The 115,343-nt window shown below is 68.2% G+C and carries 98 protein-coding genes, 2 tRNA genes and 2 pseudogenes (2 of these 102 cut by a window edge); 61 read left to right on the top strand and 41 right to left on the bottom strand.

All coding sequences use genetic code 11. The features are described from left to right. On the bottom strand, positions 1 to 2,059 hold the 5' portion of the coding sequence (locus tag IPI67_17000) for a hypothetical protein (GenBank protein ID MBK7581893.1). 1,889 nt of this gene lie to the left of the window's left edge; only the first 2,059 of its 3,948 coding nucleotides appear in the window; its start codon is at positions 2,057 to 2,059; the stop codon falls past the left edge of the window. 280 nt (positions 2,060 to 2,339) lie between these two features. Here IPI67_17000 and IPI67_17005 point away from each other — a divergent pair, with 280 nt between their 5' ends. Beyond that, positions 2,340 to 5,069, top strand: coding sequence for a S8 family serine peptidase (locus IPI67_17005; GenBank protein MBK7581894.1), 2,730 nt, complete (start codon positions 2,340 to 2,342; stop codon positions 5,067 to 5,069). Between the two features lie 12 nt (positions 5,070 to 5,081). Here the strand turns inward: IPI67_17005 and IPI67_17010 are convergent, their stop codons facing one another. Further along, positions 5,082 to 8,900, bottom strand: a complete 3,819-nt coding sequence (locus IPI67_17010; protein MBK7581895.1) for a hypothetical protein — start codon at positions 8,898 to 8,900, stop codon at positions 5,082 to 5,084. 270 nt (positions 8,901 to 9,170) lie between these two features. Here IPI67_17010 and IPI67_17015 point away from each other — a divergent pair, with 270 nt between their 5' ends. Beyond that, positions 9,171 to 9,563, top strand: coding sequence for a hypothetical protein (locus IPI67_17015; GenBank protein MBK7581896.1), 393 nt, complete (start codon positions 9,171 to 9,173; stop codon positions 9,561 to 9,563). Positions 9,564 to 9,566: 3 nt separating this feature from the next. Beyond that, positions 9,567 to 10,421, top strand: coding sequence for a hypothetical protein (locus IPI67_17020; protein ID MBK7581897.1), 855 nt, complete (start codon positions 9,567 to 9,569; stop codon positions 10,419 to 10,421). A 48-nt stretch (positions 10,422 to 10,469) separates the two neighbouring features. Here IPI67_17020 and IPI67_17025 read toward each other — a convergent pair whose 3' ends face one another. Further along, positions 10,470 to 11,897 carry a hypothetical protein gene (locus IPI67_17025; protein ID MBK7581898.1) on the bottom strand — a complete coding sequence of 476 codons (1,428 nt, stop codon included), beginning with the start codon at positions 11,895 to 11,897 and terminating at the stop codon, positions 10,470 to 10,472. A gap of 221 nt (positions 11,898 to 12,118) precedes the next feature. Here IPI67_17025 and IPI67_17030 point away from each other — a divergent pair, with 221 nt between their 5' ends. From IPI67_17030 to IPI67_17040, 3 genes are read left to right on the top strand one after another with little or no spacing between them, the layout of a single operon-like run. Next, a complete protein-coding gene (locus IPI67_17030) occupies positions 12,119 to 13,609 on the top strand; it encodes a protein kinase (protein MBK7581899.1) in 1,491 nt (496 codons plus the stop codon). A 4-nt stretch (positions 13,610 to 13,613) separates the two neighbouring features. Continuing rightward, complete coding sequence (locus IPI67_17035) at positions 13,614 to 14,633, top strand: hypothetical protein (protein ID MBK7581900.1); 1,020 nt, start codon at positions 13,614 to 13,616, stop codon at positions 14,631 to 14,633. After that, positions 14,633 to 15,526 (top strand): SUMF1/EgtB/PvdO family nonheme iron enzyme, encoded by an 894-nt coding sequence (locus IPI67_17040; protein MBK7581901.1) that lies wholly within the window; start codon positions 14,633 to 14,635, stop codon positions 15,524 to 15,526. The genes IPI67_17035 and IPI67_17040 overlap by 1 nt, the downstream gene beginning before the upstream one ends. Positions 15,527 to 15,617: 91 nt before the next feature. Here the strand turns inward: IPI67_17040 and IPI67_17045 are convergent. Both IPI67_17045 and IPI67_17050 read right to left on the bottom strand, forming a co-directional pair. Then, positions 15,618 to 15,704 (bottom strand) — tRNA-Leu (locus IPI67_17045). A gap of 386 nt (positions 15,705 to 16,090) precedes the next feature. Further along, positions 16,091 to 17,326, bottom strand: a complete 1,236-nt coding sequence (locus tag IPI67_17050) for an HNH endonuclease (protein ID MBK7581902.1) — start codon at positions 17,324 to 17,326, stop codon at positions 16,091 to 16,093. Between the two features lie 889 nt (positions 17,327 to 18,215). On the opposite strand from IPI67_17050, the gene IPI67_17055 reads away from it, so the two are divergent. After that, the gene (locus IPI67_17055; GenBank protein MBK7581903.1) at positions 18,216 to 19,031 is read left to right on the top strand and encodes a hypothetical protein; all 816 of its coding nucleotides are present in this window, start codon (positions 18,216 to 18,218) and stop codon (positions 19,029 to 19,031) included. A gap of 23 nt (positions 19,032 to 19,054) precedes the next feature. Here the strand turns inward: IPI67_17055 and IPI67_17060 are convergent, their stop codons facing one another. Together IPI67_17060 and IPI67_17065 are read right to left on the bottom strand one after the other, a co-directional pair. Then, a complete protein-coding gene (locus IPI67_17060) occupies positions 19,055 to 20,581 on the bottom strand; it encodes a protein kinase (GenBank protein MBK7581904.1) in 1,527 nt (508 codons plus the stop codon). 72 nt (positions 20,582 to 20,653) lie between these two features. Beyond that, a complete protein-coding gene (locus IPI67_17065) occupies positions 20,654 to 21,205 on the bottom strand; it encodes a hypothetical protein (GenBank protein ID MBK7581905.1) in 552 nt (183 codons plus the stop codon). Between the two features lie 264 nt (positions 21,206 to 21,469). Here IPI67_17065 and IPI67_17070 point away from each other — a divergent pair, with 264 nt between their 5' ends. Continuing rightward, positions 21,470 to 22,741, top strand: coding sequence for a hypothetical protein (locus IPI67_17070; GenBank protein MBK7581906.1), 1,272 nt, complete (start codon positions 21,470 to 21,472; stop codon positions 22,739 to 22,741). Positions 22,742 to 22,753: 12 nt separating this feature from the next. Further along, complete coding sequence (locus tag IPI67_17075) at positions 22,754 to 27,238, top strand: DEAD/DEAH box helicase (GenBank protein ID MBK7581907.1); 4,485 nt, start codon at positions 22,754 to 22,756, stop codon at positions 27,236 to 27,238. 100 nt (positions 27,239 to 27,338) lie between these two features. Here the strand turns inward: IPI67_17075 and IPI67_17080 are convergent, their stop codons facing one another. Continuing rightward, positions 27,339 to 28,400, bottom strand: a complete 1,062-nt coding sequence (locus tag IPI67_17080) for a hypothetical protein (GenBank protein ID MBK7581908.1) — start codon at positions 28,398 to 28,400, stop codon at positions 27,339 to 27,341. A 175-nt stretch (positions 28,401 to 28,575) separates the two neighbouring features. Here IPI67_17080 and IPI67_17085 point away from each other — a divergent pair, with 175 nt between their 5' ends. After that, positions 28,576 to 29,625 (top strand): sigma-70 family RNA polymerase sigma factor, encoded by a 1,050-nt coding sequence (locus IPI67_17085; GenBank protein ID MBK7581909.1) that lies wholly within the window; start codon positions 28,576 to 28,578, stop codon positions 29,623 to 29,625. Between the two features lie 98 nt (positions 29,626 to 29,723). On the opposite strand, the gene IPI67_17090 is transcribed toward IPI67_17085, so the two are convergent. Beyond that, on the bottom strand, positions 29,724 to 30,278 hold the full coding sequence (locus tag IPI67_17090; GenBank protein MBK7581910.1) for a helix-turn-helix transcriptional regulator: 555 nt from the start codon (positions 30,276 to 30,278) through the stop codon (positions 29,724 to 29,726). Between the two features lie 364 nt (positions 30,279 to 30,642). On the opposite strand from IPI67_17090, the gene IPI67_17095 reads away from it, so the two are divergent. From IPI67_17095 to IPI67_17105, 3 genes are all read left to right on the top strand, one after another. Beyond that, positions 30,643 to 30,921, top strand: coding sequence for a type II toxin-antitoxin system Phd/YefM family antitoxin (locus IPI67_17095; GenBank protein MBK7581911.1), 279 nt, complete (start codon positions 30,643 to 30,645; stop codon positions 30,919 to 30,921). Further along, positions 30,918 to 31,340, top strand: a complete 423-nt coding sequence (locus tag IPI67_17100) for a type II toxin-antitoxin system VapC family toxin (protein MBK7581912.1) — start codon at positions 30,918 to 30,920, stop codon at positions 31,338 to 31,340. The genes IPI67_17095 and IPI67_17100 overlap by 4 nt, the downstream gene beginning before the upstream one ends. 1,548 nt (positions 31,341 to 32,888) lie before the next feature. Beyond that, positions 32,889 to 33,767 carry a ParB N-terminal domain-containing protein gene (locus tag IPI67_17105; protein ID MBK7581913.1) on the top strand — a complete coding sequence of 293 codons (879 nt, stop codon included), beginning with the start codon at positions 32,889 to 32,891 and terminating at the stop codon, positions 33,765 to 33,767. Between the two features lie 77 nt (positions 33,768 to 33,844). On the opposite strand, the gene IPI67_17110 is transcribed toward IPI67_17105, so the two are convergent. Further along, the gene (locus IPI67_17110; GenBank protein MBK7581914.1) at positions 33,845 to 34,120 is read right to left on the bottom strand and encodes a hypothetical protein; all 276 of its coding nucleotides are present in this window, start codon (positions 34,118 to 34,120) and stop codon (positions 33,845 to 33,847) included. After that, positions 34,096 to 34,509 (bottom strand): hypothetical protein, encoded by a 414-nt coding sequence (locus IPI67_17115; protein MBK7581915.1) that lies wholly within the window; start codon positions 34,507 to 34,509, stop codon positions 34,096 to 34,098. Before IPI67_17115 ends, IPI67_17110 begins: the two co-directional genes overlap by 25 nt. A gap of 23 nt (positions 34,510 to 34,532) precedes the next feature. Here IPI67_17115 and IPI67_17120 point away from each other — a divergent pair, with 23 nt between their 5' ends. Then, positions 34,533 to 35,156: a hypothetical protein gene (locus IPI67_17120; protein MBK7581916.1), complete on the top strand. Its 624-nt coding sequence runs from the start codon at positions 34,533 to 34,535 to the stop codon at positions 35,154 to 35,156. A 3-nt stretch (positions 35,157 to 35,159) separates the two neighbouring features. Next, positions 35,160 to 35,888, top strand: a pseudogene (locus IPI67_17125) (ATP-binding protein). A 505-nt stretch (positions 35,889 to 36,393) separates the two neighbouring features. Here IPI67_17125 and IPI67_17130 read toward each other — a convergent pair. Continuing rightward, positions 36,394 to 36,627 carry a DUF4926 domain-containing protein gene (locus IPI67_17130; protein MBK7581917.1) on the bottom strand — a complete coding sequence of 78 codons (234 nt, stop codon included), beginning with the start codon at positions 36,625 to 36,627 and terminating at the stop codon, positions 36,394 to 36,396. Positions 36,628 to 36,629: 2 nt separating this feature from the next. Further along, entirely contained in the window at positions 36,630 to 36,962 is a 333-nt protein-coding gene (locus IPI67_17135) for an adhesin (protein ID MBK7581918.1), read from the bottom strand. A 434-nt stretch (positions 36,963 to 37,396) separates the two neighbouring features. Between IPI67_17135 and IPI67_17140 the strand changes: the two are divergent. Beyond that, a pseudogene (locus tag IPI67_17140) lies at positions 37,397 to 38,661 on the top strand (IS110 family transposase). Between the two features lie 54 nt (positions 38,662 to 38,715). Here IPI67_17140 and IPI67_17145 read toward each other — a convergent pair. Next, entirely contained in the window at positions 38,716 to 38,964 is a 249-nt protein-coding gene (locus IPI67_17145) for a hypothetical protein (protein ID MBK7581919.1), read from the bottom strand. Positions 38,965 to 39,970: 1,006 nt separating this feature from the next. Between IPI67_17145 and IPI67_17150 the strand changes: the two genes are divergently transcribed. Further along, positions 39,971 to 41,047, top strand: a complete 1,077-nt coding sequence (locus IPI67_17150; protein ID MBK7581920.1) for a DUF5050 domain-containing protein — start codon at positions 39,971 to 39,973, stop codon at positions 41,045 to 41,047. Between the two features lie 4,403 nt (positions 41,048 to 45,450). Here IPI67_17150 and IPI67_17155 read toward each other — a convergent pair. From IPI67_17155 to IPI67_17180, 6 genes are all read right to left on the bottom strand, one after another. Further along, a complete protein-coding gene (locus IPI67_17155) occupies positions 45,451 to 46,101 on the bottom strand; it encodes an ATP-binding protein (protein ID MBK7581921.1) in 651 nt (216 codons plus the stop codon). Beyond that, on the bottom strand, positions 46,098 to 47,672 hold the full coding sequence (locus IPI67_17160; protein ID MBK7581922.1) for an IS21 family transposase: 1,575 nt from the start codon (positions 47,670 to 47,672) through the stop codon (positions 46,098 to 46,100). The genes IPI67_17155 and IPI67_17160 overlap by 4 nt, the downstream gene beginning before the upstream one ends. A 173-nt stretch (positions 47,673 to 47,845) precedes the next feature. Then, on the bottom strand, positions 47,846 to 48,238 hold the full coding sequence (locus IPI67_17165; protein ID MBK7581923.1) for a hypothetical protein: 393 nt from the start codon (positions 48,236 to 48,238) through the stop codon (positions 47,846 to 47,848). A gap of 169 nt (positions 48,239 to 48,407) precedes the next feature. Continuing rightward, positions 48,408 to 48,866, bottom strand: a complete 459-nt coding sequence (locus IPI67_17170; protein MBK7581924.1) for a tyrosine-type recombinase/integrase — start codon at positions 48,864 to 48,866, stop codon at positions 48,408 to 48,410. 16 nt (positions 48,867 to 48,882) lie between these two features. Then, positions 48,883 to 49,311, bottom strand: a complete 429-nt coding sequence (locus IPI67_17175; protein ID MBK7581925.1) for a phage integrase N-terminal SAM-like domain-containing protein — start codon at positions 49,309 to 49,311, stop codon at positions 48,883 to 48,885. A 322-nt stretch (positions 49,312 to 49,633) separates the two neighbouring features. Then, entirely contained in the window at positions 49,634 to 49,903 is a 270-nt protein-coding gene (locus tag IPI67_17180) for a hypothetical protein (protein ID MBK7581926.1), read from the bottom strand. A gap of 90 nt (positions 49,904 to 49,993) precedes the next feature. On the opposite strand from IPI67_17180, the gene IPI67_17185 reads away from it, so the two are divergent. From IPI67_17185 to IPI67_17215, 7 genes are all read left to right on the top strand, one after another. Next, complete coding sequence (locus IPI67_17185) at positions 49,994 to 50,719, top strand: SDR family oxidoreductase (GenBank protein ID MBK7581927.1); 726 nt, start codon at positions 49,994 to 49,996, stop codon at positions 50,717 to 50,719. Continuing rightward, entirely contained in the window at positions 50,716 to 51,741 is a 1,026-nt protein-coding gene (locus tag IPI67_17190) for an S-adenosylmethionine:tRNA ribosyltransferase-isomerase (GenBank protein ID MBK7581928.1), read from the top strand. The genes IPI67_17185 and IPI67_17190 overlap by 4 nt, the downstream gene beginning before the upstream one ends. 79 nt (positions 51,742 to 51,820) lie before the next feature. Then, entirely contained in the window at positions 51,821 to 53,077 is a 1,257-nt protein-coding gene (locus IPI67_17195) for a hypothetical protein (GenBank protein MBK7581929.1), read from the top strand. 9 nt (positions 53,078 to 53,086) lie between these two features. After that, a complete protein-coding gene (locus tag IPI67_17200; GenBank protein MBK7581930.1) occupies positions 53,087 to 54,388 on the top strand; it encodes a CBS domain-containing protein in 1,302 nt (433 codons plus the stop codon). 58 nt (positions 54,389 to 54,446) lie between these two features. Next, the gene (locus IPI67_17205; protein MBK7581931.1) at positions 54,447 to 55,349 is read left to right on the top strand and encodes a hypothetical protein; all 903 of its coding nucleotides are present in this window, start codon (positions 54,447 to 54,449) and stop codon (positions 55,347 to 55,349) included. Continuing rightward, positions 55,346 to 55,849 (top strand): hypothetical protein, encoded by a 504-nt coding sequence (locus IPI67_17210; protein MBK7581932.1) that lies wholly within the window; start codon positions 55,346 to 55,348, stop codon positions 55,847 to 55,849. Before IPI67_17205 ends, IPI67_17210 begins: the two co-directional genes overlap by 4 nt. Before the next feature lie 9 nt (positions 55,850 to 55,858). After that, complete coding sequence (locus IPI67_17215) at positions 55,859 to 56,530, top strand: hypothetical protein (protein ID MBK7581933.1); 672 nt, start codon at positions 55,859 to 55,861, stop codon at positions 56,528 to 56,530. A gap of 1 nt (position 56,531) precedes the next feature. On the opposite strand, the gene IPI67_17220 is transcribed toward IPI67_17215, so the two are convergent. Beyond that, on the bottom strand, positions 56,532 to 58,385 hold the full coding sequence (locus IPI67_17220; GenBank protein ID MBK7581934.1) for a PE-PGRS family protein: 1,854 nt from the start codon (positions 58,383 to 58,385) through the stop codon (positions 56,532 to 56,534). Positions 58,386 to 58,501: 116 nt separating this feature from the next. Between IPI67_17220 and IPI67_17225 the strand changes: the two genes are divergently transcribed. Both IPI67_17225 and IPI67_17230 read left to right on the top strand, forming a co-directional pair. Beyond that, entirely contained in the window at positions 58,502 to 59,632 is a 1,131-nt protein-coding gene (locus IPI67_17225; protein MBK7581935.1) for a VWA domain-containing protein, read from the top strand. Then, on the top strand, positions 59,629 to 60,183 hold the full coding sequence (locus IPI67_17230) for a hypothetical protein (protein MBK7581936.1): 555 nt from the start codon (positions 59,629 to 59,631) through the stop codon (positions 60,181 to 60,183). The genes IPI67_17225 and IPI67_17230 overlap by 4 nt, the downstream gene beginning before the upstream one ends. Before the next feature lie 189 nt (positions 60,184 to 60,372). Here IPI67_17230 and IPI67_17235 read toward each other — a convergent pair whose 3' ends face one another. Continuing rightward, positions 60,373 to 64,062 carry a S8 family serine peptidase gene (locus tag IPI67_17235; GenBank protein ID MBK7581937.1) on the bottom strand — a complete coding sequence of 1,230 codons (3,690 nt, stop codon included), beginning with the start codon at positions 64,060 to 64,062 and terminating at the stop codon, positions 60,373 to 60,375. Between the two features lie 89 nt (positions 64,063 to 64,151). On the opposite strand from IPI67_17235, the gene dinB reads away from it, so the two are divergent. Continuing rightward, a complete protein-coding gene (dinB, locus tag IPI67_17240; GenBank protein ID MBK7581938.1) occupies positions 64,152 to 65,393 on the top strand; it encodes a DNA polymerase IV in 1,242 nt (413 codons plus the stop codon). 16 nt (positions 65,394 to 65,409) lie between these two features. On the opposite strand, the gene IPI67_17245 is transcribed toward dinB, so the two are convergent. Next, the gene (locus tag IPI67_17245) at positions 65,410 to 66,348 is read right to left on the bottom strand and encodes a radical SAM protein (GenBank protein ID MBK7581939.1); all 939 of its coding nucleotides are present in this window, start codon (positions 66,346 to 66,348) and stop codon (positions 65,410 to 65,412) included. Positions 66,349 to 66,405: 57 nt separating this feature from the next. On the opposite strand from IPI67_17245, the gene IPI67_17250 reads away from it, so the two are divergent. Both IPI67_17250 and IPI67_17255 read left to right on the top strand, forming a co-directional pair. Continuing rightward, positions 66,406 to 67,179, top strand: a complete 774-nt coding sequence (locus tag IPI67_17250; GenBank protein ID MBK7581940.1) for a hypothetical protein — start codon at positions 66,406 to 66,408, stop codon at positions 67,177 to 67,179. A 66-nt stretch (positions 67,180 to 67,245) separates the two neighbouring features. Further along, positions 67,246 to 68,922: a right-handed parallel beta-helix repeat-containing protein gene (locus IPI67_17255; GenBank protein ID MBK7581941.1), complete on the top strand. Its 1,677-nt coding sequence runs from the start codon at positions 67,246 to 67,248 to the stop codon at positions 68,920 to 68,922. Between the two features lie 12 nt (positions 68,923 to 68,934). On the opposite strand, the gene IPI67_17260 is transcribed toward IPI67_17255, so the two are convergent. Beyond that, entirely contained in the window at positions 68,935 to 69,357 is a 423-nt protein-coding gene (locus IPI67_17260) for an OsmC family protein (protein MBK7581942.1), read from the bottom strand. A 39-nt stretch (positions 69,358 to 69,396) separates the two neighbouring features. Here IPI67_17260 and IPI67_17265 point away from each other — a divergent pair, with 39 nt between their 5' ends. The 12 genes from IPI67_17265 (at position 69,397) to IPI67_17320 (ending at position 80,780) form a co-directional block, all read left to right on the top strand. Then, the gene (locus tag IPI67_17265) at positions 69,397 to 70,062 is read left to right on the top strand and encodes a histidine phosphatase family protein (GenBank protein MBK7581943.1); all 666 of its coding nucleotides are present in this window, start codon (positions 69,397 to 69,399) and stop codon (positions 70,060 to 70,062) included. A gap of 565 nt (positions 70,063 to 70,627) precedes the next feature. Continuing rightward, the gene (locus tag IPI67_17270; protein MBK7581944.1) at positions 70,628 to 71,611 is read left to right on the top strand and encodes a hypothetical protein; all 984 of its coding nucleotides are present in this window, start codon (positions 70,628 to 70,630) and stop codon (positions 71,609 to 71,611) included. Continuing rightward, on the top strand, positions 71,608 to 72,066 hold the full coding sequence (locus tag IPI67_17275; protein MBK7581945.1) for a hypothetical protein: 459 nt from the start codon (positions 71,608 to 71,610) through the stop codon (positions 72,064 to 72,066). The genes IPI67_17270 and IPI67_17275 overlap by 4 nt, the downstream gene beginning before the upstream one ends. A 27-nt stretch (positions 72,067 to 72,093) precedes the next feature. Further along, on the top strand, positions 72,094 to 72,387 hold the full coding sequence (locus IPI67_17280) for a hypothetical protein (GenBank protein ID MBK7581946.1): 294 nt from the start codon (positions 72,094 to 72,096) through the stop codon (positions 72,385 to 72,387). Positions 72,388 to 72,420: 33 nt separating this feature from the next. Next, positions 72,421 to 72,975: a hypothetical protein gene (locus IPI67_17285; protein MBK7581947.1), complete on the top strand. Its 555-nt coding sequence runs from the start codon at positions 72,421 to 72,423 to the stop codon at positions 72,973 to 72,975. Then, complete coding sequence (locus IPI67_17290) at positions 72,975 to 74,273, top strand: hypothetical protein (GenBank protein MBK7581948.1); 1,299 nt, start codon at positions 72,975 to 72,977, stop codon at positions 74,271 to 74,273. Before IPI67_17285 ends, IPI67_17290 begins: the two co-directional genes overlap by 1 nt. Continuing rightward, positions 74,270 to 75,583: an outer membrane protein transport protein gene (locus tag IPI67_17295; protein MBK7581949.1), complete on the top strand. Its 1,314-nt coding sequence runs from the start codon at positions 74,270 to 74,272 to the stop codon at positions 75,581 to 75,583. The genes IPI67_17290 and IPI67_17295 overlap by 4 nt, the downstream gene beginning before the upstream one ends. Then, positions 75,580 to 76,503, top strand: coding sequence for a hypothetical protein (locus tag IPI67_17300; GenBank protein MBK7581950.1), 924 nt, complete (start codon positions 75,580 to 75,582; stop codon positions 76,501 to 76,503). Before IPI67_17295 ends, IPI67_17300 begins: the two co-directional genes overlap by 4 nt. Beyond that, positions 76,503 to 77,864 (top strand): DEAD/DEAH box helicase family protein, encoded by a 1,362-nt coding sequence (locus tag IPI67_17305; protein ID MBK7581951.1) that lies wholly within the window; start codon positions 76,503 to 76,505, stop codon positions 77,862 to 77,864. The genes IPI67_17300 and IPI67_17305 overlap by 1 nt, the downstream gene beginning before the upstream one ends. After that, the gene (locus IPI67_17310) at positions 77,864 to 79,081 is read left to right on the top strand and encodes a DUF790 family protein (protein ID MBK7581952.1); all 1,218 of its coding nucleotides are present in this window, start codon (positions 77,864 to 77,866) and stop codon (positions 79,079 to 79,081) included. The genes IPI67_17305 and IPI67_17310 overlap by 1 nt, the downstream gene beginning before the upstream one ends. A gap of 26 nt (positions 79,082 to 79,107) precedes the next feature. Then, positions 79,108 to 79,521 (top strand): adenosylmethionine decarboxylase, encoded by a 414-nt coding sequence (gene speD / locus IPI67_17315; GenBank protein ID MBK7581953.1) that lies wholly within the window; start codon positions 79,108 to 79,110, stop codon positions 79,519 to 79,521. A 23-nt stretch (positions 79,522 to 79,544) separates the two neighbouring features. Next, positions 79,545 to 80,780 carry a hypothetical protein gene (locus tag IPI67_17320; protein MBK7581954.1) on the top strand — a complete coding sequence of 412 codons (1,236 nt, stop codon included), beginning with the start codon at positions 79,545 to 79,547 and terminating at the stop codon, positions 80,778 to 80,780. A gap of 19 nt (positions 80,781 to 80,799) precedes the next feature. Here IPI67_17320 and IPI67_17325 read toward each other — a convergent pair whose 3' ends face one another. Further along, complete coding sequence (locus IPI67_17325; GenBank protein MBK7581955.1) at positions 80,800 to 82,158, bottom strand: hypothetical protein; 1,359 nt, start codon at positions 82,156 to 82,158, stop codon at positions 80,800 to 80,802. A 143-nt stretch (positions 82,159 to 82,301) separates the two neighbouring features. Between IPI67_17325 and IPI67_17330 the strand changes: the two genes are divergently transcribed. Together IPI67_17330 and IPI67_17335 are read left to right on the top strand one after the other, a co-directional pair. After that, positions 82,302 to 83,213: a hypothetical protein gene (locus IPI67_17330; GenBank protein MBK7581956.1), complete on the top strand. Its 912-nt coding sequence runs from the start codon at positions 82,302 to 82,304 to the stop codon at positions 83,211 to 83,213. A gap of 99 nt (positions 83,214 to 83,312) precedes the next feature. Beyond that, positions 83,313 to 84,521: a hypothetical protein gene (locus IPI67_17335; protein ID MBK7581957.1), complete on the top strand. Its 1,209-nt coding sequence runs from the start codon at positions 83,313 to 83,315 to the stop codon at positions 84,519 to 84,521. Positions 84,522 to 84,548: 27 nt separating this feature from the next. Here the strand turns inward: IPI67_17335 and IPI67_17340 are convergent, their stop codons facing one another. The 3 genes from IPI67_17340 to IPI67_17350 all read right to left on the bottom strand — a co-directional run bounded on the left by IPI67_17340 (position 84,549) and on the right by IPI67_17350 (position 86,353). Further along, positions 84,549 to 84,950, bottom strand: coding sequence for a hypothetical protein (locus IPI67_17340; protein MBK7581958.1), 402 nt, complete (start codon positions 84,948 to 84,950; stop codon positions 84,549 to 84,551). 220 nt (positions 84,951 to 85,170) lie between these two features. Next, positions 85,171 to 85,243 (bottom strand) — tRNA-Phe (locus tag IPI67_17345). A gap of 150 nt (positions 85,244 to 85,393) precedes the next feature. Beyond that, entirely contained in the window at positions 85,394 to 86,353 is a 960-nt protein-coding gene (locus IPI67_17350; GenBank protein ID MBK7581959.1) for a hypothetical protein, read from the bottom strand. On the opposite strand from IPI67_17350, the gene IPI67_17355 reads away from it, so the two are divergent. Next, on the top strand, positions 86,335 to 87,504 hold the full coding sequence (locus IPI67_17355) for a PilT/PilU family type 4a pilus ATPase (protein MBK7581960.1): 1,170 nt from the start codon (positions 86,335 to 86,337) through the stop codon (positions 87,502 to 87,504). The two genes, IPI67_17350 and IPI67_17355, sit on opposite strands and share 19 nt — an antisense overlap. A gap of 7 nt (positions 87,505 to 87,511) precedes the next feature. Here the strand turns inward: IPI67_17355 and IPI67_17360 are convergent, their stop codons facing one another. Beyond that, a complete protein-coding gene (locus IPI67_17360) occupies positions 87,512 to 88,396 on the bottom strand; it encodes a class I SAM-dependent methyltransferase (protein MBK7581961.1) in 885 nt (294 codons plus the stop codon). A 29-nt stretch (positions 88,397 to 88,425) separates the two neighbouring features. On the opposite strand from IPI67_17360, the gene IPI67_17365 reads away from it, so the two are divergent. Then, positions 88,426 to 89,646, top strand: coding sequence for a hypothetical protein (locus tag IPI67_17365; protein ID MBK7581962.1), 1,221 nt, complete (start codon positions 88,426 to 88,428; stop codon positions 89,644 to 89,646). Positions 89,647 to 89,673: 27 nt separating this feature from the next. Here IPI67_17365 and IPI67_17370 read toward each other — a convergent pair whose 3' ends face one another. Together IPI67_17370 and IPI67_17375 are read right to left on the bottom strand one after the other, a co-directional pair. Beyond that, complete coding sequence (locus tag IPI67_17370; protein ID MBK7581963.1) at positions 89,674 to 90,429, bottom strand: ABC transporter ATP-binding protein; 756 nt, start codon at positions 90,427 to 90,429, stop codon at positions 89,674 to 89,676. Then, positions 90,422 to 91,477: an ABC transporter permease gene (locus tag IPI67_17375; protein ID MBK7581964.1), complete on the bottom strand. Its 1,056-nt coding sequence runs from the start codon at positions 91,475 to 91,477 to the stop codon at positions 90,422 to 90,424. Before IPI67_17375 ends, IPI67_17370 begins: the two co-directional genes overlap by 8 nt. Positions 91,478 to 91,510: 33 nt before the next feature. Between IPI67_17375 and IPI67_17380 the strand changes: the two genes are divergently transcribed. The 3 genes from IPI67_17380 to IPI67_17390 all read left to right on the top strand — a co-directional run bounded on the left by IPI67_17380 (position 91,511) and on the right by IPI67_17390 (position 94,038). Further along, positions 91,511 to 92,362, top strand: a complete 852-nt coding sequence (locus IPI67_17380; protein MBK7581965.1) for a glycosyltransferase — start codon at positions 91,511 to 91,513, stop codon at positions 92,360 to 92,362. 44 nt (positions 92,363 to 92,406) lie between these two features. After that, positions 92,407 to 93,189: a glycosyltransferase family 2 protein gene (locus tag IPI67_17385; protein ID MBK7581966.1), complete on the top strand. Its 783-nt coding sequence runs from the start codon at positions 92,407 to 92,409 to the stop codon at positions 93,187 to 93,189. 129 nt (positions 93,190 to 93,318) lie between these two features. Further along, positions 93,319 to 94,038, top strand: a complete 720-nt coding sequence (locus tag IPI67_17390) for a hypothetical protein (GenBank protein MBK7581967.1) — start codon at positions 93,319 to 93,321, stop codon at positions 94,036 to 94,038. Positions 94,039 to 94,058: 20 nt separating this feature from the next. Here the strand turns inward: IPI67_17390 and IPI67_17395 are convergent, their stop codons facing one another. Next, positions 94,059 to 94,901 carry a ChbG/HpnK family deacetylase gene (locus IPI67_17395; GenBank protein ID MBK7581968.1) on the bottom strand — a complete coding sequence of 281 codons (843 nt, stop codon included), beginning with the start codon at positions 94,899 to 94,901 and terminating at the stop codon, positions 94,059 to 94,061. Next, a complete protein-coding gene (locus tag IPI67_17400; protein MBK7581969.1) occupies positions 94,898 to 95,515 on the bottom strand; it encodes a class I SAM-dependent methyltransferase in 618 nt (205 codons plus the stop codon). The genes IPI67_17395 and IPI67_17400 overlap by 4 nt, the downstream gene beginning before the upstream one ends. A 91-nt stretch (positions 95,516 to 95,606) precedes the next feature. Here IPI67_17400 and IPI67_17405 point away from each other — a divergent pair, with 91 nt between their 5' ends. After that, entirely contained in the window at positions 95,607 to 97,097 is a 1,491-nt protein-coding gene (locus IPI67_17405; GenBank protein MBK7581970.1) for a glycosyltransferase, read from the top strand. Between the two features lie 16 nt (positions 97,098 to 97,113). Here the strand turns inward: IPI67_17405 and IPI67_17410 are convergent, their stop codons facing one another. Then, entirely contained in the window at positions 97,114 to 97,935 is an 822-nt protein-coding gene (locus tag IPI67_17410; GenBank protein MBK7581971.1) for a hypothetical protein, read from the bottom strand. Between the two features lie 35 nt (positions 97,936 to 97,970). Between IPI67_17410 and IPI67_17415 the strand changes: the two genes are divergently transcribed. Genes IPI67_17415 through bioB form a run of 3 tightly spaced genes read left to right on the top strand, consistent with a single transcriptional unit; the run spans position 97,971 to position 99,821 of the window. After that, positions 97,971 to 98,555: a putative metal-binding motif-containing protein gene (locus IPI67_17415; GenBank protein MBK7581972.1), complete on the top strand. Its 585-nt coding sequence runs from the start codon at positions 97,971 to 97,973 to the stop codon at positions 98,553 to 98,555. After that, on the top strand, positions 98,552 to 98,815 hold the full coding sequence (locus tag IPI67_17420) for a hypothetical protein (GenBank protein MBK7581973.1): 264 nt from the start codon (positions 98,552 to 98,554) through the stop codon (positions 98,813 to 98,815). The genes IPI67_17415 and IPI67_17420 overlap by 4 nt, the downstream gene beginning before the upstream one ends. A 49-nt stretch (positions 98,816 to 98,864) precedes the next feature. Further along, positions 98,865 to 99,821, top strand: a complete 957-nt coding sequence (gene bioB / locus IPI67_17425; protein ID MBK7581974.1) for a biotin synthase BioB — start codon at positions 98,865 to 98,867, stop codon at positions 99,819 to 99,821. A gap of 36 nt (positions 99,822 to 99,857) precedes the next feature. On the opposite strand, the gene IPI67_17430 is transcribed toward bioB, so the two are convergent. The 5 genes from IPI67_17430 to IPI67_17450 form a co-directional block, all read right to left on the bottom strand. Beyond that, positions 99,858 to 101,369, bottom strand: a complete 1,512-nt coding sequence (locus IPI67_17430) for a glycosyltransferase family 39 protein (GenBank protein ID MBK7581975.1) — start codon at positions 101,367 to 101,369, stop codon at positions 99,858 to 99,860. After that, on the bottom strand, positions 101,357 to 102,466 hold the full coding sequence (lpxB, locus tag IPI67_17435) for a lipid-A-disaccharide synthase (GenBank protein ID MBK7581976.1): 1,110 nt from the start codon (positions 102,464 to 102,466) through the stop codon (positions 101,357 to 101,359). Before lpxB ends, IPI67_17430 begins: the two co-directional genes overlap by 13 nt. A 49-nt stretch (positions 102,467 to 102,515) precedes the next feature. Further along, positions 102,516 to 103,682, bottom strand: coding sequence for a hypothetical protein (locus IPI67_17440; GenBank protein MBK7581977.1), 1,167 nt, complete (start codon positions 103,680 to 103,682; stop codon positions 102,516 to 102,518). 193 nt (positions 103,683 to 103,875) lie between these two features. Next, positions 103,876 to 104,724, bottom strand: coding sequence for a matrixin family metalloprotease (locus IPI67_17445; protein MBK7581978.1), 849 nt, complete (start codon positions 104,722 to 104,724; stop codon positions 103,876 to 103,878). A 37-nt stretch (positions 104,725 to 104,761) separates the two neighbouring features. Further along, positions 104,762 to 105,325 (bottom strand): hypothetical protein, encoded by a 564-nt coding sequence (locus tag IPI67_17450; protein MBK7581979.1) that lies wholly within the window; start codon positions 105,323 to 105,325, stop codon positions 104,762 to 104,764. A gap of 73 nt (positions 105,326 to 105,398) precedes the next feature. On the opposite strand from IPI67_17450, the gene glnD reads away from it, so the two are divergent. Both glnD and IPI67_17460 read left to right on the top strand, forming a co-directional pair. Further along, positions 105,399 to 108,083 carry a [protein-PII] uridylyltransferase gene (glnD, locus tag IPI67_17455; protein MBK7581980.1) on the top strand — a complete coding sequence of 895 codons (2,685 nt, stop codon included), beginning with the start codon at positions 105,399 to 105,401 and terminating at the stop codon, positions 108,081 to 108,083. Continuing rightward, entirely contained in the window at positions 108,080 to 109,090 is a 1,011-nt protein-coding gene (locus tag IPI67_17460) for a tetratricopeptide repeat protein (protein MBK7581981.1), read from the top strand. Before glnD ends, IPI67_17460 begins: the two co-directional genes overlap by 4 nt. A 9-nt stretch (positions 109,091 to 109,099) precedes the next feature. Here IPI67_17460 and IPI67_17465 read toward each other — a convergent pair whose 3' ends face one another. Further along, a complete protein-coding gene (locus IPI67_17465) occupies positions 109,100 to 109,996 on the bottom strand; it encodes a ParB/RepB/Spo0J family partition protein (GenBank protein ID MBK7581982.1) in 897 nt (298 codons plus the stop codon). Next, on the bottom strand, positions 109,993 to 110,757 hold the full coding sequence (locus IPI67_17470) for a ParA family protein (protein MBK7581983.1): 765 nt from the start codon (positions 110,755 to 110,757) through the stop codon (positions 109,993 to 109,995). Before IPI67_17470 ends, IPI67_17465 begins: the two co-directional genes overlap by 4 nt. A 222-nt stretch (positions 110,758 to 110,979) precedes the next feature. On the opposite strand from IPI67_17470, the gene IPI67_17475 reads away from it, so the two are divergent. The 7 genes from IPI67_17475 to clpP form a co-directional block, all read left to right on the top strand. Next, a complete protein-coding gene (locus tag IPI67_17475) occupies positions 110,980 to 111,156 on the top strand; it encodes a hypothetical protein (GenBank protein MBK7581984.1) in 177 nt (58 codons plus the stop codon). Between the two features lie 37 nt (positions 111,157 to 111,193). Beyond that, positions 111,194 to 111,382 (top strand): transcriptional regulator, encoded by a 189-nt coding sequence (locus IPI67_17480; GenBank protein ID MBK7581985.1) that lies wholly within the window; start codon positions 111,194 to 111,196, stop codon positions 111,380 to 111,382. 212 nt (positions 111,383 to 111,594) lie between these two features. Next, the gene (locus IPI67_17485; GenBank protein ID MBK7581986.1) at positions 111,595 to 112,389 is read left to right on the top strand and encodes a M15 family metallopeptidase; all 795 of its coding nucleotides are present in this window, start codon (positions 111,595 to 111,597) and stop codon (positions 112,387 to 112,389) included. Between the two features lie 105 nt (positions 112,390 to 112,494). Beyond that, on the top strand, positions 112,495 to 113,220 hold the full coding sequence (locus IPI67_17490) for a hypothetical protein (protein ID MBK7581987.1): 726 nt from the start codon (positions 112,495 to 112,497) through the stop codon (positions 113,218 to 113,220). Between the two features lie 60 nt (positions 113,221 to 113,280). After that, a complete protein-coding gene (locus IPI67_17495; GenBank protein MBK7581988.1) occupies positions 113,281 to 113,616 on the top strand; it encodes a hypothetical protein in 336 nt (111 codons plus the stop codon). Positions 113,617 to 113,861: 245 nt separating this feature from the next. Next, positions 113,862 to 115,139: a trigger factor gene (tig, locus tag IPI67_17500; GenBank protein ID MBK7581989.1), complete on the top strand. Its 1,278-nt coding sequence runs from the start codon at positions 113,862 to 113,864 to the stop codon at positions 115,137 to 115,139. Positions 115,140 to 115,154: 15 nt separating this feature from the next. Further along, on the top strand, positions 115,155 to 115,343 hold the start of the coding sequence (clpP, locus tag IPI67_17505) for an ATP-dependent Clp endopeptidase proteolytic subunit ClpP (protein MBK7581990.1). 468 nt of this gene lie beyond the right edge of the window; only the first 189 of its 657 coding nucleotides appear in the window; the start codon lies at positions 115,155 to 115,157; the stop codon falls past the right edge of the window.

The raw sequence follows: 115,343 nt of genomic DNA on the forward strand, positions 1-115,343 counted from the left end.
CCAAGGTGCATCCCTGCCCGGTCTTGCTCTTGCACACCCCGGCGGCGTTGCACGTCTTCACGCCGTTGCAGGTGTCATCGTCCTGATTGACCACGGCCGTGGTGCAGGTGCCGGCTGCGTTGCCGCACGAGAGGCAGTCCCCACAAGCCGAAGCGTTACAGCAGCGTCCGTCGACACAGAACCCGGCGACGCACTCACCGCCGGCGCTGCAGATCTGCCCCAGCTTCTTCTTGCATGCGCCGGCGGCGTCGCAGGTATTTGCCGTCGTGCACGAGTCGGGATCGTCCAGACTGATGACCTTGGTGCACGTGCCAGTGGCCGACTGCTGGGCGCCATTGAGATCGCAGCGCTCGCACTGCCCACAGCCCGAGACCGCGCAGCAGACGCCGTCGACACAGTTCCCGGTGTCGCAGTCAGCAGCCGAGCTGCACTGATCACCTCGCACGTACAGCGTCCACGTGTCCTTGTAGTCCGTGCTCTGCTTGTCGCCCGAGTACAGGACCACCCGCTTGGTTGAGGCGTCGAACGCCATGGCTGAAGAGCGCGGTTCTGGGGCCCCGAAGGGGCCCGGCAGTAATTCCCAGGTGCCACCGTCGAGCTGCCAGGTGTCGCCCAGATAGACGGTCGACGCCTTCCCGCCGAAGACGATGACCTTCTTCCGAACGCTGTCGTACGTGACGGCTGCCAGGTTGCGGAGCCCGGGCGAAACCGGCGTCGGGATCGTCGCGTAGTTGTCCAGCGCGCTGTCGTAACGCACGGTGATGTCAGGGATCGCCCCGCCCGTCCCACCGTAGATGACGGTGCGCGCGTTCTTGGCGTCGTAGGCCATACCGGCCTGCGTGCGGGCAGTCGGTGCGGTGCAGCCTGCGCCGCAGCGCTTGCTCCAGGTGCCGGCCGAGCCGTCCCAGGCCCACAGCTCGCTGTCCGAGCCTGTGCCGGGGTTCCCGCCGAAGAGCAGCACGCGTTGGAGCACGCTGTCGTACGCCATGGCGTGGCCGTGGCGCGCCGATGGCTTGGTCGTTCCGCTGACGCAACTCCCGCACTTCACCGTCCAGGCTCCAGCCGCGTAGACCCAGGTGTCCGCGAGCGCGGTGATGGTCGAATCGAGCCCGCCGAACAGCACCGTCTCGCCGCGTGCCGCGTCGTAGGCCATCGCGTGCCCGTAGCGCGCGGCTGGACCCCCTGCCCCGGCAGACCAGACCTTGGTCGTCCCGTTCCAGGTCCACGTGTCTGCCAGGGTCGGCGTGACATTGCTGGAGTCGTAGCCGCCGAACATCAGCACCACGGAGCTGGCCGCGTGGTAGGTCATCGCGTGCTGCAAGCGCGCCGGCGGAGGCGACGGGTCCTGCTCCTTGGTCCACAGCGCGTTGGCGTAAGCCGGGTCGAGCAGCACGGGATAGGCGAGACCGGTGGGATCCAGGTCAATCACGAGGTGATCCCCCTCGACGCGCGCGTTTGCGTCGCGCCGTTGCCCTTGCGAGTCGAGGGCGAACGGTCGGTCGAGGCGGATCGCCGGCTGCCCCGAAGCGTCCAGGAAGATCAGCGCGCCGTCCGGCTGAGCGCTGACCGCAGGAATTCCACGCGGGAGCTCGTAGCGCCAGCTGAACCGCGTCGGAGCGCTCGCGTCTCGGAGCACGAACAGCTCCTCGAAGCGATCCAGTGTCGCGATCGCGATCAGGTCAGTCGAAGGGTACACGTCCGGGTAGAGCAAGCGACCGGCGTGCAGCTCGGCCTCCGCGGGGGCGGCCCCGTCGCGGGTCAGCTGGATTGTGTGCCGCTCATCGGGGCCGAGGCCCAGGTGGAAGCGCTGATCCGCTCGGCCGGGCAACCGAGACGCGATGCGCTGCGAAGTAGCTCCCACTCCGCGCCATCCGGGAGAGGAGAATCCGCCGGCGCCGGCCTTGAAGCCGTTCACCGCGTCGTCGAAGAACCGCTGCAGTGCCGCGTCGGCGCGCGCCAGCGTCAGCGCCGCTTCGACGCGGGTGGGCGCTGGAGCAGCCGCGTCGTTCGAGGGCGGGGCGACGCCAGCCCGAACCTCAGCGTCCTCGCAACCGGCCACTGTCAAGCACAGAACTGCAAACCCAGCACCGGCGAATCGCCGCGCATGCGAAATCATCCCCATTGGTCAGCTTCCCGTCCCGAGCGGCGGCCCGATGCTCGCCGAGCTGGCCGAGAATAGTAACAGGTCGGGCGGATCCGCAAGCTGATCAGCCCCATTGACGGTCCCGCGACCGAGCTGGAAAACTGCGCCGCGAGGGAATCCAGTGCAGGCGCTCCGGCGCCCTGCGCCCGCGGACGGTTCTCTATCCCAGTTCCCAATCACTCATCGGAGGCTCCCCATGGCATCGTTCACCGAAACCCTGACCCACGCATCCGGTCGTCCGTTGCGCATCGACACGCGGCGCGCAGTGCTTGCGTTCGACCCTCCTGGGCGGCCAACCGGGTTCGACAAGGCGCTGGCCAGTGTCGGCTTGGAGCGCGAGGACGCACCGGTCGACGGCAAACCGCGGCGAGGTGTCAACCAGACGCCTCGCTTCTGCTTCGTGCGCTCGGCAGCGCGCGAGGCCATCGACGAGCGATCACTGGAGAAGCTCTTGGCGCTGCTGGGCCAGAAGGGCAAGAAACCCCGATTGGCTTGGACCGGACCGGTCTATCGCTTCATCGAGGATCCGTCGGATCACGGCCTCATGGGCATGACACTCGATCTGCTCGTGCTCACCCCAGCCCGAGAGTTCGATTCCAGGCTCGAACGGGCGCTGGCCGCGCCACTCGAGCGCCACGGATTGTCAGTGCACACCAAGCGTTCGAAGCTGATGGCCCCGAGCCGCTTGCTCGGTGTCGCCGACGTGCGCAAGAGCGACGCGCTACGCGCCAGCACCGACCTGGCCGAGGTGGGTCAAGAAGCGTTCGTGGTCCACCCTGACTACATCCCGCTGATGTCACCCCAATGTGCCATTCCCTCCGATGCCCACTGGAGCCTGCAATGGAACATGACGAAGGTCGGCGCGCCGGCCGCGTGGGACATCACCAAGGGAGATCCCACCGTCTACGTGTGCGTGGTCGACCAAGGCATCGAGCGGTCGCACGAGGAGCTGAATCGAGCCACCAGCTACGGCTTCGAGGCGGTCAGCCTGAACGAGAGCAACGGCGCGAGCCCGCCCGCGGCGGACCATTCGGCGACGGGCACGGACGATCACGGCACCGCCCTCGCCAGCATCAGCTCGGGGTCGTGGGGGTTCGGTGGCGTCGCCGGGCTCGCGGGGAACGCCTCGCTGTTCGCCCTGGCCGCGCCGAACTGGCTCTCGAGCGAGCTGGTCGTGGCGATCAACCGCGCGAAGAGCGGCGCTACGCCGACCGCCCTGGACAAGCGCGTGCTGCTGCTCGGTGGAGCCACCAACATCATGGACACCCCCGGCGTCAGGGCCGCCATCGATGCTGCGTCGACCGCGGGTCTCGTCGTGGTGTGCGCGAGCGGCAACCTCGACTCTTCCACGATCCCGTACCCCGGCAACGGGGTGCATCCCGATGTCATCGTCTGCGGGTCGACCGACCAGGCCGACTTCCGTTACCTGTCGAATTACGGCCCGACGCTCACGCTGGTCGCTCCTGGCAAGGAAGTGCCGGCGGCAGCGCCCGGTGACACCTACAACCTGACCTTCGAAGGCAGCTCCTCTGGCGCCGCCCACACCGCGGGGCTGGCCGCGCTTGTGCTGAGCAACGGCGGGCTCGACTTCGCAGCGTACCCTCCGGCCGCCGCCTCGCGGGCCGCCAAGATCCGTGACGTGATCGAACGCACGGCAGAGAAAGTTGGGCCGGTCGCGTACTCGACGGACATCAACGGGCGCAACGACCAGCTGGGCTTCGGCCGCATCCGCGCCGATTGGGCAGTCGATTTTGCCGACGTGATGATCCAGGATGACCCGACAGACACCGGGGTGGAACCTTCCACCGGCGTCTTCTGGCGTGACTCCGCCGTGGTCATCCGCAGAGCCAACGAGCTCGAGGCCACGGTGAACGCGAGCTTCGACACCTGGCACGCCAATCCGCCCGACTCGACCGTGATCTACTCCAACGCCGACGGCACTGCGTGTTACGCCTACGTCCGCGTCAGGAATCTGGGCCCGGCGACCGCGCGCAACGTGAAGGTGCGGGCGGTGGGTGCGGCCGCCTCGACCGGCTTCATGTACCCGACGGACTGGGTCGCGGCAGAAGACGCGACCCATCTGGTGATGGCGCCACTGCCCTGGCCTGGGGACGCGGCGTCGAGCGACGAGTACGTTGTCGCCACGTTGAGCCCCGGCCAGTCGAAGATTGTGCGCTTCGAGATCTCCAAGGTCCAGGCCGACAAGGGACTCGCGTGGCCGGGGTCGCATGTGTGCGGCCTTGCCAAGGTCACGGCGGACAACGACCACGCCTTCCGCCAGTTCAACCCAGCGCCCGCGGTGGGCGGGGAACAAGCTCGTCGCAACAACCTCTGCCAGCGCAACCTCCACGTCGTCACGGCCGCGAGCCCGTGGTTCTTCCCGTTCCTGGCCGGCAACGTCGCCGATACGGACGATGTCTTCGAGCTTTCGATCGAGGCGCGGCGGCTGCCGGCCGGCACGCTGCTGCGGTTGGGATTGGACGAACCCGAGCGCGCCGCGCCGAACCTGGTTCTAGCGGCGCTGGCTCACGCCCGAGGCTCCGGGCGGGCCGAGAGCGCGGTGGGAGGTTGCCCGACCAGCCTCACGTTGCTGGACCGTGCCCGCGTGGCGGTGAGCTGCGGTGGACCGATGGGGATCGTGACGTTGCCGCCGGGAACACACTTCGAGTGTGGCGGACCGGTGCGGCGCGAGGTCGAAGTCAGCGGCGGCAGCTTGGTCCTCGACGGAGGCAAGCGTGTGGTGGAGACGCGTGAGAAGCGGGCGGTGGTCAGAATGGGCAAGGCTCGCGGCGCCGTCATCCCGATGTTCCTCGAGATCCCGGTTCCTTTCGGCATCGACCCGAGCGAGCGGTTCTATGTGGACGTGATCCAGAGGAACGCTGTCGGCCAGGTCGTCGGCGGGCTCAGCTTGTTCCTCGTGCCGTGAGTCCCGTGCGGCTCAGCCACGTCCAGTGACTGAGCCGTTTCGCGCACGGCGGCGGCCGAGCGCCGCCAGAGCCAGCGCACCGAGCCAGTAGACGTTCGAGCCGCCGCTGCTCGCCGGGACACGACAGCCGCAGCCACCCTCATCCGCGCCGCTGTCCCCCTTCTTGCCACCGGTCGAGCTACCGCCCGTAGCACTGCCGCCCGTGGCACTGCCGCCCGTAGCGCTGCCGCCCGTGGCACTGCCGCCCGTGGCGCTGCCGCCGCTGCCGCTCGTGCCGCCGACCCCCGAGTCCGTGCCGCCATCAGCCGCGACACACACCGCGCCTTCGCAATTGAATCCCGACGCGCAGTCATTCGCGCTGGAGCACTGCTGCTGGCAGGCACCACCCACGCACTTGTACGGGGAGCACGACTGGGACTGACCGTTCGGAAGCAGAACGGTGAAGGGGTCCGAGCAGGTGGCGGATGTCACCGCGCACTTGCCCTGGGTCGTGTCGCACTTCGCACCCTGGGCACAATCGGTGTCCGACGAGCAGGTGGCGTTGCAGGCGCCACTGCCTGCGTTGTGCATAGGGCAGGCAGTTCTTGGTGGAGGGCAGCGCGCAGAGCCCGACGCCGTCGCACGCGCCTTGCGGTTGAGAGACGTCGCCGGTACACGCTGCGTCCTTGCAGCTCGTTCCCGCGGCGGATACGTGCACGCCGTGGGGTTCGCGCCGTCACAGGCGCCCTTGCACTTGTCGGGCGCAGTACCGAGACACGCCTGGCGCGGCGCACGCGGCTCGCCGGAGACCACCTTGCACTGACCGACACTGCCCACCTCGGCACAGGCCTGGCACTGACCCGCGCAGGGCGAGTCGCAGCACACCGTGTCGACGCAGAAGCCGCTCTTGCAGGTGTTCGCTGCCGAGCAGCCCTTGCCGTTGTCGGATTTGCCGACGCAGACGCCGCCCGCGCAGTAGAAGTCGGTCTGACAGTCCGTGTCGGCGGTGCAGGGGCTCGAGCAAGCGCTGCCCTTGCACACATACGGCGCACACTGCGCGTTGGTCTGGTCGACGCAGACGCCGGAGCCGTTGCAGATCTTGCCCGAGACGGCGCCGTTCGCGCAGGTGGTGGGCCCACAGCTCTTGCCGTTCGCTGCCTTGGCGCACTCCCCGGGGGTTCCGGAACAGGTGGCCTGATCACCGCAAGGATCGCTGGAAACAACGCACCCGTTGCCCGGGTTGGTGCCTTGTTTGGCAGCGTTGCAGGTGCCGCTGTTCGCCGGATTTCCGTCCTGCTTGTTCGCAGCCGCGCACGCCATGCATTTGCCCGTGCAGCCGGTATTGCAGCAGACACCGTCTGCGCAGACACCCAACGCGCACTCGCTGCCGACGTTGCAGGGAAGACCGAGGCCCTTCAACGGCAGGCAGGCGCCGCCGCCGCAGTAATTACCCACCGAGCACTGGCTGTCGGCGCTGCAGTTTGTCGGACAGGCCGCGCCTCCGCCACACTTGTACGCGCCACACTGGCCTGGCGCACCCGCACCGAGCACGGTGCACACGCCGGCCGCCGAGCAGACATCACATCCACCACTGCACGCGGTGTCGCAGCAGTATCCATCGGCGCAGAAGCCGCTGACGCAGTCGCCCGCGGCGAGGCAGCCTTGACCCGCCTTCTTCTTGCAAGTGCCAACGGCATCGCAACTGTTGACGCCGCCGCAGTTGTTGTCGTCCTGACTGCTGACCACGGTAGTGCAGGTGCCCGCGGCGTTGGCACACGACCGACACGGCGCGGTGCAGCTGTCCGCGCAGCACGTACCGTCGACACAGTTGCCGCTGGCGCAGTCCGTCCCGAGGCTGCAAGTCTGCCCGTTATTTTTCTTGCAGTCCCCGGCGGCGCTGCAGGTGTTGACACCGTTGCAGTTGTTGTCGTCCTGATTCGTGACCAGGGTCGTGCAGGCGCCGCTGGCGTTGGCACACGAGCGGCACGCTGTTGGGCAGGTGTTGGCGCAGCAGGTCGCGTCGACGCAGTTGCCCACCGCGCACTGGCTTGCAAGGCTGCAGGTCTGCCCTTCGTTCAGCTTGCACACGCCCGCCGCGTCGCACCGATTGGCCCCGCTGCAGCCACTGGGATCCGGTGCGTCTTTGATTACGTTGCATTGCCCGGGCCCCGTGCCGGAGGCCACGTCGCAAGACTGGCAGCTCGGGCAACTCGAGACTTCACAGCAGACGCTGTCGACGCAGTAACCCGTGTCGCAGTCGGCGGCGCTGGTGCAGCCCCCTCCCCGCGCGTGGTACTCCCAGGTTTCCTGCTTCGGGCTTCCTCCATCGTACCCCCCGTACCGAACCACCCGGCCGCGACTGCTGTCGAAGGCCATGCCTGGCGAAACGTGCCCATTCAGGGCCACATCGACCTTGCTCCAGACCGTTCCGTCCCACTCCCAAGTCTCACCGAGAGTGCCGCCGCTGTCGACGCCGTTCAGAACCACCTTCTTGCGACGGCTGTCGTACGCCATCCCGAAATCGACGCGGGCCGTCGGTTTGGTCGTGTCGGCAACACAGCCGACACAGGCCTGTGACCAGGTTTCGCTCGTGGCATCCCAGAGCCAGGTCTCCGACGACTTGACACCCAGGAGGCTGCCACCGAAGAGCACCGTCTTGTTCCGGGCGGCGTCGTACACCATGGCATGCCCCGCGCGGGCCGAGGGTTGGCTGGTTCCCGTGACACAAGCCGTGCACTTCTTCGTCCACGTTGTCCCGTTCCACACCCAGGTGTCACCCATCTGGCCGGAGCCGTCCTGCCCGCCGAAGAGCACGGTGCCGTAGCCGGCGTGGTACGCCATGGCGTGGAAGGCTCGATCCGCGGGTCGAAGGGGGGCGACTGTCGCCGAGCACGCAGCGCACTGTACCGCCCACGTGCTGCCGTCCCAGAGCCAGGTATCCCCCATGAAGCTGAAAGTGTTCGGGGCGCCGCCGAACATCAGCACGCCTTTTGTGGCGCTGTCATGAAACGCGAGCGCATGGTCGGAGCGATCTAGCGGTCCGCAGGTACCGGTCGCGCACTTTTGGGTCCAGCTCGTTCCGTTCCATTCGTCGGTGCCACTGCGTTTCACCGCCCCACCGATGGCACCTCCGAAGAGCACCGTTACGTTTCGGCCCGCCCGACTGTCGAACGCCAGCGGGCTTCTATCGATGGAACCGCCGGCACCACCGGGCGGCGTGGCGGCGACCTGCAGCCAGACGAAACTCTCGATGGCCGGATCTAGCAAGATCGGGAACTCGAGCCCATTCGTGTCGAGCTCGACGCTGAGCTCCTCACCTCGCAGGGCGAGCGTAGCGTCGCGTCGCTTCCCGGTGCGATCCAGGGCAAACGCCGGGGGGATGCCCATCACCGCTCGCCCCGTGTCGTCCCGGAACGTGATGCCTTCCGAGGCAGTCTGGCGAACCTCGGCCAGCGCAGCACCCCGCGCCACCGTCCACACGAAGCGGCGCGGCGCGCTCTCGTCGCGCAAGAGCAGGAACTGTTCGACGCGTCGAGCCGTCGCCGCGACCACCAAGTCGGTGGACGGATAAGCGTCAGGATAGGACAAGTGCCCGTCGCTCTCGGTGCCGACCGAACTCGAGTTGGCCCCCACTGCCCGGATCTGGAGGCGATGCTCCGCATCCCGCTGAACGCCGACGTCCAGCACACCGTCCGCGCTCGGGGCGAGGCGCGCCGCGAGGGAAGCTTGGCCGGCGGCCCGCCAGCCGATGGAGGTGAAGGCATCTCCATCGCGCGACCATCCGCCCGAGTTCGGGACCAACAACCGCGCGAGCGCCGGGTCCGTCCGCGCGAGCTGCCTCGATGAGGTCAACGCAGTCTGAGCTGCCGCGCCAGCGTCCGGGACCACGCCGGGATCTGGCCGGTCAGTCGATCCGCAAGCGAGCGCGGTAGCGGCGCACAGCACAACCGCCACCGCGCGCCCAAGCCCAAGAGCCATTCCGCTTCGCATTGAAAGCCTCCGCAATTCAACCCCGGGGCAGTCTATCGCCGGACCGGGGATTGGAACAATGACAAACGCGCGACGCCATTGACAACCAGGCCGCACCCGGAGTGCAGTCCTCGCCGCGGAAGGGGAGAGATGATGAACCACCTCGTCAAAGTGCCAGATCGCTACAAACCGTTGCTCGAACGCATCTTCACTGACTACGCGGAGGCTGTCCGGGCCATCGAGGCCGAAACGCACGGGAGCGTTTGCCTCGAGCTCGAGGTCGAGCGCGGTGAGAAGTTATGCTGGCACTACGCCACCCAGGGTGACTCGAGCATCCGCGAGGGCGCGCCGGGCGAGAAGGACCCGGTGCTGCTTCACATCAGCGTGCACGCGGAGCGCCTCTACGCCGCGATGGCATCCGACAAGTCGATTCGCGACGTGGCTTTTGCGTCGGGTGTGCAGGTACGCGGGGACATCGACTTCGCGTTCCGTGTGCTCGCCCGGGCCGAGCAGGTCCGCGCCCATCTCACCAGGAAGGAGTGCTGAGCCATGGCCCAAGTAGAAGATCTCGTGCAGGAGGTCGTCGTTGCCGGCGGCTTCGCCTGTTTCTGGGTGGGACCAACCCGCTCGAACGCGCAGCTCTTTGCCATCGGCCTCAACGGCACGGTGCCGGAGGCGTCGAACAATGGCGCGGCCGTGTCGCTCGTGCTCACAGCGGAGCTCTGCCGCCTCAAGGTGAAGGTGTCGACGGACGACGCGAGCAACCGAGTCACCAAGATCGTGTGCAAGCAGTCTTCGGTGGACCTCAGCGCGGTGGGCGACCAGTACCCCTACGCCTTGAAGGGGGCGATGGGCGACTACGCACCCCGCATCCACAATCACAACGACCTGTATTCACTGCTCGGCCACGACCACGACGGCAGGTACTCGCCAGTGGGCCACAACCACGATGGCAGTTATTCACCGATCACCCACAACCACGACGGCAGCTACGCTCCCCTGACGCACAACCACGACCACAACGCGCTGACGAACCGTCTGCCCAAGGAGCACACCCTGGCCGTCGAGACCAAGCTGATCCGCGCGGTTCCAATCGGCGGGCCGCTCCAGGAGCTGTTGCTCACCGAGCCGGAGTTCGCAGCGCTGAGTGCCGAGCTCGGTGCTTCGCCGCTGGCGGCGTACACCGCTCGGAACGGCATCACTTCCCTCTCGGCGATGGTGGTGGAATTCGGGACCATCACTCATGTGCTCGGCGCGATCTTGGTGCGTGACACGGCAGCCGTCGATCTGCGGTGGACGCTTCGGCTCTTCAACACGGCGACGGAGGCCCCCTACACGCGCCCCTCGCCGAGCTCGTCGGAGATGGTCCACCTCTTCGTCAGGACGCACCTCAACGCGGTGTGACCACCTGACAACCTGCAGCGTCCGCGGGCGCCTCGCTCGGCGCGCACATCAACCCGCACGGCGACGTCGAGCGAAAAGCCCAAGGGCGGCAAGTGCAAATGCTGTCAGCCCGCCGCTCGTTCGGGCCGGGACGCTGCAGCCACATCCGCCGCTATCACCCGAGTCGCTGCCCGAGCCCGCCTTTCCGCCGCTCGCGACGACTCCGCCACTTGCAACGCCTCCGCCGACCCCGGGACTGCCGCCCGCCGCCGCATCGACCTCGGCAACACAGACGGGGGGTTGGCAGCTGTAGCCCGGCGCACAATCGCTCTCCTTCACGCATTGCTGCTGGCACTTGCCAGCGTTGCAGACGTAAGGCGCACACGACTCGCTCTGGCCGTTCGGCAGCTGCACCGTCGTCGGGTCCTTGCACGTCGCGAAGGCGATGGCGCACTTTCCCGTCGTGGTGTCACACTGGCCGCCCGCTGCGCAGTCGCCGTCGCTGCTACAGGACTTACGACAGACTCCACTGGTCGCGTCGCAGCCATACGGCGTGCACGGTGAGGTGCTCCCCGCGGCGCAGGTGCCGGTGCCGTCACAGGTCGAGGCGCTGGTCGAGACGTCGCCCGTGCAGCTCGCGGCGCTGCACGCGGTAGCGGTCCCAGGATAACTACACTTGTCACCGCCTCCGTTGCAGGTGCCCTTGCACGAGTCGCTGCCGGCGCAGTCGGGCCGCGGGGCGACCGGCGTCCCGAGCGTGAAGGAACAGGTCCCAACCTTGCCGGCGACGTTACATGCCTGGCACTGACCGGAGCAATTCGTGTCGCAGCAGACGCCATCGGTGCAGTTGCCGTTCTCGCACTCCGCCTTGTCACCGCACGGGTCGCCGTTCTTGCGCTTGGGTTTGCAGACGCCGCTCTCACACCGATTCGGGGGTTGGCAGTCGCCGTCGCTCGCGCAAGGAAACGCGCAGGCGCCGCCCTTGCACGCATAGGGTGCACAGGGAATACCAGCCGGCGAGGTCTCGAAATAGCAGACGCCTCCGCCCGAACAGATCGCGCCCTTGGAGCTCTGGATCACGCAGGTGTTGCCGGCGCCGGCGTCGGTCGTGCAGGCCACTCCCTGGGAAATGAGCGCGCAGGCGCCCTTGCCATCACAGGCCCCGCTCTCACCACAGCCACCCGTCACGTCGGGGGTGCACTGGTCGTGCGGGTCGAGGCCCTCGAGCGCGGGACCGCAGGTGCCGTTCAGCGCGAGGGCCTGTTTCTTTGCCGCTGCGCAGGCCTGGCACACGCCCGTGCACGCGGTGGTGCAGCACACGGAGTCGACGCAGAACCCGGAATCACACTCGGTTCCGGCAGTGCAACTGTCGCCCGTGGCCTTGAGCGCGGCGGAGGTCCTCGAGAGAGGCACCCTCCCGCCGTCGGCGTCCGAGCAGCCCGAAGCCGTCAACACGAGGGAGAACAAGGCGGCCGGGCAGCGCGGTCGATGCATCATGGGGCTCTGGTCATGGTGCCACGACCGCGTCCGCTGATGCCATCGCCCGCGCGACGTCTGTCCGGACCGCCGGCCGCAGGTTCTCACACAGTGTGCCCGTTCTGAACGCCGCGGGGGGGGCCTGTCGACCGGACGCTGGGCTTGACACGACTGCCCGGGCGCTCGCCCTCGCGCCGGCCGCGTGGACTCCCCGTCGATCCCGGCGTAGATCTGGTCTTCGGATGAGCCAAGAACTGCTGGGTGTGGGGCAGATCTTCGCCGGGCGCTACCGGATCGAGCGGTTTCTCGCCGAGGGTGGCTTCGGCGCGGTTTACGTCGCGGAGCAGCTGGCGACCGAAGCGCACGTTGCGGTCAAGGTGTTGTGGCCGCATGTGCTCCAGGCCAAGGACGCCGTCGAGAAGTTCGAGCAAGAGGCGCGCATCGCCGGGCGCGTGAACAGTGAACACATCGTGCGGGTCGTCGACGCAGGCTTCGACGAGACGACCCAGATGCCGTTCCTGGTCATGGAGCTGTTGATCGGCGAAGACCTCGGGCGCTTGGTGCAAACGCACGGGCCGCTGCCGCCGGACACCGTGGTCGAGTTCCTGCGTCAGACCGCCTCGGCGCTGGACCGCGCCCATGCCTACACCGATCGCGACGGTGTCGTGCGCCCGATCGTGCATCGCGATCTCAAGCCGGAGAACCTGTTCGTCGCACGCCGCGACAACGGCGACTCCGTGATCAAGGTGCTCGATTTCGGCATCGCGAAGGTGCTGGGAGCAACCTCCAATGTCTCACAGGAGGTCAAGGGCACGCCGCTGTACATGGCCTTCGAGCAAGCGGGGGTCGGGAGCATCACGCCGCGCACGGACGTGTGGGCGCTCGGCCTGATCGCTTTCTTTCTGCTCACGGGCCAGAGTTACTGGCGAGCAGCCCACAACCCGGACGCTTCGCTGACCCAGCTGTTCGGAGAGGTCCTGTCGCTACCCATCGTCCGCGCGAACGAGCGCCTCGTCGAGCTCGGCCTTCCGCCCAGCCTGCCACCGGCGTTCGACCAGTGGTTCTTCGGCTGCGTCAACCGCGACGTGAACCAGCGCTTCGCGACGGCGGGCGCGGCGATCGCCTCACTGGCCGAGGTGTTCGGCATCGTGCCCGCGGGGTCGCGCTCGGCCCCGAGCTTTGCTGTGCCCGCGGCGGCGTTCGCCCCGGCTTCGCAAGCCAACCCGGCGGTGGTCGCCATCACTGGCGACGGCCCCACCCGCGAGGTCAACACCCTGCTGTCCGCTCGCCCCGCCGGCGCCGCCACCGAGACCTCCTTGGCGGTATCGGGCAGCCTCGCCACGCCCGCCGCTCGAAGCAGTCCGCTACTGCCCATCTTGGCAGTCGTCGGCGTGGTGCTCGTCGGCGGAGGCGTCGCAGCGGGAGTGGTCCTCACGCGCGCGCACGCCAGCACCGCAGCGCCTCCAGCGTCGAGTGCCCCAACTGAAGTCACGTTGCCCCCAACGACGGCGACCGAGTCGAGTTCGGCGGCAGTGGTGGAGGTCGCACCGAGCGCCCCGCCCCCCACAGGCAGCAGCAGACCCGCGGAGCCTACGACCACCAAGCCGACCGCGCCCAGCGCGAAGACCAGCGCATCGAACAAGACACCGGAGCCGCCTCCTCCTTCCACTCCCGCCCCCAAGCCCTCCGGCACCAAGCCGACCAAGGATCCCAGTCCGTATGGAGAACGCTAGTCCCTTGCTGAAGTGGTCAGCCCGTCTCACCACCGCCGTACTCATTTCGATTCCCGGTCTCGCGTTCGCACAAGGCAACGTCTCCGTCGCCGAGGGGCTATTTCGCGATGGGCGCGAGCTGATGGACAAGGGCGACTACGCCGCCGCGTGTCCCAAGCTCAGGGAGAGCCAGCGCCTCGACCCGTCGCCCGGCACGCTGCTCAACCTGGCCGCTTGCGAGGAAAAACAGGGAAAGACCGCGAGCGCCTGGGCCAGCTACCTGGCGGCGGCCCGGCTGGCCCGCACTCAGAACCGCACGAACATCGCGGAAGAGGCGAAACAACGCGCGGCCGAGCTCGAACCCAAGGTGTCTTACTTGAAGATAGTGCTGAGCGAGCGCGTCCCAGGGATCCAGGTGAAGATCGACGACGTCAGCCTCGAGTCGGCCGCGTTGGGCTCGAAGATCCCCGTCGACCCCGGTGAGCGCACCGTGAGCATCGGCGCGCCGGGGCACAAGACGCTCGAGATGAAGATCAAGATCGGCACGGATCACGATTCGCAGACCGTCAACGTGCCGAAGCTCGAGCCGGGCGAGAGCGGCGCTTCGCCATCCGAACCAACGAAGCCCGCGACGAAACCCGCGCCCGGGGCGTCACCGGTGCTCAACGAGCGAGACGCGGCAGGTCCGCCGATCGTTGCGTACGTGGTGGGTGGCGTAGGTGTGGTCGCCCTCGGTGTTGGGACCGCGTTCGCGTTCATGGCCAAGAGCGCCTACGACGACGCGGAGGGCAAGTGCCCAACCAAGACTGGTTGTGGGAAGGACGCGGTCGATCTTCGCGACAAGGCCGAGACGCGCGCCAACATCGCCAACATCGGCGTCGGCCTGGGCATCGTGGGCATCGGCGTCGGCGCGGTGCTGCTCTTGACCCACTCGCCCGGCAAGCGGGAGAGACCGCCAGCCAGTGCCGGGTTCCACTCGCTTCGCGTGAGCCCGTTCGCGTCGGGAACGTCCGCGGGTGTCGCAATCAGCGGGGTGACGTTCTGATGCGCCGGCGAGCCAGCACGTTCAGTCTACTGTTCATCGTGGTCGCTGCGGTCGGATGTCAGAAGGTCTGGGGCTTCGAAGATTTCGAGGAGGGTGCGGCTACGGGCGGAGCAGGTGGAGGCGGGACCGGCGGCGCCACCGGTGGAAGCGGCGGGACGGCCGGAGCGACCGGGGGAAGCGCCGGCGCGGCACCGTGTACGGACGGCAGCGCACCTGCCGGCATGCTCGGTGTGCACACCCAAGCTGGCACTTGTGTGTGGATCGATCCGAAGGAAGTGACGCGCACCGAATATGACACCTTCAGGCTTGCCGCGGTGGTTCCGACCGGAGTCTGCGGCTGGAACACGAGCCTCGACGCGCCAGAGAAGAAACAGACCACCACTCCTTGCCTGGGACCGGGCGAGACGAGCGACGCAGGCGCCGGAGCGGACGCAGCGTCACTCCCCGGCGACGAGCCGGTGACCTGCATCGATTGGTGCGACGCATTCTCGTTCTGCGCCGCCGCCGGCAAGACACTGTGTCCGGGCACGTTCAACCAGCCGAAGGCCGGAGCGTGGTACGACGTCTGCTCGTCCAACGGGAAGAACGACTACCCCTACGCTGGGAGCTACCAGTCGAACTACTGCAACGACAGCTCCGTGGCGGCAAAGAGCCTCGTCTCCACGGGTAGCAAGACCGAGTGCAAGACGCCGAGCGGAGCCTTCGACATGGTCGGCAACGCAAGCGAATGGCTCGATGCATGTACTGGCACGACCCAGTCCGACAGCTGCGACACGCGGGGTGGGAGCTACAACGACAATTCCGGTCTCGCCACCTGCGCTGGCTCTGTGGGTGTCAAGAAGGAGACTGGCCTGCCGACCCTCGGCTTCCGCTGCTGCTGGCTGCCGAAGTGAGCTTGCTCCACGAGAAGCAAGCGTTCCCCGTGCCTTTGCTGGTTCTGTTCGCCGTTCCCGTCGCCGGTGTGTCCGGAACGCCTCTGGAGTTTGGTGCGAAGGAGAGGACTTGAACCTCCACCCCATTTCTGGGACTGGAACCTGAATCCAGCGCGTCTGCCAGTTCCGCCACCTTCGCGGGTGCTCTGTGGGGCAATGCGGGGTTTGTCGGGCCCGTGCCTTCGGAGGGCCGGGTAGATAGCCCAGCCCGGGGGCGTTCCGCAAGGGCTCGGATCGCCCCCCAGTTTCGATCGGTTCTTCCCAGGCCGCGGGGATCGTCCACCGTCGGCTCGTAGTGGCGGTCCGAGCCGAGGCGGGGGAAGGGGTTGCCAGCCGCACAGGGCGCACGCGCCTCGCCTCGCCGATGCGCTTCTGCAGCATGCCGATGAGCCTCTGCCTGGTGCGTCCCCTTCGAGTCATGATTCGCTCCTCTCTCCTCGCTCGCGTTCGTGCCCACGACGCTGCCGCTGCCGAGACCACGAGCACGTGCCGGCACACCCTTTGTGGGGGTGTGCCCGGACCGTCTCAGGGTGTGAGCGCGGCGATGGCGGCGCGAAGCAGGGGTTCGACCCGAGGCTCGACCCCGCGCAGTCGCACCTGCTCGACAGCGTGCCGTGCCTGGGCCCGCTTGAACCCCGAGAGCACCAGCGCCGAGCGCACCTTCTCGAACACCTCGAGCTCGGGCGCGACGGCAGGTGCTGGCGCTGGCGCGAGTGCCGGCTTCGCGGGCGTGCTGTTCTCCTTGCGGCGAGCGCGAGCCCCCGCGATCTCGTTCTGGATGTGCTCGTCGCCGAACACCTGTCGCGCTCGGTATGAGTTGTGAGCCGAGCAGAGCAGGCAGCAGTTGTCCACGGTCGTCGGCCCGCCCTTCGCGAAGGGAACGATGTGCTCGATGGTCAGGAAACGGGTCTCTGAACATCGCCGCCCCTCAGCATCGCGGAAGGTGCACCGGTCAGCGTCCCGCTCCCGGACGGCGCGCTGGACATCGACGGGCACGTGCCGCGAGCCCGGCTTCGTCTCGCGACGCTTGCGCGGCTTGCCCGCGCCCGAGCGACGCTTGGTCTCGACGGCGATGAGCTCGTCGATGGCCCGCTCGATGATGGCGGCGAGATCCCCGCCCGGCTCGGCGTGGCTGAGCAGGTCTCGAGCGCGCTCGAGCTTGTCCCTGAGCGCCGCGCTGGCCGTGAACTCCACGCGGAAGCTCGTCGCCGAGAGCGGCTCGACCCGAGGCCGGGCGCTCGCCGAAGCGCCCGGGGTCGCGCCGCCCTGGGCGACCGGGGCGCCGGGCCCCGTGTCACCTTGCTCGAGCATGGTGCGTCCCCCCAACGGCGTGATGCTCGGGAGCACGTCCGGCTTGGGGAAGCGGCGCGCGAGCAGCGCCTCGATTTGGCGGCGGCTCTTGCCCCGGGCCTCGCTGAGCAGCGCGCTCACGTTTTCGTCCGTGAGGTGGGGCGCGAGCAGCCAGAGGCCGGTCAGGTGGAGCGCGCCGGCCTTGAGGTCGGCCATCGCCTCGGGAAACCGAAGGCAAGCCCGGGCGACGGCGATGCGCGTCTGCGCCTCGTTTTCGGAGTACCCGAGCCGCTCCGTGCAGTACGCGAACATCGAGGAGCAGGCTTGACCGAGATACAACTTCCGCCGCTCGACCTCGCCGAGGTAGGCGATGACCCGGGCGACGGCGCGGCGCTCGGCGCGGCGGGCCTCCGGCAAGTGAGCGATGAGCTCGTCATCGGTGAGAGCAGTGAGCGAGAGGGGCGCGCGCATATCTCCGCATACCACGCGATTTTTCGCCCTCACCGCTGCCACCAGGCGCGACGCTCACGACGTGGAACGCTTCGAACGTCACCGCAACGCGCGAAGCGCGCACAGCGCTCATCCTCGTGGCAGCGCGCGATGGTTTTCTCGTGACTCGTCGGAAGCGCGCGCTGCGCGCCCGGAAACCCGTCAAGAAGAATGTGAATCGAATCGTCGCGCGACCGCTCTTTTCACGCGCGCGCTTCGCCACGGCGCAGAGCTCGGAACCACGCCTCTCACACCCCTCGAACAAAGAGGGGTGCACGGATTGCCCTCGGTGGTCTTGGCAGCGGCAGCGTCCTCGAGCTCGCGCGCTCGCGCAGCAAAGCAACGCGACCGAGCCCGAGCGGGGCACACGGTGCGCGTCGGGACCGCTGCTCCCAGGCGACGAGACGCGACGTCCGCGCGGGCATCGACTCGCCCTGCGCCGCAGAGTGACTACTTCGTCTTCCTTGCTCTCTTCTCTCCGCCGCTGCCTTCGCCGACCGCTCGGTCCTCGGCGCTGACCTTCTAGCTCTCGCTGACGCCTTCCCCCCCGCGGCGACCCGCAGGCCGCGACAGCGGCCGAGGACCGACGCTTGGGGGGGAACGACCGCCACGAGGCCGCGACAGCGGCCGAGGGCCGGGCGAGGCGGGGGCACCTCGGCCGGACTCGAGCTGCGAATTTGTGCCTCGCTCCCCAGCCCTCCCCCGCGGCAGCGCAACGGATCGAAGACGCGTCGCTTTTACCAACCCGTCCGGCCCGACTACCAGTCAGGGCTCGGATCGCCCCCCGGCCCTTTCGCCCCGCGCCCCTGCCAGAGGGCCGCGCGGGCCCTCTGCCTACGCCAAGGTTCCGAACGCGAGCTAGGTTCAGCCGATGGAACGAACCCTGCCGCCCTTGGGTGTCTTCGCCGCACAGGTCGCCCGCGCGCTCGGTGGCGCTGCGAACGTCTTCGATTCGGGCGAGTATCCGGCGGCGGCGGTCGCCTTCGGCGGCTGGCATCGGGTCCTGATCCGCGATCACCAGTGGGCACTCTCGGTCTCGTTGCCAACCGAGCACAGCTGGCAGCTCCGCACTCCCGAGGATTGGACCGCGACGGAGCCCCTGCTCCGCGCTGCGCTCACCAGCAACCCCGTGCTCTCGATGAGCGACCTGCTCATCGTGCTCGGTCCGATGCTCGCGCGCCGTACCGGGAGCGCATGGAGCGCGAACATCGCGGGCACCTCGCCGCCCGGGGAGACCTGGCTGCGCAACGGCGCGCGCAGTGTGGGGCTGTTCCAGCAACCAAGCTCCGTTCGTGTGGTCGTCTGGGCCGACCGCGCGCTGTCGTCGCAGAGCTTCACGACGCCGGAGGCGCTCGGAACACTCGCTCCCTGGCTCGAGGCGGCGCTCGACCAGCAGGACCGTGCGCTCCTGGAAGCGGAGGCAGAAGCCAGACGCAAGGCCGCACTGCCGCCGCCCGACTTCGACGCCGTGCTCGCGCTCTTGAAGGCAGGCGCGCGGATCTGCACGTCGGGCGCCCGCTGCAACGAGACCTTCTTCTGGGACGGAAGGCTGCGCCGCGAGATCTTCGACGAAGGCGACGTGTCCGTGTGCGATGGGAGCGAGGCTGACTTGCGCCGCCACATGGAGCTCTACCCAGACGCGTTTCGGCGCGCGCTCGCAGCGGGTGACCGGGGACAGGGGTCGTGATGACGACTTCCCGTGCTCCCGCCTCACTTCACGGGTCTTGGCTTCTTCCGATAACGGCGCGGGCGGCGGGGTGGGGGTTTTGCCGGAGCGTCGACCGATGCGTCCGCATCCGCCCCGGCGTCCTCGCTCGGCGCAACGAGGGGCTCCGAGAGCACGCTCGCGTCCGGATTGACCGCCGCGCCGGCGTCCGTTTCGGGCACGGGCTCGAGTACTGGCTCGGGCTCGGGCGGGGGCAGCGGGACCAGATCGACACTGGGGATCGTCGTCGCGCCGCGTCCCGAATCAACCGGCGTGACCTGCCGCCTGCGCGCCAGCGCCGCGACCGATAGCCCGAGCGCGATCACCACCAGCAGCAAGATGCCGGCGAACGCCGCGATGGCGATCAGGCGCGCCTCGGGTCCCTGCGCCTCCGTCGCGAGGTGCGGTCGCGGGCCGAGCTCTGCGACGCCATTGTTGTCGGGCTCCGGTGCAGGGTCCGGTACCGGCGCCGGTAACACCCTCACGCGGGTAGGCGGCTCCTCCGAAACGGGTGCCGTGGAGACCGGAGCGACCGCGTCGGCTGGCTCATCGGGCACCTGCAAGATCAACGTCGCGGCCTCCGAGTCGGGACCGACGCTGACCGGTGGCGGCCTCGACGGGCGCAAATCGACGGCGTGGTTCGAGCTCGCGTGCTCGCGCCCGAGCACGCGGTTGGAGGTGCGCCGGAGCTGCCGCTGCATCGTCACCGCGTCTGGCCAGCGCGCGTCTCTCTTGAACGCGAGGGCCTTGTCCACCAGCGCGACGACGTCGGAGTCCAGATCCGGAAGCACACTCGAGAGCGAACGAGCCGGCTTCGCCGCAACCAGGATCAACGCCTCTCCGAGGGTCTCGGCCTCGTGCACCTGCCGACCGCAGAGCAGCGTGAAGAGCGTCGCGCCGAGGCCCCAGATGTCGGTCTTGGCGTCGATCTCGTCGCCCCGTCCGGCAGCTTGTTCCGGCGACATGAAACCCGGCGTGCCGATCATGGCGCCGGCCATGGTGAGGTTCGTGCCGTGACCGCCGGCCTGCAGGCGCGCGATGCCGAAATCGAGGACCTTCACCACCCCCTCGCCGGTGAGAAACAGGTTCTCGGGCTTGATGTCGCGGTGGACGATGCCCTGAGCGTGGGCCGCCGCGAGCACCTCGAGCACCTGGTCGGCGATGCCCAACACCTCGGGCAGCGGGACAAAACCGCCCAGTCGTTCGCGCCGCGCCTCGACGTTTTCGCCCGTCAACAGCTCCATCACCAGGAACGCACAACCGTCCTCCGTGGTGTCGTCGTCGAAGACCGTGACCGCGCCGCGGTGTTTCACGCGGTTCGCCACGTAGCCCTCGCGCTGGAAGCGCTTGCGGATCGTGTCGTTGTCCGAGATGTCCGAGTGCAGCACCTTGATCGCGACTTCATTGCCGTTGCGATGCGTCGCTTTGTAGACCGCGGCCATCCCGCCAACGCCGATCAGTGCGTCGATGGTCCAGCGGTCGCGGAGTACCTTGCCCACGCGCTTTTGGGCTTCATGGGTCAGAAGTTCCATTTCGAGCAGAGCGCCGACTCTATCAGAGACGCGAAATTCGAGCGCGGCACGGCGGCCTGCGGCGCGGGAGGCTCAGCTGTCGTCTGCGCCGGCGGCGGCGGGTTTCGGCGGTACGGCGGTTTTTTTCGGCTTGTGGGCCTTGCTGTGTTTTGCGAGCGCTGCCGGTTTGGCCTTGGGCTTAGCCTTCGGTGCGGTCGCCTTCTTGGGCTTGGGCTTCGGCTCGTGCGCGAGCGGCGGCTTGGCTTTGGGTTTTGATTTTGCGCTTGCTTGGTGAGCGCCGGCCGGCGTGGGCTCGTGCTTCGGCTTCGATGCAAGCTCGTGCTTCGGCTTGGCCTTGGCCTTGGCCTTGGCCGCCTTGGCTGCCTTGGCCTTGGCCGCTCTTGCCTTGGCCCTGGTTGCCTTGGCCTTGGCTTTCAGCGCGGCCCCGTCCGGATGGCTTGCCGTCGCCGCAGGCTTTGCTGTCGCCGGCTTCGTTGCTTTCGGCTTCGCTGCGGGCGCCGGCGTTTCGCCTGGCTCGTCACCGTTCGCCGGATCGTCATCCATTGGCGGTGGCGCGCCCTGGGCCAACGCCGACGCCGTCAGAGACATCCAGACCAGCAGGGCACGCAGTGAAATTCCCCTCATCGCGGCCGGACGCATCCCACAATCGCCGTTGGCGGGCAATGCCGGGTTGCGCCGCGCCAGGGCAGGCTCTAGGAAGCTCCTGTCTTGAAGCACAAGCTGCTCTTTGCCGCCGGGTTCCTCGCAAGCATCCTGGTCTGGTCCCCGGCCTTCGCCACCTGAGGCGCTTGAGTCAATCCGAACCTCCCGGTCGGGGGGTCTGCGCTCAACCTGCAACTCGGCGCGCGCGAGGCATTGCCGGAAGGCCTGACTCAGGTCGGGCTGTCCATGGCGTACGCGCGCTTTGCGGACGAGTACCGCGGCTCGGAGCGGCTCGATGGGGACTCGCCGCTGCTCGAGGCCTGGCTCACCGCGCTGTCGTTGCGGCACTACTTCGGCCAGGGGTTCGCGCTCGATCTCACCCTTCCGGCCGGTACCATTCGCGTCGAGCCGGGTGATGAGCAACCGACCCGACGCCTGTCCGGCTTCGGCGATCTGGAGCTGGGCGCGGGCTACGATTTCGCGGCGCTGTGGGGCGCGGGTGGCTACAACCCGAGCCTCACGCTGCACGCCGGCCTCGGGCTGCCGACGGGGCGCCAGGCGACGCTGGGCGAAGAGGGCGGCAGTGTCCCGCCGAACATCCTCGCGCTCGGCTACGGCGCCTACAGCGGGAGCGCAGAGCTGCGCCTCACCCAGTTCGTGTCGCGTTATCTGGGTGTCTCGCCGAACGTGTCGTTGCGCGCGCCCTTTGGCGCCAGCGAGGCGGGGCTCCGGAGCGGCGGGACGTACGTCGTCGGGGCCGATGCCCTCGTCGTGCCGACGAGCTACCTGGTGGTGAGTCTCGGCGCGCTGCTCCAGTCGCGCACCCATTCGGAGGAGCAGTTCGAGGGCCGCGTGCTCAACTCCGGCGGAACCGGGATCTTCGCGACGGGCGCGGTGAACGTGCGGGCGAACCAGCGGGTCGCGCTCGGAGTCGGCGGACGGCTCCCGCTGAGCACCTACGCCTACGGTCAGCAGATCAGCGAGAGCTTCTCCCTCTTCGCCAGCGTGAGTGTTTCATTCGGCGGCGCGTCCGACGAGGACGAAGACGAGCACGAACACGGCGCGGAGCACGAACACGGCGCGGAGCACGAGCACGGCGCGGAGCACGGCGCGGAGCACGAACACGGCGCAGAGCGCGAACACGGCGCGGCCAAGACGGCGGCGCGCGGTGACGTGTCCGACGCCGCCACCGGCGGGGTGAGCTTCGCGCTCGACAAGACCCTCACACCGGGAAAGATCACGGTCGTGGACTTCTGGGCGGACTGGTGTCACCCGTGCAAACACATCGCGGCTCGCCTCGCCGAGCTCGCAGCGTCGCACCGTGAGCTCGCCGTGCGCCGGGTCGAGGTGCCGGACTTCGATGCGCCGGTGGCGCGCGAGCACCTGCCCAAGGTGAGCAGCCTGCCGCAGCTCTGGATCTTCGACGCCGCCGGCAAGCGCCGCGCCGTGGTCACCACGGAGGCGGCGATGGAGCGCGAAATTACGCGACTGCTCGGCGAGCAACGCGCCCGCGACTGAGCGCGTGGTACGTTGTTCGACTCCGTGCCTGCGTCCGGCTCACTCTCCAAGTTTCACGAGCCGGTACGCGTCTGGTTCCAGGAAGCACTCGGTGCGCCGACGCGGGTGCAAGAGCGGGGCTGGAAGCCGCTCTGCGCGGGCCGCTCCGCGCTGCTGCTCGCACCAACCGGCTCTGGCAAGACGCTGGCCGCGTTCCTCGCGGCGCTCGACCGCCTGGCGTTTCGTCCCGAGCCGGCCAAGAAGGAGCGCCTCTCGGTGCTCTACGTCTCGCCGCTGAAGGCGCTGGCCGTCGACATCGAGAAGAACCTGCGCGCGCCCATCAACGGGATCCGCGCGGTCAGCGCGCGCCTCGGGTTGCCCTGTCGCGACGTCGCCGTGGCGATTCGAACCGGTGATACCCCCGCCAAGGAGCGCGCAGCCTTTGCCCGCGCGCCCGCCGACATCCTGATCACCACCCCCGAGTCGCTCTACCTGCTCTTGACCAGCGAGGCACGCGAGCGCCTGCTGAGTGTCGATACCGTGATCGTGGACGAGATCCACTCCCTTGCAGGCAGCAAGCGCGGCGCTCATTTGTTCCTGTCCCTGGAGCGGCTCGAGGCGCTCCGGTCCGGGCGCCCGCCGCTCGTGCGCGTGGGTCTCAGCGCGACCCAGCGGCCGCTCGGCGAGATCGCGCGACTCCTGGGCGGCGGTGAGCTCGCCGGCGAGCTCTGGAGCCCGCGTCCGGTGGAGATCGTGGACGCCTCGGCGGGCAAGGCCCTCGAGCTGTCCGTGGAGGTGCCGATCGAAGACATGGCCCGGCTGGCCGGAGTCGCGACCGACGAGGGGGGCAAGGGCGAACCCTCGATCTGGCCGGCGATCCACCCGCGCCTGGTGGAGCTGGTGCGCGCGCATCGTTCGACCATGATCTTCGTGAACAGCCGTCGGCTCGCCGAGCGCCTGGCCGGTGCACTGAACGAGACCGCCGGGGAGACGCTGGCCCTCGCGCACCACGGCTCCGTCGCCAAGGAGCAGCGCAAGCAGATCGAGGACCGGCTGAAGTCCGGACAACTGCCCGCCATCGTCGCCACGAGCTCCCTCGAGCTGGGCATCGACATGGGTGCGGTCGATCTGGTGATTCAGATCGAGGCGCCCCCGAGTGTGTCGTCGGGGATCCAGCGCATCGGTCGGGCCGGGCACCAGGTCGGCGCGCCGTCCAAGGGCGTCATCGTGCCCAAGTATCGCGGTGATCTCCTGGCGTCGGCGGCGGCCGTTCCGTGCATGCTCGAAGGCAAGGTCGAGGCGACGACCTACCCGCGAAACCCCCTCGACGTCCTGGCTCAGCAGATCGTGGCGGTGACCAGCATGGCGCCCATCGGCGTCGACGCGCTGTTCGAGCTCGTGCGCCGCGCGGCGCCGTTCGCCGAGCTGCCGCGGGAGGCCTTCGAAGGCGTGCTCGACATGCTCGCGGGGCGGTATCCGTCGGATGAGTTCGCCGAGCTGCGGCCTCGGCTGACCTGGGATCGCGTGGACGGAACGCTGCGGGCGCGGCGCGGGGCCAAGCGCCTGGCCGTCGTCAATGCTGGCACCATCCCGGACCGCGGCCTCTACGGGGTGTTCCTGGCTGGCACCGAGGAGCGCCCGGTGCGGGTTGGTGAGCTCGACGAAGAGATGGTGTTCGAGTGCCGCCCCGGTGAGGTGTTCGTGCTCGGCGCCTCGTCGTGGCGCATCGAGGACATCACCCACGATCGCGTGCTCGTGACGCCGGCTCCCGGGGAGCCGGGTCGCATGCCCTTCTGGCACGGCGATCGACCGGGTCGCTCCGTCGAGCTCGGTTACGCAATGGGAGCGCTCGCTCGTCGGCTCGCCGGCAAACAGCGGCCGTCCGCCGCAGAGCTTGCTGCGAAGCATGCGCTCGGAGAGAGCGCGGCGAGGAACCTGCAGGCCTACGTCCTGGAACAGCTGGAAGCGACTGGCGTCGTGCCGAGTGATCAGAGCTGGGTCATCGAGCGCTTCATCGACGAAGTCGGCGACTACCGAGTGTGTCTGCTCAGCCCCTTTGGCTCGCGGGTCCACGCGCCGCTCGCCCTGGCCCTGGCGGAGAGCTTCCGGCGCGAGCACGCCGCGGAGATCGAGACCACCTGGTCCGACGACGGCATCGTGTTCCGCTTCCCTGAGAGTGATGCACCGCCGGACGTCGCGGCGCTGCTGCCGAAGGCGGACGAGATAGAAGATCTGCTCATTGGCAGCATCGGCACGAGCTCGCTGTTTGCCTCCCGCTTTCGCGAGAACGCCGCGCGCGCGCTGCTCTTGCCGCGGCGCTATCCGGGCAAACGCAGCCCACTCTGGGCCCAGCGCAAGCGGGCGGCGGATCTGCTGGCGGTGGCCGCGCGATACGGCAGTTTCCCGATCTTGCTCGAGACCTATCGCGAGTGCCTGAAGGACGTGTTCGACGTGCCGGGTCTCGTGGAGCTGCTCCGGCGAGTGGAGTCCCGGCGCCTCGCGCTCCGCACCGTCGATACTCGGCGGGCGTCGCCCTTCGCGGCGGCGCTGCTGTTCGGTTACGCAGGCAACTTCATCTACGACGGAGACGCGCCGCTGGCGGAGCGCCGCGCCCGTGCGCTCAGCCTCGATCACGCTCAACTGCGGGACCTGCTGGGCGAGGCCGAGCTGCGCGAGCTGCTCGATGCCGAAGCCATCGAGACCACCGAGCGGGAGCTTGGGCGTCTGAGTCGACCGGTGCCGGCTCACGCTGACGCGGTCCACGATCTGTTGCTCGCCCTCGGTCCCTTGTCGCGCGACGAGCTCGCGGCGCGCTTGCTCGAGGGCGCAGATGTCTCGGCGCTCGTCCTCGAGCTCGGACGCGAGGGGCGTGTGTTCGAGCTGCCCATCGGCGAGCAGAGACGTTGGGCAGCGGTCGAGGATCTCGGACGCCTGCGGGACGCGCTCGGGGTCGTGCCGCCGCTCGGGGTCCCGAGCGCGTTCACGGAGTCGGTCTCGGACGCACTCGGTGATCTGGTGTCGCGTCACGCGCGAACCCACGGGCCCTTCCGGGCCGACGCGCTCGCCGGGCGTTTCGGCGCGGGGGTCGGGCCCGTCACCGCTGCGCTCGAGCGCCTGGCGGAGCGCGGGCGGGTGGTCGAAGGGGAGTTCCTGCCCGGCGGACGCGGCCGCGAGTGGTGCGACGTCGAGGTCTTGCGCATCATCAAGCGCCGCTCCCTGGCCAAGCTGCGAAAGCAGATCGAGCCGGTCGACGCGCGAACCCTGGCGCGCTTCCTGGGTGAGTGGCACGAGCTGGATCGCCAGGCGTATGGTCCGGACTCGCTGGCCGTCGTGATGGAACGGCTCGAAGGTGCGCCGCTGGTCGCGTCGGTGCTCGAGACAGAAATCCTGCCCGCGCGCCTTCGGGGGTACGACGCCTCACATCTCGATGCGCTGTGCGCGAGCGGTGAGCTGCTCTGGCGCGGACTCGAGTCCGTAGGCGACAAGGACGGGCGCATCGGGTTCTTCTTCGCCGATCGCTACGCACTGCTCGCGCCCGTGCCCGGCCGCGTGGAGGGTGAGCTGGCGGAGAAGCTCCGCGCCGAGCTGGGTCGGAGAGGGGCCTCGTTCTTCCACGAGCTCGTGTCCGGCGTCGGGGCGTTTGCGCCCGAAGTGTTCGACACGATCTGGGACATGGTGTGGGCGGGCGAGGTGACCAACGACACGCTGGGCCCGTTGCGCTCGCGTTTGACCCACGAGCGGGCGAAGGGGCGGCGCGAGCGCATCCTGGGACGGCGCTCCCATCGGCTGGGCCCGCCGGGCAGCGAGGGACGCTGGGCACTCTTGCCGAGCGTCGCCGAACGCTCGGAGACCGAGCGACAGCTCGCGCTCGCGGAGTGTCTGCTCGAGCGACATGGAGTGCTCACTCGCGAGGCGGTCCACGCCGAGGGGCTGACCGGCGGGTTCTCGGCGGTGTACTCCGTGCTCAAGGCGCTGGAAGAGCGGGGCCGGGTGCGCCGCGGGTATTTCGTGGTGGGCCTCGGCGGCACGCAGTTCGCGCGTCCCGGGGCTGAAGATCGCCTGCGCGCGCTGCGCGCTCCGGGCGACACGCCGCGGGCGTTCGTGCTGTCGGCGACCGATCCCGCGAACCCCTACGGCGCAGTGGTGCCCTGGCCCGACGGACCGGAGAGCCTGCGGCCGCAGCGCGCAGGTGGGGCGAGTGTGATCTTGGTCGACGGGGCGCTCTGCGGATATCTCGCGCGAGGGGACACGAGGCTCACCACGTTCTTGCCCGCCGACGAACCGGAGCGCGGCGTGGCGGGGCGAGCGCTGGCACACGCGCTGTTCGAGCTATTTGGCCGCGGGCGACGGGCGCTGGTCCTGGCGGAGATCGACGGGGGACCTGCCACCGTGAGCCCGGTCGCGCGATACCTGCTCGACGCCGGCTTCAGCGTCGCAAACGCGGGGCTGTTCGCCAGGGCGAGCGGGCGCACGCCGGCGCTGGCGGAGAGCGTGACGGTCGCGTTGCCGCGGGCCTGAGGGCCTGCGGGTCGTCGCGAGCTCAGCGGCTCAGGTCGACCCAAGACACGGGCGGGCGCCGCCACCGAGCGCCCGCTGCTTCGAGCGTCGCCCTCGCTCTTCACCACTGCCCGTCGCGCACCATGTGGCGGGCGAGCAGGTAGAGCTTCTTGACCACTCCTGGCTCGAGGCTGGTGTCGTCCTGCAGGGGCAGCGAGCTCAGCGCTTCATCCAGCTGTTTGACGCTCTTGACCCCTTTCAAGGTCGAGCTGCCGCGCAAGCTCGACAGCCCTTCGTCGTACAGCTCGAACCAGGGCAGCCCGTGGCGTCGGTACTCCTTCGCAGTGACGGGGCTCTCGGGTGGACGCTCACCGGTGATCTCCCGCCACAGTTCGCTGTTCACGATGTGTACGAAGACGCGTCCGCTTGCGTTGGTGTCCCAGCTGTCGATGCCATGGGGATCCGGGTAGACCTTCTGCTCCATGCTGCCGCCCGCGGCGAGCCCCATCGCGCCAGCGGCCCGCGCCCGTCCGCCCTTGGCGGGGGAGCGATAGGCGGAGCCGAGGGGCGCGCCGCACGCCATCGGCGGCGGCGGCGCGCCGCTCGGCGCGGCGCAACACCCTGCGAGCGCCGACTGCTCGTCGAGCCCGCTGCTCCGTCGAATGGGGAAGCGGCCAGGCTTGGGCGCGTGCACTTGCAGCTGGATGCCACCAAAACGCTCCTCACCCGTGACCTGTCCTTCGACGGTGTAACCCATGCCGAGCGGCATCGCGATGAACTGACGGATCTTGCCGTTGCCGATCGAGATCCCATCGAGCCACGGTTGGGGAGGTGCGACCAGATAGTCTTGCGGTTCGTCGTGGAGGCTCTGGCTCCAGGTCTTGCCGGTGAGCGCACACACCTTGCCGACGGCGATCTTGACGGCGTGCGGCATCAGACTGCCGAACGACAGCCACATGGCCTCGCGCTGATACATCGGCACGAAGACCCCGCCGTGCTCCAGCCACTCGGCGGGGACGCGAGCTTGGTAGTCGTCCACGCGCCGGACCGGGAACGCACCGAGGCCGGGAGGAAGGGGATAACTACGCCCGTCGTCCGGGATGCGCAGGGTGCGCTGAAAGCGGATGCTGAAATCGTCACCAAACGACACACAGTCGTTCTTCACCTGAACGTCGAGTTTCATCCTGAGCTCCTTCTTCGGGCGCCGATGTTGGGCCCCGTGGAGACCGACGCGGGGCTCGCCTCGGCTGTCACCAGGGAGCAGCGCGGGTGCTGTAAGTGTTGGAAGTTGATGAAGGTCCTGCCACGCGAGGGAGAACGTGTGACAGATCCCGGCCCTGGCGCGTCTACTCGCTTTTGTGGACGCGCTAGCCCCCGGCTTCGAGCTCTCGACCCTGGTCGCCGCGGGCGATCTGCGGCGGGCCGGCGAGTGGCTGGTTGCGCGCCACGCCCGGGACGTCATCAGCCTGTGTCGCAGCATGCTGCGCGAACGCGAGCTGGCCGAGGACGTCGCGCAAGACGTGTTCGCGCAGGCGTTCACTCATCTCCGAGGATACCGTGGCGAGGCGTCCCCTCGCACCTGGCTTCTGGCCATCGCGCGCAATCGCTGCATCGATCAACTGCGGCGCAGTCAGCGGGAGCCCTGGGACGACGCGGGCGAAGGCGGCGAGCCCGACGAGCACGCCGACGACGCGCCGCTCCCCGCGGAGCTGCTCGTGCGGCGCGATGACGTGGACGCCGCGCTCTCGGAGCTTGCGGAAGGAGAGCGTGCGCTGATCGTGTTGCGGTTTCGTCTTGGGCTCGAGTATCCGGAGCTCGCGCTGGTGTTTGGTCTGCGGGAGGGCACAGTGCGCATGCGCTTGTCGCGCGCGCTCGCCAAGATGCGCGACCGGCTCGAGCTTCGCGATCAGGTGGTTGGCGCACCCAGCTACGAGCTGGACGAAGCCGTGATGCCGGCCGCGCGCGGGCGAGCTGCCGGGTCCGCGGCACACTTGCTTCCACCGCCCGCTCCTGCCGCCTTCGCCTCCCCCGAGGAAGCAGCGGGCTCGAACGCGCCGACCGGCGCTCCGGTCCCACTGGCCGGCGCTCCGTTGCCGCCGACCGGCGCTCCGCCCCCGCCGATCATGAGGGCGGGTTCGGCCCGGGCGTCGGCAGTGCCGGCGGCCGGGGAGGCGCCTGCGCGCCGCAAGGGCGGCGGTTTGCTCGAGCGAGTGAAGGACTTCCTCGGCAGGCCGAGCGAGTCAGGCTCGGGTGGTGCGCCCTCGGTCCGCGCGTCGGCGGCGCCGCTGCCCCTCGCTGGTGTGGCATCGACGCCGTTTGCGCTCGCGCTCGCGCCTGAAGATGATGAGCCGAGCGCGAGTTTCGGGGAGAAGCTCTTGCGCTTGATGGCGGGGTTGCCGGGGCGGTAGGCGGGAGCGGGCAGCCGCCGCGACTGCGGGTGCGGGAGCGAGGACTTGCGCTGGCGCAAGTGCGGGAGCGGGTGTGTGAGGCGGCAATCGCGGCAGGCTCATCCCGCCGGCTTGAGCAACACCACCGAGTAACCGACAGCCAGCTTGGTTGCTGGGTTGCCGTAGGAGTGTTTCTGGTCGCCACGGAACACGGCCACGTCGCCCGGTGCCAGGCGCAGCGTCTCGCCGTGAGTGGTCAGCTCGATCTCGCCGCTCTCACACGTGAGGTACTCGCGGGTCCCCGGCGTGTGCGGCACTCCGATCAAACGTGCGCCGTGCGGCAGCTCGAGCCGCTCGATCTGCGTGTTCGGTAGGTTGTCGGGCAGCAGCGAGCGCACCAGCACTCGCCCCCGGGAGCGCGAAGGTAGGCTGCCCTTGGGGTAGAGCTTCACGTCGGCGCGCGGTGAGGCGATCAGCTCCTCGAGCGGAACCTCCAGGGCGGCCGCCACGCTGTGCAGCACGCCCAGCGTCGGATTTGCCATGCCGGACTCCAGATTCGCCCAGGTGGCGCGGGGCAGGGACGCGAGCTTCGAGACCTGGGCCTGGGTCATGCCCCGGGCCTGGCGCAGCTCCTTCACGTTGTGGGCGAGGCGAGTCGCGAGGTCATCGGCCATGTTGCTCGAAGGGCATTCTGCCAATCAATTGGCACCGGTGACAGCATAATCACCAGGCCGCCGTAGTTTGCAGTGAGCAGAGGAGACAGCATGCAAATCGAGGACAAAGCGGTCTTGATCACTGGGGCGAGCCGAGGGCTGGGGCGGGCGCTGGCGCTCGGGCTGGGTCGCGCGGGAGGTTCGGCAAGGCGCCGTGCGAAGCGCGGGAGGCCGCGTGAGGCTTCCAAACCAAGTCGCGTCCGTCCGCCTGCGACGGGCGCTCGGCGGGTCGTTCACCTTGACCGGCGGCAAGTCACCGGGCGGCGGGTCCAACGCGAGTTAGCCTGCCCTCGACAGGATGTACATGTGGGTGTACACTCGTCGCGTGTCGAAGAGCTACACCGTGGCGACTGCTCGGGCGAAGCTGGCCAAGATCGTTGATGAAGTCGAGTCCGGGAAGGAAGTCGAAATCACGCGGCGGGGAAAAAAGGTCGCCGTGGTGATGTCGGCCACGAGGTACGCCCGTCTGCGCGGCGATCGCGTGGCGTTCATGACAGCGTACGAGACCTTTCGCGAGGATACCGATTTGAGCCAGGTCGGAGTCGAGCCGGGCTGGGCGAAGGGGCTTCGTGATCGCGACGTGGGTCGAGGTGTCAAACTGTGACGCGATTCCTGTTGGACACGAGTACGATTTCGGCGGTTGTGTGGAAGGTCCCGGACTCGGGCGTGCTGGCGCGCTTGACCGAACATGGTGGGGAGTGCGCGACGTGCGCACCGGTCTGGCATGAGCTCCAGTTCGGCGTCCGGCGACTTCCTCGGGGGAGACGCAGGACCGCATTGGAGGGCTTCCTCGAGGAAGTCGTGCGCGCGACACTGCCGATCTTCCCCTACGACGAACGTGCGGCGGAGTGGCACGGCGAAGAGCGCGCGCGACTCGAACGCTCAGGAAGGAAGCCGCCGTTCGTTGACGGACAGATCGCAGCAATCGCCGTGACCTGTGGCATTCCACTGATCACGGCGAACCCGGCCGACTTCAAGTCGTTCAAAGGGCTGGTCGTCGACAACTGGGTGGGCGGACGTTAGGTCAGGCTAACGAGACACACGTTCACCCGCGAACGCCGAGCGTCAAGTCGTCAGTCGGCGAGGCGCTGTAGACGCGGGCGAGTGCCGCATCAGAATGGTCGCTCGCGGAAGCGGAACGGACGGTGAAGTCGGCAAGGCCGGCGTTCGGCGGGTGCAACGTGTCCCGTGACGGGCGTGGCGGGCATCTAAGTCAAGGCACGACGCCCGGTGCACACTTCCCCTTGTCGCAGACGGGGGGGTACCCCATCAGGCATCCGCCGCAGTGTCGGGTCGGATCGCAAGCCGCGACGCAAGCGTCGAGCATTGCAGAATCCAATTTGAGTTGCGCGGTGTCTGCGTTGAGGTTGACGTAGTAGGAATTGCTGCAGGTGGGACGGTCAATAAGCAAGCAGTTCAGCAATACCTGTTGACAGTCGTTGTCGACCGCGCACGTGCGGTTGCTCGAGAGCTCGGACAGCAGACGATCCTCAACGATACTGCACGTGCACGGCGCGTCACCTGCGTCGCCGCTCGCGTCACCCAAGTCGGCAGGGTCAGCTGTTTCACAACCGAGAGTCACGAGGATTACGGTGGCCAGGAAGCGCTCCATGTCGATCTCACGGGTATTGGGCGCGCTTGTTCAGCATATAGCTGTATAGCCAATCGTTGATTCGGACGACGTCAGTCGGGTAAGCCCGAATGTCCCCGGTCGCACCGTAGCAGGTATCGCAGTCCTGGAAGAAGGCTTAGGCGCTCGGCAGAATTGACCCGCCTCCGCTCGTCAGAAGTGACCCACCCTTGCGGGTGACGCTGAGCTGGGCCGCGCCGCGGTAACGGCGTGGCGCGCGGAGCGCGATGAGCGGCGCGGTGCTCGCCACAGAGGCGAGAGCTTTGTGGCGTGGGGCAGCCGTTGCGCCGGAGCGGTCGGGGTGCCGCAGATCGTCGGAGCTTGTCCGCTCTCGCCTCCGCGGCCGAGCCCGTGGTCGGGATGGAAAGTAGCGGCAGGAGATGATGGCCGGACACCATGCCCGGATGAATTCAACAACCCCTGCCGCTGCGTGCAGTGTAGCGGCGAGTTCGTTCCAGACCCAAGAGTTCGTGAGCGCCAGGTCACCTGTGGCGCGCCCGAGTGCCAGCGAGGCCGGCACGCGAAGCAGTGCCGCGAGTGGCGCGCCAATAACAAGGAGATGACGGCCGAGCACTACCAGGACGTGGTGGTCCCGTTCCGCCGAGAGCAGCGGGACTACCAGCGGCGATGGCGCTGGGGCCAGCGCTTGCGCGAGATACGAGAGAAGACGACGGTGATGGGCGGGGCCCTGCTGGGCAGGCTCCGTGGCCTGGTCTCGCAGGCCGAGCAGTTGCTCGATCGGGCCGTTGGCAGCGCACAAACCGGCGTTCTCGCGGGGAAAAGCTCAGGCGCGCGGTGGCAGCGGTGCGCTCCACCATCACGGCGTTCGCAGAGCTCGAGGCGAGCATGACGGAGCTTCGGGAGCTGGGTCTGTGACGGCGGCGGCGAGATACGAGAGGAGACGGACCACGGGCTGAGGATTTGCGACCGTCGCGGTGGCCATGGACCTCGAGCTCCACCAGCTGGACCGCCGGTACGAGGCGCTGCGGACGACGAGCCGCGAGCGCGACAGCCGGGTTGTGGCGTCCCTGGCTCGCGACGGCCAGCAGCTGCCGGTAGTCGTGATCGCGGCGACAGACGCCGGCCGCTACATCCTGGTCGACGGCTACAAGCGGGTCCGAGGGCTCCACAAGCTCGGCCAGGATCTGGTCCGCGCCACCTGCTGGGACCTGCCCGAGCCGGAGGCGCTGCTGCTCGGGCGGCTGATGCGCGCGGCCGAGGGGAGAGCGCGCTCGAGCAGGCATGGCTGGTGCGCGAGCTCCAGGAGCGATTCGAGCTGTCGCTCGAAGATCTGGCCCGCCGCTTCGGTCGCAGCCCGAGCTGGGTGGAGTCGCCGGCTCGGCCTGGCCGCGACGCTGCCCGAAGCAATCCAGCAGCTGGTGCGCGACGGAAAGCTGTCCCCGCACGCCGCCATGAAACACCTGTTGCCTTTGGCGCGCGCCAACCGCGCGGGCGCCATCGCCCTGGCCCAGGCCCTCGCCCCGCTCCGCCCGAGCACGCGGCAGACGGCGCTCTTGTGCGCTGCGTTTGCACGCGGCAGCGAGACGAGCCGCGAGCAGTTGCTGCTGCACCCGGAGCTGCTTCTGCGTGCCAGCGAGCCACGCGGCGGCAAGCCCGACGACCCGGCGCAAGAGCTCGAGCGAGACGTCGGCGCCGTGGGTGGCATCGCCCGGCGCGCGCTGACTCGAGTCCGGGGTGGGTCGTTCAGCAGCTGTTGCCGCCGGAGCAGGCGCGCTTTGCGGCGGACTGCTGCTGGCGCGCGCCGCGACGTCGAGCACTTGGTCAGCACCATCGAGAAGGAGGTTCCCGATGTTGGATGAGACGACTCGATCCACCATCCTCACCCCTGCAACAAGCGGGTCATGGCAAACGCGTCATCGCTCGCATGCTCGGCATCTCACGCAACGCGGTTCGGCGGGTCATCGCATCGGGAGCGACCGATGTCCCAGCCCTCGACCGCAGCGAGAAAGCCGAGCCGTACCACGACGAGCTCGTCCAGCTGGTCCACGAGTGCAAGGGCAACCTCGTGCGCGTTCACGAGGAGCTTGCGGCCCAGGGCGCACAGCTCTCGTACCCGACCCTGACCGCGTACTGTCGCCGTCACGGCATCGGGCACGAGCCAAAGAAGCCTGCGGGACGCTACGACCATCAGCCAGGCAAGGAGATGCAGCACGACACGTCTCCCCACTTCGCTGACATCGGCGGGCGCGAGAGGGCCGTGCAGATCGCGGGCTCGCGCTCGCCTACTCGCGGCTGGCCTACGTCCAGCTGTACCCGCAGTTCACGCGGTTCGAGTGCAAGGTCTTCCTCGACGACTCCTTCGACTACGTGGGCGGCACCTGCCCCATCTGCATGGTCGACAACAGCAGCGTCATCGTGCTGCGCGGCACCGGCGAAGACATGGTTCCCGTGCCCGAGATGGCATCCTTCGGTGAAGCGCGCGGCTTCGAGTTCCGCGCCCACGAGAAGGGCGACGCCAACCGCTCCGCCGTGGTCGAGGGCCTGTTCGACTTCGTGCAGAACAACTTCCTCGTTGGGCGCAAGTTCCACGACTTCGACCACGCCAACCGCGAAGCCGTCATCTGGTGCGACAAGATCAACGCCGCCTTCAGCCGCAAGCTCACGCCGCTCGCCGCGATCTCTTCGCGGCCGAGAGCCACCTGCTCGTCCCGTTGCCCGCCTGGCGCTCACCCGTCTATCGCATCCACACCCGCCTCGTCGACCTCGAGAGCTACGTCAACGTCCACACGTTTCGCTACGAAGTGCCCGCTCGCTACATCGGTCACCAGCTCGAGGTGCGCGAGACCAAGACCGAGATCCAGCTGTTCGATGGGCCGCGCGTGGTTGCCACCCATCCGCGCCGGGTGGATGGCCCAGCGAGTGCGGCTCCCCGAGCCGGAGCGCGCCGAGCACAGGCAGCGCCGCGACGAGCAGCTCGTCGCCGAGGAGCGCCAGCTGCACGCCGAGCTCCCGAGCTCGCCACCTGGATCACCGAGCTGCACCGGCGCGCACCTCGAGGACGGGGCGTTGCCCGCCTGCGCCAGCTTCGCCGCCTGTTGCGCGACTATCCGCAGCCACCGCTCATCGACGCGCTCCGCGACGCAGCTCGCTACGGCCTCTACGACCTCGAGCGCATCGAGACCACGATCCTGCGCAACATCCGCCACGACTACTTCCCGCGTCGCGACCCCGACGACGAGCAGGAGTGACCCATGCGCGACGACGAGCTCCATCAGCTGCTCAAGACCCTGCACCTCAGCAAGGTCCGCCAGATCATCGAAGAGGAGCTTCAGCACGCCGAGAAAAAGCAGCTCACCTACGGCGAGTTCCTGCTCCGTTTGCTGCGCGCCGAGTGGCACAACAAGCAGAGTCCGCCCTCAACTGGCGCATCAAGCGCGCCGCCATGCCTGAGCAGTGGACCATCGAGTCGTTCCCCTTCAAGCGCCAGCCGGGGATCTCCGCTCGCCAGATCCGCGGCTTCGCCAGCCTCGACTTCGTTGCCCGCGCCGAGAATCTGGTCTTCATCGGTGGCACCGGCGTGGGCAAGACAGGACTCGCCACCGGCCTGCTCCTGAAGGCCCTCCAGAACGGCACACCGCGGGCTCTTCCTCAAAGCGCAGGACTTGTTCGACGAGATGTACGCCTCGCTCGCTGACCGCTCGTCACGCAAACTGCTCAACCGCCTCGCCCGCGTGGATCTGCTCGTCATCGACAGATGGGATACCTGAATCTTCGGCCCGAGCAGACCAACGTCTTCTTCCGTCTGATGGAGGAGCGCTACAAGCGGAAGGCCACGATCATCACCACCAACCCTCGGCTACGAAGAGTGGCAGAACTTCCTCGGCAACAAGGCCCTCTGCGACGCTCTGCTCAGCCGCATCCGCCACCAGTGCCACACCGTCACCATCGACGGCCCGTCCTTGCGCGATCCCTCCGGCTAACGGCGACCTGACCTCCGCTTCGGAAGCCGCAGCGCCCCTACCGGGGCCTGCGGCTTCTTCGCACCAACGCCGAAATCGGTGCACCACGATTTACCCGATCAAGAAGCCGGGTCGATTCTCCCGAGCAGAGGTGGGTCATTCTTGGCGAGCGCCGAAGAAGAAGAAGGCGATGCCCAGGATGTAAGGACCGTTGCCACCTACGAACGTGTGCACCGCGCCACCGGAATGCCCGGGACTTGAGTCGCATCCGTGGGCGAACAAGTTCTTGTAGCCGCCAGCGCCGTTGGGATTGTGGAAGCGGCCGATGGCACAGGGAGAAGTCTGGCCGAATGCCGAACCGAAGACGCAACCGGCCGGGCGGTCCGGATAGATCGCGTCGCAGAGTGGGTAGCCATCGTTCCCCTTTGAAGAGTAGACCCCCCTGCTCGCGTTTGCGGTGCAGCAAGCTCAGTAGGGCTTGCGGTCCGCCTCAGGGCGTGAGTTAGCCAGCGCACGGCAAGACGGCTCAAACCGCGCGCTGGAGTGGTCGCACAGCGATCAGATCACGGTCATCGACGTGGCGAAGATCACTCTCGCGCAACGTGACGAGTGCTTGGGTGCGGCCCGACGCGGCCACGAACTCGACCTCTAGCCCGTCCGGCTCGTAGACCTCGACGACAGCGCCCAGATCACCGCGCCGAAGACCAGCATCTGGAAGGTCTCGCTCAAGAACGACGGTGTCGAGAAGCTTGAAGGTCATGGCTACGCGGGGAATGCTGTCACAAATCGAGGAACATCCTCACCGGTTCGAACGATCCACACTGCGGTGATCTTGGCGGCTCGTCCGAGTGGTGAGGTGAGCGTAGCACGGACCTCGAACTTCTGTCCGAACGGTCCCAGTTCGGTCGGCGTGGCGTCTGCGGATTGGGCAACGAGGGCCAGATCGGCGCGAAGCACTTCCCATTGGTCTGCGGTGTAGCCGAGCGCCCGGAAGAACGCTGCCTTGAATCGCCCGACCGGGTGCTCGGGTGACAGCAGGTAGTCGCGGACCTTTGCAGGTTCGACGACGGCACGATCAGCGTTGGGGAGCAGCACCTGCGAGGTCCCGGTTCTTCGTCTCTGTCTGGCTAACGAGACACACGTTCACCCGCGAACGCCGAGCGTCAAGTCGACGGTCGGCAAGGCGCTGCAGACGCGGGCGAGTGCCGCATCAGAGTGTTCGCCCGCGGCCGCGGAACGGACGGTGAAGTCGGCAAGGCCGGCGTTCGGCGGGTGCAACGTGATATGGCCGCTCCGTTCTGCTTCTCAGACTTCTGCTCAGACCGGAGGATGGAAAGCGGGACATGCACCCGCGGGCTACGAATCTGCAACGTCGAGCAGTTGATGCTCTCTAACTCGCATTCGAACCCGTGGGTGTGCCTCGCCTGTAACGAATCCTCAGGGGAAGCCGCTCGAACCGGCTCACCATATTGCCTTCGCTGGGCGCGGCCGCTGCATGTCCCGACCAGAAGAATAGCCGAGGAGGTCGCATGCAGAAAAGTCTCGACGAATTTGCCGCATTCATCGGGTTGGACTGGGCCGACAAGAAGCACGATGTCTGCCTCAGTGTCCCTGGCAACGAGGGTCTGGAGCGCGAGGTCGTTCCTCACCGCCCGGCCGCTCTTGAAGCGTGGATTGCTCGACTCCGTGAGCGCTTCGCCGGTGCCCCGGTCGCCGTGGCCGTCGAGCTCGAGGAAGGCCCGATCGTCTCGGCCTTGCTCGAGCACGACTTCATCGTCGTCTGCCCGGTGAGGCCCGGCACCGTCGCCGGCTACCGCAAGACCTTCGTGCCCAGCAACGCAAAGGACGACCCCACCGACGCAGAGCTGATCCTGGAGCTGCTGCTGCGCCATCCGGAGAAGCTTCCGCCACTCAAACGGGAAAGCGCTCCCATGCGACAGCTCCGCCGTCTCGTCGCCGAACGCCGCGCCTTCGTCGAGGACCGGGTGCGCATCACCAACCGCATCACGGCTGCACTCAAGGCCCATTACCCGCAGGTTCTGGGCTGGTTTCGCGACAAGTGGACCGACGTGTTCATCGACTTCATCGAGCGCTGGCCGACCCTCCAGGACGCCCAGAGAGCTCGCCGCGAGACCGTGGTCGCGTTCTTCCACGGCCACAACGTTCGACAGAAGGCCGTCATCGACCGCCGCCTCGAAGAGCTCCACAGCGAACGGCCGCTCACGACCGACGCTGGTGCCATCGAGCCCGCTCGGTTCATGGTCCAGCTCCTTCTGCCGCAGCTCCGTGCCGTCTGCGCCGCCATCGAGCAGTTCGACGTCAGGATCGCGACCTTGGCCCAGTCGCTGCCCGACTTCGAGCTCTTCGACTCGCTCCCTGGAGCCGGTCCTGCGCTGGCTCCTCGACTGCTGACTGCCTTCGGCGAGCGTCGCGAGCGGTTCCCCACCGCCGCTGCCGTCCAGAAGTGCATGGGCATCGCGCCGGTCACCGAGCGCAGCGGGAACAAGAGCTGGGTCCATTGGCGCTACGCCTGCACCAAGTTCCTCCGCCAAACCTTCGTCGAGTGGACCGAGCAGACCATTCCGCGCTCGTTTTGGGCCAAGGCCTTCTACGAGAAGCAGCGCGCCAAGGGCTCGTCACACAACGCCGCAGTCCGCTCCTCGCTTTCAAATGGATCCGAATCATTCACCGCTGCTGGCTCGACCGAACCCGCTACGACGAATCACGCTACCTGACCGCACTCCAAAAGCGTGGCTCCCCCCTGCTCGCGTTTGCGGTGCAGCAAGCTCAGTAGGGCTTGCGGTCCGCCTCAGGGCGTGAGTTATGCGGCGCACTTGCCGCAGCACGATCAGAGCTGGATCTTCGCGTTCTTGCAGGTCGGTGGGCAGTCCGGACCATTCGGCTGCTGAGTCGAGTAGGTCGGGCTTGCGGTGGAAGTCACGAGGACGCTGCCCGCCGACGACAACGTGAAAGTGAGTTGCTCGGGATGGCGGTTGGGCAGAATAAAACCATCGATTTGCGGGCCGCCCCCCTGAATCCAGATCCCGCTCGAAGAGCAGGTGTCGAGGCCCTTCGATGGCGCCCAGTCGCACGTCAACTATCGGGCGCGGGTCCCTCCATCTTCGTGAGGCTGCTCAACTCGCGAGACCGGCGTTCGGCGGGTGCAACGTCCAGTTATGCGGCATGCGAGGTGAAAGGACCGGGCTTGGTTGCAGCGGCGGGACGCGTGGACAAGCATTTGGCATGGCAGCTCGGCGGGACAAGCTTGCGCAGAGCCCAGTGCTTGCGGCTCTGCCGCTCCTTGCGCTGCTTGCGTGTCGCGATGACGAGTTGTCGGCTCCGCAGGTCGTGCCGGATTTTGACGCCGGAGCGAGCGAGTGTGGGTGGCAGCACTCCTGCAAATCCGACGACGACTGCGACCCGGGCCAATGTTGCGCCGGCTTCCTAACGTACACTTGCGCTTGCACGACACAGACCGATTCGGTGAGTTCTGTCTGTTCGACCTTCCAATATGAGTCCAACGCTTCCTGCACGTGCCGGCCGCCGCAGTCGAAACCGGTATGCCCTGAGCTCGGCTTCATGCCACCGTATGCGTCGGAGTGCCTGCCGGCGCCGTACCACCAGTGCGTCGTATTTTGCGACCAACAGGCCTGCTATTGCGACACGTTGGTCCAAACGATGGATGCGAGCATAGCGGCGGGAGGCATCCTTGTTCCAAGTTGCCCGCCACCTGACTGGGGTGCGTTGTGCCAGCCGGACTCTGGTTTGCACTCTGACGGGGGTGTGGAGTCGGGGGCGGGTGATGCGGCGGGGGACGGAACCCAGGACGCTGACGACGCGACCTGAAGCTGCGCGGAGCCTGGGACCGCGCGTGTTCAAGCCGAGTAACGGGGCACGCGTTGACCCGCGAGCGCCGTGGCTCATCGTAACAGACGGCAAGGCGTGAACGCACGCGGGCGAGTGCCGAAGACAGAGTGGTTGCCCGCGGGCGCGGAACGGACGGTGAAACTCGCCACGACCGGCGCTCGGCGGGTCGAACGCGAGTTATCCGGCTCGTCCAAGAGCGTCGGGCGCCGGCACTTGGCGTGTTAGAATGACGACGCATGGCGTGGGGATGGCTGCTCGGCGCGACAGGATTGATGGTCGTTGCTGTGTGCGTTGCCTGCGAGACCGGCGGCGACTCGGGCGGACCGAGTGGCGGCGGTCAAGCCGGCGCTAGCGGAGCGGTGTCGGGAGGGAACGGCGGCGGGGGCTCCACCGGCGGCACCGGGGGCGCAGCTGGGGAAGTGGGCGGTGGCGGGCAGCCCGCAGGTCCGATCGCGGTCGCGTCGGACCTCGGGAACCCAACTCGGATCGCCCTGAGCGCGAACAGCATCTACGTGGTCGCGTACGATTTCAACAACCAGAGTCACGGGCTCCTGAAGATCCCAAAGGCGGGAGGTGCGACCGAGTGGCTGGTGAAAGTCGACCAAGACATTCGGGACCTCGCGTTGGACGCGACCAGTATTTACTACACCACGCCAACCGCCCAGGGCTGCGTCTTTTCTCTGTTGCAGGGGGGCGGCACTCCGTCCAGCTTGTCTTCGAACGTTTGCGGGAGGCACATCGCGGTGCAGGACGGCAACCTCTTCTGGACCGCCGACACGTCGGTGGCAAAGGCAACGCTGTCGGGCGCCGATTTGACGGTGATCGCGCAGGACTTCGCGTCGTCGTTCGACATGTACGGGTTTGCGGTCGACGCGAGCGGCGTCTACTGGGGGAACAAAAAGTGGCAGATCATGAAGACGACATTGTCAGGCGGCACACCGGTTGAATTGGCGACGGCAACAGGAACGGCCCAAGCCTTGGCAATTGCCGGCGGCAACGTGTACTTCACGATCGGCGCATCGGGGTCGGAAGGCAAAGTTGCAAGCGTGCCGATCCAGGGAGGACCGGTGACCGTGCTCGCAGTGGGTCAGACCGATCCAACCACCATCGCAGCGGACGGGAAGAGTCTCTACTGGGTTAACAGAGGATGGGGCAAGATGGACGGCGCGATCATGAAACTAACCCCGGGCGGGTCGCCAACGGCCATTGCACAAGGTTTGGCAACGCCCGAAGACCTGGCGCTCGATGCCTCGCACGTGTACTGGACCGACCAAGATGGCCCTCTGGGCAGGGTGATGAAAGCCGCGAAATAGGCCCAGCGAACATCCGGGGGCCGGATAACGGGGCACGCGTTGACCCGCGAGCGCCGTGCCTCATCGTAACAGACGGCAAGGCGTGAACGCACGCGGGCGAGTGCCGAAAACAAAGTGGTCGCCCGCGGGCGCGGGACGGACGGTGAACCTCGCCACGACCGGCGCTCGGCGGGTCCAACGCGAGTTAGGCGGCACCCGCGGGAGGTTTGGCGAGCGGGCCAGACCACCCCCGACAGCACGCCAACCGGTGTGTCGGCGCGCGGGCCCTGTCCGTCCGGTCGTAATGATCTCTCGGAACACCATGCCCAGGAATCCGTGGGTTGCAAGGCCCGAGCCGGCGAGAAGGAGAAAGAGCTGGCGACCGGACAGCACAATCAGCAGAACTGCGATGAACGACGTCGCGCGCACTCGGCGCTCCCCGTGGGATCCGCGCCCGAGTGTGGCCCAGACGCAGCCCGTCGCTGCGCAGAGGAGGATTAGCCAGGCCGGGTTTGGCGCGCTGCCAAAACGCATTCGGTGAACCACAGCGAGCGCGCCGTAGCCGATGACTAGCACGTCGCTGAGCCGTGCCCGGTCTTGCACTTCAGGTCCGCCTAACGGATGCGCGTTCACCCGCGAACGCGCGAGATCATCGTATCAGACGGCAGGGCATTTTCGAGGCCGGCGCGTGCCGTAGAAGAGGCGCCGGCCGCCGCGGAACGGACGGTGAAGTCGGCAAGACCCGCGTTCGGCGGGTGGAACGCGAGTTATGCCGTGCGTCGGTGGTTCAGGGAGCGGAGCCGTGGACGTCACCGTGCGGCGTGGCGCCGTGATCTCGGAGTTCGGCGCCAGCTCGCGCGGCTTCTGCTGGCAAGGCGCAGCAAACCCGGTTCGCAGCGCGACTGTTCATCAGCGGGCCCGGCTTCGAGCGCCACGACGGTCGGGGTCGTCATGGCGCGACCGGATGCGCGAGTGACTTCCGGCATCAACCGCGGGCAAGGCGCCGTGGGCTCGGCCGCGCTGCCTCGCTCGTCGATGCGGAGGAACTCTGAATCTGAGACCACAAAGACAGTCGGCAAGGCGCCGTGGGTCTTGGGAGACACCGGTATAACGGGACACACGTTCACCCGCGAACGCCGAGCGTCAAGTCGTCAGTCGGCGAGGCGCGTCTCACGCGGGCGAGTGCCGCACCAGAATGTTCGCCCGCGGAAGCGGAACGGACGGTGAAGTCGGCAAGACTGGCGTTCGGCGGTGCAACGTGAGTTATCCGGCGTCGGTGAAGTTCCACGCGTCCGGCAGGTCGGTCCCGCCTCACCGCACTCGGGCATGTCAGGTTGAAGGTTGATCGCGCAGCAGCCAGGGCAGCGGCGGAACTCGAATTCGTGCGGGAACGCGGGCGGCGGCTCGAGTCCGGCTGCGCGGAGGGCATCGCGAAGCCGGCCAACAGCTGGGTTCGGGGCAGTATCCCGTGGACTGGTTCGTAACTGCACGACCGCCACTCTTCTTGGCGTCACCGACAGAGAAGCTCGCCAGCAGCCAGAACCGGGGCCCGCGTGCGCACGCGACGTGTTCCGAACGGCGATCCGATAGCCAGAGGCTGCCTTCGGCGTCGACGACGCAGGTGAACTCAAGGGTGGTCGCTGGCCCAACGACAATGTCGTCGAGCGAACCGGGGGCCTCTTGTTGGCCGGGCCAACGATGGGTACTCGGGCAGAGTCAGCCCGGGTCGGCCGGATAACGGAACCACGTTCACCCGCGAACGCCGAGCGTCAAGTCGTCAGTCGGCAAGGCGCTGCAGACGCGGGCGAGTGCCGCATCAGAGTGTTCGCCCGCGGAGGTGGAACGGGCGGTGAAACTCGCCATGGCCGGCGTTCGGCGGGTGCAACGTGAGTTAGGCGGCTGCTGGACGACCGGTTTAGTCGCAGGCTAGGCATACTCGAGGCGCGCCATCCTCGTCTGGTCGCGTGGTGACCGCGACGGACTCCGCGTACTGCGACGTGGCGGGGTTCGGGCAAGACAGCACCGCTTGAACGAAAACCAGAGGTGGGACGTAGTCGTGCGTCTCGACGTAGTGGACGATCATCCTCGGCGCCACAAAGAGGAGGTCACCGGACGGCACGGCAATCTCCCCGGAATCGAGATGGCTCCCGCAGAACTCACAAGTATGTGGACCTGCAAAGGCCGGCCACCACGTGAGCACTTCAAACATCTCAAGAGATTGCTCGCGCAAGACCCTGAGCGCTGCAAGGAAGCCTGGAGGACTCGTGCCGCGGGGGTAGTCGTGTAGAGAGGAAAGCCACCCGACCGCTCGAACACCTTTGCCGCGCGCCGCGAGCGTGCTCTGGGTCAGGTCGGGATAGTAGGTCATGTCCGCCTAACGGATGCGCGTTCACCCGCGAACGCGCGAGATCATCGTATCAGACGGCAGGGGCATACAGACGCCGGCGCGTGCCGCATCAATTTGGGCGCCGGCCGCCGCGGGACGGACGGTGAAGTCGGCAAGGCCCGCGTTCGGCGGGTGGAACGCGAGTTATGCGCCGTGCGTCGGTGGTTCAGGAGTGGAGCCGTGGGGCGCTCCACGGCGCGGCCCCGTGATCTCGGCCTGAGCTCGGCGCCAGCTTCGCCCGGCTTCTGCTGAACGGCTCCGGTCGGCAAGGCGCTGGCGGTCTTGGGCGCAGCTGCGATTGTTCAACAGCCGGCTCGTCTTCGAGCGCGATCACGGTCGGGGTCGGCCCTGGCGCGACCGGACGCCGTGGAAGACTTCCGACCTCAACAGCCCGCCCGGCGCCGTGGGCTCGGCTTCGCGCTGCCCCGCTCCTCAAAGCGGAGGAACTCTGAATCTGAGACCGCAAAGACAGTCGGCAAGGCGCCGTGGTCTCGCGAGACACCGGCATAACGACCATCGCGTTCACCCGCGAACGCGCGAGACCATCGTACCAGACCGCCGGGCGTTTTCGAGGCCGGCGCGTGCCGCAGAAAATTGGGCGCCGGCCGCCGCGGAACGGACGGTCCAGTCGGCAAGACCCGCGCTCGTCGGGTGGAACGCGAGGTTATACCGTGCCACGGTGGTTCAGGGCGCGGAGCCGTGGGACGCCACCGTGCGGCGTGGCGCCGCGAGCTCGGAGCTCGGCGTCAGGTCGCCCGCCTTCTGCCGATGGGCTCCAGTCGGAAGGCGTTGGGGGGTGGTCTTGGTTGCAGCGCGGCTCGTTCAACAGCCGGCTCGTTTTCGAGCGCGATCACGGTCGGGGTCGTCAAGGCGCCACCGGACGCGAGAGACGCGCGCTCGGCGTCAACCGCGGAGACGCAGGGCGCCGGGGGCTCGGGCCGCGCTGGCTGTTGGAAGCGGAGGAACTCTGAAGACCGCAAAGACAGTCGGCAAGGCGCCGTGGGTCTCGGGAGACACCGGTATAACGAGAGCGCGTTCACCCGCGAACGCGAGGAACATCGTAGCAGACAGCGCGGCGCTTTCGCAGGCCGGCGCAAGCCGTAGACAGAGAGGGCGCCGGCCGTTTCAGAACGGACGGTGAAGTCGGCAAGACCCGCGTTCGGCGGGTGCAACGCGAGTTATGCCGTGCCACGGTGGTTCAGGGCGCGGAGCCGTGGGCGCCACCGTGCAACGTGGCGCCGCGAGCTCGGAGCTTGGCGTCAGCTCGCGCGGCTTCTGCTCGCTGCGCCACGGTTGGCAAGGCGCAGTGGTCTTGGTTGCAGCGCGGCTCGTTCAACAGCCGGCTCGTTCTCGAGCGCGATCACGGTCGGGGTCGTCATGGCGCGACCGGACGCGCGAGAGACTTTCGACTTCAACAGTCGCGTGGGCGCCGTGGGCTCGGCCGCGCTGCCTCTCTCGTCGAAGCGGAGGAACTCTGAATCTGAGACCGCAAAGACAGTCGGCAAGGCGCCGTGGTCTCGCGAGACACCGGCATAACGAGACACACGTTCACCCGCGAACGCCGAGCGTCAAGTCGTCAGGCGGCGAGGCGCTGCAGACGCGGGCGAGTGCCGCATCAGTGTGGTCGCCCGCGGAAGCGGAACGGACGGGGAAGTCGGAATGACTGGCGTTCGGCGGGTGCAACGTGAGTTATGCGGTGCTGCCTGGTCTGATGCGATCAGGCTCGGCGGGACGAGGAGACCCGTCAGGTAGCGCAAAGTTCGACGACCAAGACGTCGCCACTGGCGCTGAGTCGGACCTCGGTGGACACGCGCATTGGGAAGACCTCGCCGACTGGTGCGTATTCCGACCGAGCGAGCACCGTCCGCTGACTGAGCAGTCATTCCGAAGGCATCTGAGCGCTGATCGGAGCGCAGCGACGGGTGGGGTGGGGTCAGGACTGCTTGGTCGGTTCCTTGGTCAGGCCTTCTTCGCGCGGATGGATGGTCCGCCGAGCGAGACGACGTGGGCGTTGTGCACGACGCGGTCGCAGATCGCGTCAGCGATCGTCGGATCTCCGAGCGCTGCGCCAAGTTTTCGTCGCGAGCTGGGTGGTGATCACGGTCGACGACTTGCCGTAGCGGTCCTCGAGCACCTCCAGCAGGTCGCGCCGCTGGTCGTCGGTCATCGGGTTGAGCAAGAAGTCGTCGAGCACCAGCACGTCGATGCGCGCGAGCTTGCCGAGCAGCGAGTTCGACGTGCCGGAGACGCGCGCGAGAGCCAGCTCTTCGAGCACGCGCGGCACGCGGACGAAAAGCGAGCGGTGCCCGGCGCGGTATGCAGCGTCCGCGAGTGTGGCACCAAGGTAGCTCTTCCCGACGCCGGTCTTGCCGGTCACGATCACGTTGTGGTGCTCGCTGACCCAGCGGCAGGTCGCGAGCTGGCGGACGGTGGCCTTGGCGATGCCGCGCTCGGAATCGCACGCGACGTCTTCCAACGTCGCCTGGGTCGCGAGCTTGGCCTCTTTCAGGCGCCGTGCGGTGCGCCGGTTGTCGCGTGCGGTCCACTCGCGATCGACGATGATGCCGAGCTTCTCGTCGAAGTTGAGTCGTTGATCCGGCGGCGCGCGCATCAGCTCGCGTGTCGCCTCGGCCATGGCGCCGAGCTGCAGCTCGTCGAGCTTGGTGAGGGTGTCTTCGATGGTGGTCAATGGACGATCTCCTTTCGGTCGTAATACTCACCGCCGCGCACGTTATCGTGCTCGAGCGGTGCAGCTCTGGTGGCGGCGGGCGACCGCTGCTCGCGGTCGAGTCCCTGCCGGAGGATGGCTTCGATGTACTTGCGGTGCGGTGCGCGCGAGATGCTCGCCGTCAGCGCGAGGGCGCACGCAGCGTCCATGCGCTCGGCGCCGTGCTTCTGGGCGACACGCAGAAGGCCGAGACACGCGCGGTAGCCCTGGTCGGGATGCACGTACTGCGCGAGCGTGCGCTCGACCACGGTGGCGACCGCCGGCCCGAACGTCGAGGCCCACTCGAGCATGCGCTCGGGCGGCCACGTCCGATGCTCGTGTTGCAGCGGACGATGCGCGTCGCAGGTGACCGGCGTGCCGCGCCTGCCATAGCTGCGCGGGTGGGACGCGATTCGCTCATTGTTCCGGAAAATCTCGACGATGCTCGCTGTTGCGCGCACCTCGACCTGCTGGCCGATCAGCGTGTGCGACACGCTGTAGTGTCGGAAGTCGAACTCGACGTGGTAGTCGATGTTGACGCCGACCTTGCGCCGCTCGCGCAGCTCGTAGCGCAGCGCGGGCAGGGGCCGCATCGCTGGCAGGTCGATGCTCTCGAACGCCGAGCGACGACAGCCTTCCAGCCGCTTGAACGGCCGAGCGTTGAGGTCCTCGAGCAGGTCCGCGATGGCCTCGTTGAGCTCGCTCAGGCTGAAGAACTTGCTGTTGCGCAGCCGCGCGACGATCCAGCGCTGCGCCAGCAGCACGGCCGCTTCGACCTTGGCCTTGTCTCGCGGCTTGCGCGGCCGCGCCGGGATCACCGCGAGCTCGTAGTGTCTCGCGAAGTCGAGGTAGGTCTCGTTGATCAGCGGGTCGTAGCGGTCGGGGCCGCGGACGGCGCTGCGCAGCTGATCAGGAACGAGCACCTCCGGCGACGCTCCGAAGTATTCGAGCCCGCGGATCGTCGAACCGACGAAGTCGGCGATCTTCTGGGTGAGCGTGGCCTCGGAGAAGGTGTAGTTGCTGGCGCCGAGCACCATCACGAACAGCTCGACCTCGTGCTCTTCGCCCGTCTGCGGATCGACGATGTGCGGCTTGCCCGAGTAGTCGAGGAACGCCTTCTCGCCGGCGCGATGCACCTGGCGCATCGTCGGCGACAGCTTGCTCCGCCAGGCACCGTACAGCTCGCAGAACTGGCTGTAGCGGTACGGTAGCCGACTCTCGCCGCAGCCGGTCGCCGCTGCGTGATACTCCTCCCACAACAGCTGCAGCGTGACGCCAGTGCGACTCAGCTCGCGATGCAGGTGCGCGAAGTCGATCACCGCGCGCGCCGCCGGCTCGTTGTGGCCGAGGTAGCGGAACAGCAACGCCTCGACCGCCTCGTCGGTCATGGCCTCCGCGCGCTCCCACGTCAGCCCCGCCTCCCGCGCGCGCTGCAGGTACCCCGCGACCGTGCCCGTCGCGATCGCGAGCGACGCAGCGACCTCACGCTGGCTGCGGCCAGCGTCGGTCAAACGGAGAGTCTCTCGAACCTTGCGCATGCTGAGTCGTTCCATGCGCGCCGGTCGCACCGCACCGCGGCGGCGACCAACGCTTCGGGGAAGGACCCGCCGCTGTGCTCCGGCCAGAGAGCCGAGCGCTCAAGTGCGCCGGAACGGGCGCTCAAGTGGCCCGGAATCGGTGCTCAAGTGCGTCGGAACGAGCGCTCAAGTCGCGTCGGAATCGGTGCTCAAGTGCCGTCGGAACGAGCGCTCAAGTGCGTCCGGAATTCGCAGACTGGCAAACCCAGGCGCGAACAGAATGGCGCCGGACCCTGGCGGGTCAGCACGAAGTCCGGTGCTGGTTTGAAGATCAGCGGCACCCAGCTTGAACCGATGAGAAACGAGAACAGGTCAAGCTGCGCGGGATCGCCCTGCGCGCGAGCGATGCCAACAAGGCGACTGCCGTTCTTCATGACGCCGTGAACGCGTACCCACAGCTCGAAGTCATCCGGATCGACGGTGAGCTTCTGAGTAAGGAGTGCGACGGTCTCCGCGTCGCAGTCGCCCGTGACGGTGCGCCAGATTGGAACCGCGTCGAAATCCTCCAGTTGGAGCTCAGAGAGACTTTTCGTCGCCGCCATCGAGACCCCCGCTGCGTGGGGCGAAATCCGAATAACGTCGTAATTATACCCACGACGTAGTCCCAGTCTTCCAGTTCCGTGTAGCACTAGGCGATTGCCGGTAACGCCGACGTTACCCCGGGCGGGGGTTGGTGATATCCCGGTCGGGTAGCGCTCGAGTTCCCGCTTTTCAGAGGGCATCGAGGGGGCTCTTGACCCCGTGGCCACCTCGGTTCAGCACGTGGGTGTAGATCATCGTCGTCGAAACGTCGTCGTGTCCAAGGAGCTCCTGGATGGTGCGGATGTCATACCCGGCCTCCAGCAGGTGGGTCGCGAACGAGTGACGGAAAGTGTGGGCCGAAGCGTGCTTGGTGATGCCAGCGACCCGCACGGCGACGTGGACGGCACGCTGGAGTGTGGTCTCGTGGATATGGTGGCGTCGGCGCTCGCCAGTGGCGGCGTGGACGTAGTGCCGGGCCGCGGGGAATATCCACTGCCACCGCCACTCGCGCGGCGCGTTAGGGTACTTGGCCCGCAGCGCGTGGGGCAGCTCGACGTATCCGGAATTATCTTGAAGGTCGGCTCGGTGTTGCTCGGCCACCGCGTTGAGGTGCACGATGAGCTCGGGCACGAGCGACTGCGGAAGGATCGTGACGCGCGACTTCTCACCCTTGGCGTTGCACCACGATTTCGCGACGCTGCAAGTCCAGGTTGTTCACGCGCAGCGTGATGCACTCGTCTATGCGTAGACCTGACCCGTAGAGCAGCCTCGTCAGCATCCCGGTGACTCCGGTCATCTCGCGGAAGACTGCGCGGACCTCGGTGTGCGTGAGCACGACCGGGAGGCGTTTCGGGCGCTTCGCGCGCACCAAGTTCTCGACTGCCTCCAGCTGGATGCCGAGTACTTCTCCGTAGAGGAAGAGCAGAGCGGCAAGCGCTTGGTTCTGTGTGGACGCGGCCACGTCGCGATCGGTGGCGAGGTGCGACAGGAACGCCGACACCGCGGGAGCTCCGACTGTCCTCGGGTCGCGCCGCACGAAGCGAAGGTACCGCTTGACCCAACCGCAGTAGGCCTTCTCGGTGCGAGGGCTCATGCCGCGCAAACGGATCGCCCGCCCAACATCCGCTAGCAGGGCGGCCGGTCCTGCCGCAGGTCTGTGCGGGGGCATCTCCATGCTCCGGCGCAATGCGCGCTTCGTGCCAAGAGCGATTCCGCCGGAATTCGCTCGAAATGGTCGCCCTCGTCACTGGCGCGCTGGCTTTCGCCAGTGGCGAACGTGGCGGTCGCCGCCCTGCGGTTCGCGCGGCTCAGGCCGCTTCTGCGCCGGAGGCGCCACCGCGCAGCTCGCCCAGGCTGGAGTCGACGGTCTTCTTTACGTTCCCGAACGGCACGCGCGTGTTCTCCCCGAGGAAGAGTCACTCCTCGCCCTTGCGCGCCCGCAGACTGGAGGCGATCACGCGAAAGCGCGGCCCTTTGATCAAGACCAGAATCGACGGAAGGTGGCCAATTCCGCGAACTTCGTCATCCCGCGGTCGCGATCCAAGCGCGACGCAATCAGATGATCGCCTCCACTCCACCAGCTCGAAGTCCAGGTGGATCCGATCGCCGCGGGCGGGCTGGAAGCCCCAGCCCTGGCGCAGCTCCTTCACGTTGTGGGCGAGGCGAGTCGCGAGGTCATCGGCCATGTTGCTCGAAGGGCATTCTGCCAATAAATTGGCACCGGTGACAGCATAATCACCAGGCCGCCGTAGTTTGCAGTGAGCAGAGGAGACAGCATGCAAATCGAGGACAAAGCGGTCTTGATCACTGGGGCGAGCCGAGGGCTGGGGCGGGCGCTGGCGCTCGGGCTGGGTCGCGCCGGCGCGCGCATCGCGGCGGTTGCCCGTCACGCCGACGAGCTCGAAGAGGTGGTGGCTGCGATTCGCGCAGCCGGTGGCGACGCGCACGCCATCGTGGCGGACGTCGCGGACAAGAACGCGATCTATCCGCTGGCGGGGACCGCGCAGGCACTGGTTGGTCCAATCGACATCCTGATCCACAACGCCAGCACGCTGGGCGTGACGCCGCTCCGGCACTTGCTCGACACCGAGTGCGAGGACTTTCAGCACGTGCTGGACGTCAACCTGCTCGGACCGTTCCGGCTCACGAAGGCGATTGCTGGCGGCATGGCCGCGCGCGGGGACGGGCTGGTCGTGTCGTTGAGCTCCGACGCGGCCGTCGCCGCCTACGCGGGGTGGGGGGCGTATTCGGTCTCGAAGGCCGCCCTCGATCACCTGAGCCGCGTGTTCGCGGTGGAGCTGTCGCCGTTCGGCGTCCGCTTCCTGAGCATCGACCCAGGCGAGATGAACACGCTGATGCACGCGGCAGCGCTTCCCGAGGCCGATCCGGCCACCCTCGCTTCGCCCGAGGCGGTGGCCGCGCGCATCATCGCGCTGCTGTCGGGCAAGACGCCATGGGCGGACGGGGCGCGCTTCGACGCCGCGGCGCTGGAGGCCGCATGAGGCCCGCGACCTGGCCACGTTCGCAGCCGGAGGCCGAACGATTGCTGGTGATCGAGCCCGAAGGCGCCGGGTTCGTGGATCGCGTGCTGGGCGAGCTACCGGAGCTCCTCGGAGCGGGCGATCTGCTGGTGGTCAACGACGCGGCGACCTTGCCGGCGGCGCTCGACGGTGTGACCGAAACAGGAGCGCGCTTCGAGGCGCGCTTGGCCGAGCTCCACGGCTCTCGGGCCCGCGCGGTCGTGTTCGGCGCAGGGAGCTGGCGCACCCCAACGGAGCTGCGAGCCCCGCCTCCGCGCTTCGAGCCGGGCGAGCTCGTGCACTTTGGTCGGCTCGCTGCTCGGATCGAGCGCGTCGAGAACGAGCGGCTCGTGGGCTTCGATTTCGAGGCAAAGGGAGCAGCGCTCTATCGAGGGCTCTACGCCGAGGGAAGGCCGATCCAGTACTCGTACCTCGTCGGCGCGCTCTCCCTCTGGCACGTGCAGAGCCGTTTTGCTTCGCGCCCCTGGGCGTTCGAGATGCCGAGCGCCGGGCGCCCGCTCAGCTTCGGCGTGCTCTCGCAGCTGCTTCGACGCGGCGTGAAGCTGGCCTCGCTCACCCACTCGGCGGGCCTGTCGTCGACGGGCTCCGAAGTCGTCGACGCCGGCTTGCCATGGCCCGAACGGTACGAGATCCCGCCGCGCACTGCGGCGCTCGTCGAGCAGGCCAGTCGTGTGATCGCAGCCGGCACCAGCGTGGTGCGTGCGCTCGAAGCCTCCGCGCTCTTGCATGGCCGCGTGCGCGCCGGCTCGGGCATCGCAGAACTGAAGCTCACAGGAGGGCAACCGCTCTCCGTGGTCGATGGGCTGCTGACCGGCGCCCACGACCCAGGAACGAGTCACTTCGAGCTGCTCGAGAGTTTCGCGCCGCGCGCCCGCCTGGAGGCCGCCCACGCACACGCGGAGCGGAGCGGCTACCTGGGTCACGAGCTGGGGGACTCGTGGTTGCTGTTGCCCCGACCAGCGCGGCGAGCCGAGGCCGCGTGATGTACCCGGGTCTGCGCCGGCTGATCGAGAGCAGCGCCGGGAGAGAGCGTGTGGCACGGGGCCGTGATAACTTCGGCGCATGAGGGTCTTGGCTACACTGCTTTGGGGAGCTGTCGTCGGCGCCACCGTCACCACCGCGTGCGGTGGTGATTCGTTCGTCCCGAGCTCCGGGACGGGCGGCAGCGGCGCGGAGGACGGCGGCGTCACCGGCGGCACGAGCGCGGGCGGTGCGGGCGGCACGGCGACCGGCGGCACGAGCGGGGGCGGCAGCGGCGGCACGGCGACCGGCGGGGGCGGGCAGACGGGGGGCAGCGGAGGCTCTGCGCAGTGTGGTCAGAACCAGACCCTCTGTGACGGCGTCTGCGTGAACACGTCCAACGACCTCGCGAACTGCGGTGCTTGCGGGCAAGCCTGCTCCGATCCTGTCAACGGCAAGGCCAGCTGCAGCTCCGGCGCGTGTGGCGTGAAGTGCTCGGCTCCGTACGCTGACTGCGACGGGGACCTGACCAACGGCTGCGAGTCGGACACCGAATCGGACAGCAAGAACTGCGGCGGCTGCAAGTCTGCTTGCCCGGTGGTGCTCAACGCGAGCGCCACGTGCACGAAGGGCGCGTGCGGTTTCCAGTGTGCGGCTCCCTACGACAACTGCGACAGCAACGCGGCCAACGGCTGCGAGATCGACCTCAGCAAGGACCCGCTGAACTGCAGCGGCTGCGGCAAGCCGTGCGCGGGCGCGCCCACGGGCGCCAAGAAGCTGGTGTGCGCAGCCTCCAAGTGCACCTGTGATGCCGGCTTGACTCAATGCAGCGCAGGCTCCGGAAGCGCGTGTGTGAATGCCAGCAAGGACCCGCAGTTCTGCGGGGGTTGCAACAAGTGCCCGGACGGCCAGATCTGTGTCGGCAGCCAGTGCAAGCTCCCGGCCTGCGCCCACGGGCTGATCCAGTGCACGGGTGACACCACGTGCCGCAACCTGGCCAGTGACTGGGACCACTGCGGAGCTTGCGGCAACAAGTGCGGCTTCTCCGACAACTGCGTGAGCGGGGCGTGTGTGTCGAAGAACTCCTATTGCACGACGCTCGGCAAGATCGAGTGTACGGACAAATGCGTCGACACCGGGGTGGACTCGGCGAACTGCGGCAGCTGCGACGTCAAGTGCGCAGCCGGACAGGCGTGTCTGGGCGGCCTCTGCAAACCCCTCATCCTGGCGCTCGAGCCCTGGGAATGCAGCTCGGGGAACGTGGCGTGCAACATACCGAACTGGCAGGTCAAGCCGGCGCCGTACTACTGCCACACGAGCTGTGTGCTCGGCGGCAGTCCGGTCCCGCCCGGCGGGTGAGCGCCCGGCGTGGAGATCATCGTCACCCATGAGATGACCGACTTCGACGGTCTGGCGGCCGCGGTTGCGGCGCAGACTCTGCACCCCGGCGCGCTGATCGTGCTCGGTCGCATGCTGGGCCACGAGGTGCGCGACTACCTGGCGTTGCACAAGGATCGCATTGCCAGTCGCGGCTACGAACAGATCGTGCCCGAGGCGGTGCGTCACTTGATCGTGGTGGACGTGCGGCAGAAGAGCCGGCTCGCGTTCTTCTCGGCGCTGGTGGAGCGCGCTGAGCGCGGTGAAATCGAGGTCAGTGTCTACGATCACCATCCGGCGGCGGACGACGATCTGCGGGCCGATCACCTGTTCGTCGAGCGAGTGGGCTCGGTGACGACCTTGATGGTCGAGCAAATGATCGCAAAGGACGCGCGCATCGACGAGCCCTCGGCGACCCTGCTCGCGCTGGGTATCCACGCCGACACGGGCTCGCTCAGCTACGCCGGCACGACGGCGCGCGACGCTCGCGCGCTCGGCTGGCTGCTCGACCAGGGAGCCAGCCTCAGGGTCATGTCGCGCTACCTGAAGCCACCGTTCACGCCGAACCAGCGGGCGCTCTTGGTCGCGCTCCTGGGACAGCTCGAGGTCGAGCGCATCGGCAACCTCGAGGTCGCGTTCGTGCATCACGAGCTCCGCCGCGCCTTCTCCGGCTTTGCCGAGGTGGTCAGTGAGCTGCTCGAGCTGACCGGGCATGCCGCGGTCTTCGTGGTGCTGGGCATCGCCAAGAAGCGCACGTTCGTCATCGCGCGTTCAGGTTCCCCGCTGCTCGACGCGGGGGCGCCGCTGCGGGCGCTTGGGGGTGGAGGCCACCGGACGGCAGCCTCCGCGACGCTCGCCCGTGGGGACTCAGCGAGCGTGCTCGAGCAGCTGCGGACGTCGCTGCGTGCCCAGCCTCCGGAGGCGCGGAAGGTCTCCGAGCTGATGACGAGCCCGGTGCACAGTGTGGGGCCCGGCGCCTCGTGGGCGGACGTCGCGCGCTCTCTCCACAGCTGGCGCCACACCGGAGTCCCGGTGCTCACCGATGGCGTCGTCGTGGGTATCGTGTCGAGGAGCGACGTGGAGCGGGCTGAAGCCGGCGGGCGACTCGAGCTTCCCGTGTCGAGCTCGATGAGCCAGCACGTGAAGACCATCGACGCGGACGCGTCACCCGAGCGTGCCCTCCAGCTGATGCAGGAGCACGACGTCGGCCGCCTGCCCGTGCTGCGGGATGGGCGCCTGGTCGGGATCGTCACACGCTCCGATTTGCGACGAATGTTGTACGGCGAGGCTTGAGCCCACGCTGCGAGGCGCGCGTTTCACAAGCTCGTGCAGCTCGGCTATCGTGCGCGATGTGACCTCGCAGTCTGAACGACCCCCGCGCCGCGCACCGCAGTCGCTCGCCAGCATGCAGGTCGACGTCACGACCCGCATGGGCGCGCTTCACCCGGCCACTGCCACCGGCTTGCCGATCCTCGACCGGATGCTGGCGGGCGGGCTCCGCACCGGAACTCTGCTGTCCGTTGCCGGCTCAGCCGGCGTCGGCAAGACCTCGCTCGCGCTGTTTTTCGCCTACATGGCCGCGCGGGCCCGCGCCGCCACGCTCTTCGTCAGCCCAGTGCTCGACGAGACCGAGGTCGTTGCTCGGCTGGCGGCCCGAGCGCTGCATCGGGATCACCCCGAGAGTCGGGTCAGCTACGGGGCGATCTGGACGGGACAAGCGTGGCAGGACGTCGCCACACACGCGCCGGTGAGCGCCGCGGTGGAGACGGTCGTGAAGAAGGTGGGCAGCATGTTCCACGTCCACAAGACCGATGGCTTCGAGACCACGTCCGCCATCGCCGCCGCTGCGGCGGAGCTCTGGGCCCGGCACGAACGAGTCGTCGTCGTGATCGACGGCATCGAGACCTTCAGCGCTCACGTGGGAGGCGACAGGGAGCGCGCGGCGCAGGCCAATGCGGCGCTCGACAATCGTGTCGGCCAGGTGGCGCTCGAGCTGCGCCGCATCGCCGAGGGTGGGGCTGCGGTGATCGTCACGGCGCTGTCGCGCCACTCGGATCTGGTGGCCGCCGCGGCAACCCTGAGCGCTGATCTGCGGGCGATCGATGCCTCGGGGTCGCCCCTGAACGAGCGGCACCTGGCCCTCGGTGGCCGACCCGTGGAGCTGGTCGTGCGCAAGAACCACGCGGGTCCGACCGGCATCGTACCGCTGCGTTTCATCGCCGGAGCCGCGACCTTCGAAGAGCGCGCGCCGTGAGCGCCAAGCTCAGAGTTCAGCTCATCCACGGCCTCGAGGGCAGTCCCACCGGCGCGAAGTCTCAGTACCTGGCGCGTCATTTCGAGCTGTCGGCGCCGGCGATGAACACCGGTGACTTCCAGGGTTCGGTGGCGACTCAGGCCGCGGCGCTCGCGGTGTTCCGTCCGGATGTGCTGGTCGGATCGTCGTTCGGGGGTGCGGTGGCGGTCTTGCTCCTGCAGCGGCAGCTGTGGCGTGGGCCTAGCTTGTTGCTTGCGCCGGCGGTGGGTCACTTCGGAGTCGACGCGCGGATCCCCGACGGCGTTCGGGTGACGGTGGTTCACGGGCGGTCGGACACCATCTGTCCCATCGAGTGGAGTCGGGCGCTGACACACACGGGAACGGTGGGGCTCGTCGAGCTGGTCGAGGTCGACGACGAACACCGCCTCGCGTCGCTGCTCGAGGGAGAAAAGTTAGCGGATCTCGTGCGCGCTCTGGGAAGCGCCGCCGATCGCGGTTAGAGTCCGCGCATGCGCGCTCGTTTCATCTGCGGTTGCTCTCTGCTGGTGCTCGCGGTGTTTGCCTGCAGCTCGGAGAACTCGACGGAGGTGAAGGCCACCGGCGGCGCGGGTGGGACCGGCGGCTCGGGCACCGGCGGCAGCTCCGCGAGCGGCGGCTCCGGCGGTAGCGTTGCAACTGGCGGTGCGGCTGGGGTGAACGCGACCGGTGGCGTGGCCGGAACGGTCGCCACGGGCGGCGCCGCCGGCACGGCCGCGACGGGTGGCGCGGCGGGCAGTGGCGGGTCGGGCGCTCAGGATGCAGGCGGCGACGCGGGAGGCGCGGGGGGCTCGGTGTCTTGCGGCAGTCAGAGCTGTGATCTTGCGACGGGCTTCTGCTGTGTGATCGCGAAGACGCCAACCTGCGCCGTGAAGGGCAGCAACTGCGTCGGAGACGACATCCTGTGTGACGGCAAGGAGGACTGCGACGGCGGGAAGATCTGCTGCAAGTCGACGAGCCCGTTCACTGCTGGCGATGCGGCGATCACGAGCAACGTGACTTGCAGTGCAAGCTGCAGCAACTCGGTGCCATTGGGCTCCAAGATCCAGGTCTGCAAGGTCACCGGTGAGTGTGTGACCGGCTCGTGCAAACCCGCCGCCAGCGGCTCGGCACTGCCGGTTGGCTACAAGACCTGCCAGCTCTGAGTCAGATCGTGAGCGTCGCCTTCGCCGTGCCACCGAGGCCCGGTCCGCCCACGCCGCCTTGCGGGTTGGAGCCGCCGGAGTTGCCGAGGCCCGCCGCGCCCGGAACACAGACCTTGTGGGTCACGGACACGTTGGCCGCGTTGCCCGAGGCGTAAGCCACGCACGCCGCCGGCCCGCCGCCGCCGCCGCCGCCGGGACCGCCGGCCGCGCCGTTGCCGCCCTTGCCGCCGGGACCCCCGTTGCCGCTGTCGTCCTTGCCGGCTCCGGCGGGTCCGTTGCTGCCGCCGTTCTGTCCCGACGCGCCGTTGCCACCCTTGCCGGCGTTGCCACCGTTGCCGGTGCCGATGTCGTTGCCGGTGATGACGGCCTTACCCGATGCCACGAACACACCGAAGCTGCCGCCGCCGCCGCCGCCGCCCTTGCCACCGTTGCCGCCGACGCCGCCGCAGCCACCGGCGCCACCGCCGCCACCCTTGTCGGACTTGCAGACGCCAATGACGATGGTCGGGCTGCCGCCGCCGCCGCCGCCGCCGCCGCCGGCGCCCTTGCCGTTGGCGCCGAGCGTGCCGTCGGTACCGTTCGCGGGCGTGTAACCACCGCTCGACACGCCGCCGATTGCGGGACCGCCGGTGCCCGGTGTGCCCTGAGTCGTTCCGTTGGCGCCGTCGCTGCCTTGTTTGCCCGACGAGCTCACGCTGAAACACTGTTGTGCCGACTTGCCGCCGTCACCGCCGGTGGCGTTGGCGCTACCGTCGTCGCCTTTGTCACCGGGGGAGTCGCCCTGGCCTCCATCGCCGCCCTTGCCGCCGTACTCGACGCAAGCAACGTTCTTCGGTCCGCCGCCGCCGTTGCTGGAGCAACCGCTGCAACCGTCTTCGCCCTTCGCGCCGTCCGGGGCCGTCGGGCTCGAGGGCGGTGTGCCGTTGCCTCCGCCGTCGCCGTCCGTGCCGGACGCAGCGTCAATCTTGTTGTAGCGCACGTAGAGTGTGCCCGCGGTCGAGTTGCTGTCCAGGCGCACGCCGTAGGTGCTCTGGCCGAAACCGCTCGGCTTGAGCGCCTCGATGTTGATGCCTTCGATGTGAGTCTCGACGTCGATCTTCCCGGCGAAGAACACGGTGCCAGTCGCGCTGACCTTGGTCGTGACCTTGGACGAGCGCTTGAACTTGAAGTTGGGGTCGTTCTCGTCGAAGCCGCCGTAGATGCTGATGCCGCTCTGGACGATCACGGCCTCGTTGTAGTTGTCACCCGAGAGGCACACCGCCGCGACGCTGTTCGTCTTGGCCTTGCTGATGCCGGCAGCGATGGTCTTCATCGGTTTGTTGCGGGTGCCGTCGCCGTTGGTGTCGTCGCCCGTTGCGGCCGAGACGTACACACACTGCTCGACGAGCCCGTCCCCGCCGTCGCAGTTCGAGTCGACGTAGTTGTCGTCGATTGGGTCGGCGTTGGGGTTGGTGGGGTCTTTTGTGCACGAGTACTCACAACCGCAGGTGCCGGTCAGGGGATTCTTGTCGATGTCGTGGAAGTCCTTCGGGCAGCCGGTCGCACACGCGCCGCCGTCGGTGCCGCCGTCGGTGCCACCGCCGGTGCCGGCGCTGCCGTCGGTGCCCGCGTCGTTGCCCGCCTGGCCACCGCCGCCTGCCGCACCACCACCGCCCGCCGCTCCGCCTGCGCCGCCGCTACCGCCGGTCGCGCCGCCGCTGCCACCGGTTGCTCCACCGCTGCCGCCGGTCGCGCCGCCCGTGCCGCCGTCTTTGCCACCGGTACCCGACTTGCCACCCGCTGGCGAAGTGTCCGCGTCGCCGCCGCCTGCGCAACCGCCGAAAGCCAACGTGCCGACTCCTACGGAGAGCACCATTCCCAAAGCGAAAGAAAGCCGGCTCCTGATCATGGGGGCAATTGTGCACCGAGAGCGGGCACTTCTCAACAGGCGCCGAGGACGGGCGTGGGGTATCCTGAGCGCCGGTCGACCCCATGAGCCCAATTGCACGTTGCGTTACGGTCGCTTCGCTCGGCGGACTTCTCGCGGCATTCGCCGCCTGCGGGTCCGAGGCGGACGAGGCCCCCGGCTCGGGTGGGGCCGGCGCCGGCGGGGCCGGAGGCATCACCGGTATTGGCTCGAGCGGTGGGACTGGCGGTGACCTCGACACCGGACTTGCCGACGCGATCGATCCGGACGGTGGTTGTTTCTACACCACCGAGCAGGGCCAGAGCACGCCGCTCCACTTGTTCATCGCGTTCGACAAGTCGAGCAGCATGTCCGGATTTCAGTGGGACGCGGCCAAGGCGGGCCTGATTGCCTTCGTCAAAGATCCAACGTCTGCGGGTGTGGACGTCGGGCTCAAATTCTTTCCGCGCAAACCCGACAGCGTCGAGGTCTGCAGTCAGCAGGCTTACATGGCGCCGGACGCGCCGTTCGGCTTGCTGCCGGGCAACGCCACGGCCATCGAAGCTGCGATCACCAGCGAGGTGCCCAACGGACTGAGCACGCCGACCTATCCGGCGCTTGGCGGTGCCATCCTGAAGAGCATCGAGCTCGCGCAGAACAACCCGGGTCACACGGCGGCGGTCTTGCTCGTCACCGACGGGCTGCCCGCGGGGCCGGCGGCGAGCTGTCAGGGCGTCGATCCAACGAGCACCCAGGAAATCAGCAACCTGGCGGCGAAAGGCGCGACTTTCTCGTCCCCCGTGTTGACCTACGTGATCGGCTTGCCGGGTGTGGACCAGACCTTTGCCAACGCGGTTGCCCTCGCCGGCGGCAGCACCAGCGCCATCTTGGTCTCGAACACCAACGTGCAGAAGGAGTTCCAGGACGCCCTCGCGAAGGTGCGCGGCCAAGCGTTGCCGTGTGAGTACGAGGTGCCGGAGAAGGTCCAGAAGGGTGAGATCGCGTACAACAAGGTCAACGCCGTCTTCACCCACGGCAGTGGCAGCGCGGAAAAATTGCTGCAGACCGCTGACTGCGCCAAGGGCGGCGGCTGGTACTACAGCAGCACGACGCCGAAGAAGATCATCCTCTGCCCGACCGTGTGTGCTCAGGCCAAGGCGGACTACCTGGCGAAGATCGAGATCCAGCTCGGGTGTCAGACGGACATCGTGAAGTGAGCGGCTACCGCGAGCGCCGCGATCCTCGCGACGTCGCTGCGGAGCTGGTCAGCGAAGCCTACGAGCGCGAAGCCCGTGCGCTCGGCGAAAAGAGCCGCGCCGAGGCGGCGGTGCGGATCAAGGAGGCGGATCGCGAAGCGCTCTGGCACAGGCTGGGCGCCGAGAATGCCCTCGAGCGGCACCTGGAGGCCCTGCACCGGTCGCTCACCGAGCTGGGCCTTCAGGTCGCGCAGGCGCGGGCGGCGCGCGGCGAAGCGGACCGCGCGGCCATCGCCCGCATCGAGGCGGAGCGCGCGGCGTTCCTGACCGGGCGGGGTGTGGATCCCGGACCTTCCCTCGAACGACCGCACGAAGACCTGGCGGCGAGCGACGTCGCGCAGCAACTGGCCACGGCGCGCGAGAGGTCGGCGGGCACTCAGCGGGCGATCCGCGAGGCCGACGCAGAGCTGGCTGCTGCCCGGAGCGCGCTCGAAGCGGCGCTCGATGCACTTGCCGCCGCGACCCGCGCGCGCATCGACGCACAAGCGGAGCTCACGCGCACGCTGGGCTAGTGTGCCGAGTCCGCAAATCGGGCAAGCTTGACCTCGGCCTGGCGTGTTCGCGGAGCGAATTCCGCGGTGAATCGCGCGAAGCGCCCAGAGAACGCCGGCGCCCTTTCGAGAAGATAGTGTCCGCGCTGCGATAGCGGCGCCGCGCGGAGCGCGGTCCGCAATTCGATTGCGAATTGCGGATTCACGACACTAGGGCGTGTCCCTAGTTACCGAGCGGCGTGCGAAGAGCAGTCCCAGGAGGGCGAGCCCGAGCAGACCGAGCGGAGCACTTCGAGTTGGTGCGCCCACCCGGCAGTCACAGCCGCCCGCAGGCCGAAGACGGACGGTCGGCTTGGTGGGAACCTTGCCGATCGTCACGCTGGCTTTGGCCGAGTTGTCGCCGAGGCTGCTCTCACAGGGCAGGCTGCTCGCCACGTCGGCGCTGACGCTGACGGCAGGCTGATCCGCGTCAGCCGTCGCCGACAACGTGACCGTCGCGGTGGCGCCCGCCGCGAGCACGCCCAGGTCGCAGCTGAGTTTGTCCCCCGCTGCGCAAGAGCCCTGACTCGGTGAAGCCGACAGCGCGCTCCCGTTGGCGAGCGTGCCGCTCAGCTTCACGTCCGGCGCAGGCTCGGCGCCCGGGTTCGAGACGGTGAACGTCATGTTCGTCGTCTCGCCGCCGATGACGCTGGCATCCGCAACGGCGGTCAGCGTCAGGTTGCCCGGGAGTTTCTGGTTGAGGCTCACGACCTCGTAGCGGGCACCGGCGACGTTGGTGTGGTGCAAGAGCAGCAGGTCGAGCGGTTGCTGGCCGGCCCGCGCCTCTGCCGACACGTCGACCTCGATGGGGCCGGGGCCGATGAACAGCGGGAGGCCGTCCTTGGCGTACTTCGTGGTGTCGATCAGCGGTTGGTTCGGATTGAAGCTGGCCCAGCCCGTCTGTTCACCCTCGAGCAGCTTCACCGGATCTTCGGTGCTGCCGAAGTAGGAGAACGCGGGGTTCTCCGCGGTCAGCCCCAGATCCGAGAGCAGTGCGGTGAACACCACCACCGAGTTGTTGAAGGGGTGGGTCTCCGCGCCGTCGACGTACACGAGATTCAGAGGCAGGCGATTGATACGTTGCTCGCTGCCCTTGGCATAGGTCGCGGAGGTGAGCGCATCCCGGAAGGACTGGAGGTTGTTGCGCGCCTCGGCGCGGATCTCGAAGTCGGCGCTGCCGTCCTGATCCGAATCGACCTCGATGGTCACGACGCTGAGGGCGCCGTGCGCCGGGGTCGTCCAGGTCCCGCTGACGGCGACGGCAAAGAACACTCGCGCCTCGTCGAACGAAGCGGCCGTGGCGAGATCGCTGGCCGCACCGATGGCGCGCAGATCCGTCATGGCGGCCGTCGGGTCGCTGGCAGAGTCCGGGTGTTCGTCGTCGAGGATCCCGAGCTGGAACGCGGTGACCACCGGGTTCGGATGCGCCGAGGTGCCGTCGAGCGAAATCTCGACCTTGGAGGCGGCCTCACCGTCGCACTGCGGCTGGAACTTGGCGCTGCGTTTGGCCGCCGCGCGCACGCTGCCGTGATACGGCACGACGACGTCCTCCGCCCCGCCGCTGGTGTGGGAGAAGCGCACGTTGCCGCTGGCCTCGTTCAAGTATTGACGGGCCTGCTGGCTCTGGATCGGGGCGGTGCCCGGATCGGGGCCGGGACTGCCGAGGGTTACGGGGTCGAGCGTGAGCACCAGCTTCACCGTGGCGGTCTGGCCGGCGGGCATGACGACCTGGGTTGGCTCGACCTTCACCACCAGCCCCGGAAGCTCGTGGGTCGGTTCGATCTTCGCGTCGAGCGTGGCCTGGGCCGTGTCGTGATTGGTCAAGGTCACGCTGCGCTCGACCGTGGTCGGTACGTCGCTCACGACCGGCCCGAACGAGACGCCGACCTCACCCGCGCCGGGGTCGTGTCCGGCGGTGATGCGCTGGGCGACGGCGCGCTCCACCGCGAGTCGTCCGCTGCCAACCACCGACGTGGGATAACGCTGGCCGCTGAGATCGACGAGTGGCTCGGTGCTGTTGATCAGCGCTGCCTTGACCTCGAGGGGGGAGTACGACGGCATGGCCTGGCGCACGAGGGCCGCCGCTCCTGCCACGACAGGTGACGCTTGGCTGGTGCCCTGGGAACGCCGGGGCTCGGTGCCGGAGCCAACCCGGGCGGAGTCCACCGAGAAGCCGGGCGCCGCGATTTCCGGCTTCAAGCGCCCGTCGATTGCGCTGGGCCCGCGCGAGCTGAAGCCCGCGAGCAACTCGGCACCCACACCGGTGTACTTGTCAGTCGGGTCGAGGCCTGCGGTGACGGTGCTCGAGGCCATGAGCTGTTTCACGACCTGACCATCCACCAGTCGGATCATCACTCCGGGGATCGCGATGGAGCCGGGGTCGCCGCCGCCCATCGCAAACGGTAGCGCGTCGTCGGTATCGTCCACGATGACGACCGCCTTCGCCCCTGCCGCCAAGGCATTGGTGAACTTGTTGATGAAGGAGCAGGTGCCGCGATCGATGAGCACCATCTTTCCGGCGACCGCTGCGGCGTTGGAGAATTTACTGCAGCCGTTGCTCGGCTGGCTTGCCACGAGCTCTCCGCTGACCGGCCCCGAGTCGACGAGGCGTGTGCTGAAACCGCCCTCTGCGGCGGCGTACTTGGCGGCGCCCGAGGAGGCCGTGGTCACGCTGAGCGCGAGGAACTCGTTGTCGGCGCTGGCCGCGACGCTCAACACCTCCGGGATCGTGCCGGGGGCACCCGCCGTGAAGAACGTCTGCCCCTCGTTGCCCGCGGCGGCCACGATCAGCGTGCCCGCCTTGGTCAGGTTAGCGGCGATCTCGCCATTGGTGGGAGAGCCGAGGGCGTAGCTGGTACCGAGCGAGGCGTTCACCACATCGAGGCGATCGGCGAAGCTGCCATCCTGGTTGGGATCCGCCGCGCGCTCAAGGGCCGAGGCGAGCATCGTGGTCGAACCGTCGCAACCGAACACCTTGAGCGCCCACAGCTTTGCCGTTGGTGCTACCCCTGGGGCTACTCGATAGGCGACGGGATTGAAGCTGATGTTGTACGGGCCCAGGTAGGCCGCTCCCGCCTGGGTCACGCCATTTCCTGCGGCGATGCCGCTCACGTGGGAGCCGTGGCCGCCGGAGACGAACGTGTTCTCCGGTTTCGTGCAGTCGAGCGGATCCGCGTCGGGCGCCGGCGTGTTGACGTTCGCGCTCGGGTTGTAGTCGTCGCCGACGAAATCCCAGCCGCCGACCACCCGTGTCGTCGGGAAGCTGCCCGGCTCGATCACGGTCGAGTTGTTCGCTGCGTAAGCAGCGACGGTGCCCGGCCCGCCAAAGTCGGCGTGGGTGTAGTCGATGCCCGTGTCGATGATGCCGATGGTGATGCCGTCGCCGGTGAACGGTGTGCTCTTCGCCCACACCTCGGGCGCACCCACCACCGGAATCAGCGATGCGAGCGCGGGGTACATCAGGGGCACCCGCTCGACCCGCAGCACGCCGGGCAGGGGTTTGATGCGCGCGAGCTGGCGCTCGGTGCCGAGCACCTGGATCACGTTGGCGAGTCGCGACAGCTCGGCGATGACCCGCGCTCCGTGAGCTTCGATCGCCGGGGTGAGCACGGCGTGCTGGGTCTCGAGCTCAGCGAGCCGTGCCCGGACCAATGCGTCGGCGCTCGGCGAACGCGGGTCCATGCTGCTCGGAATGCGCGCGATCGCCGGCGGACCGGCCAGCACCACATAGTAGGCGGACTCCGTCTCCGAGAGCGCCGCGCTCCGGCTCGCGGCCGGCTCCGGCGAATCAACCTCGGTGCAGGACAACGCGGCAAGTCCCGCGAGGGCGACGGGGACCGCGAGGCGGAGACTTCGGCGCATGGCTCGGCGGGTATAAAGCAGGAGCGCGCGGAGGGCGAGGGGTCATGCGTTGACGGTCTGCGTCGAAAGCGCGAGCCTCGCGCGGCCCCATGGCGGAGCGCTGGATCTTGCACGCAGACATGGATGCTTTCTACGCATCCATCGAACAACGTGACCGGCCGGAGCTCAGGGGAAGACCGGTCATCGTCGGCGCACAGAGTCCCCGGGGTGTGGTCGCGGCCGCCTCCTACGAGGCCCGGACGTTCGGGGTGCGCTCGGCGATGCCCGGGTTTCGCGCGCGGGAGCTCTGCCCCCACGGCGTGTTCCTGGCGAGTGACATGCAGAAGTACACTCGGGTCAGCGCCCAGGTGCACTCGGTGTTCGCCGAGATCACTCCAGAGATCGAACCCGTCGCGCTCGACGAGGCGTTTCTGGAGATCACCGGCTCGGTACACCTGTTCGGCGGTCCGCTCGAGCTCGCCCGCTACCTCAAGCGCCGGGTGCTCGAGGTGGTCGACCTGCGCATCAGCGTCGGGCTCGGGCCGACCAAACAGGTCGCCAAGATCGCCTGCACGCTGGGCAAACCCGACGGCCTGAAGCTGGTGCCACGGGAGGCCGTGCGGGAGCTGCTCGATCCGCTGCCGGTCCGCCGCATCTGGGGCATCGGCCCGGTGCTCGGACAGAAGCTCGAGCGCTACGGGATCCGCAGCATCGCCGATCTTGCGAGGTTCGACGCGCGCACCTTGGAGCGCGAGCTGGGTGAGCGGGCGCGGGAGCTGCAGGCTCTGGCCCGCGGCGAAGATCCGCGGGGCGTCGAGAGTGAGCGGGACCCGAAGAGCTACGGTGAGGAGAACACGTTCGAGCAGGACACGCTGGATCGCGAGACGGTGAGCGCCACCCTCACGGTCCATGCCGAGGCCGTGGCGCGGCGGGTGCGTCGCGACGGGTTCCGCGGCCGCATCGTGACCTTGAAGATGAAGCTTGGCACCCGCCGCGGGGTGCGGGAGGCGCGCCTGACCGGCGAGGACAGCGAGCCGCACTACCCGCTGCTCACGCGGCGGAAGACGCTCGTGGATCCGACCGATGACGGGGCCGTGATCCGCGAGACGGCGCTGATGTTGTGGGACGTCACGGCGCTCCAGGAGCCCGTGCGCTTGCTCGGCGTCTCGCTGTCGGGGCTCGAGCGACGAGACCAGGCTCAACTCGAGCTGTTTGCGCCGAAAAAGCCCCGGGACAAGCTGGGCCCGACGCTGGACGCGATCGAGGAACGCTTCGGCAAGAACGCGATCCGGCGGGCGGTCGACGATCCGGGCAAGGTCACTCCGAGCATGAAGAAAAAACGCGGGGAGTGACCCGGGACGCGGCGCTTCAGGCCACCACGTCGAGGCGCGCGCGGCGACGAACATCGAGCCGCGTCAAGCCGGCCTCGAAGAACATTCGGCGGGCCTCGGCCATCTCGGCTGCGGTTGGGCGACGGTTGATCTCTGGGTACTCACCCGTGCGGTACTCGGGGCGATACTGACCCATGACGTTCACGTAGGTGTCGGGTGAGAGCTCTCGGGCCAAGAACTCGAAGATCTTCCGGGACTCATCCAGGAGGCCGGGCATCACCAGATGGCGTACGAGCAGACCGCGGGCGGCGAGGCCTTGCTCATCGAGCTCGAGCGGGCCTACTTGCCGGTGCATCTCGATGATCGCGCGCTGGGCGACCTCGGGATAGTCCTTTGCCTTGAGGTAGCGGGTCGCGCTGGCCCGCGTCCAGAGCTTGAGGTCGGGCATGTAGACGTCGACGATCCCGTCCATCCAGCGCAGCGACTCGAGCGCGTCGTAGGCGCTGGTGTTGTAGACGAGGGGCAAGTGGAGCCCGCGCTCGATGGCGATGGGCAGCGCTTCGAGCAGCTCGGGCACCACGTGCTCGGGCGTGACGAAGTTGATGTTGTGACAACCCTGACGCTGCAAATCGAGCATGGCTGAGGCCAGCCGCTCCTTCGGCATCTCTTCGCCCCGACCCGCCTGGGAGGTGTCGTGGTTCTGACAGAACACACAGCGCAGGTTGCAGAAGCTGAAGAAGATCGTGCCCGAGCCGCGCCTGCCGCGCAGGCAATCTTCCTCCCCGTGGTGGGCGAACCAGGTGCTCACTCGGGCATGACGTCCCGTCGAGCACACCCGGCTCTCGTCGTTCAGCCGGTCGATGCGGCAGTTCCGCGGGCAGATCTCGCAGCTCGCGAGGGCCGCGACCGCACGCTCGGCGCGCGCGCGGATTTCCCCGGGGCCGAGGCGAAGATAGGCGGGCGTCGGGCCGGGCACGGCGCTTCCGAGCGTGATGGCTTCGCATCGGCCGCGCAAGTGGCTATGCTCCGCGCAATGATGTTCGTTCGGTTCCTGGCGCTCTCGTCCGTTGCCTGTTGTTTCGCTGGCTGTGCGACCCAAGGTGTCTTGTTCGACGGCCACGCCGAGCCGCGCATCGCTCGCGCGGCCGACATCCAGGAGCTGGAGGCGGTCCCGGAGGGTTACGAGCGGGTGGGTCGGCTGGCCGCGCGCTGTACGCTGGTCGAGGGCAAACGGGCAGAGAGAGGCTCACTCCTGGTCGACGTGGACTGCACGGAGAGTCGCCTGATGGCTGCGGTGCGCGAGCGTGCCGCGGAGGTCGGGGGAGAGGCGCTGATTGCTCGGCACTGTCGCTCGCGCATCTCAGGGCAGGACGAGAACTCGACCACCACCGACATCTCGTGCGACGCGGACGTGGCGCGCCCGACGGGGCGATCGATGGCGGGCCGGCCGCTGGTCTCCGGGATCATGGCCGAAGACGACGCTCCGCGCGCCGAGGAGGCTTGGCGCATCCGGGTTCACTTCACGGCGACGCCGGGCGTTCCGTATCGTGCGCCACGCCGCGCCGACCACGTGCGCGAAGTCCCCGACATGCCGGGTGCGAACCTCAAGATCGGCGAGATCGTCACCCACTGCAAGGAAGGCTGCTCGCGGGACGGTATGCGCCTCGGACTCATCGCGGCGGCGGGCCGCATGGGCGCGTCGGACGTCGTCGATTTGCACTGCGCGGCCAAGGGACACGGCCTCTTGTGCACCGCGACCGCGACGGCGCGGGAGGCCGACACCGAGCTCGAACCGCGGGCGCGATGAGTGCACGCAGCGACTCGTTCCGTGGCCCAGTGGTCGCGGAGCACCAACCCGTGTGAGGGACTCAACATGAAACGCTCACTCTTTGCCATCACGCTCGGTGCGCTGACTGTCTCGCTGGGCTCGCCGGCGAGCGCCGCCGATTTCTACGTCGACCCGGCGACTGGGAGCGCTGCCAACGACGGTAGCGCCGCCAAACCCTGGAAGACGCTCGAAGAGGTGATCACCGCCAAGCTCTTCGGCACGACGGTGAAAGCGGGCGACACCGTGCATTTGAAGTCCGGCTACCACGGCGAGATGGCCGTGAGCGGTGGCAGCTATGCGCCGCCCATCACGGTCGTCTCCGACGTTGGCCTCGGTGCCAAGCTCCGCCACGTGCGTTTCACGAGCACCAGCGGTTGGGTGCTCCGAGGGGTGTCGGTCAGCCCCTCGTACGGCACGGCCGGAGGGGCGATCACCATGATCGAGGTCCAGACCAACGCCTCCAAGATCACGGTGGAGGACTCGGAGGCCTTCAGCGTCGCGGACTCGAAGGCTTGGGGGGTGTCGGAGTGGCTCCAGAGCGCGAGCAACGGCATTTCCGTCCGGGGCAGTGACTCGACGGCGCGCAACAACAAGGTCAAGAACGTGCGCTTCGGCATCACCGCAGATGCGTCGAAGGTCGTGATCGAGGGCAACACGGTCGAGAATTTTTCGGCGGACGGTCTGCGCGGCCTGGGGGACGACGAGACCTTTCAGTACAACCTGATCAAGAACTCGTACCTCGACGACTCGGTGGACACGAACCACGACGACGGTTTTCAGAGCTGGTCCGTCGGGCCCGGTGGCGTGGGCACCGGCGAGGTCAAGAACATGGTGCTGCGCGGCAACGTGATCATCAACGCCGAGAACCCCGCCCAACCCCTGAAGGGAACGCTGCAGGGCATTGGTTGTTTCGACGGCACGTTCGTCGGCTGGGTGGTCGAGAACAACGTCGTCATCACCAACCACTGGCATGGCATTTCGCTCTACGGCGCGCGCGACTCGCGGATCGTCAACAACACCGTGATCGACAACGAGGCTGGTAAACCGGGGCCGCCGTGGATCCTGGTCACCAAACACAAAGATGGCACACCGAGCCAGAACGTCGTCGTGCGCAACAACCTGACGACGGATCTCGACGTCAGTGGCACGAACGTGGTCGAGGACCACAACGTCGTCCTGGGCGCGAACCTCGCCAACTATTTCGTCAACCCTGCGAGCTGGGATCTGCACTTGTTGAAGACCTCCCCCGCGGTGGATCAGGGCTCGACGGATCAAGCGCCGGCGCTCGACGCGGACAAGATCCCCCGGCCGCAGGGAGCCGGGATCGATCTGGGCGCCTACGAGTGGCACGACTCGACCGTCGTGCCCGTCGGCGGCACGGGCGGCGGCGGCACCGGCGGCGGAAGCTCCGTCGGCGGCGCGGCCGGCGGCGGCAGCGGTGGGACTGCGAGCGGCGGCGCGAGTGGCTCTGCGGGCAACCCCAGCGGTGGCAGCGGCGCCACGGCGAGCGGCGGCGGCGGCAAGGCCGGCGCCGGCAACAGCGGCGGGACGGGCGGCGCCGGCAAGAGCAGCGACGGCGGTGATGACGGCGGCTGCGGCTGTCGGCTCGCGGGTCAGGACGGCGAGAGCCAGCTGCCTCTGTGGCTGCTCGGCGCGCTGCTCGGCGCAAGCGCGCTGCTCCGCGGACGCGGGCGTGGGCGGCGTTCGCGCTCCACGAGCTGAGCGTCCGAACGCTCAGCTCGTCCAGACGTACTCGATCGGCACGTCGATGCCATCGAGCAGGCTGAGGCGCACCGGGCAAGTGTTTGCGCGGTGCTCGAGGCGCTGCCGAGCGTCGGCTTCGACCTTGGCGGCGAGCTCGGCGGGGAACACGACCTTCACGCCGAGGCGCGCCACGCGGCGGGGTGGCGCGGCGGTCATGTGTTTCTTCACATGCACGGTGGTGCCGCCGAGACTGAGCGCCAGCTCCTGGGCCAGGATCCCCATCACCGTGATCATGCAGGTCCCGAGCGCCGTCGCCAGGAGATCGGTCGGGGAGAACGCCGCCCCTCTGCCGTGGTTGTCGACGGGTGCGTCGGTCTCGAGCCTCGCCTGCGACGGTCCGTGGGTGGCGTTGCAGTGCAGGTCCCCCTCGTAGGTGATGAAGATGTCGACCACGTTTGTCTCCTCCGCCGAGCCTGGTATGAGCCCCGGCCCATGGACATTCTGCTCGTTCGCCACGGAGAGAGCGAGGCCAACGCCGAAGGCCGCCTGCAGGGGTCCCTCGATTATCCGTTGTCCGAGCGCGGGCGCGCCCAGGCCAGGCAGCTCGCGCGGTGGCTCGGGCACAACGGCGTTGCCTGGGACGCGGCCTACACGTCGCCGCTCCTGCGAGCCCGCCAGACGGCGGAGATCCTGACCACCGCCCGGGGTGAGGTCGACGCCAGCATCGAGCCGGATCTGGCGGAGCTTCGCGCGGGCTCCCTCGAGGGGCTCACACGCGACGAAATCGAGGCCCGCCACTCCGAATACGTGAAGCGCGGGGTCACCGATCTCGGGGACTTCTCCGAGTTCGGCGGCGAGAGCTACGACGAGGTACAGGTGCGGGTCGAGCGTCTGCTCGGAGTGCTGATCGCGCGTCATCGCGCGGCGGACGCGCGAGTGCTCCTGGTCGCTCACGGCGGCGTGAACTTTCAGCTGCTCAAGCGGCTGATCTGCCTGCCGGTGCCCCGGGTGTGCATCGTGCGCATGGGCAACTGCGGAGTGACGCAAGTGAAGCTGAGGGAGCGCCGTGGCACCTTCATGGGTGAGCTCTCGTGGCACCTGCCCATCGAGATGATGGGCGAGGTCACCTCCGCCGACACCGGCGCGTTGTTCCGCTGAGCAATCAGCCCGCCCCGATTGGTAGTCGGGCCGGCCAGCAACAAAGGGGCACGGCTGAGGTGCCCCCGCCTCGCCCGGCCCTCGGCCGCTGTCGCGGCCTCGTGACGGTCGTTCCCCCCCAAGCGTCGGTCCTCGGCCGCTCTCGCGGCCTGCGGGTCGCCGCGGGGGGGGAGGCGTCGGCGAGAGCTGGAAGGTCAGCGCCGAGGACCGAGCGGTCGGCGAAGGCAGCGGCCGCCGTGCTCACGCCCTGAGACGGTCCGGGCACACCCCCACAAAGGGTGTGCCGGCAGGTGCTCGTGGTCTCGGCAGCGGCAGCGTCGTGGGCACGAACGCGAGCTGGAGAGACTCCAGCGGCGGCCGGCTCGCTGTCGAGAGCCGCTACTCGACCACCCCTGGATCGAACCGAGCCCCCGGGCGACGGTCGCCGTGATGTGCTGCGGCGCATCGCCTACAGCCTGCTGGCCCTCGGGCGTGGCGGACGCTGCGCAGCGCGCGGCGGCTTGCCCCGAGAGAGAGCCGCGCTTACCCTGAAACCTTCTTGGGCTCTCACGCGTACCTGTCGAGCATGCGTTTGTCTTTGGGTCAGCGCGGGCTCGGGCTCGCCTTTTCCGCGCTCCTTTGCCTGAGCTGCGGCAAGGACGACTCGAGCGGGGCCGCCTCGGGCGGCGGAGGCAGCGGCGGTAGCGGGGGCACCTCGGGCAGCGGTGGCTCCGGCGGGACCGCCGGGGCGGCGGGCAGCGCGGGGGCCGCGCCGTGCACGAACGACGGCGGGCCCAACGCGGTGTGTGTGCTCTCGGTCAAGGGCCGCGCCGTCGACGCGCTGGGTTCACCCGTCCCGGGGCTGTCCACGAGTGTGTGCGGCTCCGTGTGCTGGTACGGCGAGTCGGACGCGACGGGTGCGTTCACGGTCACGGTGGGTGAACGCATCCCCGTCGACCAGTACTCGAGCTTGCCCCACGGCCGACCCGATCGGACGAACTTCTACTTCGCGCTGCCATCCGCCGCGTCGGAGATCATCGACGTCGGGGATCTCACGCTGCTCGATCTGCCGAAGACCGGCCCGGGTCTGGTCGTTCGCTCCGACAAACAGGGCGCACCGGCGCAGAGCGTGAAGTCCGGGGAGCTGACCCTTTCCGTCAGCGCCGGCACCCAGGTGAAGCTCGACGTCGAAGACGTCGCCCTCGACGCCGCGGGGAAACAGTTCCGGGCGCTGTCCGTGCCTGCCGCTCAGCGCGCTCTGTTCGCGCCGGCGAGCCTGAACCTGGTCGCGCTCTTTGCGCTGACCCCCTTCGAGTCGGCCATCGTCGATGAAACGACCGCGCTCCCCGCGCTGGCTCAGCTGAGCGCGGACAACACCCCCAACTTGCCGGCGGGCACGCCGGTCGAGTGGCTCGCCCTCGGCAGTTATCTGTTCGACGACTGGGTGAAACCCGCGGCCTTCGCGGTGGTGGCAACGGGCAGCGTGAGCGCGGACGGTGCTCGCATCGAGATGGACGCGGGGCAGGGTGTCCGCTACCTTACGTGGGTCGGAGTCCGAGCGAAGCCATGAAGGAGAGACTCGTACGTCGCATCGCCCACGGGCTCGCGCTCGTCGCGTCGTTCTCTCTGGCCGTGGCCTGTGGTTCGGATGACAGCTCTGGCGGCGGCGGCGGCGGGAGTGTTGCCTCCGGCGGTGGCGGCGTCAGCAGTGGCGGCGTCAGCAGTGGCGGCGTCGGCAGCGGCGGCGTCAACAGCGGTGGCGGGAGCGCCGGCATTGCGTCGGGTGGCGTGGCCGGGCAGGGGCTCGACGCCGGCACCGACGCACCGATCAACTACGGCCCGTATCCCGCGGGCCCCTACGGGAACAACGTGGGCGACACCATCGCAAACCTGGCGTGGGAAGGTTACCTCAACGTCGCGGCTCAGGTGTCCTCGGACACGCTCCCTTACGTCGACTACTCCACCGACGAGATGCGGAAGAGTGGCAAGCCCTTCGGCTTGATCCACATTTCCGCGTTCACCTGACCCGGCTGTAAGAAGGCCGCCCAGGTCTTGGGCGGGGCACAGCAGAAGGGCAAGGCGGCCATCGAGGCGGGTGGGGTGGTCGTCGATGTCCTCCACTCGGGCGACGTGCTCGCGTGGATCAAGGCTGAAGATCTGCACATCAGCGTCGTGAAACCGAAGGACGGTGAGACCCTGAGCCAGCTCGTCTCTCGTGAGTGGACCTACGTCGTCGACCTGAAGACGATGAAGATCGTGTGGAAGGGCTTCGGCAGCTACGACGGCAGCAAACCGTCGAGCGTGGACGCGGGTCTGGTCGAGCTGATGAGCTTGCTCGGCAAGTAGCCCCCCGCGAAGTCGGTGGGACCTGCGCCTGGCTTGTGCCGCACCAAGATCGAGGGCATCGATCAGGGGGTGAAGGGTCGAGGCAGCTCGCGAGCCTACGCAGGCAGGACGGGTCTTCGCGGCGCAGTCGTCGGGGCCTTGATTTGTTTGTGCGGGGTCGCCTGTGGTGAGCCGCCACCGCCCGCGCCGTCGGCGGTGATCCGCGCTTGCCCCGCGAGCGTGTGTGTGGGCGACGACTTCACGACCAGTATCCACCTCGACGCCAAAAAGAGCGCGCCGAGCCTGACGCTGGTGGAGGCCCCTCCGGAGCCGAACGGACCCACTCTCCGATTTCGCTGGTCGTTCACCGGAGCGAAGTGGTTCTTCGACAACGAGAGCCAGGCCGACGCCGACGACATCCTGGTCAGCACAGCGGCGGATCGGCCGCTGCACGTGGAGCTCCGCGTGGAGAGCTCCGCGGGCGGGGTCTCGGAGGCCATCAAGAGCATCAGCGTGACCCCGCTCGATGTCGACGGGCTGTGTCCACTGCCCGAGCCCATCGACGACACCAGCGATGACTGCATCGCGATCGGACCGGCGGAGCTGTGATGAGGCGCGGCCCGAGTGCGCTACTGCTTGCGCTGACGCTGCTCGCGGCCGCCCCGGCGCAGGCCACCAGCGGCACCGCGTTCGGCGAGAGCTCCCGGGTCGCGAGCCTCGCGGTCTCGGTCGTCGCGCGGCCCGGAGACGTGGGCTCGATGCTCGAGAACCCTGCGGGCCTGGCCGACATCTCGGAGCCGGTGGTGATGTTGAGCGGTCAGGCCGGTCACCTCACGCTCGGCTTTCAGCGCGACGGTGAGGAAAACGTCGAGCGCGCTCGCTGGCTCGGCGGTGTGGGGTTCGCGGCGGCGACGCCGTTGCCCGGGCCGGACTGGCTCAGGGCCCTGCGGGTCGGGCTCGCCCTGTACGTGCCCGCGGACCACGTGCTCCGAGTCTCCGTCGCCGAACGCGGCGACCAGCCCAAATCGCCCATCTACGACGGGCGTCCGGATCGCATCAGCGCGCTCGGTGCTCTCGCCTACGAAATCCTGCCGCAGCTGCGCGTCGGCGTAGCGCTCGTGATGGCGCCGACCCTCGCGACTCCGACCGAGGTGTCGTACGACGCCGAGCGCGCCGACGGCGTCGATCGCGACGTGATGGTGCGCCTCGATCGCGATCTGGAGATGGATGTCACACCGGCGTTCGGCCTGCGCGCGTCCCCCTTGCCGTTCCTGGGCATGGGCCTCGCGTACCGCGCGCCTTCGGTGAGCCACGCCGGTGGCAGTCAGCGCACGGTCGCCGGCGGCATCGTGGCGGACGATCCCATCGACTATCAGCAGTTCTGGGATCCGCGGGAGCTCACGTTCGGGCTCTCCGGCGGTCCGCTGTTGGGTGCCAGCGCTTCCCTGGACGTGAGCTACGCCTACTGGGGTGAGCTCCGGAGCGGCTTCAATCGCGAGCTGGAGCGCCCGTTCACGAACACGCTGAACCTGCGAGCCGGGCTCGAGTACAAACCCGAGAGCTGGCTCGCGCTACGCGGCGGGTATGGCTTCGAACCCTCGCCGATCCCGGCTCAGGTGGGGAACGACAACTTCCTCGGCGCGGACACGCATGTGGTTGCGCTGGGCGCGGGCGCAGATCTGCGCGAGCTCTGGCGGGCGCCGCTCCGGGTCGACGTGCACGCACGCACCCGGCTGGCGGGCCAACAGCACGCGAAGAAGGATGAAGCGCAGCTGCGTGACGCCAGCGCGTCGCTGCCGGGTCGCCAGATCGACAACCTCGGGTACCCGGGCTTCACCTCCAGCTCGAGCTACTGGCAGCTCGGCCTCTCTCTCACCGTGTTCGTGGGCAAGGAGTCGAGACCGTGAGGCGCGGGTCTGGATTCTTGTCGGGCATCGCGCTGCTCCTCGTGGCCGCGTCGTCCGCCGCGGGTGAAGAAGACACGTTCGGCCTCGGCCCCCGTGCCATGGCGCTCGGCGGCTCCTACGCCGCGCGCCCGGGGGACTACGCCGCCGCGTATTACAACCCCGCGGGGCTCGCGCCGGGCGGCGAGCGCGCCGATCATGGGGGCTTCTTCGAGCTCTCGCTCGGGTATCTGTACGCGGCGCCCAAGCTCCACGTGACGGCCAGCGACGGCCGTGAGCTCGAGACACCGGGTGTGCCCACGAGCACTGGCGTGTTCCTCGGCACACGCTTCAGCGTGGGTCAGCCCTTCGACCTCGACGGCCTGAACATGGGCCTGAGTGTGTACGTGCCCGAGCGACTGTTCCGCTGGACCATCCGTCCGGACGACGACGTAGAGTGGGCGCTCTTGACCGATCGAACGCAGGTCGTCAGCGCCAACGCCTCCATCGGTTACGCCGTCACACCGTGGCTGTCCCTGGGCGCTGGCCTGCGCGTGATGTTCGACGTGCAGACGCTGACCCGCGGGCGCGTGACCAGCGTGGAGTACGACGAGGCGTCGGGCAAGGTGCGGACGCACACGGTGCTGGGCACCGACTCGCAGGTGTTCGGCCGCGTGGCGCCGCTCTTCGGTGTGCTCGTGACCCCGACAGACACGCTGCGCGTGGGGCTCACGTATCGACACCGTAGTTACGTGGACGACTGGGGTGACACCCGGATCCGCGACGTGCCAATCCTGAGCAACATGGGCTACACCCACCGGTTCGCGCACTACTTCGAGCCCAGCCAGCTGACCTTGGCGCTCGGCGCCGACCTGTCGGACTCTGTCGACGTGTCGGTCGACGTGACGTACGCGGCCTGGTCCCAGGCGCTCTCGACCAACCACAATGCGTTCAACTCCCCGGTCTGGGGTGATACCGTCACTCCCGCGGCGGGGGCGCGTTGGCGAGCCAACCAAGCGCTCTCATTGCTAGGCGGCTACCGCTTTCAGAAATCCCCGCTGGGGAACTTCGGCGGGCCCTCCAACCTGCTCGACAACGATCGCCACGTGGTGTCGGTGGGGCTCGAGAGTGAGCTGTCGAACTGGTTGCACCCCTCGCTCGGTGCAACCGCGACCCTCGCGCTCGAAGAAATCTTGCTCGTCTCCCGCAGCGAGACCAAGGACTATCGGCGCTTCCAGAGTGACTCACAGCTGCAGAAAAATCCTGGCTATCCGGGCTACGACTACGGCGGGAGTGTGATGGCCGTCTCGTTCGGATTGGAGGCGAAGTGGTGAAGCGCGTGCTGCGTGTGGCCGCGCTTGCGAGCGTCGGGCTCGGGCTCGACGCGGCCTGTGGCCCGAGTGACGACGTGCCGCTCGTGCGCGGCGATCACTGCCCGGTCGGCGGCTGCAAAGACGCGAGCGCTACCGGTGATGGCGGACCGCTGGTGATCCCACCGGAGCCCCTCGAACCCTGGCAAGAGGACGGAGCGGGTCCGCTCACCGGGATCTTCGCCGTCGAGACCACCATCAACGCGCGGGTTGGCATCCCGGTGGCCACGCGGCAGATCTTCCGCCTGCGCCTGTTCCAGAAGGGCAAGACGGTGCAGCAAAAGACCACCCTCTGCGCCTTCAAGCTGCCGAAGGTCGAGGGGCTCGCCACGCTCGTGATCCCGCCCGAGCTGCAGGCCCTCATGGCGAGCAAACACGTCGAGTCCACGGGAGACTTCTTGTCGAGCGAGAGCCTGATCGGTGCCGCCTACGCGCCGCCGCCCTCGCTCCTGGTCGTGGGCGCGAAGCTGAAGGATCCGGTCAAGGACAAACTGCCGAACAAGGACAACCTCGCCAGCGCCATCGATGAAGACGCAGACGGCAACCCCGGCGTGACGCTGCTGGCCAGCGTCGTGACCTGTGGCGAGGGCAACTTCGAGAAGCTCTTCGTGGCGCTCCGCACCGGAGTGAAGCTCACGGGCAAGGTGCTCACCCCCGACCGCATCGAGGGCAAGGCCGAGGTCGATCTCGATCAGACCGTGCTCGGCTTTTCCAACGATTGTCTGACCACGGCGGCGCAGATCAACATTCTGGTCGAGCCCGGCAGTCCGTTTCGGGCGCAGCGAGTAGGGACCGCGGAAGATCTCGACGACAACGGCAACGTGTCGTGCCCCGAGCTCGCCGCGAACGCGGGCAAACTCTTCGGGAGTTACTGGAGCGAGTGATGGTGTCGCTCACGTTTTCGGCCGGCACGCTGGAGATCCGAGAGCCACCGCCGGGGTTCGTGCTGCCGCCGAGTGTGCGCTGGGACCCGCGCTCGGCCTGCCATCGGGCGCCGGCCAGCGCCTACGCCGAGCTGGTCCTCGGGTTCACGCGGGCCGCGGTGCCCTTCGAGGATCGGGCGCGTCGCTACGAGCCACTCGGGACGGGCCTGCGTGTTCGCCGGGAGCCGCGCCCGTTTCAAATCGCGGCGCTCTCGGCCTGGCGCAAGGCGGATGGGCGCGGCGTCGTCGTGCTCCCGACCGGCGCCGGCAAGAGCCACGTCGCGGTGCTCGCCATCGCCGACAAACAGCGCAGCGCGCTGGTGGTCGCCCCGACGCTGGATCTAGTGCGCCAGTGGTACGACCTCTTGCGCACGAGCTTCGGCATGGAGGTCGGCATCGTGGGCGGCGGTGAGCACAGCGTGCATCCGCTGACCGTGACCACCTACGACAGCGCGTACCTGCAGATGGAGCACCTGGGCTCGCGTTTTGGGCTCGTGATCTTCGACGAGTGCCACCACCTGCCGGGTGCGAGCTATCAGCTGGCCGCGGAGCAGTGCATCGCGCCCTACCGGCTCGGACTGACGGCGACCCCGGAGCGCAGCGACGGGCGCGAGGCCGTGCTCACGGAGCTGATCGGCCCGATCGTGCACCGGGTCGAGATCGGCGAGATCGCCGGAAACTTCCTGGCAGAGTACGAGGCGGTTCGGCTGACCGTGGAGCTGTCGGCCGCGGAGCGCCTCGAGTACGAAGAGGAGCGGGGCATCTACCTGAGTTTCCTGCGCCAGAACGGCATCCGTATGGGCTCGGGTCGGGGCTGGGGCGACTTCATCGCGCGGGCAGCACAGCGCACCGACGGCCGGCGGGCGATGCAGGCCTATCGGCGCCAGCGCGAGATCGCCTTTGCCTCGGCGGGCAAGCTCGACCTGGTGGAGCACCTCTTGCACCACCACCGGGCCGATCGGCTGATCGTGTTCACCGACGACAACCGCACCGCGTACGCCATCTCGCGGCGCTGTCTGGTGCCGGTCATCACCCACCAGACCAAGATCCGCGAACGCAGCGAGATCCTCGAGCGCTTCGGGACGGGTGTGTACGGCGCGGTCGCCACCAGCAAGGTGCTGAACGAGGGTGTGGATGTGCCCGACGCCAACATTGCGGTGGTGATCAGCGGTTCGGGCTCGGTGCGCGAGCACGTGCAACGCCTCGGGCGGATCTTGCGCCAGCGCGCCGGCAAATCGGCGATCTTGTACGAGCTGATCAGCGGCGGGACGAGCGAGGCGAACACCAGTGAGCGGCGTCGGGACCACGAGGCGTACCGCTGATGCTCGGTCCGGACCACGTGCGGGTGCGCCGTCAGGGAAACGAGCTGATTTTGCCCGCGTTCGACAAAAAACGCCGCGCTCGCATGCTGGAGCTCGCCACGGAGATCGTGGCCATTGCCCGAGAGCTGGAGGGGGCCCGGCGCGGGGAGATCGAACAGAGCCTGTCGGAGATCGAGTGCCGGCCGAGCGAGCGCCGTTTGCTCGAAGGGCTCACCAAGCTGCTCCTGGACGAATGCGAGATGTCGGCCCCCGTTGGGGTGGACGCGGCCGAGCTCCGGCGCGAGGTGTTCGAGCGCGCTGCCGAGGCGCGACGCGGGCTCGCGCCGGGCGAGCTCCTGGATCGCGCAGCGTTGATGACGGCGGTGGCGATGGTCAGGGGTTCGACCGCCGAGCAGCTCGAGGAGGCGCTGTACGCGGATCTGAAGAGCGAAGAGCGCGTGTTGCGGGTGGCCGCCCTGCCGCCCGAGCGCCTGGCGGAGCAGTATGAACGCGCCGCGCGCCAGGCCATCCTGCTGCGCGCCGTCCGGGTCACCGCCGACGTCGTCTGTCGCTCGCCGGACACGTATCGCACGCTGTTCGCCAAGCTCAAGTTCCGCCGCTTGCTCTACCAGATCGAGCGCACTCCGCGCGGCTATCGCATCGTCATCGACGGGCCACACAGCCTGTTCGACTCGGTGACGAAGTACGGTCTCGCGCTCGCTCTCACACTGCCGGCGCTCGAGGAGGTAGACGAGCTGTCGCTCACCGCCGAGCTACGCTGGGGAAAGCGCCGCGAAGCCCTGACCTACCGCCATCAGGCAAAGGGCACTGCCGCCGACGACCTGGCCCCGGTCCTGCACGACGAGGTGCAGGCGTTGCTCGACGCGTTCGCCGAGATGAAGACCGCGTGGCAGGCCGCACCGGCGAGCCGCATCTTCGACGTAGCCGGCCTCGGTGTGTGTGTGCCGGACGTCACGTTTCGGCACAGCGAGACGGGACGCGCGGTCCACCTGGAGGTGATGGGGTACTGGAGCCGCGACGCCGTGTTTCGGCGCATCGAGCTGAGTGAGTCGGGTCTACCGGAGCCGATGGTGTTTGCGGTCTCGAGCCGGCTGCGGGTGAGCGAGGAGCTGCTCGACGAGGGAAGCTCGGACGCGCTCTACGTGTACAAGGGTGTCATCAGCGCCCGGGCCGTGGAGCGGCGGCTCGACGCCCTGGCAGCGCGGTCTTTGCGCTGAAGCGTGCTTCGTGTAGAACTCCAGGCGTGGTTGGTACGCGAGCTAAACACCTCTTGGTCGAGTACGACGGGTGCGACAAGCTCATCCTCGACGACCTCGAGCGCATGAAGGCCGTGATGCGGGAGGCCGCGCTGGCCGCGGGCGCAACGGTCGTCGCGGAGGCTTTTCACCGCTACCGGCCCCAGGGAGTCACGGGTGTGCTGGTGATTGAAGAGTCCCACTTCTCCGTCCATACCTGGCCGGAGGTGGGTTATGCCGCGCTCGACTTCTACACTTGTGGTGACTGCCAACCGGAGCGGGCGGACGAGGTGCTTCGGCGCGCGCTCCGCGCCACTCACGCGGAGGTCGCGCTGGTCGAGCGGGGGCTGCGTCTGGCTACTGGATCGATGCAGCTGGTCGAGCAACGCAGCGAACGCATCGCGAGGATCCCCGAGGGATGAACCGCGGGGGGTGGGGGTCTGGCGTGACACGAACTAGCGTGCTCGCCGGCGTCACCGCGGCGTTGCTGTTCCCATCGGCGGTGTCGGCCCAGAGCATCGGCAGCAAGGTCGGACAGCACGTCGACGACCACCTGTCGAACGGTGGCAAGAAGAAGCCGCGACCCAAGAACAAGCCGAAACACCGGAGCTCGGGCCACGCGCACGGGCCTGGCCCGGCGCTGGGACCCGCGCCTCCGCCCGGGCCACCGCCACCGAAGCGCAAGAAGTCGGAGCTGCCGCACCGGGTGTTCGGTGGGGACTTCCAGCTAGATCCCAGCATTGGTCTGGCTTACCGCGGCTGGCGCCCGCAGAGCTACCCGGGCATGGACGTGTCCACCGAGAACACTGCCACCTGGTCGGTTGGCGCGCGCGCCAAGCTGTTCTTCGTCTCGGTCAACCAGGCGTACTACGAGTCGAACGGCATCGCGTCGCCGCGGCGCGACGGCGCGAGTGTGGCGGAGAAGGCAGCCAAGGCGACGCCAGCGGCGGCGTGGCTGGTCGGAGCGCTCGGCTTCCCGTTCAACTGGGTGCTCGAGCCCATCATTCGTTACGAGGCGCGGGCGTTTCAGAGCACGCTCACCCCGGGCAAACCGGTGCGTCTGATCCCGTATTCCGCCAGCAAAAATGACGATCTGACGACCTTCCCGGCAACCACGAAGGAGCTCACGCTGACCAGCGCCTTCGAGACCTTCGTCGTGGGGCTGCGCTACCACCACGACAATGACCCGTCGGGCATCATCGCTCGCCGCGAGAGCTCGTTCCCGATGCTTTACTTTGGTGTCGGCCTCACGCAGTACAGCAAACCGTACATGGTGCGCGTCGGAGACGCGGTGATCTCGGATCTGATCTTCGATGCCCGCTTGCGCGGCGCCGGGTTGGCCCTCGGGCTCGAGACGGGTCAGGAGCCCGAGCGGTTCTTCCTGGATGTGTCGAGCCAGGTGGGCATCGGTGAGGTGCGGCTGACGCAAGATTTTACGGTCAACGAGACGCTGCCCAAGGGCTGGCTCATTGGTTACGCCCAGGGTGAGGTCACCGGTGGATACCTGCACCCGCTCACGCGCACGCGGCCCACCGTGCTGGTCGGTGCGTCGCTCTCGGCGGGCGGAGCGACGTTCTTCTATTTCAAGCCGTTCACGACCTCGGAAGAAGATACCAGCACGCCCGCGCTGAACTGGGATTTCCTGTGGGGCGTGCGAGCGTTCGTCGTGATTCCGCTGTGACGCCGAGCGCAGCCGGCGCTCAGCGTGTGGCGGTGAACACGTTGAAGTCCGAGCCCGCGTCCGACGCGTCGGCGTCGGTCGAGAAGTAGAGAGTGCAGAAGCCGGGGGCGAGGGACGGTGTGCGCAGCGAGAAGCTGGTCTTCGAGTAGGTAGCCTCGAGTGCGGCACGGACCGCCGAGATTTCCTTGGCCGTGCCGATCTGCTGACCCGTGGCCGGATCCATGTAGGTGTAGAACAGCGCGCGCGCGCCGCCGCTCACAGTCGCCGCGCAGTTGGGTTGATCGTGGCGCGGTGAGCTGAAGAAGAGCACCGTGCCGTCGGGGGTCACCCACGGCTCGATGTCCTCGTCACTGACGGGGCAGGCATTTTCGAAGCTGAGCGACACCTTGGCTACGTTGCCGGCCAGAACCGGCCGCGTGTAGAGCCCCGGTTGGCTGTTGCGATCGCTGATCCAGTACAGGCGAGCGTTGGCCCCGAGGTAGGCGTACGCCACGTTGTAGTCACGGGTGCCCGAGGGGGTCTGATTCAGGGCCGCGACCGGCGCCGGCGAGCCGGCGCCCTTGAAGAGCTGGCTCGAGTACATCTGCGCCTTCCCGTCGCGTTTGCTGTCGAAAAGCATGAACGGTTCGGTGGTGGTGGCGCCGTTCGAGGGATCGACCGCGCCGCTCGGAAGGATGATGGCCCCTGAGTCGTCGGCGCTCGGGTAGTTCACGAGGTTGCCCAGGTTGTTGGTCAGCGCGCTCCAGGTCGTTCCCGTCAACGTCGCGGTGAAGTTGTCGGTCGTGCTCGAGGGTGACTGACGCAGCACGATGCGATCGGTCCCCGACAGCGTGGTGATGCGCGGGAACAGGTCGTCTTTGCCAGCGCTGAGCGCGGCGATCTTCGCGACCGGATCGCCCACGCTGATGAACGACAGATCCGAGCAGGGGGTGCAGGCCTGCTTGCACGGATTGAAGTACTGCCCCACTGCGCAACCCGCATCGGGCGCGGGGCCCGCGTCGGCGGGCGGAACGCAGTTGCCGGCGTCGGGCCCGGCGTCGAGAGCCGCGTCCGCGGGGGAATCGACCGAGACGTCGCTCGGCGCGTCCACCGAGGCGTCACCGCCTGCGCCGCCGCTGCCCGCGACCCCGCCGGTTGCGCCGGTCCCGCCCGTGCCACCGGTTGCGCCGGTCCCGCCGGTGCCGCCGCTCGCTCCGATGCCACCAACCCCCCCGACACCGCCGAAGCCGCCGCCGCCAAACCCGGTGCCCCCGCTGCCGCCCGCGCCGCCGCCGCCCGTCTTTGGTTTTTCGTCGGCAGAGTCACCGCCGGCGCAGCTGAACGCGGAGCCCAGAGCCAAGAGACCGAGCACCACTCCCGAGATGGCTTGCAAGCGCATGGCGGACAGTCTCGCCCGAAGCGGGGCCGCGCCGCAATTGCCCGAGCGAGGGAAGGTGAGGCGGCGCGGGGTCGTAGAGGGGGCGACCAATCACGGTGGAGGCTAGGGTGGGCTCAGGGTACTTGCGGCTGATTTCAGGGTTATTGGCGGTAGGATCGCTGTTTGGAGCGGCGGACGCTACGGCCGATGCGCCCAAGCCGGTCGTGGCGCCGGCCGCGGCGGCGGGTGGATGGAGCTCACGCCACGCCGGCATTTCGGACGACGTGCAGGCGGGCAAACCCTTGGTCGTCGAGGTCTTTGTCCCCCTCTGCTCGGACGCCAAGGGCGGACCGTGCGGCAAGCACCCCGGCGCCGGTGATCCCAAGAACCTCGAAGACAACTTGTACTGGGGAGCGGTGTTCGGCGCCCGTCGGTATCTCGGACGGGCGGATGCGGGGTGGACCCGCGTCGAGGCCGGCGCGGGTGAAGGTTTCGAGCTCGAACGCGCCACCTTCAAACGCAGTGTGCGTGGTTCGCGCTGGGGCACGAGCGGCGGCGTCGAGGTCTTCGTCGTGCTGCACGCCATCGATGGCGAATCGGGCGAGGATGCGCTGCGTCGATTCCTGGACGTCGCAGGCGGTGGGGGCCGGGTGAAGTTCAACGACGGTTCCGGCATGCGTGAGGAGAGGGTTCACGCCGTGGGGTTCATGGGGCGGAACCCGCTGCTCCGCGCGGGTCGTGTGCCGGACAAACTCGAGTTGCCTCCGGCTGCAACCGGCGCCGGTGTGCCGATGTTCACGACGATGGCGCACGCACGAGAGACCCTGGGCGGTTGGATGCACGCCGCCAAATCCCGCGAAATCCTGCTGCCGCGCGGCCCGGTTGCCTCCGAAGGTTACGTGCTCGACGCGGTGCTCCAGGGGATCGCCGCCAACGACGCGCCGTGGTCAATCCGCAAGGCGGTGGTCAAGTCGTACACCCGCTGGCACAAGATCCCCGCGAACCTCGCGGAGATGTACTTCTCGCCGGCCACCCCGAAGACCTGGAATTTCGGCGGCGATGTCGCCGGGAGCTGAGGCCCGCGGAGCCGTGGAGAGCTCGACGCGCGGTGCGGGCTTCCGTACGAGTCCGCGTTGTCGCTAGCGTGGAGAAGCTCTGACCGCTATCGTTCGGTGGTGGGCGCCAGGCGATCGAGCGGCGGACGGGCGGTTGCGTTGTTCGCGGCGCTCTCGGCGGTGTTCATCGCTGACGCATGCGCTCAATCCGAAGGTGTCGGCGCTGGCACTGACATCGGCGGAGCCGGCGGTGTCGGTGGTGGAGACGCGAGCGTCGGCGGCGGCGCGGGCGGCGCCGCGGCAGGCTCCGGTGGTGCGCTCGCGGGGGCAGGCGGCGCTGTGGGCGGCGCTGCGGGCAGCAGCGGCGCCGGGGGGACGCCGAGCGGCGGCGGCACCGGTGCAAGCGGCGGCAGCGGAGGCGTGGGCGCAAGCGGAGGCGTGGGCGCATCCGGCGGCACAGGCGCAAGTGGCGGCACAGGCGCAAGTGGCGGCACAGGCGCAAGTGGCGGCACAGGTGCAAGTGGCGGCACAGGTGCAAGTGGCGGCACAGGTGCAAGTGGCGGGACGGGCGCAAGCGGCGGCACCGGCGCGAGTGGCGGCACCGGCGGCACCGGCGGCACGGGCGCAAGCGGTGGCACCGGCGCGACAGGCGGCACGGGCGGCACGGGTGGCAGTGGCGGCTGTCCGGTGGTGTCGTACGCGTTCACGGGTTGTCCGCCGGGCTGGACCGCGGCGGGGAACAACCAAGACTGGCAATGCGGAGTACCTTCGGCTGGACCCCCGAACGGCGACCACACCGGCGGCGGTCAGTGTTGGGGCACCAAGCTGAATGGCAACTCGAACAACTGCGAGGACTCCACTCTGACGTCGCCCGTGATGAACCTCGCGGCGTACAACGGTCAGGCGCTGCGCCTGCGGTTCTGGCACTACTTCGATTTCCGCTCGTGTGTTGCCGGTGGTCTGTGTGGGCTCGTGTGTGCGCTCGACACCTCGACCTACTCAGGCGGCCTGGTCGAGGTCTCGACCAACGGTACGACCTGGACCAAGGTCACGCCGACGAGCGGATATCCCGGCTCGAAGATCGATTGTTACTACCTGGACCCGGAGGCCGGGGCGACTTGTTCACCCTGCGCGCTCGACGGTCAGAAGGGCTTCGGCGGCAAGTCGGCGGGCTGGGAACAAGTCGAGATCGACGTCTCGAGCTACGCCGTGGCCACGCTGCAGGTTCGATTTCACTTCGCGAGTTATGCGTCCGAGTTCCTGTGTCACCCAGCGACTCCGGGCTGGTACATCGACGACGTCTCGGTCGTGAAGCTCACTTGTCCCTGATTGCGTCAGCAACTCCGGCGCCCCGCGTCACGAGCGCGAGCTGGCGCGCTTTGCGGTGCGTCGTTCGGTGCTGCGCCGCTCGGTCCCGCCGGGCGGTGCCGCTGGAGCCGGAGCGCGCCGCCGCTCGGTGTGGCGCCGCTCGGTGCTGCGTCGCTCGGCGCCCGCGCGTCGATCCCCCGGCGGTGCGCACTCGGCGCGCAGCTCGGTCAGGGTGAGCGCGCGCCGGCCCGCGATGGCGGCGTGATTGGCGCACAGCACGACGAACCCGTCGCGGAGTTTGTGGCGTCGCAGCACCCGGAGGTCGGCGATACCGCACACTGCGCAGGGTTTGGCGACGGCGTGACCGCGCTGCGCGCGGCGGTAACACGCGGGGCAACGGCCCCGGCGCGGGCGATCGGTGGGTCTTCCGCACGAAACGCAGGCTTGCATCGGAGCCCGATCTATCGCGGAAGAAAGTCCGGATCACAAGCGAGGAAGTGCACCCGGCCGGTCTCTCGGGCAATTGCGCCGGCGTGCGGAGAGGAGGGGGCCACCTGCGCTGGCGAAAGCCCCCGCTCACGCCGACAGCCAATCACGAACCCCCGCTTGCGCTGGGAGAGGCGCTCGCTCGGCCCCCGCCCGCGAAAAACATCCGTTCCGAAAGCTGCGGTGCCCAGAGTCGGAATCGAACCAACGACACGCGGATTTTCAATCCGCTGCTCTACCAACTGAGCTATCTGGGCGCGGGGGCGAGCTATTAGCGCACCCGGGGGCGGGAGCGCAATGTTCGGGCTCGGGACGCGCGAACGGGCTGGATTTTCCGGCGCCGTGACGGGCCTCGGTCGGTCGGCCCAAGGCCATGCCCGTGGCCGCGCTCGCCCCAGCGGAAGCTATCACTCCGCGGCCCGCACATCGGCCGCGGCGATACGGGTCACCTCGACCGCGAGCCCCACCAGTTCCGTCATGCCGCTCAGCGGGTCCACGGCCCCGGGACCCGCGGCCGCCAGCTCGTTCACGTTCTGGCCACCCCGCGCGGTGGCGGAGCTCCAGCCGCTCGCCGCGTCGTGGCCGAAGCCGTGGGGCACGGCCAGTGCGCCCGGCGCCACGTCCGCGTTCACCTCGGCCCTGAGCTCGATGCTCCCGCTCGGGGTCTGCAGGCGGATCCAGTCACCACTCGCGATCCCGAGCCGCGTCGCGTCCGCGGGGGACAAGTGCGCACGCTGCTCGTGTCCCGACAGGCGCGGATTGGCGTGCATCCAGCTGTTGTGACCCAGCCGCTCGCGCTTGGTGATGAGCCGAAGCCGTCCATCCGCGGGCCGCGGCGTGAGCGTCGCTCGCAGCTCGGGCAGGCGCGCGTACAGCGCAAACCTGGCGCGAGCGAGATCCGGCACGGGGTGCGTCATCGCCGAGCCCAACATGCGGTCGGACACCACGAACTTGTTGTTGCAATCGAGGGACCCGGCGGTGAAGAAGTTGCGCGTCCCGAGCGCCTTCACGAACGCCTGCGTGAAGAGCGGCAGGGCGTAGCCGAACGCTGCTGGGTTGCCCAGGTACACCGCGACGGAGTGCGGACCGTGGAGCTCGCGGATGCGCCGTAGTTTTTTGCCCGCGTCGCCCAGCGCGTGCTCCCAGGTGGTGTCGACCCAGTCGCCGCCCTGGCGCAGCTTGGGCACGTCCAGCCGCTCGTGGCTCTCGTGCATGCCCAAGAACCGCGTGCCCTTCGCGCAAGCGTACCCCCGGGACACCACATGGTCCGGGTCGGGGCGCAGCCGGACCAGGCGTCCGTGCTCGACGTCCGCGAGCAAGCCGCAGCAAGCCTCGCAAATCCTGCAGTATGTCGTGTGGGTCGGCATGGCTTCGGGCCGCGCCCAGACAGGATGCGTGGGGCCGGGCGGAGACGCCCGGAGTTTCTGATATCGTCGCCCCCGTGGCGAGTCTGGCTCCCGGAAGTGGCGGAAACCCTTATTCGAGCGAAGCGTACCTGCACCAGCTCCTGGCCAAGGCCATTGCGGCAGGCGCCCGTGATGTTCACCTGAAGGTCGGGCAACCGCCGGGCGCCCGAGTGCGGGGTTCCCTGGTCTACTTTCGTCTCGATCGCATCCGCCCCGAGGACACGGAGGCCGCCGCCCGACACATCATCCGCGAGCAGTCCGTCCGGGACGACATCTCGCACTTGTCGGAGTACGACACCTCGTACGCCGCACCCAGCATCGGGCGGTTCCGCGTCAACATCTACCGTCAGCGCGGCACCCTCGCCATCGTGATGCGCGCCATTCCGTTCGAGGTGCCATCCCTCGAAGAGATCAGCGCGCCGCGGGCGTGCAAGGAGCTGGCCGAGCGCGACCGTGGGCTCGTGCTGGTCGTTGGCGCGGCAGGCAACGGCAAGAGCACGACCCTCGCGGCGATGATCGCCCACATGAATCACGCGATGAGTCGCCACATCGTGACGATCGAGGATCCGATCGAGTACCTGCACGCGGACGACCGCTGCTCGGTCAGCCAGCGGGAGCTGAACCTGGACACGGCGAGCTTCGCCGACGCACTTCGCGCCTCGTTGCGCCAAGATCCCGACGTGATTCAGGTCGGCGAGATCCGCGATCCCGAGACCATGGAGATCGCGCTGAAAGCCGCGGAGACCGGCCACTTGGTGCTCTCGACGCTGCATACTCCGGACGTGTCTCGCACCGTGAACCGCGTCGTGGCGCTGTGCGGCGGTGATCCCAACGACGTGCGCGAGCGCATGGGCGATGTGCTGCAGGGCATCATCGCGCAGCGGCTGCTGCCGCGCGCGGACGGCAACGGCATGATCTTGTGCGCCGAGGTGCTCGTGGCCACCGGCATCGTGCGCGAGTCGATCAAACGGCCGAACGGCAACCCGCCGCTGAAGGACCTGATGGAAGGCGGCGACATGTACGGCATGCAGACCTTCGAAATGGCGGTCAAGGCCATGCTGCGCGAGGGCCTAGTGGACAAAGAGACGGCCCGCTCGGCCATCGGATTCTGAGCGCCCGTCAGCGTTTTTTTGCCACGACGAACAGATCGCCGACGTTCAGGTAGATGGAGCGTGCGAGCACGCGCCCGAGCCCGAGGCGACGGGCACGCTGCCGAAGGCGCGGTGCGAGCTTCTCGAGCAGCTCGTCGCCGGAAAAGTCGTGCCCCAACGTGCGCAGCTCGAGCGGCTCGAAGCCAACCCGTCCAAGCAGGCGACGCAGGCTCGCGGCGTTGAAATAGTACAGGTGCTCGGGGGGCGTGTAGTGAGGCCAGCGCGCACGCATGATGCGAGCGAGGGCGCTGTCGACGTTGGGCGTCAGGAGGGCAACGACACCGCCAGGTGCGAGCAGGGTGTGCGCACGTTCGAGGGCGCGCCCCGGGTCGCGGAAATGCTCGATGGAATCCAGAAACGTCAGCAGGTCGAAGCGCTCCTCCCCGAGAGTGCCCGTGTCGAACGCCGCCGTCTCGATCTGCAACCCGAGCGTGTTTCTGGCGTGCGAGCTCATGCTCGGCGACAGCTCCACGCCTCTCACCGAATATCCCTGGCGGCGCGCCTCGTCCAAGAAGAAGCCGGCGGCCGAGCCGACGTCCAGGAGCCGCGCCGGCGGTCTGTGAAAACGCCGCAGCCGGCTGAGCACGCGCTGGGCCAGGCGCCGGTGGTTGGCTTCGTGCCCAAGATAGTCGAGGTAGAAATTCGCACCGCCGAAGTACTCCGGCGCGGTGTAGATCCCCGGCAGCTCCGCCGCGGCGGGGAGCGGCCAGGCATACCGAGCGCTGCAGTCACCGCAGCGCACGATCGAAAATTCGCCGACGCCCAGCCGCGGCTCGACGTCCGCGCTCTCACACAGTGGGCAGCGCTCGCCGGGAGGCAGCGGCAGGTGTTTCTTTCGGAGCAATGCAGACAAGACGCGCCGGGATGATATGCTTTCGAGCGATGCGGCTCTGCAATTTGCGCCTGACCCTCGGGTGTCTGGCCGCGGGCTGCTTCGGGGCGTGCAGCCTCACGTCGAACCTCGACGATTTGGTCGGCTCAGACGCCGGAAAGGGCGGTCCCGGCGGGGTCGGCGGGACCACGGCCGACGCCCCACCCGACGCCCCCGTCGCGGTCAAACCCTCGCCGCCCTTCCAGGCAATCGCGGCGGGCGGGCTTCACGCATGCGCGCTCGACGCCAAAGGGGACGTCTGGTGCTGGGGCTCCAACTTGAATGGTCAGCTCGGCCAAGGGGCGCTCGGTGGCAAGTCAGGAGCGCCGAGTCGTGTGGACCTCCCCGACAAGAGCAAGAGCCTCGCTGCCGGCGCGTACCACAGCTGCGCGGTACTCGTGGACGGTACGGTTTACTGCTGGGGTGGTGGCGCGGCGGGACAGCTCGGCTCGGGCATCGTCGACGTCCCGGTGCCGACGGAGGTCCCGATCACGGCCGGCATGCTGTCGGTCGCGGCGGGCGCGAGCCACAGCTGCGCGCGCAGCGCGGCCGAGGTCTACTGCTGGGGCAACAACAGCCGCGGGCAGCTCGGGGTGCAAGGGGCCAGCCCCGCGCCTCCGCAGAAGCTCGCTCTGCCGACCAAGTCCTTGGCGGCCGGTGCGCTGCACACCTGCGTCGTCAGCGGTGCGGGCGTGCTCTGCTGGGGCGCAAACGAGAGCGGGCAGCTGGGCGACGGGCAGACCAATGACGCGAGCCAACCCCAGAAGGCCAACATCAGCTCGACGGCGCCGAAGGCTGTGGCGCTCGGAGGCCGTCACAGCTGCGCTGTGGCCGAGGGCGGGCAGCTCGAGTGCTGGGGAAGTAACGCCAAGGGTCAGCTCGGAATTGGAGCGCCCGGCCCGGTGCCGGTCGCGCCATCGATCGTCAAAGATGTCAGCGCATCCAACGTTGCCCTGGGTGACGTGCACACTTGCGCCATCGCGCTCGACGGCGGCCTGTTCTGCTGGGGCGACGACGCGGGGGAGCAGCTCGGCAATGGGCCTGGGCAGACCGCAGCTCCCAAACCCTTCCTTTTGTCCTTGAAAGAGCTCACCTCGCTCAGCGTCGGCACCAGCTTCTCGTGCGCCGCGGCCGAAGCTGGACTGAAGCTCCTGTGCTGGGGTGACAACAAGACCCAGCAACTCGGCAAGAGTACCGAGCTCGCCGAACCGTTGCCGGTGGCCGTGTACTGAGGCGAGCGCGCGAGCGTCCGCCGACGCTCAGCCGTCGCCTCGGCCGAGCGCCGCGGCGTAGTCGTCGATCACCTGAGCCGCCGGGCCGTCCGCCTCCAGTCGTCCGCGCCGAATCCAGATGGCCCGATCACACAGCTCGCGGGCAATCGGCAGATCGTGGGTGACCATCACCAGCGTGCGGCCCTGGTCCGCGAGCGCTCGGATGCGGGTCAGGCACTTCTGTTGAAAAGAGCCGTCGCCCACCGCGAGCACCTCGTCGATCAAGAGCACGTCGGCGTCCACGTGCATGGCAACACCGAAGCCCAAACGAGCGAGCATCCCGCTCGAGTAGTGCCGGACCGGTACGTCCTCGAACTCACCCAGCTCCGCGAAGGCGAGGATCTCCTGGATCCGGGCCTCGACGTCGTCGCGCGCCACTCCCAGCAAGCTGGCGTTGATGTAGGCGTTCTCGGTGGCGTTCATGTCGGGTTCGAAGCCGACCCCGAGGGCCAAGACCGGCGCGACCCGCCCGCGCACCGATACCTTGCCTTCGGTGGGGTAACTCGCGCCGGCCAGCAGGCGCAAGGTGGTGCTCTTGCCGCTGCCGTTGTTGCCGAGCACCGCGACGGCCTCGCCGGGCTGGGCCGAAAAGCTGAGCTCCCGCAGCGCCCAGAACCAGTCGGCATCGCCAAACTCACCCGTGCGGCCGAGGAGTTTGTCGCGCAAGAGGAACGGCTTGATGTGCTGGCGGCGGTACGCCTTGCCGACGTGCTCGAACACGATGCACGGGTCGAGCTCAGACATGATCCGCGATCTCGGTCTCGAAGCGGCGATAGATCAGCGCGCCACAAACCAGCAGGCCCAAAGACGAGACCACCGCCGCGCCCAGCACGGTCGCTGGGGGAAAGTCGCCCTTCAAGACCACGTCCCGGATGCAGTGGATCAGCGACGCCATCGGATTCAGGAGCATCGCCCGCTTCCAGCCCGCAGGCAGGCGGTCGATGGGATAGACGATGGGTGTCGCCCAGAAGAGCACCAGGAGCGCGGAGTTCACGATGTAGCCGACATCCCGGAAGACCACGTTGAGCACCGCAGAGATCAGCGCCAGCCCGAGCCCGAGCGCGATCAAGAGCACGACCACGAGCGGCAGCACGATCAGCGCGAAGGAGACGTGGAACGCCTCCGGATAAAATGCGATCAGGGGCAGGAGCGAGAGCGAGGCGAACCCCAGGTTGAAGACGTGGGAGAACACGGTCCCGCTCGCGACCACGTAGGCCGGCACACTGGTCCGTTTGATCACCTCGGCGTGCTGCAAGAAACAGGTCGTGCCGTCAGTCCAGGCGTGGGACAGGAAATGCCACGGGACCAGCCCCAGCATCAGGAACACGGGGTACGCGCTCAGCTCGTTGGGGAAGGCGACCCCGAAGAACACACTCATCACGATCATCAGGATCGTCGGGTTCGCCATCGGCCAGAGCAAGCCGAGGGCCTGCGCGCGGTAGGTCGCTCGGAAGCGCCCGACGGTGAAGACCTCGAGGGCGTGTTCGTGTTGGCGGACCTCCCGGACCAGCCGCCGTAGACCTGCGAAAGCCCCGGCGCTCGGCGCTTCGTCACCGTAGGTCGTCCCCGACCGGGTGCGATGGCGAACGAGCGCGTCCTTCAGCATGCCCGCGCGATTCTTAGCCCCAGTCTGACGCGGTATACAATCGGTCTCGTGCTCCGCGGTGTTCCTGGCTTTTCGGCTCTGCCGCTCGGCGCGCGCGCGCGCGCCGTTGGGCTCGGGGCCATCCAGGCCGGGCTCGCCCGATTTCCTGCCGAGCGTGCCCTGGCACTTCTGCCGGCCCCGCTCCATCGGGCGCTCGGTCGGGCAGCGGCCCCCTTACGCGTGCCGCGGGCGCGCCCCAGTGCGTTCATCGATCCGGTGCGCGCGTTGTCGGACTTTGCCAGCGGCGGCGCGCGCATCCAGCCGACCGACGCCCCTCGTGTGAGCATCGTCATTCCCACCGCCGGGGCGACGGCCTGGCTCGAGCTCGCGCTCGCGGCGCTTGCTGCCCATACGGAAGCGGGCGGCTTCGAGGTGCTCGTGACCGACGATGCCAGCCCCGACCCCAGAGCGACCGCCGCGGTGGTCGCTCCACACCCGGGCGTCAGCCTTTCGCGCAGCGAGCAAAGCCGCGGTTTTGCAGCCAGCGTCAACGCCGCGGTGCGCTCCGCGCGGGCGCCCCTCCTGTGTGTGTTGAACGATGACGTCGTGGTGACACCGGGCTGGCTCGAGGCCCTGCTCGCCGAGCTCGACGCCGACCCGCGTGCTGCTTGGGTCGGCCCGGTCTGCAACGACTCGGGCGATGTCGGCACGGTCCACGCGGAGTACCAGAACATGCACGAGCTGCTCGAGTTTGCCGCGCGAGCCAGCGGACGAACCCGTGCGGTGGAGAAGCTCGCGCTGCACGCCGCGCTCATCCGGCGCGCTTCGTACGAGGCGGTGGGCGGGCTCGACGAGGGGTACCAACGCGGCATGTTCGAGGATGACGATCTCGCGGCGGCGCTCCGCGCGCGGGGCGAGCGCGTGTTACTCGCCCCGCGGGTGTTCGTGCACCACGCGGCGGGCGCCACGCTGCGCGCGCTGTCACCGTTCACCTATTTTGCGTGTTTCGAGGTGAATCGGCGGCGCTTCGAGGGGCGCTGGGGTGTGCGCTGGAGGGTGCACGACGGAGCCCAGGCCAGTCGGTCGCGTTGATCCCGGGCCCCGTTGCCCGGCACACTCGCCCGAGGAGCCGAGCCGTGGGACCCGAGAGCAATGACGACCGTGTGAGCGTCGTGGTGCCCGTCTACAACGGTGAGCGCTACGTCGTGGCCTCGCTCCGCAAGATCGCGGACTACCTGGCGGCGCGCGGCGGGGAGCACGAGCTGGTCGTGGTGGACGACGGCAGTGACGACGGCACGCTGGCGGCCGTGCGTGCGTTCCGCGAAGACTCTCCCGTGAAGGTCGTCGTGGTCGATTTGCCTGACAATCGAGGCAAGGGTTTTGCTCTCCGCCAGGGTTTGGGCGAGGCGCGGGGCGAGCTGGTCCTCTTCACGGACGCGGACCTGGCCTACCCCGTGGCAAACTTCACGCGGGTCATCGACGCCTTGCAGACCGGCGCGGAGCTGGCGATCGCGAGCCGCGTCCATCCCGAGAGCCGCTATGTGACTTCACCGCGCTTCTTTCGCCGCATCTACACGCGACACACGCTGGGTCGAGCCTTCAACCTCTTGACGCGGTTCACGCTCGTCCCGCACGTGCACGACACCCAGGCCGGCCTCAAGGGCTTTCGCGCCCGGGCGCTCGCGCGGGTGCTGCCACACCTGACCCTCGAGCGGTTCTCGTTCGACGTGGAGCTGTTGGTCGTCGCGCGAGGTCTCGGGCTCGGGCTCGTCGAAGTGCCCGTGACCTTCGAGTATCAGTCGGAGCCGAGCTCCATCGAGCTCGGGCGGGACAGCGTGCGCATGCTCACGGATCTGGGCAAGGTCGCGGTCCGACGCCTGCTCGGGGCCTACCCGAGCGACCCGGGAAAGGAGCCGTGAGAGGGCTCGCGAGCCGCCGCCCCGAATTGGTGCGGCGCAACAAAATTGCTTGACACCTCTGGCTGTTGGTGGGAAATGAGGCCGCGTAGTGCCTGCTGCAGCGCAGCAGAACTGGCGGAGGTGAGGCCCATGCAGAGCGCGGACACACGAATTTCGGACGACAACGCGGTGGGTCAGCCGGCGGGCGCAGGGCCGACCGCCGCTCCCCCGGCGCTGCCCTTTGCGGAGCCGACGCCCCTGGGGCTGATCGGCCTGAGCATCGGCTGCGCGGCGCTCCTGCCGATCGCGTTCGGTACGGCGCTCAGCCGCTCCGCGTTCGAGACGGCGGCGGTGTTCTGCCTGCTGTTCGGCTGCGGCGGCCAGCTGCTCGCGGGACTGATGAACCTCGCGAACAAGAACCTGCTCGGGGGTACGGTCTTCACGGCGTTTGCGTTCAACTGGGCCGTGAACGCCTGGGTCCTCTGGTCGGTGGCGCACGGCAATCTGCCGGACCACCAGGTGCTCCTGGCGACCGAGGCGGCTTCGCTGGTCTTGTTCGTCCCGCTGACCTATGCGTTCGGCTTCCACTCCAAGCTGCTGTTCCTCTTCCTGCTCGACATCGACGTGCTGTTCGCGATGAAGCTCGCGAAGGGTTATGGCCACGTCGCGGGGCTCGAGCTGCCCGTTGCCATCACCACGCTGGTGCTGGGCGCCATCGCGCTCTACATCGCGCTGGCGATGCTGGTGAACCCGAGCGTGGGGCGGCCGCTGTTTCCGGTGCCGGGTCCGATGTTCTTCCAGAAACCTAGCGCAAAAGCTGCCAAACCCGCGGTCGTTGCCCCGGGCATCGAAGCCGCGTCGCTCTCCTGAGCCGAGTCCCCGGGCTCTGTTCAAGGCTCTGCGGTCTGCGGGTGTAGGTCGCGGAAGCTCGCTGGCTCGATGCCACTGTGCGCGAGCGACTCCTTCAGCTCCGCGCTCTCGAGCACCTCGAGCTCGCCGTGGGGCAGTCGCCCGAGCCTGCCGCCTCCATCCGCGCTCGTCTCATCGCCCAGTCGCGGATGCACCACCCACTCGGTCGCGGGCGCGTCGAGCTCGGCCAGGACCCGCTCGAAGCGTGCGGCGGGCTCATCCTGCGAGCTCGCGAGTCCCACGCAAGGCAGGCTGCGGAGGGCGACACCGCGCTCTGCAGCCCGAGCCACGAAGCGGGACGAGAGCCAGGCCAGCGTCACCGCGCGCGGGTTCACCATTGCGCCGGCGCGGGGAAGGCGCACGTGGAGCTCCGGATGGTCACGGAGCACGTTGAGCACCGCGTCGCGAATCGTGGGCAGAACATGCACGTGGTGATGGCCGTTCAGGTGGGTCACCCCGACGCCGAGCGCGTGCAGCCGTGCGAGCTGCGCCCGCACCTCGTGCTCGACGGCCGCGGCAGGAGCGCGCCCCGAAAGACACACGGCGAGCAAGCGCGGTAGGCCGAAGAACCCCGCGTATTCGTCGGTCATGCCCAGGATCTTGCCGGTCAGCGCGCGGCCGAAGCTGAACGAGAGGTGCAGACCAATGCCGAGCGTGGCTCTGTGTTTTGCCACGGCCTCGAGCGCGGCCTCCGGCGCCGGGCCCGTCACACATAGACTCGCTTCGCGTACGAGCCCAGTAGCCGCGGCGCGCCGTATGCCGGCGTTCGCGGCCGGACCCATGCCGAGATCGTCGGCGCTGAAAACGACGCGACGCCGAGTCATGCGCGCACCGCGCGCACGACGGCGCTCATGGGCGTGGCCCATCGATGGCGCGTGGGCGACAGAGACGCGGACCGTAGCAACTCGTCGAGCTCGTCTTGCTCGAACAGTCGCACACGCACTCCGGCGCGGGCGTGGTGCCGGCGGTACAAACGGCCCAGCAAGCTCGGCATGGGGTAGAGCAGCACGAGCCGCCCCCCGGGTCTCAAGTGCAGCGCGAGCCGACCGAGCACACGCGCAGGATCGACCGTGAACTCGAGCACGCCCGCGCACAGGATCGCGTCGAACTCGGCGTCCAGGGCGAGCTCCGCGAGCTCGGCCACGCTGGCCGCGATGCCGGCCCGCTGCGCTGCCTCCACCATCTTCGGGGACAGGTCGACCCCGCGCACGTCCAGGCCCAGAGCGAGCAGGCGCCGCGCGTAGATGCCCGGCCCGCAGCCGGCGTCGAGCAGCGATTCGCCCCGAGCCGGCGCCAGACGCTCCCGGAGCACCGCCCACTCGCGGGCGCGCACGGCTCCGAGGAGCCCACTCGTGAACCGAGCGTGATAGCCGAGTGCCTGCCGGTCGTAGTGGGCGCGCACGCTCGTTCGTTGTGCGGAATCGGTCCCTGCTACCATGCTTCGTCTCGCGGGCCTTCCGTCGTGACCCTCAGCGGCCCCGCTCGCCAGTGTGTACAGGAATTCGTTGCTGCGCTAAACGGCTGAGCGCATGGAATCTCACGCGACCGGCGCCACCTATGCGCTCCTGGTCGTGTTCGAGCTGCTGCGCCTCGCGCTGCGTGGGCTGCTGGTCGTCTTGGTCGTACACTTTGCTCGCGCGGCCTGGGCCACCCTGCGCCGTCGACCCCCGACGCAACCAGAACCCCCCGAGAGCTGGCCCCGTGTCACCGTGCAGCTCCCGCTCCGGAACGAGTTCTACGTCGTCGAACGCGTGATCCGGGCGGCCTGCGCGCTGGACTACCCGGCCGACAAACTCGATATCCAGGTCCTCGACGACTCCACGGACGAGACCCGCGAGCTTGCACAAGGGTTGGTCGAGGCGGCTCGCGAAGAGGGCGTGTCCATCGAACACCTGCACCGCGCGCAGCCGAGCGGCTTCAAGGCAGGGGCGTTGAACCACGGCCTCGAGAGCGCGCGCGGGGATTTCCTGGCGATGTTCGACGCGGACTGTGTCCCGCCCAAAGACTTCCTGCGCCGGGTGGTCCCCCATTTCGCGGACGAAGGGGTCGGCTGTGTCCAGGTGCGGTGGGGATTTCTCAATCGCCACCACTCACTCCTGACGCGCTTGCAGGCCATCGTGCTCGACGGCCTGTTCGTGGTCGATCAGCACGCCCGGGCCAGCGCGCGGCTTCCGCTGCAGTTCAACGGCACCAACGGGGTCTGGCGGCGCAAGGCCATCGACGCCGCCGGCGGTTGGAGCCCCGAGATCTTGGCAGAGGACGCGGATCTCTCGTTTCGCGCGTACCTCGCTGGGTACCGGGTCCTGCACATGAGCGACTACACGGTTCCCACCGAAGTGCCCGAGGACATGGCGGCGTTTCGTGCACAACAGCGGCGATGGGCGCTCGGCTCGGCGCAGATGCTGCGGACGCTGAGCGTTCGTATTCTGCTCGCCGGAGTTCCGTGGCGCTCGAAGCTCATGATGTTCATGCACCTGGGGCGTCACGCCATCGATCCGCTCATCCTCCTGGCGTGCCTGACCTCTCCCTTCACCACGCTGTGGGGCATGCCCTTCCTGGTCGACTACGGGACCTTCTGGAACGCCGGGTTGGTCGGGCTCGTCCTCTTGAGCAGCCTGATGTTCTACGGAACGGCCATCACGCGCGGTGGCTCGCCGGCCCGCGAAGCCCTGCTGGTGCCTCTCATCCTACCGCTCGCCATGGGCATGTCGCTGCTCTACACGGTGGCGTTTTTCAGTGGCATCTTTGCCCAAAGTGGCGAGTTCGTGCGCACACCCAAGGCGGGCAACGAGGGCACCTTGCGCAAGGGTCCGCGCTACCGGGCGCCGCGTGACCCGCTGGTCCTGTGTGAGCTGGCGCTCGGCGCCGCGCACACCTATTTCGCGTGGCTGGCGCTGTCGAAGGGCATCTACGCCTACTTCCTGTTCTTCGGCTTGGTCGCGGGCAGCTTCGGCTGGGTCGGGCTCGCGACGGCGCTGAGCCGCGGCGTCGGCGGAGGCAGCAGCAAGTCCGCGCAGTGAGACCCAGGCGAACGCCTCACGCGACCCGCACACGATAGGCACGGTGATGCGCGAAGAACGGCGCCACTCTCGCCGCGTCGAATACCGGGTGCCGCGCGAGCGTCGCCTCCAGCTCTCTGGGCGCGCCGTCCGCGTAGGGAAACTCTGCGGCCGGATATACGAAGCGCGGGCGAGGCGCGCGCTGCCTGGCGCCGAGGCGGGTCATCAGATCGCCCGCCAGGGTCGTGCCGGCGTCGACGAACAGATCGGGCCACCAGGGGCAGTCCACGAACGCGCGGTCCACGAGCTCACCCACGCGCCTCAGCTCTGGCAGGAGCACGCGTTCACGCGTGCACTCGTGGTCGTACTGGCGCGGACGGCGCGGACCGCGCTCGAGGAGCGCGAGCCCGCGGGACAGCCAGGCGCCATAGCTGAACGGGTAGCTGACGAACACACAAAGCTCGCGACCTGAGCGGGACAGCTCCCCGAGATGTCGGCGCCAATCGGCCACGTTGGGCAGACCGTTGAAATCGATCACCAGATCGAAGTCCGCCTCGGGGAGGCGAGGCGCATGGAGCAGGGTGAGCTGCTTGGTGCAGCCGGCAAACGCGTACGCGGCGGCGACCGCCTCCAGCGCGCGAACGTTGCCACCCGCCACCGTCACCCTGCAGCCCGTCCTGGCGAGCGGCAGGAGATGCAGGCCGCCGATGCCCGCAAAACCGTCGACCAGGCTTTGGGCCGCGGTCTCGACTCGACCTCCGAACCAAAGCTCCAAGCGTCGGTAAATCGCCAGCCTTTCGTAGGCGGTGCCGAGCCCGACGTCGGACTCCGGTGCGCTCTCTGGGACGAATTGCTTCACCACCCGTCCTTTTGGGGTATCATCTGCCCAGTGCCATGACGAGAGACTCCGCGTGGTTTGGGCTGTTCGCGATCGTGATCGTCGCCTGCGGCTCGAGCAGTGACAACGACGTTGGCCCGGTGCAGCCGAAGCCGACCGTATGCATCACGGTGAAGGACTGCCCGAAAGGCACCGCCTCCTGCATCGAAGGCTTCTGCGTGGCGCAGGGCTGCATCGATGAGGATGGCGACAAGGCCGGCATCGGTCCGGGCTGCTCCGTCTACGACTGCGACGACGGGGACCCGTCCATTCCGGGTGCGGAAGTCTGCAACGGCAAGGACGACGACTGCAACAGCGCCATCGACGAAGGCTGCCCCTGCCTGGACAACACCGGCACGGCGTTGCCCGATGGATCCACCCGGCCCTGCGGCGGAGCGGGCGACTGCGGCGGAACGCAGACCTGCAGCAGCGGCAAGTGGGAAGCCGACTGCAAGGGCGCGAAGACGCCTGCAGCGAGCGAGGTCTGCGGAAACGACGTGGACGAAAACTGCGACGGGCAGAAGAACGAAGGCTGCTGTCCTGCGGGTGAGAACCCCTGTCCAGGCTTCGCGATCTGCAGTTCCAACGGCGTGTGCGAGTGAACTTTCCCGCTCTCGGCGTGCGCCAGATCGGGCGCGCCGGGGTGGTCGGTTTGCTGCTGACGTCCTGCACCCTGACGGCGGATCTCGACCGCTTCAAAGGCGATGCGGGCGCGGACGCCGGTCCCGACGTGGCGCCCGCGGTCTGCGAGAAGGGCGTCGATTGCACCGGCTGCCAGGCATGCGAGAGCTTCTGCCAGTGCGGCGCCGTGCCGAGCGCTTACGACCTCTGCGTGGCGAAGTGCATCGACGCGGGCTCCTGACTCCTGCGAGCCTGGACCCGTCTTCTCTGCCGGGGTAAACGCCGGGTTGATGTCCGACGGTCTTCGCCACGACTACACCCTCGAGGAAGTTCGCGCGCTCCACGACCTGCCCCTGTTCGAGCTGATCGACCGGGCTCGGACGGTTCACCTCGAACATCACGAAGCGGCGGAGGTGCAACTCTGCACGCTCTTGAGTGTGAAGACCGGGGGCTGCCCCGAAGACTGCGCGTATTGCCCCCAGTCGGCCCACTACAAAACTCCGGTCGACCGGGAGCAGATGCTCGGGGTCGAAGAGGTCGTGGCCTCGGCGCGGCGTGCCCGCGAGGTCGGCGCAACGCGACTCTGCATGGGCGCCGCGTGGCGCGAGGTCAAAGACGGGCCGGCCTTCGAGGAGGTCCTCGAGATGGTCCGGCGTGTGAAGGCCGAGGGGCTCGAGACCTGCGTCACCCTCGGCATGCTGGGGGAAGACCAGGCGCGGCGGCTGAAGGCGGCGGGGCTCGACGCCTACAACCACAACCTGGACACGTCGCCCGACTTCTATCGGTCCATCATCTCGACCCGCACGTTCCAGGATCGACTCACGACGCTGCGCAACGTGCGCGCCGCCGGCATCACCGTCTGCACGGGCGGCATCATCGGCATGGGTGAGGGCGTGGCAGATCGCTGTGCAATGCTGGTGGAGCTCGCACGACTCGACCCACACCCGGAGAGTGTGCCGATCAATGCGCTGGTTCGTGTTGCCGGCACGCCGCTCGAGAGTCTGCCTCCCATCGATCCGCTCGAGCTGGTCCGGATGATCGCGACCGCTCGGCTCATGATGCCCAAGGCGCGTGTGCGTCTGTCCGCCGGACGCTCCGAGCTGACGCGTGAGGCGCAGCTTTTGTGTATGTACGCCGGTGCCAACAGCATCTTCTACGGGGAGAAATTGCTGACCACGCCCAACCCCGGGCCCGACGACGATCAGGAGCTGATCCGGAGCGCCGGGCTCACCCCAGCCCTGGCGTGATGCGGCCGCGCGTGGGCGCGTCCGGCCCGGCGGGGGTCAGGGGTCGTCCGCGGAATCGAAGGTTCTCTCCAGATCCGTCACCCAGATCGTGCGCACGACGCGGCCACCGCGGAGTACCTGGGTCTCGTCGACCGCGCGCACGGTCCGGTCCGGCAGCTCGCGCGCCGGGTCGAGCCGAAAGCGACTGTCGTGGACGAACAGCACGTGGCGTGCGCTGGACCAGGTCGCCTGCGGGAGCCAGCCGTCGAAATCGTCGCGGCCCGGGCCGTTGCAACCCACACGCGCGCGTCGCCCGAGATGCGCCTGAAGCTGAGCGCAGACGATCCAGTGCGGACCGACGACCACCGGATCGCTCTCTCCTTCGAGGGCTCGCGCCGCGAGCACCCGATCAAGCAGCTTGCCCCCGGGTTTCCACGCATGCAGATCGTTGGCGATGTCGTAGCGGGGGCGGTACGCCGAGCCGAGTAGGCGGGGTGGCAAGGGTGTACGGATCCACACCAGGGCCAGGGCGACCACGGCGGCACCGGTGATCACACAAGCACGCCCGAGCCGCGGGCCCACGGCCTCGGTTCTCCCGAGGTGGAGCGCGAGTCCAAGATAGGCAGGCGCAAACCAGTGCGGCTCTGCGACCCGCGACCAGAGCGACAAGAACGCCAACGGCACAGCCACCACCAGTGTGCTCTGAAACAGCATGCGCGAGATGGCGTCCTGTCGTCGGCGCCGGAACAGATCGCGCAGCACCAACGCGGCGCCGAGCAAGAAGGGCGGGGTGACGTAGGCCAGCTGGCCCCCGACGAACGCGGCCAGGTTTCGCAACGAGAAACCGGCGCTGCCCTGGGTCGAGATCAGGCGGTGCCGGAGCATGGGCAACCCCTCGCGTAGCTCCCAGGCAATGACCGGAGACAAGAGCACGAGCGCGACGGCGATGGCGCCGTACGGGGCGAGCGTGCGGTAGCGCGCGCGGGCAACGCTGAAGGAAGCAACAAAGAGCGCGAGGCCGAGGACCGCACCGCTGGCTTTTGCCAGCGTGGCCAGGCCCACCGCGACGCCGACTCCCAGGGTCGCGATGAGAGCGCGGTAGCTCGCGGCTTCCGAGTCGAGCGCGAACGCCGCGCACCCGAGCGCGCTGAGCCACAGCAGAGACAGCGGCAGATCCGGCGTGAGGCCGAACAATCCGACCGAGAGCTCCGGTAGCCAGCAAAGACACAGAAGAACCCGCAGCGCGCCGGCCGTCGAGGCTCCAGCGGCGCGGCTCGCAAGAGCACCGACCCATGGCACGGCGAGCGCCAAGACCGACGTGGCGACGTGGGCGGTGAGCGGGCTCGGCGGAGCACCGCCACCCAGGAGCCGCGCCAGGGAGCCGATCAGACCAGGGTGATCGAGGTACGCAGGCTGCGGGTAGAGGGCGTAGCTCGCATAGAGCGCCTCGGCGTCACCAAAGCCGGTGCCGGTGGCCACGGCGAGCCGGGCCAGCAGCAGCACGACGGAAGACAGGACTGCGACGACCCAGAGCGAAGTGGTGCGCTCGGGCGCGCTCATGACAGCCACGGCGCGACCAAGTCGGCGACCTGCTCGGAGGTCTTCGGTCGCGCGGTTGCGCACAGCCCGTTGCGCACGTCGGCGCAAGCGCGCACGAACGTGCCCCGTTCGTCGAGCAGCCGCCCGGCCGCTTCAGCGAGCAGCTCGGCATTGAACTCGTTGGACAGGAGCTCGGGGAACACGCGCTCGTTCAGCACCAAGTTGGGCAGCCCCACCATCTGGACGCGCAACAGGCGGCGAGCGAAGAACTCGGTCAGTGGCCCCGGCTGATAACAGATCACCGGCGGCACACCCGCAGCGGTGCACTCCAGCGTGACGCTGCCGCTCGTCGCGAGCGCCACGTCGAAGGCTGGCAAGACGCTGGGCGCGCTGGCCTCGAGCACACCCACACCCATGCGTCGAGCGTGGAGCTCCACGCGACGGGCGAGGCGCGGCAAGAGTGAGGGCGCGATGACCACACGTGCGTCGAGGGCGCCGCGATCCGCGCGCAACGCCGCGACTGCGTCGAGCATCGGGCGGATGTGAGCTTCGACCTCGTGCGGGCGGCTGCCCGGCAAGACGGCAACGTATTCGGCCCGCGGGGCGAAGCCGAGCCGCTCCCGCACTCGTTCACGTGAAGCGGTCTCGGGCTCGAGCGCCGGGTGCCCGACAAAGTGCGTATCAACGCCGTACTGGCGCCAGAGTGCCTCTTCGAACGGCAAGACGACGGCCATGCGATCGGCAGCCTGGCCGAGCTTCGAGGCGCGTCCCGGTCGCCAGGCCCAGACCTGCGGAGGCGCGTACCAGAGCACGCGGATCCCCAGCGCGCGCAAGCGCGGCCCGAGCTGTGCGTTGAACTCCGAATAACCCACGAGCAAGGCCGCGCGCGGGCGCCGTTCTCTTGCGTCGGACAACAGACGACGGAGTGCTCCGACGATCGCTGGAGCGCGGCGGAGCACGCCGCCGATGCCCATGCCGGTCAAGGCCCTGAGATCGACCGAGAGCTCTGTCCCAGCGGCGCTGAGTGCGCGGCCGCCGAGGCCAAACGACGAAGTGCCGAGCCTGCGCACCACCGGCGCGGCCATGGCGTCGCCGGACGCTTCTCCCGCGGATACCAACAGGGTCATGCTGCGGACGCGCTTCCCGGCTCCGGCATGAGCGACTGGAGCAGCCGCTTCACTTCTGCTGAATGTTCGGGCGGATCTGCTGGACGTTCACCGTGTTGGCGAAGATTTCGATGCTCTTCTCGGCGAACTTGACCGGCGCACTGTCGCTGTCCTTGAGGCGCCCCCAGTATTCCAGCTTGTACTTGTTGCCTTCTTTCGGCTGCCCGGGAGCGTTCGACGGGGCGTTCGCGATCACGTACAGCGAGCTGCGATAGTCGGTGTAAGCGCACTTCGGGTTGGGATACTGGCCGTCGAAGAAGATGTAACGCACGTCGCGCTCGCAGGTGCCCGGCTCCATCTCCTTGCCCGCGGTTTCGTCGAAGAACTTAACGCGGGCGCCGCCCACGTCGTCGCCTTTGCAGTCGCGGATCGGCCCGGTGATGATCGCGAGATCTTCCGGTGGCGTCCAGCCCACGAGAGGGACCGCAAACTGCGCCAGCTGTTCGTACAACGTCGGCGAGAGCGTGGCGCCTTCGACCTTGCCCGGTGCGGCGGGGACCTCGTATCCGAAGCCGACGAACTCCTTCGCGACGCCGATCTTCTCTTTGACGCGGTAGGAGATGTACTGGCTCGCGGGGTGGGGGAAATAGAACTCGCCCACGTTGAGCTCGGGGGAGCCCGGGTGATCCGGACCCTTGGTGAACTCCTTGTGAAACGGTTGTTTGCCGAACATGCCCTCGCCGTCGAAGAGCTCCGTCTCGATGTCGGCCACCGGGTCGTCACTGGAGAAATCCTTCACCACGAAGATGTTCTTGTCCGTGGGGGGGCCGCCGTCGGTGGTGCCGCCATCGGTGGTGCCGCCATCGGTGGTGCCGCCATCGGTTCCGCTGCCTGCCGCGCCCGCGCTGCCGCCGGTTCCACCGCCGCCCGCCGCACCGCCGCCGCCGGTGATGCAGGACCAATCGGGCGGGATGAGCTTGTCGTTCTTGTCGCGCTTCATCATGACCGGCTGCGTGGTCTCACAGCACTCGGGCGGAGCGCCCGGCTTGCACACGCCGGGGAACCCGAGGTCGGTCGGCCCGCAGCTCGGTGCATCCCCGCCGCCCGTGCCGCCGCCGCCGGTGCCGCCTCCGGTACCGCCGCCGCCGCCGCCGCCGTCGTCACCGCCGCAGGCGTAGGCCACGAGAGTGAACCCGCTCGCCAGGACCAAACCCAGTAGTTTCCGAGACCGAAGCACGCTCACTCCTCCACGTCAGGTACCCGCACCGGACTAACGATGGGTTCTAACAGAAGCGCTCGCTTTCGGCACGCTCGACAGGGGTCGAGGCTCCGGACGCGGCCCGGGCCAGGGGGTTTTCCCGGAGCTCGCCGCCGCTAGAGCGGAAATCCCCGCCTCGTTCGGCCGCTTCGGGCGGGCAGCTCGGGCAGGTTCAGCCTGCGCGCCTGCGGCGTCGCCGGTACACGCCGGCGCCGACCGCCCAGCAGCACAACGCGACCGCGAGCGCGCCTCTGCCACTCGGTCGCCCGGGCGCCGTGGTGCAACAACCCTTGTCTTCGAGCGGCGCGCCGCACTCACCGGAGAAACCGTGGCGCGGCGTGGGATCACACTGGGAAGTGTCGGTGCCCGGCGGGTAGATGGCGCAGATCCCGGCAACGTCGTCCGCTTCCAGGCTGCGCAGGCCGATGTCTCCGTATTTGTAGCTGGCGAACATCGTGGCGTTGTTGTCGCACGAGTGAGAGAGCCCCAGGAAATGTCCGGACTCATGGGTCACGATCGAAATGAGATCGGCCTGCACGTTGCCGTCGCCGACCGTCAACTCGCTGTCAATCGAGTTGATCTCGACGTCTGCGTCGTAGATTGCACCGGTCTTGACGTTGAAGGTGACGGTAGTGAGCGCCAGCGTGGAGCCGCTCCCGGCGTACGGCCATTGATCATCGCGGTACATCCAGATGTTGGCGTTGGGCGAGTCCTGGTTGTACTCCTGCGCATCGCAGGTCACGTCACCCGTGCGGAAGATCGCGAGCGACGGTGTCGCGCCACCGCCGCAGTCGACGCCGATCCATTGTGCGAGGGAGTCGGAGACGATCTGCCCCGTGGTGCCCGCCGTGATCTGGCGCAGCGGTGAGCCAGCAAGGGCCGTCGAAAACGACGTGCAGCCGCCAGGCCAGTACAGCGGCAGCCCGCCCTCTAGACAGTAGGCGCACTCCGGGGCGGGCACACACTCTCCCGGGCCGCAGGTCGTCGTGCGGCAGAAGGCAGCCGCCGGCGCGGCCAGCATGAGAACGCCCGAACTTAGCGCGACAGCAATGAGCCTACTAGCGCGCATCCAGCCACGCCTTTCGCACGATCGCTCCGGCCTCGCTCGCGACGCGTCCGACCAGCTGAGTTGCCGCGCCCGCACCGCGCAGCTCCGCGACGCGCGGGCTCGGGTAGACCCGGCGCTCTCCGCTTGCATTGCTGCGGATCGGGAAGTGCCCCTGCGCCATGGCGGTCACGACCCAGTGGCCCGCGCCCGCGTTCGTCAGGAACAAGAACGCCGGCTCACCGATCAGCAGCATCGCCTCGCCGTGGACGACCTGTCCGATGTCGCCAACGCGGCCGCCGAGGGTGCGAAGCATGACCTCACTCGCATCGTCCGCGCCTCCGAGCGCCTCTTCGACCCGGATCCGGCTATGGGTGACGATCCGGCGTCGGCCGCCCACCGACTCGTAGCGGCTCTCTGCGCTCAGGCACGTGCCGATGAGCGCGCGCTCGCTCTCGCGGACCAGCTCCTTCAGGCTCACCGCGCGGGCGATGCTCGCGGAGGCGATCCGGCTCCCGGTCGCGGCGGTGGCAAGGGTGGCGCCCGCGAACCAAAGGAACTGCCTGCGTCCGAGCATTTCGGCGCAGCCTAGCACGCCTCGTACCGCTTCGCGCCGGGCTCTGCGCTATAACGGAGCCCGCCGCCGACCGATGACGAGCTCCCCCCACACACACGCGGGTCCGATGCTGACACGCGTTTCGCCGGAGCTCGCGCCGGAGCTCACGCGTTACATCGTTCGCCACCGGGCCGAGGTCGAGGCGATGATCAAGACCGGCGGGCGCGAGGCCGGACTCAGCGCGTCGCGGCGCTACGCGAAGGTCTTCGACGGTCTGCTTGGGGCGCTGTTCGGCGCTGCCGAAGCTACCATGCGCGCGCAGAAGGAATGGCAGCCGGTGGCCCTCGCCGCCGTGGGCAGCTACGGGCGCGGAGCCGTCGCATTCGCCAGCGATCTGGACGTGCGCATCCTGCCGCTTGGCGCCGACATCGAGCAGGCACAGCCCATCGCCGAGGCATTCCTCTACCCGCTCTGGGACGCTGGCCTCAGCGTCGGACACCAGGTGGTCTCCGCGGACGACGTCATCGAGCTGGCTCGCACCGACATGCCGACGGCAACGGCGCTGCTCGATTGGCGCCATGTCGCGGGCGCCAGGGAAGCGAGCGCCCGCCTGCTGGAACGGGTGTTCGAAGGGCTGTTCGGGATCGGCGCAATTTCGGAGTTCATCGGGCGACTCGACGCGAGCTCGCGCGACCGTACGAACCGCTTCGGCGGCTCGGTGTACCTGCTGGAGCCCGACGTGAAGAACGGCCCGGGAGGGATTCGTGATCTGGACGCAGCCCACTGGGCGGCGCGGGCGCGATGGCGCGTCACCGAGCTGTCCGATCTGGTGCGGCTGGGAGTGCTCGTGCCCCGGGAATGGCAGCTGATCGACGGCGCAAACGAGTTTCACTGGCGGGTGCGCAACCTGCTTCATGCCTACGCGGGGCGTCGGGCCGATCGACTGAGCTTCGATCGTCAGGAGCAGCTCGCCTCGGACTTCGGCTATGGCAGCAACGGACCAGCGGTCGAGCGCTTCATGCGCGATTACTACCGAAACGCCCGGGTCGTCGAGCGGGCCCGGGACATGATCTTGTCGCGGGCGCTGCCGCCGCCGACCAAGAAACCCCACGCGGTGGGCATCGGTCGCGGGCTGTCGATGGTGAACGGGGAGGTGAGCCTCGCACACTCCAAGGCACTCGAGACCGAACCGGCCCTGGCGCTGCGTTTGTACGAAGAGGCGCTGCGCCGCGGAGTGCCCGTGTATCAATTCGCGCGTGATCTCGTGGCCCGCGTCGCCACGCTGCCCAGCTTCGGTGAACGCCTGCGGACGAGCGCCGAAGCCGCTCGGCTGTTCGTGCGCCTGGTCACCACCGTGCAGAGCTCGCGTTTCCGTCACGAGTCCGTGCTGGCTGAGCTGCACGACGTTGGCCTGCTCGTGGCCATGATTCCAGAATTTCTACCGGTGGTGGGTCGTGTGCATCACGACGTCTATCACGTGTACACGGTCGACGCGCACTCGGTGGCGGCTGTCGATCGCCTGCGCGCGCTGTCACGCGGAGACCTGGCGGCCGAGTACCCGCTCGCGTCGCGCCTGGCCGCGGAGATCGCACGCCCCGAGGTGCTGTATTTCGCGACCTTGCTCCACGACGTGGGCAAGGACATTGGCGGAAAAAACCACTCCGAGCGCGGCGCCGAGATGGCCGTGGACATCCTCCGTCGGCTCGGTTTTGCCGCTGCGGAGAGCCGCGAGGTCGCCCACCTCATTTCACGGCACCTCAAGATGTACCACGTGGCCACGAGGCGGGACACCGACGACCCGGCCACGCTCGAGGATTTTTGTCGGGAGGTGCACGGGCGTGAAGGTCTACGTGAGCTCTACCTGCTGACTGTCTCCGACGTGTCGACCACGAGCCCAACCGCCATGACGAGCTGGAAGGCGCGCATGTTGGACGAGCTGTACGTCGGGGCAGAGCGCCGACTGTCCGAAGGGGGCGGCCCCGAGCTCGCTCTCGATCAGAAGATCGAGCACATCGAGGCGAGCTGGTCCGAACCCGAGCTGCGCCCGTTCTTGTCTCACTTCCTGCGCGCGATGCCGGAGCGCTATTTGTACGCGAACTCCGAGGCCGACATCGCGTTGCAGGCGCGGTTTGCTCTCGAGGCCGAAGCGCGCGAGCTGTCGGTCGGAGTACTCTCGACGGACGAGCAGTACACCGAGCTCGGCTTCGTGGCGGACGATCGCCCCGGTCTCTTGGCAATGTTCACCGCGACCTTGGCGTCCGCGCGGCTCGCGGTCGTGGGTGCGCAAGTCTATTCCTGGCGTGACGCCAAGGGACGGGTGCGGGCCTTCGACATGTTCTGGGTGCGCAGCAACCGGCAGGAGACCGAGACGCGGGCGCTCTTGCCCCGCATCGAGCGCGAGCTCCGGCAGCTCCTGAGCGGGGAGCTGACTCCGGCGCGCCTAGTCTCCGGCGGTCGCGCGGCCCCGCGGGCAGATTTCGGGCACACCCCCCATGTGCCGACGGAGGTCAGCTTCGACGATCGGGCCACCGCCCACTCCGTGCTCGAGGTCACCACCCGGGACCGGCCGGGCCTGCTGTTCTGGCTGGCCAACACCCTCCAGGAGGCCGGGCTCGGGATTTCCCTGGCCAAGATCAACACCGAGGGCACGCGGGTGGCCGACGTTTTCTACGTGACGGACGCCTCCGGAGCCAAGCTGGCCGACCCGGCTCGCATCGAAGACGTCAGGCGCCGTATCCTCTCGACCGTCGCGGAGCTCGAAGACTTGGAGGCCAGATGAAATCGCTCAGCTCGCTCGTTCTTGCCTTGTCCCTGGTTGCCTGCACCGGCGGTAGCCCGGCGAAGAATCCGGACGACCCGCCGCCCTTCGACGATCCGAAGACCGACGGCCCGGGACCGACGGCGCCCGCCTCGAGCGCGAAGGTCAAGGAAGGCATGGAGGCCATCCAGGCCAAGGACTTCGCCAAGGCGAAGGAGATCTTGACCGCGGCGGTGGCGGAGGCGCCGAGCGATCCGCAAGCCGCGTTCTACCTGGGCGTGGCCCTCGAACAGGGCGGCGATCTCGAAGGGGCTCGCTCCAGCTACGAGAAGGCCCTGTCGCTCGACGGCAAGCTGACCGAGGCAGCCGTCAACCTGTCCGCCATCCTGCTCGATTCGAACCAGGCCAAGGCGGCGCTGCCAGTCGTTGCTGCGGCGCTGAAGAACGCGCCGGCTCACCCGATGCTGCTGATGAATCATGCGCTGGCGCTCGAGGCTACGGGTGACGCGGCGGGGGCACTCGCGGCTTACGGCAAAGCGGTCAAGGCTCAGCCCGACAACCTCGAGCTGCGCTACGCCCACGCCGAGCTGCTGGCTGGCGCTGGGAAGAAGGACGAAGCGCTGGCGGAGCTGCGCAAGGTCGCAGCGGGAGCCGACGCAAAACTGATCGCGGCCGTCGCGAATCAGTTCGGCAAGCTCGGGGCCTTCGCCGACTGCGTGAGCACCCTCGACAAGGCCATCAGCAACAAGGCCGGACCCGATCTGCACACACGGCGTGGGGTCTGCCGCCACGAGCTGAAGGACGAAGCCGGCGCCAAGAGTGATTTCGAAGCGGCGCTGAAGCTCGAGCCGAAGTTCGCGCCGGCCCAGTACTACCTGGGCCGCCACTACAAGGCGGCGGGCAAGCTCAAGGAGGCCAAGGCCGCATTCGAGAAGGCCGTCGAGCTCTCGGGGGGCAAGGGTGTGGGCGAAGCCGCCAAGAAGGAGCTCGACGAGCTCGCCGGCGGCAAGGGCACCCCCAAGAAGTGACGCGAGCGCCTACAGGATGAGCTCGAGCAGGCGATCGAGCTCGTCCAGCGACGAGTACTTCACCGTCAGCTCACCCTTGCCGTCGCGATCGCGCACCTCGCACTTGGTGCCGAGCTTGCGTTCGAGCCGTAGCTCCAGATCGCGCACCGCCGCGGTCTTGCTGCTCTTGCGTCCACCCTTCGTGCTCTGACCCGCGCCCGCTTTTGCGCTGCGCACCAGGGCTTCGGTCTGACGCACGCTCAGCCGGCCGGCGATCACCCGGTCGGCGAGCGTCGCCAGGCTGAGCTCGTCGGGCGCACCCAAGAGAGCGCGCGCGTGGCCCTCGGACAGCTCACCGCCGATGACCAGCTTGCGCACACGCTCGGGGAGCTTGAGCAGCCGCAGCGCGTTGGCGACCGTCGAGCGATCTTTGCCGATGCGGGTCGCGAGGCTCTCTTGTGTATAGGCGAGATCGCGCATCAAGCGATCGAATGCCTCCGCGAGCTCGATCGGGTTCAGATCGGCGCGCTGAATGTTCTCGATCAGGGCCAGCTCGAACGCGTCTTTGTCGGACACGTCGCGCACCACGACCAGCGCCTCGCGCAGGCCAGCCCGCTGGGCCGCCCGCCAGCGACGTTCGCCCGCGATGATCTCGAACTCGTCCGTGCCGCGCCGCCGCACGACGATCGGCTCGATGATGCCGTGTTCGCGGATGCTCTGGGCCAGCTCCTCCAGCGCCTGATCGTCGATGTGGGTGCGCGGTTGGTCGCGCCTGGGTTTGATCTTCTCCAGGGCGCACGCAAAGACGTTGCCTTCGCCGTAGCTCCCGCTGGTGTGCACTGGCGTCGGAGCCGGCGCGGGGCGCGCAGGAAACAGCGCGTCCAGGCCGCGGCCCAGGCCCCGCGGCGGTTTGCCGGCCCCGCTCATGGTTTGGCCTCGAGCAGCTCGCGAGCAAGGCTGAGGTACCCCTGTGCTCCCTTGCTCGACACGTCGTAGAGCAGCGCCGGCAGTCCGTGGCTCGGCGCCTCGCTCAGGCGCACGTTGCGCGGAATGACGGCGTCGAAGACCCGGAAGTGTTTGCGCACTTCATCCGCGACCTGGTGGGCGAGGCGGTTGCGCGGATCCCACATCGTCAGCACGATGCCTTCGACCGTGAGCTGAGGATTCAGCATCGATTTCACGCGGTCGATGGTCGCCATCAGGTAGGTGATGCCTTCGAGCGCGTAGTACTCGGGTTGCAGCGGCACGATCACGCGATCGGCGGCCACCAGCACGTTGAGCGTCAGCACCCCGAGTGATGGCGGCGAGTCGATGACGACGAAGTCGTAGCGCTCCACGCAACTCTCGGAGAGCAAGCGCCTGAGGTGTGTGCCGCGCTCGTCGTCGAACAGCTCGTACTCGACGGCGGTGAGATCCTGAGTGCTGGGCGCGACGTCGAGGGTCGAGATCTTGGTGTGCTGGATGATGTCGGCGAGGGATGCGTTGCCGACCAGTGCGTCGTAGATCGTGCGCTCCACCGTGCCGGCGCCAAAGCCGACGCCGCTCGACGCGTTGGCCTGTGGATCGAGATCGACGAGCAGGGTAGGGCGCTCCGCTGCCGCCAGGCTCGCGGCAAGGTTGACCGCCGTGGTCGTCTTACCGACCCCGCCTTTCTGATTGGCGATGGCGATCACGTTGGGGCGGGTCATGTTGGGCGCCGCCCGTGCTTTACAGCGAAAGGCGCTGGCCCGGTGGTACCAAAAAAATGAGCGGGACGAACCCCCGCGGGCGGCGTGAAGCGCGCTCTCCCGGAGCGGGGCGGATCTGCCGGTCCTTATCGAACTCGCGCGGAACCGCATCAGTTTTTTGGCGGTCCCGGAGCCGTGTCGTACTGTGTGCGCAGATGTAGGTGCAGGTAGGTCGAGGTAAGCATGAACGCCGCAGCCAGTGCTCGTCATTCCCTTCGTCGCCGCCTGCGCGCGGCGCTCGCGGGGCCCGAGCAGGGGACGGCAGCGCGGGAGCGTCTGCTCGCTGCGCAGTTCTTCGCGAGCCCCGAGCCCGGCGCATGCCGGGTCCTGCCACTTCCGAAGTCTCGCGCTCGCATGTGAGCGCCCGTCACCCCCCGCCCGAGGAGAGCCGAACCCCATGTCATCGCCCCGCGCTTATCGCAGCTTCGCAGACTTTCAGCGCGAGGAGATCCGTCCCGGCATGCGTGCCGGATGGACCCTCGATGAGCTCGAAGAACCCGCCATGGGTGCCGAGCTCGACTTCGACTCCGATCCTTTCGAGGCCATGTTGGACAAGGCCGAGGAGGAAGAGGACGAGGACGACTGACTTGACTTCGGATTGGCTGGGGTCAGCCAGAGCGCTGCCCCCAGCTGATCCGGGTTCCCCTCCCCGGAACCCTAGAGAGCCCCCGCGGACCTGCCTTCCGTGGGGGTTCTTGATTTTTGTATTGGGTTGGAGTGACTGAGACTTGTGGCGTCGGTTCTGTCCGGTCGAGACACAAGGCATTGCGTTGCCGATAGGCTTGGGTAGCAGTGCTCATGGTCCGGCAAAAGCGACTCGCTCTATTGGCATTGCTGCTCGCGGTCGGTTGCGCTGAGCGCGCGGACGAACACCCCGCTCCGGTGACGACCAACGCGGAACCTCAAGCGTCCGCCGCGCCCGCGCCGGCGCCGAGCTCCACGCCGGTGGCGATCGTGGCGCCGCCCGAGGTTGCCGCGGTTCCTCGCTGTCGAGAGCAAGCCGCGCAGGAGTTCCTGCTGCGGAAGGGACAGATCGCGAAGATCGGTGCGACGAAGGCCGAGCAGAAGGCCATCGAGGCCGCGCGCAAACGCAGCATCGAGTACCGCACCCGAAACTACGGTCGGGTCCCGGGTTTCGGCAGCCGCAAGGACAATCCCCATCCGCCGAGCTTCTACGCAAAGCGCACCAAGCTCATGGGAGTGCCGGTAGTCCTGAACCAGAAGGTGGTGCCGGCGCTGGCTTGTGTGGAGGCGGCACTGCTCCGGGAGTGCGCCGCGTTTCCGTATCAGCCGAAACAGGTGGGGGGGCTCAGAGCCGAGAACACGTTCAAGGACTACGAGGTCTCGAATCACGTTTACGGCATCGCCCTCGACATCGATCCTCACAAGAACCCATGCTGTCATTGTGTGGGGTTCTGGGCCGAGCAGGAGATCTGTAAGAAGCGTGTCAGCTCGGCCTTCGAGCGCATGGCGATGCCGCGCTGCTGGGTGGAGGTGTTCGAGCGCTACGGTTTCCATTGGCTGGGCCACGACGAGCTCGAGGACACGATGCACTTCGACTTTCTCGGAGATCCCGAGCGCGTGATGCAGTAGCGGCGGGCGGGTCCGCGAGCGGGTTCGTGCCGGGCGGCGGAACTTTTTCCAGCAACTGCCGCCCACGGCTGCCGACAAGGTGCGCACTTCACACGGAGGATCTCAATGCGCACCGTCGTTTCAACGTCGTTTTTTGGGTTTGTGACTCTGGCCGCTGTTTGCCTCGCTGGCTGCAGCTTCGACACCGCCGGCGAGCCGACGGCCACCACCAATCAAGGTCCAGTGGGCAACTCGAGCGTCGAGCTCGCGCCCGTCGAGCCCGGCCCCGCCGCGAAAATTCCGGCCCGCCCGACCGCAACCGGCGTCGCGCCCATCGGGCTCGGCTCGTCGGCGACCGACTCGAAAGCGCTCCTCGGAACGGAGCTCAACAGTCCCGCGACGCATCCCATGACCGGCTTCTCGGGTGTCCCGACCGCCATTGGAGTCGCGGAGCTCGAGCCCGGCCCGATGGCGAACGTTCCCGGTGAGCCCGGCGCGCTCGGTCAAGCGTGCAGCAGCGATGCCGAGTGCGGCACGGGCAGCTGCGCTGACGGCGTCTGCTGCGACACCGCTTGCGACGGCGTGTGCGAGGCCTGCAACGTGCCCGGCCAGGTCGGCTTCTGTGTGGCGCACGCCGCTGGCACCGATCCGGAGCAGGAGTGCGCCGCGCCGACCTGTGTCAAAGGCGTGGAAGAGTCGTTCGCTTGTGACGGCAGTGGTGCGTGCCAGCCGCAGAGCAACTCGTGCGGCAGCTACGCCTGCGGCGATTCTGCCTGCCGGACCGAGTGCCGGAGCAATGCCGACTGCGCGTCGAACGCAGCCTGTGTGGGAGGGCGCTGCGAGAGCCAGTGAGAGCGCCGTGCGACGACCTGCGCTTGCGCGCCGCGGCTCGTGATGGCAACGGGTTGATTCGTGTTCAAGTCCCGTTGCCTCGAGTGCGCGCTTCTGGTTCTTGCCCTCGGGGCGTGTGGCACCAAGCGCCCGACGACCTACTTCTGCGTCACCGGCCCCGGGGACGAGCATCCGGTCGGCGTGTGTGCTCGTAACGAGACTACGTGTCGGTCACACATGACCTCCGCTGGCTCCACCGCCGGGCTCACGTGCGTCGCGGCGCAAGACGGGATTTACAAGCTCGAGTGGACGGGAAAGTACGGGCCCATGGAGGCCTTTCACGCGAACGCCGCGACGTGTGAGCGCGAACGGACTCGGTTCTGGAAGACTTCGGCGCCCTGCAAACCCGCGCCCTGACCGCACCGAGCCCGCCCCCCAAAACCGGCCAGCGCAGGTCCCACGCCGTGGGCGGCCGCCGCTCCGGGCCCCGCCCAGCGTCCGCCGCCCGGCCCGAGCCGCCGCCCTCGACCCGGGGCCACCGCCCAGGTTCGCGGGTTTTTCTCGCGCCAATCAGCCGCGCCCCCAGCTCCTCCGCCGAACGTTTCCGGTTCAGGTCACGACCCTTGACCCGGAAGCCCCCGCGTGGAAATTGTGCCCCCCCAATGCAGGTCCAGGTCAACAAGCTGAGCCCCGTTCTGATCGAGTTCGATGTCGAGGTCGCCGCCGACCGCGTGAGCAGCGAGATGGAGAAGGCGTACACCGCCGTCTCCAAGAGCGCCCGCATCCGCGGCTTCCGTCCCGGCAAGGCACCGCGGGGTGTGCTCAAGAACATGTTCGGCGCTCGCATCGCCGCGGACGTCGCCCAGCGTCTGGTCGACGAGACGTTCCCCGAGGCGGTGAGCGCTCAGAACGTACAGCCGGTCAGCTCGCCCGCCATCGAGCCGCAGAAGGTGGAAGAGAACAAACCCTTCACCTACAAGGCGCGCTTCGAGATCGTGCCGGCCATCGAGAGTGTCAACTACGACGCTCTCGGCGCCAAGCGTCCCAAGGTCGAGGTAAAAGAAGAACAGATCACCGAGGAGCTCGAGCGCCTGCGCCGTGAGCACTCGACCCTGGAGCCGCCGAAGAAGGAGCGCGCGGCCGCCAAGGGTGACGTCGTCACCATCGACTTCACCATCGAGGCCGATGGCAAGGCCGTGGGCGACGCTGGCGCCACGGACTTTCCGGCCGAGCTCGGCGCGGGAGTCCTGCTCGGGCCCATCGAAGAGGCCCTGCTCGGCAAGAAGCCCGGCGACACCGCCGAGGCCACGGTCGAGATGCCGGCAACTCACCCTCACCCAAAGCTCAAGGGCAAGAGCGCCGTCTTCAAGCTGACCCTCAAAGATCTGAAGGAGCGGGTGCTTCCGGAGCTGGATGACGAGTTCGCCAAGGATCTGGGGGAGCTCTCGACGCTAGCGGACTTGAAGAACGACATCTCGAAGAAGATCGAGAAGCAGCTCAAGGAGAACGCCGACAACAGCGTCGCCGAGCAGCTGGTCGTCGAGCTCGTGAAGGCGAACCCCATTCCCTTGCCGCCATCCCTGGTCGAGCGCCAGATGCAGCTGACCCAGCAGGAAATCATGTCCCAGGCCCGCCGCCAGGGTCAGAGCGTCTCCGGGCTCGGGGACGATCTGCGCCAGAAGATCCAGGCCGACAGCGAGGTCAAGGTGCGGGCCGGCCTGCTCATGGCCGAGATCGCCAAAAAAGAGAACATCAAGATCGGCGATGCCGAGATCGAGGAAGGTCTCGCCGAACTGGCCGAGCAGAGCGGGAAAAACGTGGCCAAGCTCCGGGCCGAGTACCGCGACGCGAAGAAGCGCGAGATGCTGATTGGAATGATTCTCGAGAACAAGGTACTCGACATCATCGAGGCCAAGGCCAAGATCGAAGACGAGACCTGAGAGGAAACGGACAGCATGACCCAGCGACCCGAGACCCGCCGCCAGGCGATGGAGCTCCTCGAGACCCCCATCAGCGACAACATCATCTACCCGCATGTCGTCGAAACGACGCATCGCGGCGAGCGGACCTGGGACATCTTCAGCCGCCTGCTCAAGGACCGGATCGTCTTCCTGGGCAGCCAGGTCGACGACGATGTCGCCAAC

The organism is Myxococcales bacterium (assembly GCA_016706225.1).
GTDB lineage: Bacteria > Myxococcota_A > Polyangia > Polyangiales > Polyangiaceae > JADJKB01.

Bases quoted from the DNA above. Each gene is read 5' to 3' on its own strand.
- IPI67_17165 (MBK7581923.1), bottom strand. From the start codon at position 48,238: ATGGCGGCGACGAAAAGTCTCTCTGAGCTCCAACTGGAGGATTTCGAC.
- IPI67_17225 (MBK7581935.1), top strand. From the start codon at position 58,502: ATGAGCCCAATTGCACGTTGCGTTACGGTCGCTTCGCTCGGCGGACTT.
- lpxB (MBK7581976.1), bottom strand. From the start codon at position 102,466: ATGACCCTGTTGGTATCCGCGGGAGAAGCGTCCGGCGACGCCATGGCC.
- IPI67_17475 (MBK7581984.1), top strand. From the start codon at position 110,980: ATGAACGCCGCAGCCAGTGCTCGTCATTCCCTTCGTCGCCGCCTGCGC.
- IPI67_17450 (MBK7581979.1), bottom strand. From the start codon at position 105,325: ATGCTCGGACGCAGGCAGTTCCTTTGGTTCGCGGGCGCCACCCTTGCC.
- IPI67_17180 (MBK7581926.1), bottom strand. From the start codon at position 49,903: ATGGCCGATGACCTCGCGACTCGCCTCGCCCACAACGTGAAGGAGCTG.
- IPI67_17040 (MBK7581901.1), top strand. From the start codon at position 14,633: ATGCGCCGGCGAGCCAGCACGTTCAGTCTACTGTTCATCGTGGTCGCT.
- IPI67_17195 (MBK7581929.1), top strand. From the start codon at position 51,821: ATGAGGGTCTTGGCTACACTGCTTTGGGGAGCTGTCGTCGGCGCCACC.
- IPI67_17185 (MBK7581927.1), top strand. From the start codon at position 49,994: ATGCAAATCGAGGACAAAGCGGTCTTGATCACTGGGGCGAGCCGAGGG.
- IPI67_17290 (MBK7581948.1), top strand. From the start codon at position 72,975: ATGAGGCGCGGCCCGAGTGCGCTACTGCTTGCGCTGACGCTGCTCGCG.
- IPI67_17490 (MBK7581987.1), top strand. From the start codon at position 112,495: ATGCGCACCGTCGTTTCAACGTCGTTTTTTGGGTTTGTGACTCTGGCC.
- IPI67_17150 (MBK7581920.1), top strand. From the start codon at position 39,971: ATGGCGTGGGGATGGCTGCTCGGCGCGACAGGATTGATGGTCGTTGCT.
- IPI67_17220 (MBK7581934.1), bottom strand. From the start codon at position 58,385: ATGGTGCTCTCCGTAGGAGTCGGCACGTTGGCTTTCGGCGGTTGCGCA.
- IPI67_17160 (MBK7581922.1), bottom strand. From the start codon at position 47,672: ATGGAACGACTCAGCATGCGCAAGGTTCGAGAGACTCTCCGTTTGACC.
- IPI67_17395 (MBK7581968.1), bottom strand. From the start codon at position 94,901: ATGACTCGGCGTCGCGTCGTTTTCAGCGCCGACGATCTCGGCATGGGT.
- IPI67_17400 (MBK7581969.1), bottom strand. From the start codon at position 95,515: ATGGTAGCAGGGACCGATTCCGCACAACGAACGAGCGTGCGCGCCCAC.
- IPI67_17480 (MBK7581985.1), top strand. From the start codon at position 111,194: ATGTCATCGCCCCGCGCTTATCGCAGCTTCGCAGACTTTCAGCGCGAG.
- IPI67_17055 (MBK7581903.1), top strand. From the start codon at position 18,216: ATGGAACGAACCCTGCCGCCCTTGGGTGTCTTCGCCGCACAGGTCGCC.
- IPI67_17270 (MBK7581944.1), top strand. From the start codon at position 70,628: ATGCGTTTGTCTTTGGGTCAGCGCGGGCTCGGGCTCGCCTTTTCCGCG.
- IPI67_17015 (MBK7581896.1), top strand. From the start codon at position 9,171: ATGAACCACCTCGTCAAAGTGCCAGATCGCTACAAACCGTTGCTCGAA.
- IPI67_17060 (MBK7581904.1), bottom strand. From the start codon at position 20,581: ATGGAACTTCTGACCCATGAAGCCCAAAAGCGCGTGGGCAAGGTACTC.
- IPI67_17390 (MBK7581967.1), top strand. From the start codon at position 93,319: ATGCAGAGCGCGGACACACGAATTTCGGACGACAACGCGGTGGGTCAG.
- IPI67_17255 (MBK7581941.1), top strand. From the start codon at position 67,246: ATGAAACGCTCACTCTTTGCCATCACGCTCGGTGCGCTGACTGTCTCG.
- IPI67_17445 (MBK7581978.1), bottom strand. From the start codon at position 104,724: ATGCTGGCCGCGCCGGCGGCTGCCTTCTGCCGCACGACGACCTGCGGC.
- IPI67_17370 (MBK7581963.1), bottom strand. From the start codon at position 90,429: ATGTCTGAGCTCGACCCGTGCATCGTGTTCGAGCACGTCGGCAAGGCG.
- IPI67_17310 (MBK7581952.1), top strand. From the start codon at position 77,864: ATGCTCGGTCCGGACCACGTGCGGGTGCGCCGTCAGGGAAACGAGCTG.
- IPI67_17265 (MBK7581943.1), top strand. From the start codon at position 69,397: ATGGACATTCTGCTCGTTCGCCACGGAGAGAGCGAGGCCAACGCCGAA.
- IPI67_17030 (MBK7581899.1), top strand. From the start codon at position 12,119: ATGAGCCAAGAACTGCTGGGTGTGGGGCAGATCTTCGCCGGGCGCTAC.
- IPI67_17020 (MBK7581897.1), top strand. From the start codon at position 9,567: ATGGCCCAAGTAGAAGATCTCGTGCAGGAGGTCGTCGTTGCCGGCGGC.
- IPI67_17130 (MBK7581917.1), bottom strand. From the start codon at position 36,627: ATGACCTTCAAGCTTCTCGACACCGTCGTTCTTGAGCGAGACCTTCCA.
- IPI67_17485 (MBK7581986.1), top strand. From the start codon at position 111,595: ATGGTCCGGCAAAAGCGACTCGCTCTATTGGCATTGCTGCTCGCGGTC.
- IPI67_17340 (MBK7581958.1), bottom strand. From the start codon at position 84,950: ATGCAAGCCTGCGTTTCGTGCGGAAGACCCACCGATCGCCCGCGCCGG.
- glnD (MBK7581980.1), top strand. From the start codon at position 105,399: ATGACGAGCTCCCCCCACACACACGCGGGTCCGATGCTGACACGCGTT.
- IPI67_17005 (MBK7581894.1), top strand. From the start codon at position 2,340: ATGGCATCGTTCACCGAAACCCTGACCCACGCATCCGGTCGTCCGTTG.
- tig (MBK7581989.1), top strand. From the start codon at position 113,862: ATGCAGGTCCAGGTCAACAAGCTGAGCCCCGTTCTGATCGAGTTCGAT.
- IPI67_17470 (MBK7581983.1), bottom strand. From the start codon at position 110,757: ATGACCCGCCCCAACGTGATCGCCATCGCCAATCAGAAAGGCGGGGTC.
- IPI67_17465 (MBK7581982.1), bottom strand. From the start codon at position 109,996: ATGAGCGGGGCCGGCAAACCGCCGCGGGGCCTGGGCCGCGGCCTGGAC.
- IPI67_17090 (MBK7581910.1), bottom strand. From the start codon at position 30,278: ATGGCCGATGACCTCGCGACTCGCCTCGCCCACAACGTGAAGGAGCTG.
- bioB (MBK7581974.1), top strand. From the start codon at position 98,865: ATGTCCGACGGTCTTCGCCACGACTACACCCTCGAGGAAGTTCGCGCG.
- IPI67_17025 (MBK7581898.1), bottom strand. From the start codon at position 11,897: ATGATGCATCGACCGCGCTGCCCGGCCGCCTTGTTCTCCCTCGTGTTG.
- IPI67_17460 (MBK7581981.1), top strand. From the start codon at position 108,080: ATGAAATCGCTCAGCTCGCTCGTTCTTGCCTTGTCCCTGGTTGCCTGC.
- IPI67_17235 (MBK7581937.1), bottom strand. From the start codon at position 64,062: ATGCGCCGAAGTCTCCGCCTCGCGGTCCCCGTCGCCCTCGCGGGACTT.
- IPI67_17050 (MBK7581902.1), bottom strand. From the start codon at position 17,326: ATGCGCGCGCCCCTCTCGCTCACTGCTCTCACCGATGACGAGCTCATC.
- IPI67_17175 (MBK7581925.1), bottom strand. From the start codon at position 49,311: ATGAGCCCTCGCACCGAGAAGGCCTACTGCGGTTGGGTCAAGCGGTAC.
- IPI67_17325 (MBK7581955.1), bottom strand. From the start codon at position 82,158: ATGCGCTTGCAAGCCATCTCGGGAGTGGTGCTCGGTCTCTTGGCTCTG.
- IPI67_17065 (MBK7581905.1), bottom strand. From the start codon at position 21,205: ATGAGGGGAATTTCACTGCGTGCCCTGCTGGTCTGGATGTCTCTGACG.
- IPI67_17275 (MBK7581945.1), top strand. From the start codon at position 71,608: ATGAAGGAGAGACTCGTACGTCGCATCGCCCACGGGCTCGCGCTCGTC.
- IPI67_17375 (MBK7581964.1), bottom strand. From the start codon at position 91,477: ATGGAGCGGGGCCGGCAGAAGTGCCAGGGCACGCTCGGCAGGAAATCG.
- IPI67_17250 (MBK7581940.1), top strand. From the start codon at position 66,406: ATGATGTTCGTTCGGTTCCTGGCGCTCTCGTCCGTTGCCTGTTGTTTC.
- IPI67_17215 (MBK7581933.1), top strand. From the start codon at position 55,859: ATGCGCGCTCGTTTCATCTGCGGTTGCTCTCTGCTGGTGCTCGCGGTG.
- IPI67_17355 (MBK7581960.1), top strand. From the start codon at position 86,335: ATGTCGTGTGGGTCGGCATGGCTTCGGGCCGCGCCCAGACAGGATGCG.
- IPI67_17405 (MBK7581970.1), top strand. From the start codon at position 95,607: ATGGAATCTCACGCGACCGGCGCCACCTATGCGCTCCTGGTCGTGTTC.
- IPI67_17105 (MBK7581913.1), top strand. From the start codon at position 32,889: ATGGACCTCGAGCTCCACCAGCTGGACCGCCGGTACGAGGCGCTGCGG.
- IPI67_17190 (MBK7581928.1), top strand. From the start codon at position 50,716: ATGAGGCCCGCGACCTGGCCACGTTCGCAGCCGGAGGCCGAACGATTG.
- IPI67_17365 (MBK7581962.1), top strand. From the start codon at position 88,426: ATGCGGCTCTGCAATTTGCGCCTGACCCTCGGGTGTCTGGCCGCGGGC.
- IPI67_17305 (MBK7581951.1), top strand. From the start codon at position 76,503: ATGGTGTCGCTCACGTTTTCGGCCGGCACGCTGGAGATCCGAGAGCCA.
- IPI67_17350 (MBK7581959.1), bottom strand. From the start codon at position 86,353: ATGCCGACCCACACGACATACTGCAGGATTTGCGAGGCTTGCTGCGGC.
- IPI67_17070 (MBK7581906.1), top strand. From the start codon at position 21,470: ATGGCGTACGCGCGCTTTGCGGACGAGTACCGCGGCTCGGAGCGGCTC.
- dinB (MBK7581938.1), top strand. From the start codon at position 64,152: ATGGCGGAGCGCTGGATCTTGCACGCAGACATGGATGCTTTCTACGCA.
- IPI67_17415 (MBK7581972.1), top strand. From the start codon at position 97,971: ATGACGAGAGACTCCGCGTGGTTTGGGCTGTTCGCGATCGTGATCGTC.
- IPI67_17080 (MBK7581908.1), bottom strand. From the start codon at position 28,400: ATGAAACTCGACGTTCAGGTGAAGAACGACTGTGTGTCGTTTGGTGAC.